The following is a 115,343-nucleotide window of genomic DNA, read 5'->3' on the forward strand; positions in this document are numbered from 1 at the left end:
TACACGCTGCTCACCTATCAGCCGACCTACTTGCAGAAGACGATCGGCCTGGACGAGTCGACCACCACCACGATGATGCTGATCGGCCAGCTGGTGATGATGGTGTGTATCCCGTTCTTCGGCGGGCTCTCCGACCGGGTCGGGCGGCGACCGCTGTGGCTGGTGTCGCTGGTCGGGCTCGCCGTGCTCGCGGTCCCGATGTACTGGCTGATGGGTGTGGGTACCGCATGGGCCGTGGTCGGGTTCGTGGTGCTCGGCCTGTTCTACATTCCGCAGCTGGCCACCATCAGCGCGACGTTCCCCGCCATCTTCCCGACCCATGTGCGCTACGCCGGGTTCGCTCTCGGCTACAACGTGTCGACAGCGGTGTTCGGTGGTACCGCGCCGCTGGTCAACGAGGCGGTCATCGAATCGACCGGCTGGTCGTTGTTCCCGGCCTTCTACATGATTGGCGCCGCGCTGGTCGGCCTGGTCGCCTGGGCGTTCCTGCGGGAGACGGCTGGCACCTCGATCCGTGGGACCGAGGTGCCCGACGCCAGCACCGACGAGATTCCGGTGACCCCGAAGGCTGCGGTGGCTTGATCAGCTGCGGTCAGTGGGCCATCTTCAGGCCCACTACGCCGCCGACGATCAACACCAGCAGGGCGATCTTCAACACCGACACGCTCTCCGAGCCGGTGGCCATCGCGTACATGACCGTGAGGGCGGCGCCGATACCGACCCACACCGCGTACGAGGTGCCCACCGGCAGAGTGCGCATCGCGTAGGCGAGCCCTGCCATCGACAGCACCAGCGCGACGCCGAACACCACTGACGGTGCGAGCCGGGTGAAACCTTCGGATTTGCCGAGTGCGGTGGCCCAGACGGCTTCCAGAATGCCGGATGCAACCAATATTGCCCATGCCATGGCGGTCATTCCTTTCGGGAATACCGTCTTGTCGCTGTCCGGGTACGGTTTCGATCGTCCGGTCGGCCGCGGGAATGGGCGACCTCGATGTAGATGATAGCTGTCTTTCCCGGACGGCTCTGCCGTGCCAGTATTGGCGGTGTGCCAATATCGGGCTCGTCCCGACGGCACACGCACTGTCCGGCTGTATCCGGATGTTCGAGCCTGTCGAAAGGACTGTTGCTTATGAGCGAGGTCGAAACGCCACCCTTCACCGAGATCGTGAACGGGGCGATGGAATACACCATCCCCATCGCGCACACGATGGGAGTGCAGGCGGTCGAGGTGCGGCGCGGGTATGCGGCCACCTCGGTGCCCGCAGAAGGCAACGGCAACCACTTCGGGGTGATGTACGCGGGGGTGCTGTTCACCGTCGCCGAGATTCTCGGCGGTGCGATAGCGATCGCCACCTTCGACAATTCGGAGTTCTATCCGCTGGTCAAGGATCTGCATATCTACTTCCGCAAACCGGCCAAGACCGATGTGCGGGCCGAGGCGACCCTCTCCGAGGAGGAGATCGCCAGGATCATCGAGGAAGCAGCGGCGGCGGGCAAGTCCGACTTCACGCTGAAGGCGGTCGTGACCGACACCAACGGCGTGGTGGTCGCGGAGACCGAAGGGCTCTATCAGCTACGCGCGCACGGCAAATAAAGCGCGTCAGTTCCCCTGGTTCAACCGGATGCGCAGGACGTCGCCGCCCTCGGTGCCTGCGAACACCGTGGCATCCGGGCCGGGGGATACCGCGAGCGCCGTGATCGGCTGGGTGGTGGCCACCGTGCAGGTGCTGCCCGTGGCGGCGTCGATGCGGGCCAGCCTGCCGGTCGCGGTGCTCACGTAGAGCATGCCGTCCGGCCCGACGGTCAGATCGTCGGGCAGCGCGGGGGGATTCGACTGGGGGGACAGATCGGTCACCACGCTCGGATGCGCCGGATCGGCGATCGGGACGCGCAGGATCCGCGCGGTCGGGCTCGACAGCAGCGTCACATACAGCGCGTCGCCCTGCACCACGATGCCGTTGAGGCCGAAGTCCTGCGGCGCGGCGGCGGTCCACTCACGGTCGATGCTGCCGTCGCGGCGCACCCGGATGATGCCGCCGCCGGTGTCGGTGATGTAGAGGAAGCCGTCGTCGTCGAAGGCGGCGCCGTTGGCCATACCGATATTGTCGACGAAGACCTCGGGCACCGGGTTCGGCGCGGACGGGTCGAAGCGAACCACACCACCGGTCTTCATGATCGTGCTCGTGGTGATGTTGCCGAAGTTGACGTACAGGAGCCCATCCGGGCCCGGGCGCACGGCGCCGGGGAAGGTGACCGGGACGGTGGCGGTGAGGTTGCCCGCCCTGTCATAACGCTCCACCACATTGCGGAAGACGCGCGAGACCCAGAGGTTTCCGTCGGCATCGAAACCGACGTTCTCCGACCAATCCAGCAGCGGCACCCGCGCGGCCGTTGCGGTGGATACCGCGGCCGGCGGGCAGGATGCGGGGTCGGCGAGTGCGGGAGCCGGTGCCAGGAAACCCGCGGCGACCGCGACCAATGCGGCGGCGGGCGCGCCGAGGAAGCGGCGGCCGGTGAAGCGGCGGCGCGGACTGTGGTGTCCCGGATGCGCGTTCGGCAAGACAATCCCGTCTCTGCTGGTGTTCGGTGGGCCGAGCGGGATCGTAGGATGCCGGACGATGCCCCCGCAACCCGTCGGGGTGAGCGAGTGGGAAGGCGTGGAGTTCGCGGAAAGATTGCCGCCGTGCGGATTTGCGCACCGGCCGGACCTGCTCCCCCCATGCGGAACAGGCCCGCCGGCACCGATGACGATGCCGTCGCGATCTTGACGCCGACTTAAAGCGGGCTTAAGGGGTTGATCGGCGCGGGCCGGCTCACAGCACGGCTTGGGTCTGGGTCACCTTTGCGACGAGTTTGTCGGCGTCGTCGTGGATTTCGGTTTCCACCACGATGAACCGACGGCCGGGATGCAGCGCCGTGCTCGAGGCGACCGCGTGACCGGACCGGATCGCGCGCAGGAAGTTCGACTTGGATTCGACCGTGGTCGTTCCGGTGGCGCCCTCGGGCAGATTGAGGAACGCACACACCGCCGCCGTCGCGTCCGCCAGCGACATCAGCACGCCGCCGTGCATGGCCCCGCCGAGGGTGCACAGCGATTCGTCCCAGGCGAGTCTGCTGCGGACCAGCCCGGGACCGTGCTCGAGCACTTCGACGCCGAGCCGTTCGGTGAACGGCATGGTCTGGTGGAACAGCTTGGTGCCCTCGGTATCGATCATGATCCGAGTCTGCCCGAAACCGGTCAGCCGAACTTGGCGATCACCGCACGCGGCAGCCGGGGCAGTACGACATCGAAGAGCCGCCACGGCCATCCGGGAACACATGCGCGCACCCGCTCGGCCTCGATCGCCTCGACCATCGCGCCGACGCCCTGCTCCAGCGGGGCGACCAATCGGGTATCGCCGGACTTGGCCACCATCTCGGTGGCGATGAAGCCGGGCAGCAGGGTCGTCACCGCGATCGGCGATTTCCGCAGCTCGACGGCCAGCCCGTCACCGAGCGCGGCCAGTCCGGCCTTGCTCGCCGAATACGCGGCCTTCGTGCCGGGGAACCCCCGCACCGCGCTCATCGAGGAGACCAGGACCAGATGGCCGGAGTTCTGCTCCCGGAAGATCGTCATCGCCGCCTCGGTCTGCGCCAGCGCGCTGACGAAGTTCGTGGTGGCGGTGGCGAGGTTGGCGTCCGCGCGACCGGTGCCGATCCTGGCGCCCTTGCCGATGCCCGCGTTCACGATCACCCGATCGAGGCCGCCGAGTTCGTCACACAGCTCGCCGAAGACGCGGGGAACCGCGGCGTGATCGTCGACGTCGAGCGCGCGTACCGCCACCGTGATGCCGGGGTGGGCGGCGGTCAGCTCGTCGCGCAACGCTTCGAGCGCATCGAGGCGCCGCGCGCACAACGCGAGATCGCGGCCTTTCGCGGCGAATTCCCGCGCCATGCCCGCGCCGAGCCCCGCGCTCGCGCCGGTGATCAGAATCTTGGTCCTCGTCATGGTCCGACCCTAACGCTGTTGAACGCTGCTCGATAGCGCGCGATCAGGGCAGCTGCCCGCGATGAAGGCAGGCCGCCGCGCTCAGCCGCGGGTCGGCAGTGCGCCGGCGGATCCGCTGTTGGGTGGCGTGGGTAGCTGGCGCCACGGTCCGCAGTTCACCGTCCGGAACGCCACATCGTGCGCTTCGATCAGGACCCGGACCGGGGTCTCGCGGGTGTAATTGTTGGCCCGGACGTAGCGCATATCGGTGTTATCGCCCTCGACCTTCCATAGCCGCCGCCAATCGCAGCCGTGCGCCTGATCGGGCGTTCCCGGTGCCTCCCACAGACCGGGGGCGATATCGACACCGACGATATAGACGCCGTCGCGCGGCATCACCGGTGCTGGTGCGGCGGCAGCGGTACCACCGCCGAGCAATGTGGTGACCGAGGCAATGGCCCCGGCGATAACCAGCGTGCCTGCACGCATGACGATGTCTCCTCGAATCCCACTTATTCACCGCATGGAGCGGCCGGTCTGAGAGATCCCCGAATCTCCTTGCGCAGATCTACCAGAATGGTGCATCCCATTCGGTCGAATCCGGAATTTCTGTCGATTCGCACAAATCAGTGTCGTGAGAGTGATGTCACCGAGACGCCCGGCTGCGATAACTCTTACATGACAGGTTGTCGCTCGGCTCGAATGGTTTCCGGATCCGCGTGCGGGGCGGGCTGTGCCCGATTGTGCACCGATGACGGCCTCGCCTCCGTGCTGGCCGAGGATCGCGCACTCCTGCACTGGCGGGCGATGCACGCGCTGGGCGATCAGGGACTGGCCGAGCAGGCCGTGCAGGAGACGCTGCTACGGGCCTGGCGCTCCTGCGCCCGCTTCGACGAACGCAAGGGCAGTATCCGGACCTGGCTGCTGGCCATCGAGCGCAACGTCATGATCGATATGGCACGGGCGCGTGCGAGCAGGCCCGGTGATACCGGCTGGGAAGAGGTCTCCGAACTCAGCGATGTCCGCTACTCCCATCCCGACTTCGCCGACGGCCTCGTCGACGGTTTGCTGGTCGACGATCTGCTGGCCCGGCTGCCCGATTCGCAGCGGGCGGCGGTCGTGGAAGTCATCCTGCGTGACCGGGCCTATCAAGAGGTCGCGGCCGATTTCGGCATCCCGGTCGGCACGGTCAAGACCCGGGTCCACTATGCGCTGCGCGCCCTTCGGCAACTGCCGCGAGTGGCCTGACCTGCGCTGACGCCTCTTCCTTCGCGGCCGACGGTAAACAGTCGTGTCTCAGATCACACTTCGATAACGGGGGTTGCGCTGCGGTTGCCGCTGTGACCAGAGTGAACCACTGGGTTTGGTGTTGCTAGTGGGAAGCTAGTGGGAAGGGAGGGGCGCTCCGTCCCGGAGCGCCGACCGCACATGAAGCCGAAACTCGTCAAGGCCGGTATCTGCGCCGCCGTCAGCGCGGCGATGACGGTCACCCTGTCCGGTGTCACCGCGTCCGCCGAGCCGATTTCGCCGGACATGGCCACCAAACTGGCGGGCAAGACCGTCTTCCTCGACCCCGGCCATCAGGGGTCGAACCACACCGAGAATCTGTCCCGCCAGGTCAGCGATGGCCGCGGCGGCACCAAGGACTGTCAGACCACCGGCATGACCTCGCTCAACGGGGTCGCCGAACACACCATCAACTGGAATGTCGCACAGTTGGTCAAGACCTCGCTGGAAAGCCTCGGCGCCCGGGTGGTGCTCAGCCGCCAGGACGACAGCGGCTGGGGCGGCTGCATAGATGAACGGGCCAGGGCTGCCAACGAATCCGGTGCGGCCGTCGCGGTCAGCATCCACGCCGACGGCGCGCCCGCGCAGTATCGCGGATTCCACGTCATCGTTCCGCAACTGCCGATCCCGGACGCCGCGGCCGACCGGGCCCAGTCGACCGATGGCCTGGCGGCGTCGAAGTCGATGCGCGATGCCTACCTGTCGTCGGGGTTCCCGTCGGCGAACTACGCGGGCGTGGTCGACGGGCTGCAGACCCGTGCCGATGTGGCCGGACCGGCGCTGACCACCGTGCCCGATGTGTTCATCGAGATGGGCAACGGCGCCAACCCGGAGGATGCCGCGCTGCTGGAAACCGATGACGGACAGCTGAAGCACGCCATTGCCATCACCACCGGCTTGGTCGGCTTCCTGCTCGGGGCGCCCCCTGCGGGCGATACCCCGGTGGCGGCGCCCGATGCCGGGGTCGACAGTCCGGCCGTGGCACCGGCTCCGGCGCCGCAGACCCCCGCCGCGGCTCCGGAAACTCCGGCAGCGCCGGCGCCGACGACGACTACGACAGCGCCGACGACCGAGCCCGCCCCTGCCGAAGCACCGGCGCCGTCCACCTCGAAGTCGCCGACCGGCACCACGACGCCTCCGGCCGCACCCGCGCAGCGACCGGGCGTGAACCAATCCCGTACCGCTCCCGGTGCGGACGCGCCGCAGGCGCAATCCACGCCCGCCACCACCACGCCGAAGGCGGCGCCGGGCACTACCAAGCCGCCGAGTGGATCGAGCAGTAAAGCTCCTGAGCCGGAATCCGAGAACGGTGTTGTCGGCACAGTCATGGAGCTGCTGATGCCGCTGGCCAAGGCGCTGGGCATGGACGACACCGCGATCACCGCGGAGCTGATCAACCTCGCCTACACACTGGCCGCCGCGTTGTTCTCGCCGACGGACTGAATCCACGGCATACCGGATGCCCACCTGCCCTCGTGGCCGGTGGGCATCCGGCCGTGGGGAGGGCGTCGGTCGCGGCCAGTAAGGTGTCCGGGTGGCCCAGTCGATTCCTGTCGTGATCGTCGCCGGGTTCCTCGGGTCCGGCAAGACGACACTGCTCAATCATCTGCTCCGCGACAATCGCGGCACCCGGATCGGGGTCGTGGTCAACGACTTCGGCGCGATCAATATCGATGCGATGCTGGTGGCGGGCCAGGTCGATGCGATGGTCTCGCTCGGCAACGGCTGCGTGTGCTGCGCCGTCGACGTCAGTGAGCTGGATGAGCTGTTCGATCGTCTGGCCCAGCCCAGCGCCCGTATCGACGTCATCGTGGTCGAGGCCAGTGGCCTGGCCGAACCGCGCAACCTCATCCGGATGGTGGTCGGCAGCGACAATCCGCGCATCCGCTACGGCGGGCTGGTGGAAGTAGTCGACGCCGAACAGTTCCCGGACAACCGCGCGCGGCATCCGGAACTGGCCGACCATCTGCGCCTGGCCGACCTGGTGGTGGTCAACAAGGCTGATCGGGTCGATGTGACCCGCCTGAAGTCGCTCCGCGAGGAGATCGCCGCACTCATCGCCCCGGCGCCGGTGTACGCGACCACGCACGGCCGGATCGAACCGGGGCTGCTCTTCGACGAACCACTGCGCGAAGCGCCGCGGGTCGCGCAGCAATTGAGTTTCGACGAATTGCTCGCCGACCATCACCACGATCCCGCCGACGGACACCGTCACCTGCACGACGAATACGCCACCGCCTCGTTCACCAGCGCGCGCGATCTCGATCCGCGGTTGCTTGCTCGTTTTCTGGAGGATCCGCCGGCAGGTCTGTTCCGCGCCAAGGGTTTCGTGGCTTTCGCGGTCGCGGGCGAACACCGCAAGTTCGTGCTGCATATGGTCGGGCGCCATATCGTGTGCGAGCCGACGAATTGGCGCCGCGGCGAGGATCGGGGGACCCGGATGGTGCTCATCGGTTCGGGCCTGGATACTGAACTGGCCGTCAAGGGTCTGAGTGAGGCGGTGCACGCCGGAGACGAATTGCTCGACGCACAATCGATGCTGCCGATCTGGCGTCATGTGCCGCACTGAATCCGAAATTGGCGCGTTTATCACTAGTCTGGCGCAATAGGCGCTGGCGCCGTCGTACCCATCGCACAAAACTCATAATCATGTTCGTTGTGTCGCCGCACTAGGCGTGTCGCCTAGTGAAAGCCCCGGTGTACTGCGGACAGTTCGGAGTTCGCTCGACGAGGGGAGAGTGCCATGTACGCATCCAGGGAGACCGCCACTGCCTATGTAATCGCCGCGCTGGAAGCCAAGGGAACGGCGACCCGCTACGATTTCGACGTACCCGCGATCGTCGCCGCCTCGCACGCGGCCGCCAGAAGCTGGGACTTCCAGTCCATCGAGGGCGGAACCTTCTGGCGCATCGCCGCCCGATTCCTGAAGTAGCACCACAGGCCGAAACGCCGCCGGCGGGCCCGCCGGCGGCGTTCAGTCCAATTGCTCGCAGCGGCGGTGTGCCGGGGCGACCGACCATCGCTGCGCGGCGCGCCGAATCGAGCCCGGGTCGGTGTAGCCGAGTAGCTGGGCTTGGCGCGCACGGGTGATCGGGCCGGTCGCGGTGGCCTCGGCCAACCGGATCGCGCGCGCCCGGTCCACCTCTTGACGCCACGTCGTCCCGGCCTCCATCAGCCGACGCTGCAAGGTCCGCGGGCTCGTCGCCATCCGCCGGGCGACAGCCTCGAGCGATATCTCACCGACCTCGAGTGCCTTGGCCAATGTCGTCGCGACCTGATCCGACCAGGTCGTCGCCAGCGGCGGTGGCGGCGGCAGGGCGTCTGCCAGCGGTCGCAGCACAGAGGCAAGCGATGGATCAGTCGATGTCAGCGGCAGATTCATATCGGCCGACCGGAACGTGACCGTGTCGACGGATGCGTTGAACTCGATATCGGTCGTGCCGAATACTTCGACAAAGGTGTCCAGCGACTTCGGCGCAGCCTGCCGCAGCCTGACCCGTACCGGGATCACCGGTGCGGCGATCACCAGGCGACTGCGGGTCACAACGGCAGCCAGGGCCCACAGATGAATCCGCTCCCGGCTGTATCCGTTGGCGTCCACCATATCGACGTAGAGCGTTACCTCATCGTCGCCCTCAGCAACCAGATTGAACCGGTGATTGGTCGTCACGGCGGTGATGTAGGGCCCGAGCGTGTGCAGTCCGGACCCGAGATCGGGTGCTGTCGAGAACAGGTAGTCATACAGCCCGAGGCAACCAAGGCTGTATTTGTTCGCCACTCGGAGTGGGACATTCGGATCGCCGAGTTCGTGTTCGGCGACCTCCCACAACCGGGCGAAGAACTCGCTCGGCACGTGTGCTTCCGGGCTGGCCAGTGCCCATGCGGGGAGCCCGATGTCGCGGATCAGCTTGTCGCGGTCGAGTCCGGCCGCGGCGAGCTCGCCGATGACGAAGCGATGCAATGTGATCTGGTCAGTACGCAATGCCCCTCTCCTGTTCGGGAGACCGTTCAGCACCTGGGGCCACGGTATACGGACACCCACGATCCGTCACGGAAAAGGGCGCAAAGTTTACCCGATGGAATCCCCGGGTAAACATGGAAAATCTGTCGCGTGTGCGACATCTCGGCTGCTAGGTGAGTGTCGCGCCGGTGACAACGTCAGCCGCAGGCGTTGACCCACTCCGACAGGCCGTCGGCGAACAGCTGCCGCTTCCAGATCGGCACCTCGTGTTTGATCCGGTCCACCAGTTCGGCGCAGGCAGCGAACGCCTCGGCCCGATGCGCTGCCGCGACCGCGACGACGATGGCCAGATCGCCGACCGTCAGGTTGCCCACCCGATGAACGGCGGCCACCGGAAGCCCGGACGACGCGGCCTGTTCCGCACAGCACCGATGCAGGAATCGTTGCGCCTCGGGGTGGGCAGAATACTCGAGCGCCGAAACCGCCTGCCCACCATCGTGGTTGCGCACCACCCCGGTGAACACGACGACCGCGCCGTGCTCGGGGCCCGCCACCGCGGCATCGACCGCCGCCGGATCGAGTGGTCGATCACTGATCTCGGCCAGCCGCACCAGATCACCCGTTGTCATGGTCACCGCCTCCTGCGACCTGTGCGAGCAGATGCTCGAGCAGCGGTTCGAGCACTGCGATACCGTCCTTGACACCGCCGGGGGAGCCCGGCAGATTCACGATTACCGTCGGCCCGGCGAGACCCGCGACACCACGGCTGAGCGCCGCGAGCGGGAACTTCGCGGTGCCACGCTGCCGGATGGCCTCGGCGACGCCGGGCAGTTCCCGATCCAGCACGGCCAGTGTGGCTTCCGGAGTGGCATCGGTAGGGGAGGCGCCGGTGCCGCCGGTGCTCACGACGAGAGCGGGGGCCTCCCGCAACGCGTCGGCGAGCCCAGCCGCGATATCGGCGTCGGCGTAGATCAGTGGACCACGCACCGAGAAGCCGAGTGCGGTCAACCATTCGGCGAGCGCAGGTCCGGTGGTGTCTGTTCGGGTGCCTGCGGCGGCGCCGGTCGAGGCGACCACAACGACGGCCGAGCGGTCCGATCGAGCTGGTACAGGCGCCGCGGCAGTCGTGGCCGCCGCCGAGGCGGTGACCAGGCCTTCCGGTGCCGTGGTATCGACTACGCCGGTGCCTGTCCGGGTGTCGGGCCGCTCCCAATGTCCACGCTTGCCGCCCTCTTTGGTGAGCAGCCGGACCCCGGTCAGCACGGCGGCCGGATCGACGGCCTTGACCATGTCGTGCAGCGTCAGCCCGGCGACCGCGACGGCAGTCAGTGCCTCCATCTCGACGCCGGTGGGCCCCTTGGTCTTCGCGGTCGCCTCGATGGTGATCGAGTCCGCGGTGAATCCGAACGCCACCTTCACCGACGACAAGGCCAGCTGATGGCAGAGCGGGATCAGTTCGGAGGTCTTCTTCGCCCCCGCGATACCGGCGATCCGGGCGGTCGAGAGCACATCGGCCTTGGGCATATCGTCGGCCCGCACCAACGCGACCACCGCGGCGGTGGTGCGCAATTCGCCTGCCGCGACCGCGACCCGTGTGGTCTCGGCCTTGGCGCTCACATCAACCATATGGGCGCGGCCCTCGGCGTCCACATGCGACAACTCGTTCACAGCGACCACACTCGCACAGGCGCACCGACCGGCAGGGCACCGACCTCGGCGGGCACATCGATGAGCACATCGGCGGCGGCCATGCTCGCCACCAGATGCGAACCCGGCCCGGACACCACCTCCACCGCGCGCGGCCCGCCCGCCGTGTGCGCGAGGCGTCCGCGCAGGAACTGCCGCCTGCCCTGCGGTGAGCGGATCGCGCTCAGCAGCGGCAGTTCGAACACCTCGACCTCCGGTAGTCCCGCCAGCCGACGCAGTATCGGCCGCGCGAACACCTCGAACGACACCATCGCGCTGACCGGGTTGCCGGGGAAGCTGAGCACCGGAACACCGTCGACGACGGTCAGACCCTGCGGTCCACCCGGCTGCACCGCGACCGAGCCGAACAGCCCGCCCATCGGTTCCAGCACATCCTTGACCACCTCGAAATCGCCCTTGGACACCCCGCCGGTGGTGAACACGACGTCCGCGGAACGAGTTGCGGCGGCCAGCGTCCGGCGGAACTGGGCGGGCTGATCGCCGCTGTGCTCGACAGAGGTGACGGTGACTCCGTTGGCGGTGAGCGCCGCGGCCAAGGCGATACCGTTGGAGTTGTAGATCTGTCCTGGACGCAGCGCGGTGCCCGCGGGCACGAGTTCGTCACCGCTGGTGATCACCGTGGCGCGGACCGGCTGGAACACCCGCACGGTCGGCAGCCCCACCGCGGCGAGGGCAGCGATATGCCGGGCGGCCAGCAGGGTGCCCGCGCCGACCAGCTCCTCGCCCGCGCGGACGTCGGTGCCCGGCTCGCGCACGAATTCGCCTCGGCTGCGGCCTCGCTCGATGGTGACCGAGCCTGCGTCACCGTGGGCGTCCTCAACTGGGACCACACAATCGGCGCCCGGCGGAATCGGCGCACCGGTCATGACTTTGCGTGCGGCCCCCGGAGCCAGCGGCTCCAGACCGGGATCGCCTGCCGCGACCACACCGGACAGCGGCAGCGTCACCGGCGTCACGGCGACGTCGTCGGCGCGCACCGCATAGCCGTCCATCGCGGAATTGCGGAACACCGGCAGATCCAGGGGCGCGCGCACGGTATCGGCCAATTGCCTGCCCAGCGCGGCGGGCACGGCGACGGTCTCGACCGGCCGCGCCGCGAGCGGACGCAGCAGCGCTTCGATGCTGTCGCGGTACTCGTCGACGGACCGGACTGCGACGGTGGCGGACCGGGGAGTCATGCGATCAGCCTAATCGCAGGTCGCGGGCATGGTTACCGCCCTCTTCTCACCTGCGCACACGGCGGTTTGTGAGGTCCGAAGACGGCAACGGCAGCGTGGTCCTGCCGGGTGCAAGGGTCATAATGGAGGGGTGACGCTGGTCGAGATGGGCATCCCCGCCGTGCGGTCAGGGCGTCCCTCGCTCGACGGCCGCCCCGAAACGCCGCTGCTCGTGGACCGATTCGGCCGCATCGCGCGCGATCTACGCGTCTCCATCACCGAGAAATGCTCGCTGCGCTGCACCTATTGCATGCCCGAGGAAGGCCTGCCCGCGATCCCGCGCGACGAACTGCTGACCGCCGCGGAAATCGTGCGCTTGGTCACCCTGGCGGTGCGTGAACTCGGCGTGCACGAGGTGCGCTTCACCGGCGGTGAGCCACTGATGCGCCGGGACCTGGAAGACATCATCACCGGCTGCCATGAGCAGGTCCCCGATACGCCGCTGGCCATGACCACCAACGGTGTGGGCCTCGAACACCGGGCCCGCGCCTTGGCACGTGCCGGGCTGGGCCGGGTCAACGTCTCGCTCGACACCGTCGACCGCTTCGGCTTCGCGACACTCACCCGCCGCGACCGGCTCGATTCGGTTCTCGCCGGAATCCGTGCCGCCAGGGATGCCGGTTTGGCGCCGATGAAGGTCAACGCGGTGCTGATGCGCCAGACCTTGGACGGTGCGCCCGATCTGCTGCGCTGGTGCCTCGACGAGGACTGCGAGCTGCGGTTCATCGAGGAGATGCCGCTGGACGCCGACCACGAATGGGCGCGGACCAATATGGTCACCGCCGCCGAATTGCTCGACGTGCTCGGCACCCGATTCGAACTCACCGCCGCCGGACGACCCGATCCTTCGGCGCCCGCCGAACGGTGGCTGGTCGACGGTGGCCCCGCGACCGTCGGCATCATCGCCTCGGTGACCCGCAAGTTCTGCGACACCTGCGATCGCACCCGCCTCACCGCCGACGGCATGCTGCGCTCATGCCTGTTCAGCGATCAGGAGTTCGACCTACGCGCGGTGCTGCGCTCAGGTGCGGGCGATGACGAGATCGCCGAACTGTGGCGCGGCGCGATGTGGAACAAATGGGCAGGCCACGGCATCGACGCGGCCGGTTTCGCCCCACCCGAACGGACGATGGGAGCCATCGGTGGTTGAGGTCCGCTATTTCGCCGCCATCGCCGACGCGGTCGGCAAGGACACCGAATCGCTCGACCTGCCCTCCGACGCCACCATCGGTGACCTGCGAACGGCGCTGGCCCGCGCCTACGGTCCCGACCTGGACAAGATGCTCGACGTCTGCGCCTACCTGGTCGGCGACGAACTGACCCGCGACGCTTCCGCGGCCTTGACGCCGCGGGTCGACGTGCTGCCGCCGTTCGCGGGCGGCTGACCCGCCGCGCGCGGCTCGTGTCGAGAAACGCGATCCCCATCCGTCGTGCTGATGAGAGGGGTATCCGGCTCCTCCGATTCGAGGAAGGATGGCGCTATGTACTACCTGGCATTGCTCGCCGGACGCGACGACGTCGAGGACGTCGCACCGGGCTCACCCGAGTTCGACGCGGAGGTCGCGCGGTACGCGGAGTTCGAGGAGCGGGCCGCGGCGGTCATCGCGGGCGGCGTCGCGCTGTATCCGTCGAGCACCTCGGTGAACATCACCCGCGACGGTGAGAACACCCTGATCACCGACGGTCCGTTCGCCGAAGGCGCCGAGGTCGTCGGCGGGTTCTATGTGTTCGATGTCGCCGATCTGGACGAGGCGATCGGTGTGGCCCGGCAACTGCCTGCCCTCGATTCGGGTGCGATCGAACTCCGGCCACTGGTGCAGTGGACGCCGCATGCGACGCCGGGCCAGGACTGGTGGATGACGCTGCTGTGGGATCGCGCGGACGCGGTCATCGAGCCGGGCACTCCCGCCTGGGACACCATGGCTACCGAACACCAGCGGTTCGCCGACCGGGTGGGTGCGGCAATCCGTGGCGGTGGCGCGCTGCGTCCGCCCGCGACCGCCACGACATTGCGCGGGCGCGACGGTGAACTGCTGATCACCGACGGCCCGTTCGGCGAGACCGCGGAGGTCGTCGACGGGCTCTACCTGTTCACCGCGCCCGATCGCAGCGCCGCCGCCGAGATCGCCGCGCTGGTGCCGATGGGAAACAAGGGCCGCACCGAACTGCGGCAGGTCGTCGACCTCGGCGAATGACACACCGACCATGACCGACCCGGCCGGACTCGATGACGTTTACCGCGCCGAGTTCGGCCGGGCGGTCGCCACACTGGCGCGGCTGACCGGCGATATCGGGTTGGCCGAGGACGCGGTGCAGGAGGCATTCGCCGACGCGCTACGCACCTGGCCGCAGCGCGGCAGACCCGACAACCCCGGTGCGTGGATCACCACCGCCGCCAGGCATCGGGCCCTCGACCGGCTGCGCCGGGAATCCTCGCGGGACGCACGGGAATCGGCCGCCGCCCAACTCATGCCGGACAGCGAGGAGCCGGATGTGTCGAGTATCGCCGACGATCAGCTGCGGATGATCTTCACCTGCTGTCATCCGGCGCTGGCCCCGGAATCCCGGGTCGCGCTGACGCTGCGTTTGGTGTGCGGGCTGCGCACCGCCGAGATCGCCAGGGCGTTCTTGCAGCCGGAGCCGACGGTCGCGCAGCGGCTCAGCCGGGCAAAGGCACGGATCCGTGATGCAGGCATCCCGTTGCGGGTTCCGCCGCCGCATCTGCTGCCCGAACGCACCCCCGCGGTGCTGGCCTGCATCTATCTGGTGTTCACCGAGGGCTACTTCGCGACCTCGGGTCCTGAAGCCGTGCGGGATGAACTGTGCGATGAGGCGGTCAGGCTCGGCACACTGCTGTGTGAGCTGATGCCTCGCGAACCGCAGGCGCGGGCGTTGCTCGCGCTGATGCTGCTCACCGACAGCCGCCGCGCCCAGCGCCGTAGCGCCGACGGCGGGCTCGTGCCTCTCGAAGAGCAGGATCGCCACGGATGGAACCGGGCGCAGATCCGAGCCGGACTGTCCTGCCTGGTCTCGGCCGCCGAGGACGGTGGCGGCGGAAAGTATCTCGCACAGGCCCGGATCGCGGCCGCGCATGTGGTCGCACCGAGCTGGGACCAGACCGACTGGGCGGCGATCGTCGCCGCCTACGACGACCTGAGCAGCTGCGCGTGGACACCCGCTGTGGCGGTCAATCGCGCAGTCGCACTGGGTTTCCGCGATGGTCCAGCGGAGGGGCTCGGGGCATTGGATGAGATCGCGGATCACCCGCGGCTCGCGAACAGTCATCTGGTTCCCGCTACCCGCGCCGAGCTGCTGCGCCGGGCGGGGCGCTATCGGGAAGCGGCCGACCACTACCGGCGTGCTCTGGCATCGATCGGCAACGATCCGGCCGCGCGATATTTGCGACGTCGCCTGGACGAGGTGGTCGCTGCCGACGCCGGGTAGTCCGCCATTCGCGCAGTAGCGAATGGCGGCATCCGGCGCTCTCGCGGCCGAGGGGTCCGTAGCGGGCGGACTCGGCATCCCGCTCGCTGCCCCGTTGCGGCGCAGCGAGGCTCAGCGCCACCAGTCGTCGAGTGGCGTGACCGGAACCGTGCGCTTGTGCCGGGTCTTGGTGAAGATGTCTTCCACCCGCTCGGCCACCTCCGCGGTGACCTCTTTACCCTCGAGGTAGTCGTCGATCTCGCTGTAGCGCAGGCCGAGTGCTTCCTCGTCGGGCAGGGCGGGGCGATCGTCTTCCAGGTCGGCCGTCGGCACCTTCGACCAGATGGAGGCGGGCGCACCCAGCTCCTGGAGCAGTGCCGCGCCCTGGCGCTTGGTCAGGCCGGTGAGCGGGGTCAGGTCGACGCCGCCGTCACCGAACTTGGTGAAGAATCCGGTGACCGCTTCCGCGGCATGATCGGTGCCGACCACCAGCAGGTTCTCCTGTCCGGCAATGGCGTATTGGACCACCATGCGTTCGCGGGCCTTGATGTTGCCGCGCACGAAATCACGCAGCTTGTCGGTCTTCAGGCCCGAGGCGACCTCGGCCGCAACGGCATTGGCGCCGGGCCGGATATTGACCACCACCGACCGCTGCGGCGCGATGAAGGTCATCGCGACCCGCGCGTCCGCCTCATCGGATTGGACGCCGTAGGGCAGCCGCACCGCGATGAAGGTGGCCTCGACCCCTTCGGCCTGCAACTCCTCGGTCGCCAACTGGCACAGCCGCCCGGCCAGCGCGCTGTCCTGGCCACCGCTGATGCCGAGGGCATATCCCTTGGTATGGGTGGCGCGCAGGTAGTCCTTGAGGAAATCGATCCGGCGCCGGACCTCGGTTTTCGGCTCGATGGACGGCTGGACGCCGAGCTCGGCGATGATCTGTGCACGCAGGTTCCCCATAGCCGCTCACTCTACTGGCGCGACCGGCCCCGCCACACGCCGAACGAGCCCTTCCCAATGATCTCCGATCTGATCTCTGGTGTAGCCGAGAGCGCGGACCTGGTGCAGCACCAGCGTCGCGCTCAACGCGGCGAGCAGGGAATCGGCCAGTAGCGGGATATCGCCTGGGGTTGCCGCTTCGCGCAGCAGCATCGACACATGGGTTTTGAGCAGGTTGTAGGGCAACCCGCCGTAGCGCTCGTCGGCCGGTCCCATCTCGGCCGCCCGGTACAGCTCGCCCTCGACGTCGATATCGAGCAGCCGGGCCCGCCCGAACGCCACCAGCCGCTCCGCCGGCGGCGCGCCCGGACCCAGCGGAGGCGGCCCGAACATGAACGCTTCCTGGAATTTGCGTTCGGAGTGATCGAGTAGCGCCAGCATCAGCCCGGTCCGATTGCCGAACCGGCGGAACACCGTCCCCTTGCCGACGCCTGCGCGTTTGGCCAGCGCGTCCATGGTCAAGCTGTCCACACCGTGCTCACGCACCAGCTGCTGCGCCGCGTCCAGCAGCAGCTGACGGTTGCGCGCGGCGTCGGCGCGTTCGGTGGGTACGGCGGTGCCTGGTAGTGGGGCCCCGATGGACAGCAGTGGGGCGTCACCGGTGCGACCTGGCACGACGGGGTCGGTCATAGGGGTGTTGTAGCTCACTGGGGGCTCGCCTACTCCGATTGGAATGATTCGGACCGTGGTCCGGTTATTACCCGATAGCTTACATCGGCAGTCATATCCAGTAGACCAGGAGAAGTCATGAGCCAGACCCGCATTCTCACCCTCGTCGGCAGCCTTCGCGCGGGCTCGATCAACCGGCAGCTCGCCGAGGCCGCGGTGCAGATCGCACCCGAGGGCGTGGAGATCGCCATCTACCAGGGACTCGCCGACATCCCCTTCTACAACGAGGACACCGACGTCGACGGCTCGGTGCCCGCCGCCGCGCAGCAGTTGCGTGCCGCCGCGGCCGAGGCCGACGCCCTGCTGCTGGTGACTCCCGAATACAACGGCACCCTGCCCGCCGTACTGAAGAACGCCATCGACTGGCTGTCGCGGCCGTACGGCGCCGGTGCCATCAAGGCCAAGCCGGTCGCGGTGGTGAGCGCATCCATCAGCCCCAACGCGGCCAAGTGGGCGCACGGTGACGCGGTGAAGTCGGTCGGCGTGGCCGGCGGGCGGGTCGTGGAGACCGCGCATCTGCACTTCGGCGCGATCGGCGAGCGGTTCGGCGCGGCGCATCCGCGCGAGGATGCCGAGGCGCTGATCGAGCTGGGCGCCACGATCGCCGAGCTGGTCGGCTCGGCCCGTGAGGAGCTCGTATCGGCCTGATCTCAGGACTGCCTCCGGTGCCGCCCTCGTCCCTTCGGGACGGGGGCGGCACTGTTGTGTGCCGGGGTGTGGAAGTGTCCTGCCGCGCGGCGGTGGCGGGTGGGGCTCGTTAGGCGCAGGAGGCGCTCGAGACGCCTGTGACCGGCGTGATGCAAGGGTTTGCTGAGGAAGCGCCGAGCCGCCGAATCGTGATCTGCGCCACTGCCGTGTCGGCTTGCGAATCGAGTGTCCAGGGACTTACGGCAAGGGAATTTCATCTTTGTGACTCGCAACATGTCGTGTTGTTCCAATGTGTCGGCCACTAGGTGTAGTGTCTTCGGTACTGGAGCAGGGCATGCACGAGCACCTCGCCCGACCCAGTGAGGACCGGCCCGAGCAGGGGATTTCGGGCCAGATCCAGGAGTTTGCGCAGCAACCTCGGATCTTGCTGTCACAGGCACTGCATACGGATCACCGGCTGTGGATCAGGCATAGGAGAGAGGGACTTCAATTGACCATCACCGTGTACACCAAGCCCGCTTGCGTCCAGTGCAATGCCACCTACAAGGCCCTCGACAAGGCCGGGGTGGATTACGAGATCATCGACATCTCGGAGAATGCCGACGCGCGTGACTACGTCATGGCGCTCGGCTATCTGCAGGCCCCCGTCGTCGTCGCGGGCGAGGTGCACTGGTCCGGCTTCCGGCCCGACCGCATCAAGTCGCTGGCCCTCGCGGCCTGAACAGACGTATCCGGCCTTCCGATGTCAGAGGGAGGTGGCCATGTCCGAATCGCCGGACAACGCGCTGGTCTACTTCTCCAGCGCGTCGGAGAACACACATCGTTTCGTCGAGAAGCTGGGCATTCCGGCGACTCGCATACCACTGCACACCGCCGATTCGCTGCGCGTCGACGAACCCTTCGTGCTGATCGTCCCCACCTACGGGGGCGGTCGGCACGTCCTGGGGGGGAGCCGGTCCGATAAGGACTTCGTACCGCGGCAGGTCGCCAAGTTCCTCAACGATCCGCACAACCGCGCTCTGTTGCGCGGGGTCGTCGCGGCCGGTAACACGAACTTCGGCGAGACCTTCTGCTATGCGGGAGAGGTGATCTCGCGCAAATGCGGGGTGCCCTACCTGTATCGCTTCGAACTCATGGGAACCGCGGAGGACGTCGAGCGCGTCCGAGAGGGATTGGGATTGTTTTGGCAGCAACAACGACAGCACCGTCCGGTAAGACGGCCCGCCTAGAGCAGGCCCCGATCCGGGGCGCGGAGGGCGGCGAGGTACTCGACTACCACGCCCTCAACGCGATGCTGAACCTGTACGGACCGGACGGTGAGATCCAGTTCGACAAGGATCGTGAAGCCGCCCACCAGTACTTCCTGCAGCACGTCAATCAGAACACGGTCTTCTTCCACAATCTGGACGAGAAGCTGGACTATCTGATCGACGAGAACTACTACGAGTCCGAGGTACTGGACCAATACAGCCGGGAGTTCATCAAGAGCCTGTTCCAGCAGGCCTACGCGAAGAAGTTCCGGTTCCCGACCTTCCTCGGCGCGTTCAAGTACTACACCTCGTACACGCTCAAGACCTTCGACGGCAAGCGTTACCTGGAACGGTTCGAGGACCGGGTATGCATGGTCGCGCTGACCCTGGCCGCCGGTGACGAAGTCCTGGCCCGCGAGCTGGTCGAGGAGGTCATCGACGGCCGCTTCCAGCCCGCCACCCCGACTTTCCTCAACTCCGGTAAGAAGCAGCGCGGCGAGCCGGTCTCCTGCTTCCTGCTGCGCATCGAGGACAATATGGAGTCCATCGGGCGCTCCATCAACTCCGCACTGCAGCTGTCCAAGCGTGGTGGCGGTGTGGCATTGCTGCTGAGCAATATTCGTGAGCACGGCGCGCCGATCAAGAAGATCGAGAACCAGTCTTCCGGCGTCATCCCGATCATGAAGCTGCTCGAGGACTCGTTCTCCTACGCCAACCAGCTCGGCGCGCGTCAGGGCGCGGGCGCGGTGTACCTGCACGCGCACCACCCCGACATCTACCGCTTCCTCGACACCAAGCGGGAGAACGCGGACGAGAAGATCCGCATCAAGACCCTCTCGCTCGGTGTGGTGATCCCCGACATCACCTTCGAACTGGCGAAGAAGAACGAGGACATGTACCTGTTCTCGCCGTACGACGTGGAACGCATCTACGGCAAGCCGTTCGCCGATATCGACGTCACCGAGAAGTACTACGAGATGGTCGACGACAAGCGCATCCGCAAGTCGAAGATCAAGGCACGCGAGTTCTTCCAGACCATCGCCGAGCTGCAGTTCGAGTCGGGCTACCCGTACATCATGTTCGAAGACACGGTGAACCGGGCCAACCCGATCGCAGGCAAGATCACCCACTCCAACCTGTGCTCGGAGATCCTGCAGGTCTCCACTCCGTCGGAGTTCAACGACGATCTGTCCTACGCCAAGGTCGGCAAGGACATCTCCTGCAACCTCGGCTCGCTCAATATCGCCAAGTCGATGGACTCGCCGGACTTCGCCAAGACCATCGAGACCTCGATCCGGGCGCTGACCGCGGTCTCGGATCAGACCCACATCTACTCGGTGCCCTCCATCGAGCAGGGCAACAACCAGTCGCACGCGATCGGTCTCGGGCAGATGAACCTGCACGGGTTCCTGGCGCGCGAGCGGATCCACTACGGATCCGAAGAGGGCATCGACTTCACCAATATCTACTTCTACACCGTGGTCTACCACGCGGTGCGGGCGTCGAACCTCATCGCCATCGAGCGCGGCAGCTACTTCGGTGGGTTCCCGGAGTCGAAGTACGCCAGCGGTGAATACTTCGACAAGTACACCGACCAGGCGTGGGAGCCCAAGACCGATCGGGTGCGTCAGCTGTTCGACGATGCGGGCGTGCACATTCCGACCCAGGACGATTGGCGTGCGCTGAAGGCCTCGGTCATGGAGCACGGCATCTACAACCAGAACCTGCAGGCGGTGCCGCCGACCGGCTCGATCTCCTACATCAACCACTCCACCAGCTCCATTCACCCGGTGGCGTCGAAGATCGAGATCCGCAAGGAAGGCAAGATCGGCCGCGTCTACTACCCGGCGCCCTATATGGACAACGACAACCTCGAGTACTACGAGGATGCCTACGAGATCGGCTACGAGAAGATCATCGACACCTACGCCGCGGCCACTCAGCACGTGGACCAGGGTCTGTCGCTGACGTTGTTCTTCAAGGACACCGCCAGCACCCGCGATCTCAACCGGGCCCAGATCTACGCCTGGCGCAAGGGCATCAAGACCCTGTACTACATCCGGTTGCGTCAGATGGCACTGGAAGGCACCGAGGTCGAGGGCTGCGTGAGCTGCATGCTCTGAGGCGTTATATCACGCGTAGATGGTGGCGCGGACCGGTGAACGCCGGTCCGCGCCATCTCTTTTGGGGGGCTGTCGGTGGCCGGCGCTATCCTGGTGGCATAGGGAGTGTGTGAGGAAAAGGGGTGGCGGCCATGGGTGATGTCGTGTTCGTGATCGATGGTGGTGCGCGCCGTGGGCCGGACTGGCTCGACCAGGTGACCGGCGAGCTGCGTGCCGATCTGGAGGAGATCCGCGGCCTCAGCGTGCGCACGGTACCCGGCGCAGCCGTCGAGGGTGCGAAATCCGGTGTGGTGGAACAGATCGGACAGCTCGCGGTGTCCGGTGGTGCGCTCGGCACGGCGGCCTGGGTGGTGCGCGATATCGTCGCCAAGTTCATCGACCGGGCGGGCGCGCGGTCGATCACCATCAAAAAGGGCAAAAAAGAGGTCACCATCACCGCGGCCTCCGCTGCGCAGATCGATCGGCTGCTGGAGCTGCTCAGCGATGAGTAGCCCGGCCGGACAACGCATCGCGTTGTTCATCGCCAACGACACCTACCATTTCGACGGGTTGTCGCGGCTCTACGCGCCGGTCTCGGATGCCGAACAGCTGCGAGAGCTGTTGCGTGACCCGGAGATCGGCGGGTTCCGGCCTACCGATCTGCTGGTCAACGAATCCAAGGCCGAGATCGAGCGCAGCATCGAACGGTTGTTCCGCGGCGCGGGACCCGACGATGTGGTGCTGCTCTACTTTTCCGGACACGGCCTGCGTACCCGGCAGAACCTGTACCTGGCCACCGGAAATACCGATCCGCAGCTGCTGTCGAGTACCGGGATCTCGGCCACGTTCATCCGCGAACTGATCAAGGATTCGGCGGCCGCGGCGAAGGTCATCCTGCTCGACTGCTGCTACAGCGGCGCTTTTCTCGGTGCCGACGTCATGAAATCGACGCCGACCATCGACGACGTCGGCCAGGAACTCGCCGCAGGTGACGGCATCTGCGTGCTGACCGCGACCAGTGCGGTGGAAGCCGCAGAGGACGGCCGTATCGGCGCCGACCAGTCCGCGCCGCTCTCGATCTTCACCGCCGCCATGGTCAAGGGCATCGGCACCGGGCTCGCCGACAACGGCAGCGGCCGAATCAGCGCACATGATCTGTGGACCTACACCCTCGCCGAAGTGCGCAACCGCACCAGCAGGCAGACCCCGAATCACTACGGCCTACTCAAAGACGAGGTCTATATCGCCAAGGTGCGACGCAGGCATCCTGGTACTGCCGAGGTGGGCGATCGGGTCCAGCTGGGTGGTCTGCTCGGCCGGCTCGAACAGGATTCCACCCTCGGGTTGCGCGCCGAAGCCTGGTGGGGCACAGGTCGATTGAAGGTGCCGATCGGTCAGGAACGCCGCAACGACGGTGCGGCTGGGGAGACGGTGTGGCTGGATCTGGCAGGCCCGGATGGCAATCTGCTCGTGGTCGGCCGCGCCGGCGCGGGCAAGAGCACCCTGCTGCGCACCCTCACCGGATCGCTCGCGCTCACCCACGCACCCGACGAGGCGCAGATCTACGTCCTCGAATCGAGCAACCGACTGGGGTCGATGGGCGCATTGCCGCATATCGCCGGTGTCGCGGGTGACGACGAACCCGAGCAGGTGCTGTCGTTGTTGCAGACGATCGTGGCCGAGATCCGGGCCAGGAAGAAGATGTACCGCGCCAACAACATCGACTCGCCTGCCAGTCTGCGCGCGGCCCGCTCGGTGCTGGTCGGTGGGCCCGCCGCCGACATCTTCCTGCTGCTGGATCGGTGGGGCGATTTCTGCGAGCAGATACCGGACTTCGCCGCCATCCTGCGTCAAGTAGCGAGTGCAGGCCCCGAATACGGCGTCCATGTGGTGGCTACGGCGCGCGACTGGACCGAGGCGCCGGACTGGCTGGCCGATCTGCTGCCCGCGCACATCGAACTGCAGCTGCACCGCCCGCACGAATCCCGGATTCATGCCGAGCGCGCGGCGCGGCTGCCCGACGGCCCCGGGTGGGCGTTGTACCGGGGGCGGCCCTTCCGCGTCGCCATGCCCGATCTGCGTGAGCTGCCGCCGGACAATGTGGTGCTGCCCGATCTGGCCGACGGGGCCGCCGAGCTGGTCAGCCGGGTGGCGGGCGCGTGGCCTGCCCGCCCCGTCGACGGTGAGGTCCGGCGCCCGTCCTTCGACGGCAACGTCGATTTCGCCGACCTGTTCGGCATCGGCGCCGATGACCGGCTCGACCTCGAGGTGGCCTGGCAACACCGGTCCAAACACGAACGGCTGCGGATCCCGATCGGGGTCACCCATCAGGGCGAGACGGTGGAGCTGGACCTCAAACAGGTCGGCGAGTCGGGGATGGGGCAGTACGGACTACTGGTCGGCGCCGCCGGGTCCGGTAAATCGATGCTGCTCAAGGACATCGTGCTCGGGCTGGCGGTGACCCATCCGCCGGAAGCTGTGAACTTTCTGCTCGTCGATTTCCGCGGCAGCGAGACCTTCGACGGCCTGCAGCCGCTACCGCACGTCTCGGCGGTGGTGAACGCGCTGGCCGCCGAGCTGCCCCTGGTCGACCGGCTGATGGCCACGCTCTCGGGTGAGATCGAACGGCGCAGGCAAGCGCTGCGGCGGCACAACTGCGCCGACATCGCGGCCTATGAATCCGCCCGCCGCCGCGGCAGGGACCTGGAGCCGCTACCCGCACTGGTGCTGGTGATCGACGAGTTCACCGAACTACTCGCGCAGAAACCGGATTTCGGGGACACCCTGGTCTCCATCGCGCGCCGCGGCCGTGCCCTCGGGCTGCACCTGCTGCTGTCCTCGGCTCGTCTCGAGGGCTATCGGCTTGGGCCGTTCGAGGCCTATCTGTCGTTCCGGATCGGCTTGCGCATGTTCTCCGCCGCCGAATCGCGGATGGTGCTCGGCGTACCGGACGCCTATGAGCTGCCGAGCACTCCGGGCTTCGCGTACCTGAAAGCCGATGCCGCCGCGCCGATCCGGTTCAAGACCGCCTACCTCGCCCGCTCCGAGCGACGCCACGATCAGGAGACCGAAACGCGAGACGTACAGCGGACCCTGCTGGACTCGCTGGTGTCACAGGTGCGGGCCGCGGGGGAGCAAGCACGCCGGATCTGGTTGCCGCCCTTGTCGGAACCGGTGACAGTAGCCGAATTGCTGAGTGAGCGGCGGTGGGCGCCGGGTGGATTCGGCAGGCTGGAACTCCCGGTCGGCATCGTCGACGATCCCGTCGAGCAGCAACAGCGGGCTCTGGTGCTGTCACTGGGCGGTGACGACGGCAATGTCGCGGTCGTCGGCGGAACGCGTGCCGGGAAATCGACCGCGTTGGCGGCGATCGTGCTGTCCGCCGCCGCCACCCATAGCCCCGAGCAAGTCCAGTTCTATGTGCTCGATATCGGTGGTTCGCTGGCCGACCTCAGCACGGTTCCGCACGTGGGTGCCGTGGTGGGGCGTAACGAACCGGATCGGATGCGGCGCACCGTTGCCGAGGTCGCCGGGGTGCTGAGCAACCGGCGGCGCCGGTTCCAAGAATGGGGTATCGCCTCGATGGCCGAATTCCGGCGGCGGCGCGAGACGTCATCGGACCCGGCGCGGTCGGATGAATTCGGTGACGTATTCCTCGTCGTCGACGACTGGGGCTACGCCCGTCGTCACGACGAAGCGCTCGAACAACAGCTCATCGACCTCACCGCCGACGGGCTCGGCTATGGCGTGCACGTCATCGTCTCGGCGGTGCGGTGGGCGCATCTGCGGCCGGTGTTCCGGGAACGATTCGGCACCAAACTCGAACTGCGCCTCGATGATCCGGGGGAATCGGAGTTCACCAAGAACGACGCCGCCCGGGTTCCCGGCACACCGGGGCGCGGTGTGATCCGCGCCGGAACAGCGGTAAAAGCCATGATGATGGCGTTGCCGCGGCTGGAAGCAGAGCCGGACCCGGGCGCCTCGCCCGATGCTGTTCTCGCCTCGGCCCGCATGCTTGCCCAGCGGTATCCGGACCGTCGCGCGCCCGAAGTGCGCGCGCTGCCGACCCGCGTCGCCAGGGAGAACGTGCTGGCCATCGCGGAGGCGGAGGGGATCGAGCAGAGCGCCGGACATGTGGTGGTCGGCCTGCGGGCCACCGACCTCGCCCCGCTGGTGCTGGATTTCGCCAAGCAACCGCATCTGCTGGTCTTCGGTGACGCCGACTCCGGGAAGACGACGCTGCTCGGCAATATCATCGATGGAATCGGCCGCTCGGCCACCACCGACGAAGCGGCGATCATCATCATCGATCCCGCGCGCAAGCTGCTGGACGTATCGGCAGGCCTGCCGCATGTCGTGCGGTACTCGCCGACGGTGCAGGCGATCACCGGATCGGTCGACACCGTCGCCCAGTACATCGAGGCGCGGACCGCGGGGCCGGATGTCTCGCCGCAGCAGTTACGCGACCGCAGCTGGTGGCAGGGGCCCGAACTATTCGTGATCGTCGACGATTACGAGCGGGTCTGCGCCGCGTCCACCGGTAATCCGCTGGCATCGCTGGCCGAACATCTCGCCCACGGCCACGATATCGGCCTGCACGTGATCATCGCGCGGGCCAGTTCCGGTGCCGGGCACGCGCTGCACGACCCGATCCTCGGCCGCATGCGTGAACTCGGCGTCGACGGCGTGCTCCTGAGCGGTTCACCCGAGGAGGGCGCACTGCTCGGTGCCGTCCGCCCCTCCACTCAGCCGCCCGGCCGCGGCACCTACGTCACCCGATCTCGCCCACCCGAACTGGTCCAGATCAGCTACCTACCGCAGAGCTGAGTTCGTGCCGCTACCCGCCCATGCCGTCGATCGTGATTCATGCTGTCGCCCCCCGTTTTTCGGCTTGCGCAACCATTCTGGCACGAGGCGGATTCGCCGCGGTGGCCGTGACTCCGCACACAGCGTGAGTCCTGTATGGCGCTCTATCGACACGCCCGGGAAGCAAAACGCCGTGTGACGAACGTGTCGATGCGCGACTGGCGAAGATGGGATGTATCCTGCACACGAATGCGTTTGCATGAGTACCGGTGGTCGACCGTCCGCCGGTAGGTGCCTGCCAGCGGTGTGACGCGGCGGCGAATCCGGAGGAGGTGGTGTTGCGATGCGCAGCGAACCTCCCAGTCGAAGGCCGCGCGGCGCCGCGCCTTCGCATACCCGGTAGCAGGTTCTTCCGGCGGTAGCGACTGGCGTGAGCGCCCGCGGTGTGACGTCGTTTTCCCGATTCACTCGCAACTCACTGCTGTGCCGAGGACGTGCCATGTCGCAGACCGAACTGATCCACGAGCGCCCCACGCTGTCGGAGTCCCTGCAGGATGTCGTCGAACGCCATCGCGTCGACGCCACCCTGCACTGGCTCGACACCCACCCGCCGCATGTCATCGCCGATGAGATCGCCCGCATGGACGCCGTCGGCGCTGGTGTCGCGTTCCGCCTGCTGGACAAAGACCTCGCACTGGCGGTGTTCGAGGAACTCGAACCTGTCGACCAGCAGCAGATCCTGCAGGGCATGCGCGACCAGAGTTTCCGCGAGCTGGTCGAGGCGATGGCACCCGACGACCGCGCCCGCATGCTGCGCGAGGCGCCGGCGAAGGTCGCCAAAAAGGCCCTGGCGGGGCTGAGCCCGCGCGAACGGCGCATGACCGCCGCCCTGCTCGGCTACCCGGAGGGTTCGGTCGGGCGGTACATGACGCCGGAAGTCGTTGCGCTGCCGGGGAATCTGACCGTTGCCGAAGCATTGCGCACCGTGCAGCTCAAGGGCACCGGCGCCGAAACCGTATACACGCTGCCGGTGGTCGATGCCGGGCGCAGGTTGCGCGGCATCGTGGAACTGCGTGAGCTGGTGCTCAGCAGTCCCGAGACCATGGTTGCCGACCTGGTCGTCACCGAGCCTGCGTTCGTGCGCGCCACCGACTCCGCGGAGAAGGCGGCGCGGTTGATGCGCGAGACCAACGACCTCAACCTGCCCGTCGTCGACAGCGAGGACCGCCTGGTCGGGCTGCTGACCTTCGACGACGCGGTGGAGGTCATCGAGGCCGCCGACAGCGAGGACGTCGCCAAGCAGTCCGGTTCGGCACCGTGGGAAGGCCACTACATGGCCGCCGGGGTGTTCCAGCTCGCGCGCTACCGGGCGTTGTGGCTGCTGCTGTTGCTGCTCGCGGCGACGTTGACCGTCAGCGTCACCGACTATTTCGAAGGCACTCTCGCGCAGGCCGCGCAACTGGCGCTGTTCATCCCGCTGCTCATCGGTGCGGGCGGCAATGCGGGTGCACAAGCCGCCACCGCCTGCGTCCGCGCGCTCGCGGTGGGCGAAGTGCGTGGCGGCGACCTGTTGAAGGTGATCTGGCGCGAATGCCGGGTGGGCCTGGTGCTCGGAGCCATGCTGGCGGGGGCGGGTGTGGTGATCGGCGCCTTCTTCGTCGGCCCGCGCATCGCCGTGGTCGTCGGCGTGACGCTGATCATCATCTGTGCCTGGGCCGCCACCATCGGCGGCACCATGCCGCTACTGGCCAAGCGGCTGCGCATCGACCCGGCGGTGGTGTCTGCACCGATGGTGACCACTCTGGTCGACGCCACCGGGCTGATCATCTACTTCACGACCGCGAAGCTGGTACTCGGGATCTGAGCCGCGGCCCGCGATCAGGAGATGGGATACATCCTCATCAGCTGATCGCGGGTCCGCTCGACTTCCTGCTGGTTGCTGCCGAGAACGGTGATGACGGGCAGTGCACCGCCAGGAAGCTCCGGACCCACCGCGAAGGTGTAGCCGATGAACTGCCCGCCCCCGACGCGGCCCACGTAGACCGGGCGGTTATCGACAGTGATGGTGTCGTCGCGGCGGATCTCGTCTTCGTCCTGGTACCCGTATTCGATGGCGGTCGGTGCGTCGGAAGTACCGAACCGGCAGATCTGGGCGACCTGATAGTCGTGCACCGGCAACGGTGTTGCACCGAGTTTGGGCAGTGCCTCGCAGGGGTCGGCGCCGGTGAGCACGGTGCGCACCGCATCCGGTGACATGCCGAAGGCCGGGCTGGTCGGCAGTTGCTCGATCGCCGTATCGATCAATGCGTTGCCGACCGCGCAGGTGTCGACGGGCGACGGCGCCTCGACGTCGAGGAAGACCTGCGCCATGGACGGGAATTCCGCGGTCACCCAGCAGTTCTTCGGTTCCGCGGTCGATCCCAGATCCTCCGGCGAGAGGACCTCGACCTTGACCTCGCCGACCCTGCGGGTCTCGTCGACCGCACTGGCCTGCGGCGCCCATACCAGCGACCATGTCACCTCGACCGGCGATCCGTCGGCGTCCAGGCGCGCCTCGCAGCCGTTGATCGTCTGCCCCCCGACCCGCACCTCGCCGACTTTCCCCTGCTCCTCCAGCGCCGACCGCGGCACCAGCGCGCACGAGTCGACATTGCGAATGCGCTGGAAAACGTCGGAGACCTGCGCCTCCGATGTCGCAGGCGTGAACCAGATCTCATCGACCGAAGAGGAAGGGCTCTGCTGCTGACAGCCGACGCCGCCCACCAACACTGCGGCAATGATCGTCAGGCGACGCAACAACGAAACTCCCTAGGGTGGACGCCGACCCACCGAAGGGGACCGGTCACCCCGACAAAATATCTCGAGCCCGATGCCACGATCGAATCGTGGGCACCGGGCTCGGGAGGCCGGGAGGTCTAGAACTCCCAGTCTTCGTCTTCGGTGTTGACCGCCTTGCCGATGACGTAGCTCGACCCGGAGCCGGAGAAGAAGTCGTGGTTCTCGTCGGCGTTGGGGGACAGCGCCGACAGGATGGCGGGGTTGACCTCGGTTTCGTCCTTCGGGAACAGGCCTTCGTAGCCGAGGTTCATCAGTGCCTTGTTGGCGTTGTAGCGCAGGAACTTCTTGACGTCCTCGGTGAGGCCGACCTCGTCGTAGAGGTCCTGGGTGTATTCGACCTCGTTGTCGTAGAGCTCGAACAGCAGCTCGAAGGTGTAGTTCTTCAGCTCGTCGCGCTCGGGCTGGGTGAGCTGCTCGAGGCCCTTCTGATACTTGTAGCCGATGTAGTACCCGTGCACCGCCTCGTCGCGGATGATCAGCCGGATCATGTCCGCGGTGTTGGTGAGCTTGGCGCGCGAGGACCAGTGCATCGGCAGGTAGAAGCCGGAGTAGAACAGGAAGCTCTCCAGCAGGGTGGAGGCGACCTTGCGCTTGAGCGGATCGTCGCCGCGGTAGTAGTCCAGCACGATCTCGGCCTTGCGCTGGAGGTTGCGGTTCTCCTCCGACCAGCGGAAGGCGTCGTCGATCTCGCGGGTCGAGCACAGCGTCGAGAAGATCGAGCTGTAGCTCTTCGCGTGCACCGACTCCATGAACGCGATGTTGGTGAGCACCGCTTCTTCATGCGGGGTGATCGCGTCCGGGATCAGGCTCACCGCGCCGACAGTGCCCTGAATGGTGTCGAGCAGTGTGAGGCCGGTGAAGACCCGCATGGTCAGCTGCTTCTCATCGGCGGTGAGGGTGTTCCACGACGGGATGTCGTTGGACACCGGCACCTTCTCCGGCAGCCAGAAGTTGCCGGTCAGCCGGTCCCAGACCTCGGCATCCTTCTCGTCGGGCACCCGATTCCAGTTGATGGCCGACACCCGATCGATCAGTTTCATCCTGCCTCCACGCCTTTCCCGCGCACATCCGAGCACGCTGCTGTCACGGAATTCCCTGCACCCAGAACACTACTCCTTGTGGGTGACAACTCCGAGCAACACAACACCTTGTGTTGAGCGACCACCCTCGCTCTTTCGGTGAGTACCTATGGCGGTCGCTGTCGTGCGCCCCATTGTCCGCCATCGGCGGGCTGCCGCGTGCAGCGGCATCGGGTGCGTCGCGCCCGATCGCGGGGGATTTGCGGGACCCGCAGGTAGGGGGTGCGGAGCGGGCCGAGCCCAGTGGCAGGTGGGAAGTCAGTCTCCGGGACTGTCGTCGCTGTTCGAGTCGCCGGAACCGGACTTCGACGACAACGCGATTCCGAGGGCGAGACCGATCGCCATGCCGAAGCCGATGCCGACGGCGAGATTATCGAAGAGGGTGAGGCCGAACACCGTGCCGATCGAGATGCCGAGGCTCAGGCCGATAGCGATGCCGTTGCTCTGGGAACGGTTGGGTGCGGAAGCCATGGCCCGATGTTACTTATCGCCTGCTGGCACGACGGTAGCCAATGGTGGCGGGTACCGCGAACAGCACGATCGCCGCGGCCGACCAGAGGAGAGTGAGGGTGAGCGGCCGGGCGAGGGGGCCGCCTTGGGCGAGGGCGCGCATGGTGTCCACGGCGGTCGACATCGGCTGGTTGCGCACGATCGGTTGCAGCCACTGCGGGTAGGCGGCCAGCGGCACGAAGCCGGTGCTGAAGAACATCATCAGCGAGGTGAGGATCGTGATGCCTTCCACCAGGGTCGCTTTGGCGGTGTAGACGGCCACGGCGGTGACGACGGTGGCGAAGGCCAGGCCGAACAGTGTCGGCACGAACAGGAACGCGACGGTCGCGAAGAATCCCTCCTGGAAACGGAATCCGAGCAGATATCCGACGATGACCACGGTGATCGTCCCGGCGAAGATCCGGCAGCCCTCGGCGAGAATCCGGGACGCCAGGCCCGACGCGCGGTGCACCGGCAGCACCCAGAAGCGCGCGAGCAGACCCGCGTCGCGTTCGCGCCCGAGCAGCACACCGCCCGCGACCGCGCCGGACAGCGCGCCGACGACCGCGACCATCGGCACCGAACCGTAGAGCGCATCCTCGCCGGTGAATTTCTCGATCTGGCCGCCCACCACGATATCGAGCATCAGCAGCAGCAGGCACGGGATGAGCAGTGTCTCGAGCAGGGTGACCGGATTGCGGGCCCAGCGCAGCAGCAGGCGCTGGGTCTGGATGACGGTGTGCCGGATCAGCGCGGACGGCGAGGTTTCGAGGCCGGTGCGCAGATCGGCGGGGCGGGTAGCGGGCAACGTCGTCATCATCGGCTCCGCGAACTCAGCCGCACGGCCACCGGCACACAGACCGCGAGGATGCCGAACGCCCAGGCCAGCGGCGGACCCATCAGTGACCAGGACACCTCACCGGCATTACCGAGGGTGTCGCCGGCCAGGGCGCGCAGCGCGATGACGAACTGGGAGATCGGCTGATTGCGGACGAAGGGCTGCACCCACTCGGGGAACTGCTCGGCAGGTGCGAGCCCGGTCGAGAGCATGCCGAGGATCAACGGCGGCAGCACCAGCGCCTGGGTGGTGGCTTCCGGGCTCTTGGACAGGGTGCCGATGACATCGGCCGCCAACGTCAGCGCGATGCCGACGAGCAGTGCGAACAGCAGGAATCCGAGCGTGTGCCAGGCGTCGAGGCAAAACCGGAACCCGATGATGTGTCCGCACACCAATGCGGTGGTGAGGGCGATGACCAGCCGGAAGACATTGCCCGACATGCGCGCCGCGACCGGTACGAACGGGTTGATGGGCATGGCGCCGAAACGCCGGTTGAGTCCGGCGACGGCGTCGGTGGCCGAACGGAACGCGGCCGAGATGGCCGTGAACGCCGCCGCCTGCAGGATCACGATCGGCATCATGAACTGGGCGTAACTGCTGAACCCGGTGCCCGCGAACATCATCACCGTTTTCAGCGGCAAGTAGAAGCTCACGGTGAAGGCGGCGGGCGCGAGCACCGAGGCCAGCACCTCGCCCGATTTCACCGACGGCACGATGAACCTGGTCGTGAGCACCCACCATTGGGCGGTGGTGACCGGGGCGGCCCGTGCGCTCGTCAACCAGACGCCGGTGGTCATGACAGTGCCTGTGCGGCGGCCGGTTCCGGCTCGGACGCGGGTTCGTCGGAGGCCAGATGGCCGGTGAGCTGGAGGAACACATCGTCGAGGGAGGGGCGGCGCAGAGCGATGTCGACCAGTTCGATCCCGGCCGCGTCCAACCGCCGCAGTGCTTCGGCTAGTGTCTTCGCACCGTCCGGTGCGGGAATGGCGATGCGGTCGGATTCGGTGGTGAACATGGCCCGATTACCGTCCGGCAGTAGCGAACCGAGCGCTGCCGCGATGGCCGGGAGATCGCCGAGGTCCAGCGGGACCACTTCGCAGTAGCTGCCGCCGGTGCGCGCCTTGAGCTCGTCGGCGGTGCCTGCCGCGATCACCACACCGTGATCGATGACGATGATCCGGTCGCTGAGCGCATCGGCCTCTTCCAAGTATTGGGTGGTCAGCAGGGTGGTGATGCCCGCACGCTGGAATCCGCCGACCAGATCCCATACGCCTTGGCGGCTGCGTGGATCGAGTCCAGTGGTCGGTTCGTCGAGGAACACCACATCCGGGCGCACGACCAGCCCGCAGGCGATATCGATGCGGCGCCGCATACCGCCGGAATAGGTCCCGACCCGCCTGCCCGCCGCCGCGACCAGATCGAATCCGGCGATCAGCTCGTCGGCGCGGGCGCGGGCGGCGCGTTTGCGCAGACCCATCAGCCTGCCGAACATGACCAGGTTCTCGTAGCCGCTGAGCATGTCGTCGAGTGCGGCGTACTGCCCGGTCAGCATGATGGATCGGCGGACCGCGGCAGGATCGGCGACCACATCGTGCCCGGCGACCAGCGCACGACCCCGATCCGGCGTGATCAGGGTGGACAGCACGTTGACCATCGTGGTCTTTCCGGCGCCGTTCGGGCCGAGGATGCCGAGCACTTCACCTGGTGCGGCGCTGAAATCCACACCGCGCAGGGCGTGTACCGCACCGAACGATTTCTCGATGCCTTCGACGACGACGCCGTGTTCGGGACTCATTGCGGGCCTCCCAGTTGGGTATCGAGCACCTGCGCGATGATCCAGAGCGCATACGGTGTGGTCATTTCGTCGTGGGTGACCTCGACGTCGTGGTTGGCGATCGTCCCGGTCAGGTAGGGCCGCCAGCCGTCCGGGCCGAAGATCTCGGAGCTGTCGACGGTGGCGCTGAAGTAGACGATGTCGCCGTCGTAGCGCGGCCGGGTATAGCCGGTGCGGGTGCGGGCGGAGGCGTTGTAGGACCCGGCCATCCGTTCGATGGTGCCGGCGTCGATGATCGAGACGCCGCCGAACCGTTCCCGGATCAGCTCGGCCGCTTCCCGCGCGGTGGCGTCGGGGGGTACGTTGTCGATTCCGAAGACGCTGCCGAAGCTGTTGACGAACCCGCCAGGAGTGAGTCGCTCGATCGAGTCGCCGTCGATATCGGCGGCGTCGGCATCGAGCAGGGCGACCACGCCGACCGTCTGGCCCGCGGTGCGCAGTTTCGCTGCCATGGCGTGCGCGATCAGTCCGCCGAAGGACCAGCCGAGTAGATGGTAGGGGCCGTCGGGTTGGACGGCACGGATCTCGCGGATGTAGCGGTCGGCGAATTCATCAATCGAGCGTGCCGAAGGTTCTCGGCCGGACAGGTCGGGTGCCTGGAGTCCGTAGATGGGCCTCCCAGGGCGCAGGCGTTCGGCCAGACCGAGGTAGCTCCATGCCATTCCGGAGGAGGGGTGCACGCAGAACAGTGCGGGTTCGGTGCCGTCGGGGCGGATCGGCAGCAGCACATCGAGGCCGAGCCCCGAGGCCGGTGCGGCCGCTGTCGGTGCCGCTTCGGTGAGCTGGGCTTCGGGCGACTGCGCATAGGTTGCGACGGCGCCGAGCGCGTCGACCCACAGGGCCGCCAATTCGTGGATGTCGTCAGGGGCGAGCAGGGCACCGGGGTAGCCGAACACGGCTTGCAGCCGGTCACCGATGACGACGGCGTCGACGGCCAACGCCGACATCAGCGGAACGTCGGGGTGTTCGGTAGCGGGCAGCTCGCCGAGATCATCGGTGGGCAGCCAGCCCAATCCCTCCAGGCCGGCCGGAATGTCGGCGGTCGAATAGCGGCCGAGGTAGTTGAACGCGATCTGACCGGGCAGTGTCCGCGGCAGTCGCGCTGCGGTTGCGGAATTCAGATAGCGCAGCAGTCCGAACCCGATGCCCTTGTCGGGGACCGCGCGCTGCGTGCGGTCGACCGCACGCAGCGCCGCACCCATGGCGGGACCACCGGCGAACGCGTCATCGATATCGATATCGGTGAGTGCGATGCGCACGGGATAGAGGCTGGTGAACCAGCCGACGGTGCGGGAAAGATCGGCGCCCGGCACCACTTCCTCTTGCCGTCCATGGCCTTCGAGCCGAATCAGCGCGGTGTCCGCGGTGCTCCCGCGCCGGGCGCGCCAGCGCAACAGCGCCAGTGTGAGGGCGGCGAGCAGGGCATCGTTGACGCCGCCGCCCGACAGCTTCGGCAGTGTGGTGAGCAAGTCGGCGGTGACCTCGGTCGACACTTCGACTTCGACGGTCCGCAACGTATCGGTCCGGTCGGTCGCAGGGTCCAGCTCGCGGGGCCCGATCAGCGGATCGGGGGCGGCGAGAACCGCACGCCAGTAGTCGAGTTCGGCTACCCGCCGCTCTGCGTGCGCCTCCTCGTTCAGCGCGGACGACCATCGCCGCATGGAAGTGCCGGTATCGGCGAGCACCGGTGCGGCGCCGACCCGGACCTGCGCCCATGCCGCGATCAGATCGGGCACGAGGATGCGCCAGGACACCGCGTCGATCGCGAGATGGTGCAGGACGACGATCAACCGGCCCGGTACGGTTCTGGCTCCGGCGTCACCGACCGGATCGAGCCAGAGGAACTGTGCGACGACGCCGGCCGCCGGATCGAGCCGGTGCAGCGCGGAATCCATTTCGGTCACGGCGAATTCGTGCAGGTCGACGGCGTCGGTGACGGCATTGTGCTCGATCCGGTGCACAAGGGCGTCGACATCGATCGTCCCGGCGGCGGCGACGCTCAACTGCCAGTCCTCGCCGTGCCTGCGCAGCCGACACCGCAGCATGTCGTGCCGATCGATGACAGCGGTGAGGGTCGCGACGAGCTGATCGCGCTCGATTCCGGCCGGGAGTTCGAGCACCGCGGTCTGGGCGAACCGGTCGAAATCGCCTCCGCGCTCGATCATGTACCGCACGATCGGGGTGAGCGGCAGCTCGCCGACGCCGCCACCGGGCAGTTCCTCCAACGTCACCGCGGGACCGGCGGCGTCGGCAGCCGCGGCCAGTGCGGCGACAGTGCGGTGCTCGAACACCTGCAACGGCGTGCAGGTGATGCCACGCAGTTTCGCGCGGGAGACGAGCTGAATGGCGAGAATGCTGTCGCCGCCGAGCGCGAAGAACGAATCGTCGGCACCGACCCGCTCGCGGCCGAGCAGTTCGGTGAAGACCTCGGCCAGCGCCTGTTCGGTCGGCGTGCTCGGCGGCCGGTACGCGGTGTCGTCGACGGCGAATACCGGGGCCGGCAGCGCGTCGCGGTCCAATTTGCCCACTGCGGTGCGCGGGATCTCGTCCAGGACGACGAACGCCGCGGGCACCATGTACGAAGGCAGGATGTCGGCGGCGAATGCCCGCACCTGCGCGATATCGATCTCGGTGCCCGGCGCGCGCACGAGGTAGGCGGCGAGAGCGGTCGATCCCGCCGGGCCCGCGACACCGAGGGTGACCGCGACATCGACGCCGTCGGCGCGGGTGAGCACGGCATCGATCTCCCCGAGCTCCACTCGCTGACCACGCACTTTGATCTGGAAATCGGAGCGGCCCACATACTCCAGCTCGAGTGTCCCCGCCGCGTCCCGCACCCAGCGCGCGAGGTCACCGGTGCGGTACAGCCGTGACCCGGGCTCGCCGAACGGGTCGGCGACGAAGCGTGCGGCGGTGAGGTCGGGCCTGCGGTGGTAGCCGCGAGCCAGGGCAGAACCACTCAGATACAGCTCGCCCGTGACGCCGGCCGGGACCGGACGCAGACGATCATCGAGCACCAGCACGGCGGCGCCACCGATCGGGCCACCGATGGTGACCGGGCGGTCCGGTCGCAGCGCGGTGGACGAGGTCGCCCAGATGGTGAACTCGGCGGGCCCGTACAGGTTCAGCATGCGTCGGCCCGAACTGCCGCACCACCGGTCGACGAGTTCGGCGCCCACCGCCTCACCCGCGACCGCAAGCACCCGCACGCTCGAAACCGCGGTGGCGTCGACGGTGGCCAGCGCCGACGGTGTGATCACCAGATGGGTGACCTGCTCGGCGTCGATCAACTCGGCGAGCGGACTGCCACCGTAGACCTCCGGTGGCGCGACCACGGCGGCCGCACCCGCCCCGAACGCCATCAGTGCCTCGAATATCGAGGCGTCGAAACTCGGCGAGGCCACCTGTAGGACGCGGGACTTTTCATCCAGTGCCAGGATCTCGCGTTGCGCGGCGACGAGGTCGGCGAGCCCACGGTGGGTGACGGTGACGCCCTTGGGCTTTCCGGTCGACCCGGAGGTGTAGATCACCCAGGCCGGATGGTCGGGCCGAGGCTCGGCAGTCGGTGTTGCCTGCGGCGGTTCGTCCAGCGGCGAGCCGTCCAGAACCAGCCACTGCGTGCTGTCGGGTAGCGATGGCCGATGGGCGGCGACGGTGACGCCGATGCGTGCCCGGGAATCGGCGAGCATGTGCTCGATCCGGTCTACCGGATGTTTCGGGTCGACCGGCAGGAACGCGGCGCCGGTCTTCGCGGTCGCCCAGAGCGCGATGAGCAGCGCGGCCGATCGTGGCATACCGAGGGCAACAACGGTTTCCGGTCCCGCGCCGGCGTCGACGAGCAGCCGAGCCAGCCGGTCGGAGTCGGCATCGAGTTCGCGGTAGGTTCTGACCTGCCCGTCGGCGACCACGGCGGGCCGGTCCGGATACCGTTGCGCCGACTCGGTGAGGATCCGTGCGAGCCCAGTGGTGCCGGCACTCGCGGGCCCGCGCATCGGTACCAGCTCGGCGCGTTCGGACTCGTCGAGGATATCGATATCGGCGAGCGGGACATCAGAGTCGGCGACGACGGCGTCGAGCAGGCGCAGCCACCGGCGCGCCAGCGTGCTCGCGGTCTCGGCGTCGAACAGATCCGTCGCATACGTCAGCAGGCCCGCCACACCGTCCTGCCCAACCCGGCCGATGCGTTCGCGCAGGTCGAGCATGAGATCGAACTGCGCGGTGTCGCGCTGGAAATCCTGCACTTCGATCCGCAGACCCGGCAGCTCGAGCACCGGTTCGACGAAATTCTGCAAGGACAGTGACACTTGAAAGACCGGATGATGTGCGGTCGACCGCGCGGGATCGAGGATCTGCACCAGCCGCTCGAACGGCACATCGGTGGTGGCGAACGCATCCAGATCCGTTGCCCGCACCGACGTGAGGAAATCGCTGAACCCGGCACCGAGGTCGACCGGTGTGCGCAGCGCGAGCGTGTTGACGAACATGCCGACGAGCCGGTCCAATGCCTGCTCGCCGCGACCGGCGACGGGGGTACCGATCACCACATCGTCGTTACCGCCGAGCCGGGCGAGCAGCGCCGCGAGCGTCGCGTGCAGCACCATGAACAGGCTCGATTCATGGGCTGCCGCCAGTTCCGTGAGCCCGCGATGGAGCGCGGCGTCGATCGTCACCTCGACCTCCGCGCTGCGCATCGACTGTACTGCCGGACGCGGCCGATCGGCGGGCAGGTCGAGCACGTCGGGAGCGCCGTCGAGCGTCTCGGTCCAGTACCGGATCTGCTGCGCCGCGAGCGATTCCGGATCGGACTCGTCACCGAGCAGCTCCCGGTGCCAGAGCGCGAAGTCGGCGTACTGCACCGCGAGCGGGGCCGCCTCGGTATCGGCCGTGGCTGTGGACGGCCCGCCCACCGCAACGCAGTGATGCCGGGAATAGGCGGCAACCAGGTCGGTGGCCAGCGGCGCCATCGAAAAACCATCGGCGCTGATGTGGTGTACCACCAGAACCAGCACATGCACCGGATCGGTGGTGCCGGTGAGCCGGAACAGACCGAGCCGCAGCGGCGGTTGTTCGGTGATATCAAATCCCGTGCCGGTAACCTCACCGATCCGGATACGCAGTGCCGCACCATCATCGGTGTCGGTCACCTCTAGCGCCGGTGTGGCGACCTCGGCGCTGATGACCACCTGACGCGGCCCCTCGGCGTCGGCAGGATAGAGCGTGCGCAGGCTCTCGTGTCTGTCCACCACATCGGTGAGCGCCCTCCGCATGGCCTCGAGATCGAGTTCGCCGGTCAGGCGCAGCGCGACGGCGATGTTGTAGGCCGAGGACGCCGGGTCCATCCGGTTGAGCACCCACATGCGCTGCTGGGCCGGTGAGAGCGGCACCCGGTCCGGGCGGATCCGTGGCGCGAGCACGAAACGCCCGCCCGCGCCGTCGGTGGCGGGGATGACGCGGGCCGACAGCTGGGCGACGGTCGGCGCGTCGAACAGGTCGCGCAAGGCGATCGTCGAGCCGAGCGCAGAATTGACTCGCGCCACCACCCGCGTCGCGCTGAGCGAATTGCCGCCGAGCTCGAAGAAGGATTCGTCGGCGCCGACGCGTTCGCTACCGAGCACCTCGGCGAAAACCTCGGCGACCGCCTGCTCCACCGGTCCGCGTGGGGCGAGGTAGGGGCGTCGGCTCGCCGCGAAATCCGGTACCGGCAGCGCCGCGCGATCCAGCTTGCCGACCGGTGTCAACGGGACCTCGTCCAGCACAACGATGTAGCCGGGCACCATATAGCCGGGCAGCTCCGCCGCGACCCGCGCGCGCAGCCGTTCGGAATCCGGTGCGGTGCCTGCGGCAGGCAGAACATACGACACCAGCACGGTCGCCCCGGCGGGCCCGGCCCGGCCGATGGTGACCGCGTACTCGACCTCCTCGACTGCCGACAGCACCGCATCGATCTCACCGAGCTCGACCCGCAGACCGCGGATTTTCACCTGGAAATCACTGCGCCCCAGGTACTCCAGTGCCAGTGTCGAGTCCGCGCCGCGCACCCAGCGCACCATGTCACCGGTTCGGTACATCCGCTCACCCGGCGCACCGGCCGGGTCGGCGACGAAACGTCCTGCCGTCAAGGCGAACCGGTTGAAGTAGCCACGGGCAAGCGCTGGCCCGGCCAGGTACAGCTCACCAGCGACACCGACCGGCACCGGGCGCAACCAGGTATCGAGCACCTGCGCTGACGCTCCGCGGATCGGCCCGCCGATGGTGATCGGTTCGCCCGTGACGAGTTCGGCGGGACCGGTGGCCCAGATGCTGAACTCGGTCGGCCCGTACAGGTTCACCATGCGTCTGCCCGGGGACCAGCGCTGGATCAGCTCCGGTGTCGCCGCCTCACCGGCGACCGAGAGCAGCCGCAGATCGGACAGGTCGCTGGGTTCCATGGTGGCCAGGGCCGACGGCGTGATCACCGCGTGGGTGACGCGTTGGGCGCGCAGCAACCGCTGGAGTTCGGTGCCGCCGTAGACGTCCGGCGGCGAGACCACCAGCCTTGCCCCCGCGCCGTGGGCCATGACCAGCTCGAATACCGAGGCGTCGAAGCTCGGCGAAGCGACCTGCAAGACCGCGGCCGACGGACCGATAGTTAGTGCTTCCCGCTCGTCGGCCGCCAGATTCGCCAGGCCACGGTGGCTGACCAGGACCGCCTTCGGCTTTCCGGTCGATCCGGAGGTGTAGATCAGGTACGCGACCTGGTCCAGGTCGATCGGGCCGCCGCGCTCGTCGTCGGTGATCGGTGCGTCGGAGACGGTCATGGCGCGCCGCATGGTGTTGAGATCGTCCAGCAGTAGCCAGTCGATGCTGCTCGGCAGCGTCGCACCGATCTCGGTCACCGTCACACCGATCGGCGACCTGGAATCGGTGAGCATGTGCTCGATCCGTTCCACCGGATGGCTCGGATCCAAGGGCACGAACGCCGCACCGGTTTTCGCCAACGCCCACACCGCGACCACCGATTCCAGTGATCGGGTGAGGGCCAGTACCACGAATACTTCGCGGCCGATACCGCGTCGCAGCAAGACTCGCGCGAACCGATTCGACCAGGCATCCAGGTCGCCGTAGGTCATGGTGAGCTCACCCGTGTCGACCGCGATGGCGGCACTGTCGATGCGGGCGCCGTCGGCGAGGATCTCCGGCATCGGCCGTTGCGGCACCGACGCAGGCCCGTACACCGGCGCGAGTTCGGCCAGTTCGGCATCATCGCAGTACCGCAGCCGGGCGACCGGCAGTAGCGGATCGTCGGCGAGCTGGGTGAGCAGTCGCACGAAACGCTCCAGCAGCGGACGGGCGGCGTCCGCGTCGAACTGATCGGCGAGATACTTCAGCGTGATCCGTAGCGAATCGCGTCCTTCGGCCCCGCGCAGCGGAATCACCATCAGGTTCAGCGGATACGGTGTGGCATCTGTGCCCGCCACATCGAGCACCCGCATTCCGGCGATATCCAGGGCCTGCGACAGCGCCTCCCGATCGATCGGATAGGACTCGAAGACCGTCAGCGTGTCGAACAGTTCCGGCAGCCCGACGGCCTGGTGGATCGCAGCGAGCCCGACATGCTGATGGTCGAGCAATCGCGCCTGATCGGCCTGCACGCGCGCGAGCAACTCGGCGACCGATTCACCGGGCTCGAACCGGACCCGGACGGGGAGGGTGTTGATGAACAACCCCACCATGTCCTCGACCCCCGCGAGTTCGGGTGGCCTGCCCGACACCGTCCCGCCGAACACCACGTCCGTGCGTCCGGTGAGCATCGCGAGCAGCATCGCCCACGCCGTCTGCACCATCGTGTTCACCGTTGCTCCGCATCCGCGGGCCGATGACTCCAGGTGCGCCAGGGTCTGCGCGGTGAGTTCGACGGAAGTTTCGGCGGTGTCGGTGGATTCGATATCAGCCAGCGACGGGACGGCCCGGGTCGGGCTGTCGACTCCGGCGAGGTAGCGCGACCACGCGGTGAGCGACTCGGCCTGATCTTGCTCGGCCAGCCAGGCCAGGAATTCACGGTAGGACCGGGCCGGCGGCAGCACGGTGATATCGCCGGAGGTGACGTAGAGCGTCAGCAGTTCACGCACCAGCAGCGGTGTCGACCAGCCGTCCAGCACCAGATGGTGATTGGTCATGATCAGGCGGTAGTCCTCGGGTGCGGTGTGGATCAGTGTGAACCGCAACAGCGGTGGTCGGTTCAAGTCGAATCGGGTGTTCGCGTCGAGTGCGATCAGCCGGTGTAGTTCGTAGTCGAGCTCTGTGTCATCGGCGGTGCCGGTGAGATCGATCTCCTGCCAGCCGACCTCGGCAGCACCGAGCACGAGCTGACGTGGGCCGTCGTCGGTTTCGGTGAACGCGACCCGCAGGTTCTCGTGCCGGTCGACCAGCGCCTGCGCCGCGCCACGCAACCGGGCGGCGTCGACGGTGCCCGCGAGGGTGAGCAGCGACTGCACCGTGTAGGCGTCGGCGGTATCGGAGTCGTATCTGGCGTGGAAGAGCAGACCGTATTGCAGTGGCGACAACGGCCACGCGTCGACCAGATCGGGGTAGCGCCGCTCCCACGCGTCGATCTGCGGCTGCGTGACCGCGACGAGGTCGAAGTCCGACGGCGAACGCCCACCGGCGCCCGCGGTCTCGGCGTGGTTGACCAGAGCCCGCAGCGCCCCGGCCCAGAGTTCGGCGAGTTCGCGCACGTCCGTCGCGCCCAGCAGACCGGTGGCGTAGTCCCAGGTCACCTCGAGTCCACCGTCGGTCATGACGGCGTTGATGTCGACCACGGCAGGCAAGGGTGCGCGGTCGTCCTGGGTGGCGGCGAAGCGGCGGGGCAACCACGGCCCGGTGTCGCCGGACGCGGCTCGGCCGAGGTAGTTGAAGCCGAGCTGCGGTTGCCGCGCGTGCGCGAGAGCCGCGGCGGTCTCGGCGTTCAGATGGCGCAGCATCCCGTACCCGACGCCCTTGTCCGGGATGGCCCGCAACTGTTCTTTGGTGGCCTTCACAGCCGCGCCCGCGGCTACACCTCCGGCGAATGCGTCGTCGAGATCGATACCGGCCGGCTCGATGGCCACCGGATACACGCTGGTGAACCAGCCGACCGTGCGCGCGACGTCGGCGCCCGGCAGAATCTGTTCGACCCGGCCGTGCCCTTCGAGGGTGATCAGCGTGCCGCTGCGGGCCCGCCAACGGCACACCGCCATGGTGAGCGCGGTGAGCAGCACATCGTCGGCGCCGCAATGAAAACGATCGGGCACGGTGGTCAGTGCCGGGCCTGCGACGTCGACGGGGATGGTTGTCTGCCATCGGCCCTGTGTCGCAACGATGTCGACGGCGGGATCGAGAGCCCGGCTGCCGATCAACGGATCGTCGCTCGACAGAACGCGTTGCCATACGGGCAGTTCGGCCGACCGGCGCCCGGCCTGCTCGGACTGGGCGTGGGCCCAACGCCGGAACGAAGTCCCGACCGGCGCGAGCTCACCGCCCGCCGCGGCGATCGCCAGATCCGGCAGCAGGATCCGCCACGAGATGCCATCGGTGACGAGGTGGTGCAGCACCAGCCAGCACAGCGGATCAGCGCCGTCACTTTCGATGAGGACGAAACGCGCGACGACACCCGCTACGGGATCGAGCTGATCGGCCGCGTGCTGGAGTGCGCGCTCGCAGGCAGTTTCCGGATCGGGCCCGGCGGCAATGACTTCGATCAACGCATCGACGTCGACCGAACCCGGTTCCGCGACAATCCATTCCCACTCCGGGCCTGCAGGCCGCAGCGACGACCGGAGCACGTCGTGCCGATCGATGACGGCCTGCACGGCAGATCTCAACTGTGCCCGCGTGAACCCCGCCGGAAGCCCGATCAGCACGGCCTGCGCGAAGCGACCCCAGGTCGGCCCCTGCGCGACCATCTCCCGCACGATCGGCGTGAGCTCTACGGCCCCCACACCGCCACCCGGCAGTTCCTGCACCGCCTCGGCCCGCACATCCGTGGCCACGGCGGCCAACGCGGCCACCGTCTTTCGCTCGAATACATCGCGTGCGCTGAAACCCAGCCCCGCGGCCTTGGCCCTCGATACCAGCTGGATAGACACGATACTGTCGCCGCCGAGGGCGAAGAAACTGTCGTCGATACCCACGGCGTCCAGGCCGAGCACCTCGGCAAACAGTGCGGCGAGGGTGTACTCCGCCGGCGTGGACGGCTCGCGCCCGGAAGTCACCCCAGCACCGAAATCCGGTGGGGGTAGAGCCTTTCGATCGACCTTGCCCAGCGGGGTGAGCGGAACCCGGTCGAGGACCATGATCACCGCGGGCACCATGTAGGCGGGAAGCGTCCGTCCCACGGCGGCACGCAGGGCCTCCGGATGGGTGTCGGCGCCGGGCGTCATCACCACATACGCCACCAGCGCGGTGGACCCGGCGGGAGTTTCGGCGCCGAGGGTCAGCGCGAACTCGACACCGGGCTGCCGTTGCAGCGCGTCATCGATCTCACCGAGTTCGATCCGGAACCCGCGGATCTTGACCTGGAAATCGCTGCGGCCCTGGTACTCCAGTGCAGGACGCCCCTGCGCCTCGATCCAGCGCACCAGATCGCCGGTGCGGTACATCCGCTCGCCGGGGGAGTAGGGGTCGGCGACGAACCGGCTCGCCGTCAGCCCGGTGCGGCGGTGATAACCGCGCGCCACACCCGGACCCGCGAGATACAACTCGCCGACCGCGCCGGGCGCCACCGGACGCAGCCACGAATCGAGCACCACCGCTCGGACGGCGCGCGCCGGGCCACCGATGGTGACCGGTGCGCCCGGCGTCATCGGTGCGGTGAGGGTCGCGGTGACGGTGGTTTCGGTCGGCCCGTAACCGTTGATGAGGGCGCGGCCCGACCAGGTCTGCGCCAGCTCCGGCGGGCAGGCGTCACCGCCGACGATGACGGTGCGCAGCTGCGGCAGTGTGGCGGGATCCAGCGATCCGACCACCGTCGGCGTCACATTGAGATGGGTGACCTCGTGCGTGCGCAACACCTCGGCCAGTTCCTCGCCCGCGAACGCGGCGGGTGGCACGACCACCAGCGTCGCGCCCGCGGTGTAGGCGATGAGGATCTCTTCGACCGAGATATCGAAACTCGGCGAGACAGCGTGCGCCACCACGGCATCCGGGCCGACGCTGAAGCCGGCTCCGGACCCCGCGGCCAGATCGGCGAGGCCACGATGGGAGACCAGCACACCTTTGGGCAGCCCGGTGGATCCCGAGGTGTAGATGATGTAGGCGATCTGATCCGGATGGATGGGTGTGTGACGTTCGGCGTCGTCGATCGGTGCAGGGGCCTGCGCGGCGACCGATTCCGCTGTGGCCGCATCATCGAGCACCAGCCAGTCCACCTGATCGGGCAGATCACCCCGTACTGCCGTCATCGTGACGCCTGCGACCACACCGCTGTCGTCGAGCATGTGCTCGATACGGTCGACCGGATAGGTCGGGTCGATCGGCACGAACGGCGCGCCGGTCTTCGCGATGGCGAACGTCGCGAGCACCGACTCGACCGAGCGCGCGATGGCCGTCGCGACACCGCGTTCCGGGCCCGCGCCCGCCGCGATCAGCACCCTGGCCAGCCGGTTGGTGTACTCGTCGACTTGACGGTAGGTCATGCGCGTCGCGCCACCGACGAGCGCCACTGCGTCGGGATCACGCACGGCAGCGAGGAGGTCGGCGAGGGTGCGGGTTCGCCCGCCCGCGGGGCCGCGCGCGGGCGCGAGACGGCCCCGCTCGGTGTGGGTCAGCACCGGGATCGTGGACAGTGTCGCTTCGGTCCCTGCCGCCAGGAACCGGTGCAGGAACAGCAGGAACCGTTCGTGCTGGCCCGCCAGCTCGGTGTCGCTGTACAGGTTCGCATTGGCCTGGAAGTCGATATGGGTGCTCTGCCCGCCGACACCCGGATACAGGTTGACGAACAGATCGTCGATCAACCCCGAGGTGAGCACATGCAGTCTGCCGACCACCTCACCGAGCGCAATCCTGGTGTCGGCCATCATCAGATTCACTGTCGGCCCGAACGACGCGGCCTCGTCCATGGACCAGCCGAGATCGCGGACGATGTCCTCCTGCCGGTAGCGCTGTCGTCGCAGCGCACCGGTCAGCTCGCTCTGCGCGGCCAGGATCGCCTCGCCCACCGTGATGCTCGGCGGCAGGGTCAGACGCAGCGGGACGACATTGGCGATCATGCCGCCCGAACGGCGCAGCACGGCGGTGCTGCGTGCGGAGACCGGCAGGCTCAGCACCACCTCGCGGGCACCGGTCATCGCCGCCAGGTAGGCCGCGAACGCGGCGACCACCGTCGGTGCGATCCCGGAACCCGCCGCCTCGGCGACCGTGTCCAGCAGCGTGGCCGATTCGGCGGGCAGCGCGCCCGCGACCCGTGCCGGATGCGCGTCGACCTCGGCCGTACGGCCGGCCAGACTCACCGGGTCCGCCATGCCTGCCAGATGATCGCACCAGTAATCGCGGTCGGCGGTGAACCGATCCGAGCTGCGGTAGGCCAGATCGGCGTCGACGATCTTGCGCAGGTCTTCCGCCTTGGCCTGCGGCGGTTGCCTGTTCTCGATCGCCGCGTTGTAGAGCTCGGCGGTGCGTTGCACCATCGTGAGCGCGCCCATGCCGTCGAGCACGATGTGATGGATCCGCGAATACCAGAACCAGCGATCCTCGGCCAGCCGCAGCATCGCCATCCGCACCAGCCGATCACGGGTCAGATCCAGTGGGGTGGCGTACTCGGCGCCCATCCAGGCGTGCGCCGAGGCCTCCGGATCCGGCTCCCCGCGCAGATCGAGTTCGATGATGTTGTCGTCCAGCGTGGTGTCGACGACCTGGAACGGATGCCCGTCGACCTCGACCAGCCGCAGAAACCCGGTACCGAATTCACGCCCCGCCGTGCGGGCCGCCTCGGCCAGCGCGCTCGCATCGACCCGCCCGGTCAGTTCGATGTACTGGGCGATGGAGATCGGAGTATCGCCCGCGACGTGCTGAGCGAACCAGATACCGCGCTGCGCGGCCGAGAGCGCGAACGCGCCGTCGGGCAGACCGGTAGCGGTGTCGATGGGTGACGCTGATGGCTGTGACATGGAAGTCCTACGTTCCGACCGCGCTGTAGCCGACCGAGGCAGTCGCCCCCCGTAGCTACCGCGGTGGTGGTAGTACTCGCCGCGCAGCAACAACGCGGCAAGTCCAGTGTGAACCGGCGCGGCGTGCGCCGTGGGCGTATCGGCCACACTGCGCTACCCGTTTTTGCGGGACCGGGCAGCGCCGGTGGCGGCGGCGAAAGCGCAGATCAGGCCGAGCGTGCGATGACCGCGAAGTCGGCCTTGGTCAGCGGGTCGTCCGACCCGGCCAGATAACGCTGCAGGGTCGACCGGTCGTCGAGGACCAGCCAGCTCATCCGGTCGTCGAGCCGGGTCCGCTCCTGCTTGGTGGTGACACCGATCCCGGTGCCGAAGACGGTGGAGTCGCCGCTGTTCATCGGCATCGGGATACCGCCGATCTTGACGATGGCGCGCTCGGCGACCACGGCCTCCACCGGCTCGTCGACGGCGATCGCGACGCGGATGCCCGGGCCTGCGCCGATCTGCAGCAGCAGCCGAGCCAGCCGATTCGACCAGCTGTCCAACTCGGCGTAGGACAGCGAGACATCCGCGGCGGACACCACGACCGCGTGCGGGTCGACCGCGGCGGGCCGGACCACCGGCAGCACGGTGATGTTGTCGGTGTGCGATGCGGCTGGAGTGTGCATGCTGTGTGTCCCCTCGGGAGCGGAATGGAAGTCGCTGTTCGGCGTGCTTCTACTCTCGCGCTCACGAGGGCGCGGCGGCAGTAACCCAAGGCGCGGGCCCGCGCACTCCGAGGGTGCCGGTTTGCCCACCCCAGGGTGCGTCGACCGGTCCGGCGGTCAGTCGTTGACGTAGGCGTTGAGGGTATTGCGCAGGTCGGTGACCACGGCGCGGGCGGCGGTGAGGCCGCGGGTATGCCAGACGGTGTCGTCGACGGCGAAGACGCGGCGGTCGATAGCGGCGCCGAGGTCCTTCCACGCATCCGAACGCAGCACGGATTCACCGTGCGCACGACCTTCGGGGCCGGCGAACATGACATAGATCAGATCGCCCTCCACCGGCAGCAGGTCGGACTCGTCGACGTCGAACGAGCCCGCCCGCTGGGCGGTCGGACGGTGGGCACCGGTGGCGGCCAGGGCTTGCGCGGCCATGGTGTCGTCACCGAGGACGCGGGTGCCGTCGGCGGTGAAGCGGACGATGGAGGCCTGAGTGAGGTTGGCGGACACCGCGTTTCCGGTATCGGCGGCCTCGGTCCGGTAGTTCGCCAGCGCCGTCTCGGCGGCCCCGGCACGCCCGAGACTCGCCGCGATGGCGGTGAATTCGTCCTGCCAGGTGCCCTCGCGACCGATCAGCACGGTCGGTGCGATACCGGACAGCGCACCGAAATCGGCGCCCGCCGCGGGAACATCGCCGATGATGAGGTCGGGGTTCAGGGCCGCGATCAGCGCCGGATCGGGCTGAGTCACCGGGCCGACGCCGGGGATCTCGGAGATACCCGTCCCCAGGTAGCCGGGCTGCGGACTCGGACCGTCCACAGTGGCCGCACCGACCACGCTCTCCCACGAACCCACCGCGCATACCGCGTCCAGCGCGGCGGTGCTGAGCACCACGATGCGCTGCGGATCGGCGGGAACCTCGGTGACACCGAAGGGATGAGTGATGGTGCGGGTGGCGCCGTCGGCCGGATCGGGCGCGGTGGGCAGGCTGCACGCCTGCGCGGTGTCGCGCTCGATCCCCACCACGCCCGCACCGGCGATATTGGTGGTGGTGCGGATGATCGAGGCCGAATCATCGGCCGGCGTCGCGCAACCCGCGACGACCAGCGTCGCGCAGCCGACGACAACGGCACCCATGATCGTGCGGATTCGGGTGCGTCCATGAACCATCGCGCTCACCGGCATGCCGGTGAGGGTACATGCGCGCACCCTCGATCCGCAGGTGAGGTCGGCAGGTGCTCAGCCCTTGTCGCCACCGAGGCTGAAGCGCGCACCGTTCGGGTCGACGATCGTGGCCATCCGGCCGTACGGGGTGTCCTCGGCGGGCGCGGTCACCGTCGCACCCAGCTCCACCGCCTTCGCGATCGTCGCGTCGACGTCATCGGCGCCGAAATACACCGACCATCCACCCGGCGAGCCCTCCGGCAGGAAACTCGAACCGTCCATGACGCCACCGAGCATCGGGCTGGTCGAATGCAGGGTGCTGTACCGGAACTCCGGCGAGTCGGAGATCGGGAACAGGTCGTTCCAGCCGAACACCGCGCTGTAGAAGGCGACCTCGCCCGCGAAATCGCGGGTGGTCAGTTCGAACCAGGACGGCGCGCCGTGGTGATCGCGCCACTGTCCGCCCTCGACCAGCCCCGCGGTCTCGAATCCGCCGAACGTGCCCGTCTGCCAGACACCGACGCCCGCGCCCGCGGGATCGCCGAGGATCGCCATCGACCCGAGGTCGCCGACCGGCATCGGCGGCACGACGATCTGCCCGCCGTGCGAGGTGGCGGCCTTCGCGGTGGCTTCGACGTCGTCGACGGCCAGGTAGATGGTCCACTGATCCGGGCTGTCCGGATCGTCGGGCATCCGGCCCATCCCGCCGCCGACGGCCTTGCCGTCCTTGCGGAAAGTGATGTATCCGCCGAAATCCTCGTTGCGCTCGGCGGTCCAGCCGAATAGTTCCCCATAGAAGGCGATGGTGCGGTCCGGGTCCGAGCTGTAGACGTCGACCCAGCAGGGATCGCCGGCCTTGTGCGCTGCGTTCTGTGCCATGAGCGGTCTCCTCCGTGCCTGTACCGCTACCGGAATCGGCAGTGGCCTCACCGGTACAGACGAGGGGGGCGAACAGAACTCATCGGTGCCCGCCGAGGCCGACACACCACGCCGGGTCAGCGGAAATGAGCGTCGGAGGGCCGCGAATACGACACAGAGTAGGACCCGCTCGGTCCGCTGCGGCAGCACGGTTTACGATTCGAAGAGCGCAAGCTAACCGTCGTCTGCCCCGGTGCCCCCGGGGCCGATGCTGACAGTGGAGCCTGCGGAGCGACCTAAAGGCACCTTCAGGAGGATCAGTGACTGCCGTAGAGCCCCAGCCAGTCCCTCAGTTGGAAGCGACTCGGCCGTATCCGGCGCGGACCGGTCCGAAGGGGTCGTTCATCTACAAGATGGTCACCACGACCGACCCGAAGGTTCTCGGCGTCATGTACCTGACGACGTCGATGGTCTTCTTCCTCATCGGTGGCCTGATGGCGCTGATGATGCGTGGCGAGCTGGCGCGCCCCGGTCTGCAGTTCCTCTCGCCCGAGCAGTTCAACCAGCTGTTCACCATGCACGGCACGATCATGCTGCTGTTCTACGCGACCGCGATCGTGTTCGGCTTCGCCAACATCATCCTGCCGCTGCAGATCGGCGCCCCCGACGTCGCCTTCCCGCGACTGAACGCCTTCAGCTACTGGCTGTACGCGTTCGGCGCGACCATGGCGACCGCGGGCTTCATCACCCCCGGTGGTGCCGCGGACTTCGGCTGGACGGCGTATGTGCCGCTGACCGACATCCTGCACTCGCCCGGTGTCGGCACCGACCTGTGGATCCTCGGCCTTGCCGTCTCGGGTCTCGGCACCATCCTCGGTGGTGTCAACATGCTGACCACCGTCGTCTGCCTGCGCGCGCCCGGTATGACCATGTTCCGGATGCCGATCTTCACCTGGAACATCGCCGTCACCAGCGTCCTGGTCCTGCTCGCCTTCCCGCTGCTGACCGCCGCCCTGTTCGGCCTGGCCTACGACCGCCACCTGGGTGGCCACATCTACGATCCGGCCACCGGCGGCATCCTGCTCTACCAGCACCTGTTCTGGTTCTTCGGCCACCCCGAGGTGTACATCATCGCGCTGCCGTTCTTCGGCATCGTCTCCGAGATCTTCCCGGTCTTCAGCCGTAAGCCGATCTTCGGTTACACCACCCTGGTCTATGCCACGCTCGGTATCGCCGCCCTGTCCATCGCGGTGTGGGCGCACCACATGTACGCCACCGGCGCCGTGCTGCTGCCGTACTTCTCGTTCATGACCTTCCTGATCGCGGTCCCGACCGGTGTGAAGTTCTTCAACTGGATCGGCACCATGTGGAAGGGGCAGCTGACCTTCGAATCACCGATGCTGTTCTCCATCGGCTTCATCGTCACCTTCCTCTTCGGTGGTCTGTCCGGCGTCATCCTGGCCAGCCCGCCGCTGGACTTCCACGTCACCGACTCCTACTTCGTGGTCGCGCACTTCCACTACGTGCTCTTCGGCACCATCGTGTTCGCCACCTACGCGGGCATCTACTTCTGGTTCCCGAAGATGACCGGACGCATGATGGACGAGCGCCTGGCCAAGTGGCACTTCTGGACCACCTTCATCGGCTTCCACACCACCTTCCTGGTGCAGCACTGGCTGGGTGCGGAGGGCATGCCGCGCCGTTACGCCGACTACCTGCCCAGCGACGGCTTCACCACGCTGAACACGGTCTCCACCATCGGTGCGTTCGTGCTCGGTGCCTCGATGCTTCCGTTCCTGTGGAACGTGTTCAAGAGCTACCGTTACGGCGAGGTCGTCACCGTGGACGATCCGTGGGGCTACGGCAACTCGCTGGAGTGGGCCACCACCTGCCCGCCGCCGCGGCACAACTTCTACGAGCTGCCGCGCATCCGGTCCGAGCGTCCGGCCTTCGAGCTGCACTACCCGCACATGGTCGAGCGGATGCGGGCCGAGGCCCACGTCGGCTGGGGTTCGGGCAAGCATGCCACCGAAGTGCATGAAGGCGCCCTGACCAAGTAACGGCGGAAGAACAGCATTCCGGATGAGTGTGCACCTGCTGGGTGACCAGCGGGTGCACACTCGTTTGGTGGGGGCGGTCCCCGCCGGATCAGGCACACAGACTGGAGCGCAGGTTTTGGCAGACACCACAGTTCTCGTCACCGTCACCGGTCCCGACCGGCCCGGTGTGACGTCGGTGCTACTCGCGGCGATGTCGCGACATCAGGTCAGCCTGCTGGATGTGGAGCAGGTCGTCATCCGGGGTCGGCTGACTCTGGGTGTGCTGGTGACCTGCCCGAACGATCCCGAGGAACTGCAGGACGAGCTCGAAGAGGCGATGAACACCGTCGGCATGCACGTCGAGGTGGACATCGACGCCGAGCCGGTCCGCGCGCCGGTCCCCACCCACGCCGTGGTGATCCTCGGCGCCCCGGTAACCGCCCGTGCCTTCAGCGCCGTCTCCCGTCAGCTCGCGGCGCTCGGCGCCAATATCGACGCCATTCGCGGTGTCGCCGACTATCCGGTGACGGGTATGGAGCTGATGGTCTCGGCCATCGACACCGGCGACGACACCGACTCCCGGCTACGCACGGCACTGGCCGACGTCGCGGTGGCCGAGGAGGTCGACGTCGCGGTGGAGCGGGCCGGGCTGGCGCGGCGCGCCAAGCGGCTCATCGTGTTCGACGTCGACTCCACCCTGATCCAGGGTGAGGTCATCGAGATGCTGGCGGCGCACGCCGGTGTCGAGGAAGAGGTCCGCAACGTCACCGAATCGGCGATGCGCGGCGAGATCGACTTCGGTGAATCGCTGCGCCAGCGGGTGGCGACACTGGCCGGACTCGACGAATCGGTGATCGAGGAGGTCGCCGAACGGATCGAACTCACTCCCGGTGCGCGCACCACCATCCGCACTCTGCGCAGGCTCGGCTTCCGCTGCGGCGTCGTTTCCGGTGGATTCCGTCAGGTCATCGAACCGCTGGCGCACGATCTCGAACTGGACTTCGTGCAGGCGAACACGCTCGAGATCGTCGACGGCAAGCTCACCGGACGGGTCGTCGGCGATATCGTCGACCGGGCCGCCAAGGCGACCGCATTGCGCAAGTTCGCCGCCGAGGCGGGAGTGCCGATGGAGCAGACCGTCGCGGTGGGTGACGGCGCCAACGACATCGACATGCTCAATGCCGCCGGTCTCGGTGTCGCGTTCAATGCCAAGCCTGCGTTGCGTGAGATCGCCGATGCGGCGCTCTCGCACCCCTACCTGGACGCCGTGCTGTTCATCCTCGGCGTCACCAGGGACGAGGTGGAGGCGGCCGACGCCAAGGACGGGCTGCTGCGTCGCGTACCGCTGGGCTGAGGCGCGGCGATGACGAACGTCCCGGAGTCCGTCACCCCGGTCGACGCGGTGGACCCGATACCCGCCGAACCGATCAGGGTGACCGACGGCGATTTCGCCGCCCGGCATGCCGAACTGGCCACCGGATACGGCGGTAACGGCGATCCCGACGACCCGGCCAAGGTGCAGGCCATGCAGATGGTGCTGTACCTGCCCAAGGCCGATCCACCCGCCCGCAGTGCGCTGCTGGCCGCAGCTGCCGCCTCCGCGGTGGCGCTGTGCCTTGATCCGCGGGTCGGTGCGGATGGGGAGTGGGAGCCGCAATATCTGACGTGGAAGCGGTCGCGTATTCGCAAGGTCGCCCGCCGGGCGCGCGGCGCGCAGTGGGCCGCGGCGAACGAGGTCGACGGCGTCACCGTCGAGCTCGACGGTGCTCAGGCGCGGGCCCTTGTGCCCGGTCCGGTCGGCGAGATCGACCAGCGGATCCGCAAACTCCAGATCGGTGGCACCGATCTCGAACACGACGACCCCGGCCCGCCGGATCCCGAACTGCCCGTGCTGTGGGTGAATTCGACGCTCGGTATGACCCTCGGCAAGGCCGCGGCGCAGGTCGGGCACGCAAGCATGCTGCTCGGAGGCGCTCTGCCGGAGCGTGCGGCGCGGGCGTGGGCCGAGCATGATTTCGCCTGCGCGGTACGCGAATCGGGCCCCGAGCACTGGGCCGAACTCAGCCGCGCAGTCGCCGCGGGAACAGCCGTCGCGGTACGTGATGCCGGATTCACCGAAGTGGCACCGGGTTCGATGACGGTCATCGCCACCCCTGGCCTACTCACACGCTGACCCGGCCGGTATCTGTCACCGCGGGTACGCGGGCCGGTCGTACGCTTGCTGGAGTTTTGAGCCAAGATGGAGCGCGTGCCGCAACCGGATCCCGATCTGCTCATCGACTTCACCGACGTCACCATCCGCCGCTCGGGGCATACCCTCGTCGGCCCGGTCACCTGGCAGGTCGAACTCGACGAACGCTGGGTCGTGCTCGGCCCCAACGGCGCGGGCAAGACCTCGCTGCTGCGGATGGCCGCCGCAGAGGTGCACCCCACCTCCGGTAGCGCGCATCTGCTCGGCGAGATACTCGGCAAGGTCGACATCAACGAACTGCGCCCACGCATCGGCTTGTCCTCGGCCGCGGTGGCCGGCCGGGTGCCGCGCGATGAGAAGGTCAGCGACCTGGTGGTGTCGGCCGGATACGCGGTGCTCGGTCGCTGGCGTGAGCGCTACGACGATATGGACACCGACCGCGCCATCGACATGCTGGAAAGCCTCGGCGCCGAACATCTCGCCGACCGCAACTACGGCACCCTGTCCGAGGGCGAGCGCAAACGCGTGCTGATCGCCCGCGCGCTGATGACCGATCCGGAACTGCTGCTGCTGGATGAACCTGCCGCCGGGTTGGATCTGGGCGGACGCGAAGAGCTCGTCGAACGACTGGGCGATCTCGCCGCCGACCCGGACGCGCCGGCCACGGTGCTGGTCACCCACCACGTCGAGGAGATCCCGCCGGGGTTCACGCACGGTCTGCTGCTCAATGAGGGCAACGTCGTCGCGCAGGGGCTGCTGTCGGATGTGCTCACCGCCGAGAACCTCAGTGAAGCGTTCAGCCAGTCCATCGCGCTGGACCGTGTCGACGGACGGTACTTCGCACGCCGTGCCCGTCGCTTCGGGAGTCACCGCTCCCGCTGACCGCCGCCATCCCTCAACCTCGCACCAAGCGCCCGCTAGGGTGCAGGAATGAGTGATGTGGTGCTGCCCAAGGACGCTTCGACGGTGATGCTGGTGCGGGACGGGGCCACCGGTCCCGAGGTGTTCCTGCAGCGCCGCGTCGGAGCCATGGCCTTCGCCGGGGGCATGACCGTGTTCCCCGGCGGCGGCGTCGACCCCTCGGACGCGACCGCCGACATCGCCTGGGCCGGTCCGGATCCGGCCTGGTGGGCCGAGAAATTCGGCACCACCGAACCGCGCGCCCAGGCGCTGGTGTGTGCGGCCGTGCGCGAAACCTTCGAAGAGTGCGGGGTTCTGCTGGCCGGTCCCGCCGCCGATCAGGTCGTCGCCGACACCACCGATTACCGCGACGCCAGGGGCAAGCTGGAACGGCGCGAGCTGTCGCTGGCCCAATTCCTGGTCCAGGAGAACCTGGTACTGCGTGCGGACCTACTGCGCCCGTGGGCGAACTGGATCACCCCGGTCGTGGAGCCGCGTCGCTACGACACCCGGTTCTTCGTCGCGGTGCTGCCCGAGGGACAACTGGCCGATGGGGCGACCTCCGAGGCCGCCGAGGTCACCTGGCGCACTCCGGCCGAGGCGCTGGACCGCTGGCGGGCCGGCGACGACGTCCTGCTGCCGCCCACCTGGGCCCAGCTCGACGCGCTCGCCGGATTTGCCACCACGGCCGAGGTCCTGGCCGCCGAACCCGATATCGACCCGATCGAACCGGTCTTCAGCGCTGCCGAGGGCAAGAATGCGCTGAGCTTCCCCGACGCGGCACGCTACTTCGACGACCTGCCCGATCAGCGCAAACTGCAGGGCTCTACGCGTGAATGAGAGATCCGGCGCGCGAATGAGAGATCCGGCGCGCACCCGGTAGCGTGCCAGCCATGGCCGAATTCGTGACCGTGGACGAGCTGGACGGTGAGAGCGAACGCCGGGTGGCGGTACTGCGTATCGCCCGTGCGCCGATGAACCTGCTGAACATCCAGGTGGTGCGGGAGCTGGCCGCCGCGGCCCGAGCGATCGGCGAGGATCCGCGGATCGCTGCGGTGGTCGTCTACGGCGACGAACGGGTCTTCTGTGCGGGCGACGATCTCGCCGAACTGGCCGCACTCTCCACCGAGCAGGCCACCGCTGTCTCCGCCGATCTACAGCACGCGCTCGGCTGCCTGGCCAGGTTGCCGCAACCGACCGTGGCCGCCATCAGCGGCTACGCGCTCGGCTCGGGCCTGGAACTCGCCCTCGGTGCCGACCGCCGCATCATCGGCGACAACGTCAAGCTCGGTCTGCCGCAGATCAAGGCGGGGCTGATCCCGCTGGCGGGTATCCGTCGGCTCACCGGGCTGGTCGGACCGGGCGCGGCCAAGGATCTGGTGTACACCGGCCGCTTCGTGGAACCGGAGGAAGCGCGGTCGCTCGGTCTGGTCGACGAGGTCGTCGCACCCGATGACGTCTACACCGCGGCACTGCGGTGGGCGCGCGGTTTCATCGACGGTCCGGCGCGCGCGCTCGCGGCGGCGAAAGCCGTCTTCGAGGCGGGTCCGCACGGCCATGATCGGGCCCGAATCGAGTGGTCGGAGCTGTTCGGCACCGAAGATCGCCTGATAGGAACACGTTCTAGTTTGGTCGATGGTCCCGGCTCCGCGGAGTTCGTCGGACGCTGAAGCGGGGAGCGCCGCCGCGATCGCACCCTCTGCTGTGATCAGGCAAGATCGAGGCGTTAGGCGTACCTCCGCATTCGCTCCGGCCATGCGCGGGCTGCGGACGGACTGCGTCCGGCGGCGCCGTCTATGCTAGGCGACCATGACGGTACGCCACGACGACCCCGCGCCGAACCCGCATGCCACCGAGGCCGAGGTCGAAGCCGCGCTCAAGGACACCAAACTCGCCCAGGTTCTCTATCACGACTGGGAAGCCGAGACCTACGACGACAAGTGGTCGATCTCGTATGACGAACGGTGTATCGAATACGCGCGCGGCCGCTTCGACGCGGCGGTCGGTCCGGTGGCGCTGCCGTACGGCCGGGCGCTGGAACTGGGCTGTGGCACCGGTTTCTTCCTGCTGAACCTGATGCAGGCCGGGGTGGCCAAGAGCGGTTCGGTGACCGATCTGTCGCCGGGCATGGTGAAGGTCGCTCTGCGTAACGCGCAGCACCTCGGCCTGGACGTGGACGGTCGCGTCGCCGACGCCGAGACCATCCCATACGAGGACAACACCTTCGACCTGGTCGTCGGGCACGCAGTGCTGCACCACATCCCCGATGTCGAACTCGCGCTGAAGGAATGCCTGCGCGTGCTCAAGCCGGGCGGCCGTCTGGTCTTCGCGGGCGAGCCGACCACCGCGGGCAACTTTTACGCCCGCTGGCTCGGCCGGATCACCTGGGGCGCCACCACCAATGTCACCAAGCTGCCCGGTCTGGCGAGCTGGCGGCGGCCGCAGGAGGAGCTCGACGAGTCCTCCCGCGCGGCGGCCCTCGAAGCCGTCGTCGACCTGCACACCTTCCAGCCCGACGAGCTCGAGGCGATGGCTCGCTCGGCCGGTGCGATCGAGGTGGCCGCGCAGACCGAGGAGTTCGCCGCTGCACTGTGGGGTTGGCCGGTGCGCACCTTCGAGGCCGCCGTGCCCCCCGAGAAGCTGTCCATGCGATACCGCCTGGCCATGTACAAGGCGTGGCTGGGTCTGAGCTGGGTCGACGAGAACGTTATGCGCCGCGTGGTGCCGCGCCAGTTCTTCTACAACGCCATGATCACCGGCGTGAAGCCGGGCGCCGCGGACCAGTAGTGGGTTACGGCTTCAGCCACGAGGACGTCGTCTTCCTGGCCGGTGCGGCGGGCGCCGCCGCATTGGCCGACGTGGACCGGCTGGAGCTGACCCCCGCGACGCACCTGCGCGATCTGGAGCGGGTGCGCCGCGCCCACGGCGACCGGTCGGCGGCCCTGATCGAGACCGTGCGGTTGCGCCGCCGCGCCGCAGCCAAGCTTCTCGATGCAGGGGAGTGGCTGTTCACCGACGACGCGCTCCAGCAGGCGACGCCGACGCTGGTTGCGCGGCACCGGGCGGCCCGGCTGGCCGGTCACGCGGTGCACGATGTGACCTGCTCGATCGGCGCGGAACTGGCCGAGCTGGCGCAGGTCTGCCCGGCAGTGATCGGTAGCGATCTGGACGAAGTTCGCCTCGCGATGGCGCGGCACAATGTTGGCGGATCGGCGCGGTCGATAGTGCAGTCGCCGTCCGGACCGACCGGCAACCTCAGCACGGCAGCTGCTCTCGATGCGGCGTCCGGCTGCGCATCGGCCGACTCGGTGAGGCCCGACGCCGCGTCCACTGAGGTTGTCGTGACGGATCGAGTCGCGGATGCCGGGCCGATCAGAGGGGACGCGGCGGGCGCCCGGAATGTGCTGCTTGTCAAGGCGGATGCGTTGTCCCCGTGTACGCGAGACACCGTGGTCATCGCTGATCCAGCGCGCCGGGCCGACGGTCGGCGAACGCACGATCCGGCGAAACTGCAGCCACCGCTGCCGGATCTCCTCGCCGCCTATCCGGGTCGTGATCTGGCCGTGAAGTGCGCTCCCGGACTGGATTTCGACGCCCTCGAGTGGCCGGGCGAAATCGAGGTGGTGTCGCTGGACGGTTCGGTCCGTGAGGCTTGCCTGTGGACACCGGGGCTCACCGATTCCGGCATCACCCGCCGGGCAACCGTGTTGTCGTCCACGGGTCGGTCCAGTGTCCTCACCGACGCCGAACCCGACGAGATCCAGGAGCAGGAGCCGGGTGACTGGATCATCGACCCAGATGGTGCCGTCGTCCGCGCGGGCCTCGTCCGTCACTACGCCGCGAAACACGGTCTGTGGCAGCTGGACCCGCGCATCGCCTATCTCACCGGCGACCGAGTGCCTGCCGGTGTCCGCGGCTTCCGGGTGCTCGACCGGCTCGCCTTCCGGGAGAAGTCGCTGCGCGCCGAACTGCGTCGCCGTGATTGTGGCGCACTGGAAATCCTGGTGCGCGGCGTCGACGTCGATCCCGACCAGTTGCGTCGCCGCATGAAACCTGCGGGCTCGCAGCCGCATACGCTCGTGATCACCCGCGTCGGCCGCGACGCGACGGTGTTCCTGTGCGAGGCCGCATACGCCCGCTGACGGTCGGCTCAGTCGACGGCCCGGCGCTCGGCGAAACCTGCCCATCGGCCGCGAGAACGCCGGGCGCCGTCGCAGGCCTCTGGTCTTCCTCGGTCAGGCGATCGCTTCCATCTTCTTCACCACTCGCTGCACCGTCAGCCAGGTGCGGGTGGTGATGTCCTTGCCGTATGTGCGTTCCAGCCACGCCATGAAATCGGGTGTGCGGGGCGTGCTGTTGTCGACGACGAACAGGAACACCCGGGCGGCAGGGTCGTAGCCGACCACGCGGGTGAGCGGATCGGGAGTGTCGGGCAGCTCGATCCGAGCGTGGTCGGTGGTCTTCCGGAAGGTCGCGGTCAGGTAGGTGCCGCGCCCATGGGTGAGCCCGTCGAACGGGTCGGAGTCCAGTAGGGCGCGCAACTCGTCGTAGTCACGCAGGATGGTGCCGCCCGGGATGCCCAGCTCCCGGTTGAGGGCCTGCTGGATCCGGTCTTCGAGTTCGGCCGGCTCGGTCTCGGCGGTGCGGAACACGATATTGCCGCTCGATACCACCGAGGCGACCGCCTCGAAGCCGAGCCCGGTGAACACCCCACGCAGTTTGTCGTTGGTCATGTTCGGGTTCATCGGGGCGATCCCGCGCAACAGCGCCGCGTACCTGGTCATGGGCCGACCGTAGCCGACCCGACCGACAGCTCGGCCGTACTCGGGCCAGTGATTCGGTCTCGGGCTCGGAACCGTGTGGGGGCGGACCCGGCCGTCTCAGGCCTGCGCGGTGGCGCCGTTCTTCTTCCGCTCGATGTCCTCGAGCGCGGCGAGGTAGGCCGCGCGCTGTTCGGCACCGGACTCCCATGCGGCCTTGCGGTTCTTGACCACCTTCGCCGGTGCTCCGACCGCGATCGAGTAGTCCGGGATCTCGCCCTTGACCACCGCGTGCGCGCCGAGCACACAGCCGCGGCCGACGCGGGTCTCGCGCAGCACGGTCACCTTGGCCGCGATCCAGGTGTCCGGACCGATGCGGACCGGGCTCTTCACGATGCCCTGATCCTTGATCGGCATCGTGATGTCGTCCATCCTGTGGTCGAAGTCGCAGATGTAGCACCAGTCCGCGACCAGGGTGGATTCGCCGATCTCGATATCGAGGTAGGTGTTGACGACGTTGTCCTTGCCGAAGACCACCTTGTCGCCGATGCGCAGCGAGCCCTCATGGCAGCGGATGGCGTTGCCGTCGCCGATATGCACCCAGCGACCGATCTCCATCCGGCCCAGCTCCGGCGTCGCGTGGATCTCCACCCGGCGGCCGAGGAACACCATGCCGCGCAACACGATATGCGGGTTGGTCAGCCGGAACTTGAACAGCCGGTAGTACCGCACCAGGTACCAGGGCGTATAGGCGCGGTTGGCCAGCACCCAGCGCAGCGAGGCAAGGGTCAGGAATCGCGCCTGCCGGGGATCACGGCGACGCGATCCCCGCCACCGTGAACGCAACGGTGCGCCCCACATGCTCGTCACGAACTGTTCTCCTGTCGTGTGTCCGGGTACTGCCCGGTCGGTCGTCGCTGACAGGTTGCCCTGTATCGCGCACACAGCCTACTGACGTGCTGCCCATGGCGGACCGATACCCGTCGGCTAACCTCACTGGCACGCGCGGGCGCGCGGGGAGACGATCACGGCAGATCGCGTGAGAGGGAGAGCAGCAGGTGCGAATCGGCGGCGTACGAGCTGTATCCGGACGGCCACGGTCGCGGGTGAATACGGTGGCGGCAGCGCTAGTGGCCGTCGGCGCAGTGGTCCTCACCGGCTGCGGCACCGACGTCGACGACATCACCGTCGGGCCCGGCCTCGGCTGGCCCGGCCCGCACCACGACGGCCGCAACAGCGGCACCAGTCCGGTCACCGGTTCGCACACGCTCGAGTTGAGCTGGTCACGACCGGTCGGCGGCCCGATCGCGACACCGGTCGGCGTCGGGGCCGAAGGCCAGATGTTCGTCACCACCCGGATCGCGTCGGGCTGCAATATCTTCTCCTTCCAGATGCCCACCGGTCGCAAGCGGTTCTGTAATCCGCTGGGGCCCAACGCCCTCTCCTCACCGACGGTGATCGACGGCCTCACCAACGTCTACGTCGGCGACGACAGCGGCGTGAGCTCGATGAACAACCTCGGCCAGCCGCGCTGGCGCACCGCGGTGGCCGGCGTGCCGGTCTCGTTGCAGTTCACCGGCGACAGCAATCTGCTGACCATCACCCAGACCGGCCAGCTCGACGTCCTGTCGCGGCAGACCGGCCGGCGCCTGGTGCCGACCATGCAGCTGCTCGGCCAGCCCGACTACCTGGAATTGCCCGCACTCAGCTGGCCTGCCTCCGGTGACGGGCTGATCGACTGCCACGACGGTGGCCCGCAATGCGCGGTGGCCAATGTCTCGCCCATCGACACCTCCTCGGGGCGTTTCTACGCGACCGTGTGGCGTCCGGGCGACGCCCGCGCCTCACTGGTGGCGCTGCGGTACGCCGACGGCGCAGTGGAGCAGCTGTGGAGTGCCGAGATGCTCGACGGTGGCAGCGCGACCAGTCCCGCCCTGTCCGCGGACGGCACCACCGTGTATGTCGGTGACAACAGCAACCGGCTCATCGCGGTCGACGCCGTCGAGGGCAGCACCAAATGGGTGCATCCCCTCGAGTGGACGCCGCGCCGCGGCATCTCCGTCTCCGGCGACGGGCTGATCATTCCGGCGGGCGACGAGGGCTACCTCCTCGCGCTGCGCGACAACGGTGATTCGGCCGAACAGGTCTGGGAGCGCAGGAATCTCATGCAGCGCGGCACCCCGGCGCAGACCGCAGGCCACACCGGCTACACCGTCGCGGCCCGCGGTGAGGGCCTCGAGCTGATCACCTTCGATACCGAAACCGGCGAAACTCTCGATTCCGACATCCTGCCCGGCGCGCACGGAACCACCACCGGTACCTCGGTCAGCGCCGACGGTGAGGTGGTAGTCGCTACCCGGATCGGCGAGATCTTCGTCTTCGCGCCGCAGGACTGAGCGGGGCGGGTCAGACCGGCTGGTTCGGATCCCGTTCCGGCAGCGGGCGAGTGGTGATGACGGGTCGGCCCATCGCGGTCCGCACGCGCCGCTTCGCCGCCGTATAGACCTGCGCGGTCTCGGCGGCGACGACATCCCAGGCGAAATCGGCCGTCAGGCGCTCGCGGGCCGAATAGGCGCGGTCCTGGGCGGCGGTCGGATCGTCGAGCACCGCACGCACAGCCTGCACGAGACCGTCCACATCTGCCGGTTCGAATGAGGCGCCGGTCACGCCGTCGATCACGGCCTCGCCGAGCCCACCTGCGGTCGAGGTGACCAGCGGGGTCCCCGCGGCTGCGGCCTCCAACGCGACGATCCCGAACGGCTCGTAGCGGCTCGGCAGCACGATGGCGTCGGCGCCGTGCAACCAGCCGAGCAGCTCGGTGTGGTCGAGCTGGCCTGCGAAGGTGACCGCACGCGCCACCCGGTGCACCCGGGCCCGCTCGCGCAACCATTCGAATTGGGTGCCGACACCAGCGATGGTGAGTGTGGTTCCCGGATGGGCGCGCCGGATACGTGGCAGCGCCGCGATCGCGTCCTGCACACCCTTTTCGTATTCGAGCCTGCCCACATACAGCAGTCGCGGCGGACCGTTGCGCGGTGGACGCGGCCGGAAGGTCCAGGCGCCGACGTCGATGCCATTGCGAATGACGGTGAGCGGGATGCGTTCGGGACCGTAGAGCCGCTCCACCTCGTCCTGCATGGACGTCGAACAGGTGATGAGCGCGTCGGATTCGTTGGCCAGCCACCATTCCACCGAATGCACCTGCCGGTTCACCCGGCCCGACACCCAGCCGCTGTGCCGCCCGGCCTCGGTGGCGTGGATGGTCGACACCAGTGGCACGTCGTAGTACTCGGCCAGCGCGATGGCCGGATGCGCGACCAGCCAATCGTGGGCGTGCACCACATCGGGGGTCCAGCCGTCACCGATACCGGGCTTGCCCAGCGCGACACCGGCGCGCACCATGGCATGGCCCATGGCCAGCGTCCAGGCCAGCATGTCCTCGCCGAAGTCGAAGAACGGCGGGTCTTCGGCGACGGCGACCACCAGCACGCCGTCGGCGATGTAGGAGTGGGTGGGATGGGTCGACGGATCGGTGCCGGTGGGGCGGCGCGCGAGCACGACCACCTCGTGGCCGGCGGCGGCGAGCTCGGTGGCCAGGTGATGGACGTGTCTGCCCAGCCCGCCGACGACGACCGGCGGGTATTCCCACGACACCATCAAGATCTTCATGTATGTCCTTCTGAGGTGGCAGCGCGCAGCCGACGCGCGTCCAGGGCCGGGAAGAATCCGTCGGCCGCCCCCCATCCTGCCGCCAACTGCCGTGCTTTGGCGAGCTGACCGGCCCCGACTGCCGCCGCGATCTCGCGCACCGCATGCGCATGCTGGTGTGCGCGTTCGCGCGCGTAACCGGCGGCCGAGTCCTTGCTGACCATGAACGCCCAGTCGCTGGACACGGTCAGGATGGCCTCGCGCAGCAGTTGGTCGGCCACCCGGTCGCGGCCGGTCGCCGGTCCGCTCGCGCGCATCTTGTCGACGGTGTCCAGTGCGAGCGCGACGATGTCGTCATTGAGTTCGACCAGGTCACGGACCTGATCGCCGGCCCAGACCCGCCAGTCCTTGCCCGAACCCCAGGACGAATCGGTCAGCTGCACCGGTTCGCCGACATAGCCGTTCGCCCTGGCATCGGCCAACGTGCCCACCGTGACGCCCGCTTCGGGCAGCGCCCGCAGCACCTGGGCCAGCCATTGCGGGCCCTCATGCCACCAGTGCCCGAACAGTTCGGTATCGAATGCGGCCACCACCAACGCGGGCCTGCCGATCCGCTCGGATTCGGTGACGAGCCGTTCCCGGACCGTCGCCACGAAATCGTCGACGTCGGTGCGCACGGCCGCCGACGCCAGTTCCGGGTCGTAGGGCGCCTTGTCCGGCCCCGCGACCGATTTGCCGGTCACTCGAGCGGGTTTGAGACCGGTGGCATGGTCGTAGTGATGGAAGTCGCGGTAGGCGCTGTGGCCCGGATAGCCGGACTTCGGCGACCACACCCGATAACTGACCTGCAGATCGCGTCCGAACGCCACCACGTCGGACTCGCGCACCGGCCGCCCGAGCGAGGAATCGCCGCGCAGCGCGGGACCGTCCACCATGAAATGCGTCACACCTGCGGCGGCGTAGCCGACCTCCATGCCAGGGGTGTAGCCACACTCCGGCGCCCAGATCCCGGCCGGGGTGTGACCCCAGCGCAGCCGGGCGTCGGCCAGTCCCTCGCTCAGCTGGAATTCCTGCAGTCGCGGGTTGAGCAGCGGCTGGAACGGATGCGCCAGCGGACCGCCGAGCAGCTCGATCGCCTCGGCGTCGATGAGCTGTCGCCACACCGGTGCGGCGCCGTGACGCCAGTGCTGTTCGAATTCGGCCAGCGCGGCCGCGGCCAGCCGGTGTTCGTGGCGGCCGAGCGCGACATTTCCCGCCATGGCGGCCTCGTCGGCGCGCAACTGCCAGTTGCCCAGCCAGTGATGCATACCGGCCAGGCAGTGCGGATCGTCGAGCTGGGCGGCGAGCACCGGCGTGATGCCGAGCGTCAGCAGATGTGAACGACCTTCGGCGGCAAGGGTTCTCAGTACCTCGACGACCGGAAGGTAGGAGGCGGCCCAGGACTGGTAGAGCCATTCTTCACCCACCGGCCAGCGACCGTGATGTGCCAGCCAGGGCAGGTGGGAATGCAGGACCAGGGTGAACTGGCCCGGCACGGGTTGTGCGTTGTCGGTCAAGGCTTCACCGCGATGGCCACCAGATCCAGGCTCGCATCGATATCGTCGGGGGTCAGGGCGAAATCGTCGATGGTCACCGCGGCGACATCGGCGGTGAGTTCGATGGGCCAGGGCTGTCCGGCCAGCGCGCGCTCGATCTGGGCGTCGATGAACGAGCCACCGTGCTTGGCGTCCAACGCTTTCAGCGTCGCGCCGTGATGCACGCCCGTCATCAGCGAGACCTCGAAACCGGCCTCGACCAGCAGTTCGGTGAGTTCGGCGGCATTGAGTTCCCTGGTGTGGAACGGGTTGAGTGGGGTGTCGCGGCCGGGGGAGAAGGTGATCCGGTTCGGGGTGCTGATCAGCAGCTCGCCGCCGGGACGCAGCACCCGCAGGCATTCGCGCAGGAACTGGGCCTGGTCCCAAAGATGTTCGATCACTTGGAAATTCACCACGACATCGACCGAGGCGTCTTCCAACGGCAGCTCGGCGAGGTTGCCCTGGATCATCTCCACGCGCGGGTAGCGCGTGCGCACGTGCTCGACCGCGCTCGCGTCGTAGTCCAGACCGATGACGCGGGTGGCGACACCGGCGATCATGTCGGCGCCGTAGCCTTCGCCGGAGCCGGCCTCGAGAACCACCTTGCCCGCGCAGCGTTCCAGCAGGCGCGCGTAGACGATCTCGTGCCTGCGGAACCAGTAGTTCTCCTCGGCGATTCCGGGCACCGTGCGCTCACCGGTCAGCGGCAGCGGGTCGAGGGCGCCCGGCGTCTCGGCGGTCATGGGTGCCGGTTCGCCTACTGCGGCAGGAATCACAACCTCGCTCATGGCTGCGCCTCGCTGGCGCTCGGCTCCGGCACGAGCGAGAGCTCGGCTGTGTACATGATTCGCTCGCTACGCTCGCTCATGCATCCCGACGTTACTGGTAAGGCTTGCCGAACTTGTTCCCGGTCTGGCGTTCAGGACCCTCTCGCGTTAAGTTACCCACCAGTAACTTAACGTAGGGTAGTGTCACGCCCTGAGCGACTCACATGGACGTACGGCCCGCCGGATCGTGCGACCGACCGCCCATACCCGTGTACCCAGAACAGGAGGTCGACGAAGACCGATGCCGAACATCGTCGTACTCATCAAGCAGGTTCCCGACACCTGGTCCGAGCGCAAGCTCTCCGATGGTGACTTCACCCTCGACCGCGAGGCCGCCGACGCGGTGCTCGACGAGATCAACGAGCGCGCCGTCGAGGAAGCGCTGCTGATCAAGGAGGCGCAGGGCGGCGAGGTCACCGTGCTGTCCGCCGGACCGGATCGCGCCACCGAGGCCATCCGCAAGGCGCTGTCCATGGGCGCCGACAAGGCCATCCACATCAACGACCCGGCGATCCACGGCTCCGACGCCGTGCAGACCGCGTGGGTGCTGGCCGGCGCGCTCGGCCAGGTGGAAGGCGTCGAGCTGGTCATCGCCGGTAACGAGGCCACCGACGGCCGCGCCGGTGCCGTGCCCGCGATCATCGCCGAGTACCTCGGCATCCCGCAGCTCACCCACCTGCGCAAGCTGACCGTCGACGGCGAGAAGATCACCGGCGAGCGCGAGACCGACGAGGGCGTGTTCAAGCTCGAGGCCACCCTCCCGGCCATCGTCTCGGTCACCGAGAAGATCAACGAGCCGCGCTTCCCGTCCTTCAAGGGCATCATGGCCGCCAAGAAGAAGGAAGTTCAGACCTTCACCCTGGCCGACCTGGGCATCGACCCCTCCACCGTCGGTGTCGCCAACTCGGGCACTGCGGTCACCGCGTCGACCCCGAAGCCCGCCCGTACCGCAGGCGAGAAGATCGCCGACGAGGGCGAGGGCGGCACCAAGATCGCCCAGTACCTCATCGGTCAGAAGATCATCTGATCCGCTCGTACGAGACTGCTTAGGAGACAGAACAAATGGCAGAAGTACTTGTGCTCGTCGAGCACGCCGACGGTGCGGTCAAGAAGGTCAGTACCGAACTGATCACCGCCGCCCGTACCCTTGGCTCGCCGTCGGCCGTGGTGCTCGGCGCCGCGGGCACCGGTGAGAAGCTGGCCGACGCGCTCGCCGCGGCCGGCGCCGAGAAGATCTACATCGCCGAGTCCGACGATGTCGACAACTTCCTGGTGACCCCGAAGGTCGACGTGCTGGCCGGTCTGGTCGAGGCCGCCGCGCCCGCCGCCGTCATCGTCTCCGCCTCCGCCGAGGGCAAGGAGGTGTCGGGCCGCCTCGCCGCGCGCATCGGCTCCGGTCTGCTCATCGACGCCATCGGCGTCAACGGCGACGGCTCCGTCGTGCACTCCATCTTCGGTGGCGCGTTCACCGTGGACGCCAAGGCCACCGGCGATGTGCCGGTGATCTCGGTGCGCCCGGGCGCCGTCGAGGCCGCCCCGCAGGCCGGTGCAGGCGAAAAGGTGACCGTCGAGGTTCCGGCGCAGGAAGAGGGCGTGGTCAAGGTGACCTCGCGTGAGCCCGTCGTCGGCGGCGACCGTCCGGAACTCACCGAGGCCGGCATCGTCGTCTCCGGTGGCCGTGGTGTCGGTTCGGCCGATAACTTCTCGGTCGTCGAGGCGCTGGCCGATTCGCTGGGTGCCGCCGTCGGCGCGTCCCGTGCCGCGGTCGACTCCGGCTACTACCCGGGCCAGTTCCAGGTCGGTCAGACCGGTAAGACGGTCTCGCCGCAGCTCTACATCGCCCTCGGCATCTCCGGCGCCATCCAGCACCGCGCCGGTATGCAGACCTCGAAGACCATCGTCGCGGTCAACAAGGACGAAGAGGCCCCGATCTTCGAGATCGCGGACTACGGCATCATCGGCGATCTGTTCAACGTCGCCCCGCAGCTGACCGAAGCGGTCAAGTCGCACAAGGGTTGAGCACTCGCGCTCTGAGCGCATCCCCCGTGGCCTCGGCTGGAAACAGCCGGGGCCACGGGCGTTTCCGGACTACACGCGGAACGCGGCGCGAGAACGCTGACGGACGGGAATTCGGTTGCCGGATCCCGCCCCGACTCCGCAGGATGGCAGCGTGACGATCTCACTGCCGCCGGACGTGGCCGCATCGATCCGCGACTTCTTCGACGACGAGGGTGAACGCTGGCTGGCGGCGCTACCGGAACTGGTGGCGAAACGCTGCCGGGACTGGGCACTCGAGCTGATCGGCGAACCGTTCGGTGGCGGCACCCATTCGTTCGTCGCGCCGGTGCAGCGGGCCGACGGTTCGGTCGCGGTGCTGAAGATTCCATTCGTCGACGAGGAGAATGCCGGCGAACCCACGGGGCTGTATCGCTACGACGGTGACGGCGCTATCCGCTTGTACGACTTCGACCCCGGCAGCGGTGCGATGCTGCTGGAATGGGCGCGGCCGGGTGCTCCGTTGCTGCGGCAGCCGACGCCGCCGTTGGAGGGTGAGCCCGAGAACGCCGGCAAGGTGCTGATCGCCGCCGAGTTGTATCGGCGTCTGCGCCGAGAACCCGGCGAACTACCTATCGGATACCCGACGCCGCCGTCGACCGCCACCTCTGTGGCCGAGTGGGCGCAATGGCCCGAGGACGCCGACATCGTCGCCGCGGTACCGGCGCCGCTGCTGGATCAAGCCCGCGGCTGGTGCATCGAACTCGCGGAACTCGACGGACCCCTGCTGATCGTCAACCGAGACACCCATCTGGGCAATATCATTGCCGCCGAACGCGAGCCGTGGCTGTTGATCGACCCTAAGCCCTACCTGGGTGAGGCGGCCTTCGACGCCGGGTTCTTGATCCTCAAACAGGTGCAGAGCGATCCGAACCCGCAGGACGCGCGCCGGATGGTCGCCTTGACCGCCGACGCGCTCGGCGTGGACCCCGAACGCGCCCGCGGCTGGGCGTTCATGCGTGCACTGGAGCAGGTCGTCTGGTCGATCGAGGACGAGCGCGCGGTTTTGGAGCGGGATCTCGCCGTCGCGCACGCGTTGTTCTGAGGAGGCTGCTACCTGTCGTTGGAGCGGGGGTCGAGGAATTCATGCGCAATGAAGTGCCGCGAGCAACGTAGTGAGGATGGGCGAGCGGCGGGCCCCGGTGCGGAGCACGGCACTGACCGGGACCCGCAACGGATGGCCCGCCAGCTCCAAAGCGGCGATGCCCTCGGTCGGGCTGTTGGCGTAGAGGATTGTCCACGTATCCGGATGAGTGATCAGCTCCATCGTCGCCGTATGGTCGGGCGGAATCGGCGGACCATACGTCGGCCCGGCGGGTTGGTCGGCGAAGGCCGCGCGGACCACATTGTGCAGCAGCACCTGCTCCGACTCCGGCGGGAGCAGTAGCGGGTAAGCGCTGAGCTCGGTCAGCGTCACATCGGTGCGCCCCGCGAGCGGATGTGAGGTGGCGGTGGCGATCATCAAGTCTTCGACCCACAACTGCTCGACCGTCAGACCGTGCTGGTCCACGCTGCCGCGGATCAATGCCAGATCACAGTCACCGTCGGCGACGGCGGCGATGCGCTGGCGGAAGGGTTTGATGACGAACTCGATCTCGGCACCGGGATGGGCGTCACGCGCACCGGCGATCGCCGAGAGTGATCTGGTCGCGAACGACATGTTCGCCGCCAGCCGGATCCGCGGTCGTGAGGTGCGTACCGCGGCCCGGATGGCCGACTCCAAGCTGAGCATTTGCTTGGCCAGCGGCAGTAGTCTCGTGCTGGCGTCGGTCGGTACGACAGACCGCGTGGACCGCTCGAACAGCTGAACACCGAGGTCGTGTTCGAGCCGCGCGATCTGATGACTGATCGCCGACTGCGAGATGAAGCAGCGCGTCGCGGCCCGGCTGAAACTCAGCTCCTCGCACACCGCCACGAAGTAGTTGAGCTGCCGAAGCTCCACGGTGGTCTCCATTCATTAGCGATGCAGATAATAGTCATATGAATTATGCGCCCTGACGGCTGAAATATCTCGCCCTCCGATAACGGTTGTTCATGATGAACAGACTGACATGATCAACAGGGGTGTTGTGAGGATGCGTAACAGGGAAGCCGTACGGGCTGCCGAACCGGAGTTTGTGGAAGCCGTAATCGTCGGATCGGGATTCGGCGGACTGGCCGCGGCCAAGCAGTTGGCCAAGTCGGGTGTGAACTATGTACTTATCTCGAGCACGCCGGAACATCTGTTCCAGCCGCTGCTCTACCAGGTTGCCACCGGCGTGCTGGCCGCCGACGAGATCGCGCCGCCGATCGCGTCGATTCTGCGCAGGCACGACGAGGCCGATGTGCGGCTGGGGCAGGTCAGCTCGATCGACCCCGATGCCGCCGAGCTCGTCTACGAGACCGCCGACGGCCCGCGACGCATCCGCTACGGATCGCTGATCGCCGCCACCGGCGCCAACCAGTCGTACTTCGGCCGCGACGATTTCGCCGAGAAGACCTTCTCGCTCAAGACCATCGACGACGCCAAGCGACTGCGCGCGCAGATCGACCGGGTGTTCGCCGAGGCCGAGCACGCCGACAAGGAAACCCGCGAACGCCTGCTCAGCTTCGTCGTCGTCGGCGCGGGCGCCACCGGTGTCGAGGTCGCGGGCCAGCTTGCCGAACTCGCCAAGCGCTACTACCACCAGCAGGTATCGGTCACCTTGGTCGAGGGTGCGGGCGAGGTGCTGCCGCCCTTCGGCGGCGGACTGTCGGAGTACGCGAAGCAGTCGCTCACTCGAGGCGGAGTCGAGGTCATGCTCGGCACCTTCGTCACCGATATCGAACCCGGCAAGGTGACGGTCAAAGACAAAGAAGGCGTGGAGCGTCGTATCGCCGCGGAGACCGTCGTCTGGTCGGCCGGTGTGCAGGCCAGCGGTTTCACCAAGGTTCTGGCCGAAGCGACCGGCGCCGAGACCGACCGCGCCGGGCGCCTGCTCATCAACCCCGACCTGACCGTCGGCGGCTATGCCGATATTTACGCCATCGGCGATATGACCTCGCTGAAGGGCTATCCCGGCCAGTCGCCGGTTGCCATGCAGGAAGGCAGGCACGCCGCCGACATCATCCGGCGCAAGAAGCTGCCCGGCACCGAGTTCGAATACTGGGACAAGGGCAGCATGGCGGTCATCCGTCGACGTAGCGCCATCGCGAAGGTCAGCGACAAGATCAAGTTCAAGGGTCTGATCGCCTGGTACATGTGGCTGGGGGTGCACCTGTTCTATCTGGTCGGTTTCCGCAACCGCTTCATGGCCGTGATGGGCTGGCTGGTCGCGTTCACCGGCAACGGACGGCCGGGCTTCGCCGAGATCGACAAGGATCGGCCCGCTGCCGAGGCGCGCGCACCCATAGCCGCCTGACCAGGCATCATCGCGCTGTCCCACGGCTGGGGCAGCGCGATCGGTTGTGTGCGGCCGACGCCGCAGACAACGCTCGTCGACGCCGCGGTGAACGCCGGGTGTGACGGTCGTCTCGTTCACCGAACAGGCATGCAAGCGACACCCGGCGGTCGCTCCGGCGCAGTCTGCGGCTGGCCTCATAACGGATATGACTATTACGTCCGTGTTGACAGCCCCGGCTCGACCGACGGACACCGGGGTGGAACGGTCTCGGTATTCACTGGTCGTCTCCTCCGATACCGAGCATCGCACGGCCGCACAGCGCCTGCGCTACGACGTCTTCGCCGCCGAACCCGGCTTCGAGATCCCCGACGACGGAACCGGTCTGGACGCCGACCGCTTCGACGAGCACTGCGATCACCTACTGGTCCGTGACGAGCTGACCGAACAGTTCGTCGGCTGTTACCGGATGCTGCCGCCGGACAAGGTCCCCGCAGCCGGCGGCTACTACACCGCCACCGAATTCGACCTCACCCGGCTCGACCCCACCGGCCACCGGATCGTGGAAATGGGCCGGGCCTGCGTGGTGCCCGACCACCGCAACGGCTCGGTGCTGACCCTCATGTGGGCAGGCATCCTGCACTACATCCAGCTCACCGGATACGACTGGGTGATGGGCTGCGTGTCGGTGCCGATGCGCGACAACCCGGACGATCCCGCCGGGGTCAATGTGCGCGGCGTGCGCGACCAACTGCTCGGTAGGCATGCCTGCGACCCCGAGCGCCGGGTGGAGCCGTATCGCCCGGTCGTGGTGGATGGCAAGTCGCTCGACGATCTCGAAGCGCCCGCCCGCCCCAAGCTTCCGCCGCTGCTGCGCGGCTACCTGCGCCTGGGCGCGGAGATCTGCGGTGAGCCCGCCCACGACCCGGATTTCGCAGTCGCCGACTTCGTCGCCCTGCTCGGCCTCGACACCATCAACACTAGGTACCTGCAGCGGTTGCAGGGCGCCGCCGCCGGATTAGAAGCCGGGCGGTGAGCGCGATGGTGTTCGACGCGCCGCCCGCCGCGCCCACGCATTCCTGGATGCCGATCAGCCCGTGCAGTACGGGGTGTGTCCAACCGGCCGACGCCGCGGGCATGGCCCGAGTAGTCGGCCGCGGGCTGCGCCTTGCCGGACTGCTGGCCAGCTATCCGGCCGCGCATGTGCTCACCCCGGCCGGTCGCCGGGAGCGCTTGCAGCGTGAGTACGCGCGTGGAGTACTGCGCAGCTGCGGCATCGAGCTTCGCGTGATCGATAACCGTGGCGACGGGGCCGAGGTGGCCGGGCGCGATGCGCGCTTGGGCGCACCCGGTGCCGGTGTGCTGGTCGTGGCCGGGCATATCGGCTGGTCCGACGTGGTGGTGCTGGCCGCGGTCCAGCCGCTGAGCTTCGTCGCGCGGGCCGATCTGATCGACTGGCCGATGCTCGGTGGGCTGGCCAGGCTGATGCGGATCATCCCCATCGAACGCGAGCGGTTGCGGGCGCTGCCCGGCGTGGTCGCGCAGATCGCCGAACGCCTCGCCGCCGGTGAACGAGTCGCGGCCTTTCCGGAGGGCACCACCTGGTGTGGACGTGCTTACGGCAAGCTGCGTCCCGCACTGTTCCAGGCGGCCGTCGACACCGGCACACCGGTACAGCCGATCCGTTTGCGTTACCTCGACGCGCACGGCGAACGCTGCACCGCACCGGGTTTCGTCGGTGACGACACCTTCGCCACCTCCGCCCGGCGGGTGCTGCGCTCGCGCGGCATCATCGCCGAGATCGTGCTCGAGCCGGTCCAGGACCCGGGCACAGACCGCCGCGACTTGGCCCGCCGCTGCGAGGAACTGATGCGCACACCTGACCTAACCGATGGTGCCCGCGCCGCCCTCACTGCGGCGACGATGCACCTGGCCGATGCGGTCGCCCGGTCGGCGCAGCCGGAAAAGGTGTAGACAGCAGACCTACCGTTCCTCCGATGGAAGGCCGCGCGCCGCGGTAGCTGAACCGCGCCTGGTCCGAACGGCTCAGAAAGCGCTGCCGGTCGAAGGCATCGGGAAGTAGCCGCGACCGTGGTGGCCGCGGTCCCAGTCGTGCCTGCCGTGGCGGCCACGATCCCAGTCGTTGCCGTGGCGCCCGCGGTTCCAGTCGCCGTGGCCACCACGGTTCCAGTCGCCATGACCGCCGCGGTTCCAGTCGCCGTGACGGCCGTGGCCGTGGCCGTGGCCGTGCCGTCCATGACCGGGCCGATTGACGGTGTCGAGTCCGTCGGCGGGCTCGAGGACAACGGGTGCGGCGAAGGCGGGCACCGCGAGCGCGGTGACAGGCGCGAGGGCAAGGGCAGAAGCGATGGCGACCCGGGTCAGCGTGCGTCGGGTTCGGCCGTGCTGGTGAGTGTTTCGGCTCATCGGAGTTACCTCATTCGATACTGTCGCCGCACCGGAGCGGTCCGGCGTCCTGATCACCTGGAGCCGGTCGGCAGCGGCGATCATCTGTCGCCGTTGAATGTACCGCTAAACAACGGCGCATTCAATAGGTATATGATTGAGTCGAAAGTTCGCGGGCCGTGCAGTGGGCCAACTCACCGGTAGACGGTGGTGAGCGGCCGGGAATAACCGCGTTCCGGTGACGGCTATCCTTTACTGGTCATGAAGTCGGCTTTCCCGGGCCCGGTCAACGGTGCGCCCAAGACGGTCTACCTCGATCACGCGGCGACCACTCCGATGTTGCCTGCCGCCATCGAGGCGATGACGGCTGCCCTGAGGCTGGTCGGCAACGCCTCCTCGCTGCACGGCTCCGGTCGCGCGGCGCGGCGCCGGGTGGAAGAAGCCCGCGAATCCATCGCTGCCGATCTGGGCGCGCGCCCGTCGGAGGTGATCTTCACCGGCGGTGGTACCGAAAGCGACAACCTCGCCGTCAAGGGCATCTACTGGGCGCGCCGCGACGCCGACCCGCGCTGCACCCGCGTCATCGCGAGCGCGGTCGAGCATCACGCCGTGGTCGATGCCGTCGAATGGCTGGAACAGCATGAGGGCGCCCGGGTGACGTGGCTGCCCGTCGACGCAGAGGGCGTGGTTTCGGTCGATGCACTGCGCGCGGAGCTGGCCGAGCATGCCGACGAGGTCGCGCTGGTGAGCGTCATGTGGGCCAACAACGAGGTCGGCACCATTCAGCCGATCAGCGAACTTGCCGCGGTGGCAGAGGAATTCGGTGTTCCCATGCACAGCGATGCGGTGCAGGCCGCCGGGCAGTTGCCGATCGACTTCGGCGCCAGTGGGTTGTCGGCGGCGAGCTTCGCCGGGCACAAGGTCGGTGGCCCGCATGGGATCGGCGTATTGCTGCTGGGCAGGCAGGTGCCGTGCGTGCCGCTGCTACACGGTGGCGGTCACGAGCGCGACCTGCGCTCGGGCACTGTCGATGTGGCGGGCACTGTCGGGCTGGCCGCCGCGATGCACGAAGCCGTCGGTGAACTGCCCACGCGCACCGTCGAACTCACCCACTTGCGCGATGAATTGATCGCGGGCGTCCAGGATCTGGTACCCGACGCTGTGCTGAACGGCCCGCACGACGAGCGCAGGCTGTCGGCCAACGCGCACTTCACTTTCTCCGGCTGCGAGGGTGATTCGCTGTTGATGCTGCTGGACGCCGCGGGCATCGAATGCTCGACCGGCTCGGCATGTAACGCGGGTGTCGCCTCACCGAGCCATGTATTGATCGCGATGGGCGTCGAGCCGTGGCAGGCGCGCGGCTCCTTGCGTTTTTCGTTGGGGCACACCACCACCGGCGCGGATGTCGGCGCGCTGCTGGAGGTGCTGCCACAGGTGGTCGAACGAGCCAGGGCCGCAGGTCTGGCCGGCGCGAAGGGAGGTGTCTGATGCGGGTACTCGCCGCGATGAGCGGTGGTGTGGATTCGGCGGTGGCCGCGGCGCGCGCCGTCGAGGCCGGACACGAGGTGGTCGGAGTCCATCTCGCACTGTCGGCGACGCCGGGCACCCTGCGCACCGGATCACGAGGTTGCTGTTCGAAGGAGGACGCGGGCGATGCCCGGCGCGCCGCCGACGTACTCGGCATCCCGTTCTATGTCTGGGATTTCGCCGACCGCTTCAAGGAAGACGTCATCGACGATTTCGTCGCGGCCTATGCGGCGGGGGAGACCCCCAACCCGTGCCTGCGCTGTAACGAGAAGATCAAGTTCTCCGCGCTGGCCGATCGCGCTGTCGCGCTCGGTTTCGACGCCGTGGTCACCGGCCATTACGCCCGCCTGTCCGACGGTGTGCTGCGCCGTGCCGTCGACGCGGACAAGGATCAGTCCTATGTGCTGGCCGTGCTGACCGCCGAGCAGCTTTCGCGCGCTATGTTCCCGGTCGGGGACACGCCGAAGCCGCAGATTCGCGAAGAAGCCGCCGAGCGCGGTCTCGCCGTGGCGAACAAGCCCGACAGCCACGACATCTGCTTCATCCCCTCCGGTGACACGCGCGCTTTCCTCGGCGCCAAGATCGGTATCCGGCCGGGTGCGGTCGTAGACGCCGACGGCACCGAACTCGCCACCCATGACGGCGTACACGGTTTCACCATCGGACAGCGCAAGGGTCTGGGATTGCCCGGCCCCGCTGCCGACGGCAAGCCGCGCTACGTCACCGATATCGACCCCGATTCCGGCACCGTCCGGGTGGGTTCGGCCGACGAGCTGCAGGTCTGGACGATCGAGGCGGAACGCGCGATCTGGACCTCGGGTGCGGCACCGGTCGGCCCGATCGACTGCGTGGTGCAGGTGCGCGCGCACGGTGGCACCGCACCGGCGGTCGCGGAGGCCGCGGGTTCGGGGCTGACGGTGCAGCTGCGTGAGCCGCTGACCGGTGTGGCTCGCGGCCAGGCCGTAGTGCTGTATATGCCCGATGACGCAGCCGGCGATCAGGTGATCGGCAGCGGAACGATCTCGGCCACCGCACGTACGGCGCCGTCCGGCGTGCCTCGGTGAGCCGTATTGTCGCCACGCGGCGGGCCGTCGGGATGCCGCCGAGCAAACATGTCGCGAAGACCGGCTCGTCCCTGACCGCATGCGACGTTTGCGGCGCATGGTGACCGGCGCAGCGGCGGACCGGCGCCTGCCGTCCGGCGTCGCCACGGCGATCGGATCCTGGCCCGGCACGGACCCGCGCGAAGCCGCGGCGATCGCGGTCGGTGAACTGCCCGGGCTGCCGCACCTGGTCGAACTTCCCGCACGAGGTGTCGGCGCGGACATGATCGGGCGGGCGTCGGCGCTGCTGGTCGACCTGCGCTTCGACACCACCCCGCGCGGGTACCGGCTGGCCGATCGGCCGGGCGCGGTCTCGCGGCGAGCCAGCGACCTGCTGCGCACTGATATCGACGCGCTCGACGAGGCGTGGGAGACGGCAGGTCTGCAGGGGTCGGGACGCGTGGTGAAGGTGCAGGCCGTCGGCCCGCTGACCCTCGCCGCCGAGGTCGAACTGCGGGCCGGGCATCGGGCGCTCACCGATCCGGGAGCCTTGCGCGATCTGTCCGATTCGCTCGCCGAAGGCTTGATCCAGCACGTGGCCGAGGTGGGTAAACGCCTCGATGCGGAGGTCGTGCTGCAATTGGACGAACCCGATCTCACCGCGGTGCTGGACGGATCGCTGCGCGGGGCCAGCGTGCTGAACACCGTACGTGCGCTGCCCGAACCCGAAGCGCTCGCCGTGGTCGACGCGGTAATCGCAGCGCAGGACGTTCCGGTGCTGATCCACACCTGCGCCGCACCTCCCGCCCTGAACTTCCTGCGCCGATCCACCGCGGCTGCTGTCGGATTCGATACGGCGGTCATCGGGACGGCCGAACTCGACGCGATCGGCGAGATCCTCGACAGCGGTAAGCAGGTAGTCCTCGGCTTGGTGCCGACCACGGCCCCGGCAACCCTGGTCACCTGGCGCGATATCGCCGAACCCGGCGTACGGCTCATCGACCGGCTCGGCTTCCCCCGGCGCACGCTCGCCGAACAGATCGCGGTATCACCCGCATGCGGGCTGGCCACAGCCCCGGTCGCGTGGTCCAGGCGCGCGCTGAAACTCGCCGCCGAGGTCGCGACCGCCTATGCCGATGAACCGGAATCGCTCACGTTCGAGGGGTAGGTGCACCACCGCGCCCACTCGGGGCCGGCAGTGCGTGGACGTGCGGGAACGTGCCGGGAATTGTCGGTGGGCTCGACTAATGTTCGAGTCGTGAGTGACACCGCAAGCCCCGCCACGTCAGCGTCCGAGGAGACGGTTCCCGCGGCCGAGGCCGCCGCATCTGCCGCCGAGTCCGCGAACTCACAGCAGCGGCACGAGTGGCAGCAGCTGGCCGACGAGGTACGCGAGCATCAGTTCCGCTACTACGTACGCGACTCGCCCATCATCTCGGACGGGGAGTTCGACACGCTGTTCCAGCGCCTGCTGGCCATGGAGGAGGCGCATCCGGACCTGCGCACCCCGGATTCGCCCACCCAGCTGGTCGGCGGCGGTTTCGCCACCGATTTCACCGCGGTCGACCATCTCGAGCGAATGTTGTCGCTGGATAACGCCTTCGACTTCGACGAGCTGCGTGCCTGGGCCGCGCGGGTGGAGGCCGAAACCGGTCCGGGCCTGCACTACCTGTGCGAGGTGAAGATCGACGGTGTCGCGCTGAACCTCGTTTACGAAAAGGGCAAGCTGGTGCGCGGCGCCACCCGCGGCGACGGTCGCACCGGTGAGGTCGTCACCCTCAATGCCCGCACCATCAACGACATCCCGGGCGAGCTCACCCCGCACCCGGATCATCCGATCCCGGATCTGCTCGAGGTGCGCGGCGAGGTGTATTTCCGGCTGGAGGATTTCGAAACCCTCAATGCCTCGATCGTCGCCGAAGGTAAACCGCCGTACGCGAATCCGCGCAACACCGCGGCCGGCTCGCTACGGCAGAAGGATCCCTCGGTCACCTCGCGGCGCCGGTTGCGGATGATCTGTCACGGCTTCGGCCGCATCGAGGGCTATACGCCCACCTCGCAGCACGAGGCCTACCTTGCGCTGGCCGCGTGGGGCCTTCCGGTGTCCACGCATACCAAGCTGGTGCAGGGCGTCGATGCGGTGCTGGAGCGGGTGGCCTACTGGGGCGAGCATCGCCACGATATCGAGCACGAAATCGACGGTCTGGTCGTCAAGGTCGACGAAATGGCGCTGCAGCGCCGCCTCGGGTCCACCTCGCGCGCACCGCGCTGGGCGATCGCGTACAAGTACCCGCCCGAAGAGGCGACGACGAAGCTGCTCAATATCGAGGTCAATGTCGGGCGCACCGGCCGCGTCACCCCGTTCGCGGTGATGGAACCGATCTCCATCGCCGGCTCCACCGTCGCGATGGCCACCCTGCACAATGCCTCGGAGGTGCAGCGCAAGGGTGTGCTGATCGGCGATACGGTCACCATCCGCAAGGCGGGCGATGTGATCCCCGAGGTGCTCGGCCCGGTCGTCGACGCCCGCACCGGCGACGAACGCGAGTTCGTCATGCCCACCCACTGTCCCGAATGCGGCACCGAACTCGCGCCCGAAAAGGAGGGCGACGCCGACATTCGTTGTCCGAACCAGCAATACTGCGCCGCGCAGCTGCGTGAGCGGGTGTTCCATATGGCCGGACGTGGCGCCTTCGACATCGAGGCGCTCGGCTACGAAGCGGCCGTCGATCTGCTCAAATCGGGTGCCATCACCGACGAGGGCGATCTATTCGACCTCACCGAGGAGCGCCTGCTCACCACCTCGCTGTTCGTCAACAAGAACGGCACCCTGTCCACCAACGGCCGCAGGCTGCTCGACAATCTCGCCGCCGCGAAGGACCGGCCGCTATGGCGGGTGCTCGTCGGGCTGTCCATCCGCCACGTCGGCCCCACCGCCGCCCGCGCGCTCGCCGCCGAGTTCGGCAGTCTGGAGCGCATCAGCGAGGCGTCGGGGGAGGAGCTGGCGGCGACCGACGGCGTCGGGCCGACCATCGCTGTCGCTGTCGCCCAATGGTTCACCGTCGACTGGCATCGCGCCATCGTCGACAAATGGCGTGCCGCGGGTGTGCGCATGGAGGACGAACGCGACGAGTCCATCGAGCGCAATCTCGAAGGTCTGTCCATCGTCGTCACCGGCTCGCTCGAGGGCTTTTCACGCGACGGTGCCAAGGAAGCGATCCTCGTCCGCGGCGGCAAGGCCGCGGGTTCGGTGTCGAAGAAGACGGCCTTCGTCGTGATCGGCGATTCGCCGGGTTCCAAGGCCGCCAAGGCCGAGGAACTCGGCGTGCCCATCCTCGACGAAGACGGTTTCCGCACCCTGCTGGCAGAGGGCCCCGACGCGGTCCGGCCGGTACCGGCCGAACTCGAGACTCCCGCCGAATAACGCGGGGTTGGGGGGACGACTCGGTCGGCGAACACAGCTGTCCGGTTCGGCTGACGTACGGGCCGAACAGTTGTCACCGGACTTCTACCGGTTGTGGGGCGCGTTCACCGTCAGCCAGATAGGCAGCGCGCTCGGCGCTGGCGCGCTGCCGATGGTGGCGATTCTGCAGCTGCGGGCCTCCGACCTGCAGGTATCGCTGCTGGCGGCCATGGCGGGCCTCGCGGCCGCATTCGCAGTATCACCACTGCCGAGCCGGATCCGCCCCAGGAACGTCCCGAACGCCAGTGGGTCACCGAGATCCGCAGCGGTTGGGCCTACATCTTCGCCCACCCCGCGCTGCATCGGCTGTTCTGGAACGCCATGGTCTTCGGCGGCTCCATCATGCTCACCACGCCGTTGCTCGCGCTGCTCATGCTGCGTGAACTCGGGTTCGTGCCATGGCAGTACGGTCTGTCGCTCGGCGTGCCGTGCCTGGGCGGGCTGATCGGTTCGCTGTGCGCACCCCGGCTCGTCACCGCAATCGGCGAGCGTGCGGTGCTGCTCGGATTCGGAGCGCTACGCACTTGCTGGCTCGTACCCTTGCTGGTCGCGGGCCCGAATCTGTTGGGCCTGACCATCATCATCGCCACCGAAACCCTGCTGCTGTTCTGCGCGGGCATCTTCAACCCGGTGTTCACCACGTTCCGCATGAACAACACCGCCGACGATCACATGGCCCGCGTCGGTACCGCCTGGTCCATCAGCTCTAAATGTGCGCAGCCGCTGTTCATCGCCTTCGGCGGGGTCCTGGCGGCGGCAACGAGTCTCCGTTTCGCCATCGGATTCGCCGCCGTCACCGTTATCGTCAGCTCGCTGCTGCTTCCGTGGAGCCATCTCGACCACTCCAGAGCCGACCGCTGACCGCGTGCGTCCCGCTCACCGGGCAGCGGTCGCCACCGCGGGAGTCTGCGGCCCTACTGTGACCCGCGCCACTCACATCCAGTGTCGAGCACAGGAGAACCGGATGAGCGCACGCGTACCCGTCACACCGATCGACGCCGCCGATATCGCGGCCTACGACTACGAAACCGATGTCCTGGTCGTCGGTTACGGCTGTGCGGGGGCAGCCGCCGCACTCGACGCCGAGGCCGCGGGTGCCCAGGTGATCCTGCTCGAACGGCAGAGCGGTGGTGGCGGATCATCGGCGCTGTCGGGCGGCGAGATGTACCTCGGCGGCAGCACACCCATTCAGCAGGCGTGTGGATTCGACGACACCGCCGAGGATATGGAGAAGTTCCTGCTCGCCGCACTCGGGCCCGACGCCGACCGGGAGAAGGTGGGCCGCTACAGCCGCGACAGTGTCGCGCACTACGAGTGGCTGGTCGGCCATGGTGTGCCGTTCAAGCCGTCGCTGTGGGATTCGCCGACCTGGGTGCCGCCCACCGATGACGGCCTGATGTGGATGGGGGAGAACGCCTATCCGTTCCACGAGATCGCTACACCGGCGCCGCGCGGCCACCGCGTCACCTCCGATGGGTTCGGCGGCAAGGTGCTCATGGCGGTGCTGAGTGAAGCCGTCGCGAAGACGGGCATCGACGTGCACACCGACACCGGCGCGCTGCGCCTGATCGTCGACGGCAACCGGGTGGTCGGGGTCGTGGCCCGGCATTTCCAGCAGACCGTCACCTATCGTGCGCGCCGCGGCGTCGTCCTCACCACCGGCGGCTTCGCCGACAACGCCGAGATGCTCGCCCAGCACGCACCGCAGCTGGTGGGGCTCGGCGTCAACAGCGACGGCGGCGACGACGGCCGCGGCATCGTCATCGCGCAGGCGGTCGGTGCGGCGGTCAAGCACATGTCCGCGGGTCAGGTCGGCATTTCGCTGGTGCCGGGCATGATGGTGCGCGGAATGATCGTCAACGATGTCGGGCAGCGGTTCATCAACGAGGACGTCTACCCGGGCCTGGTCGGACAGGCCGCCCTGTTCAAGCACAACCTGCGGGTGTGGGTGATTCTCGACGAGCAGGCCTACGAGGAGGTGCCCGTCGACGAACGCTGGGGCGTACAACCGCATTTCGTCGCCGAGACGCTCCAGGAACTCGAGCGCGAGATCGGCATGCCCGAAGGCGCGTTGCAGAACACCGTCGGCGAGTACAACCGTTTCGCCGAGCGCGCCGAGGACCCCTACTTCCACAAGTCGGCCCGCTGGCTGCGGCCGTTGCGCCCACCGTTCGCCGCGATCGATGTCCGCCGCGGTATGGCCCCGCCCGAGTACGGCGACGGCGGGACCAGTGGCGGCGGCGCCGAGGTATTCACCATCGGCGGCCTGCGGACCAGCGTCGACGGCCACGTCCTCGACCTCGACGGCGAACAGATTCCTGGACTCTTCGCGGCCGGCCGCGCGACCTCAGGGCTGCATTCCTGGGGCTATATCAGCGGGACCTCCCTCGGAGACGGCACCTTCTTCGGTCGCCGCGCCGGTGCCGCTGCCGCTGGCGGGTAGCGCACAGCACAGCTCACCCGGAGCCGGTGTCGCGGGAACGGAGCGGAGCGGGAAGGATTACCCGCATGCTGCGGAGTTTTCAGGTCACCAATCACCGATCGCTGGCCGAACGGCAGGAGTTGCGGTTGACCCGGGGCGCCGGGCCGGTGGCGGTGCCGGTGACGGCGGTACACGGTCCCGCGGCGTCAGGGAAGACGAGCCTGATCGACGCGCTGGGGCAGATGCGGGATGCGGTCTTGCATTCGGTGACCGGCTGGGATCCGTATGCGGGGCCGGTGCGTTCGCCGCATCTGGGGTTCGTGGAGCGGCCGACGGAGTTCGTGGCATCGTTCGTGGCCGAGGGCTGCCCGTACACCTACGGGTTCCAGCTCGACAATGCCGACGTCGTCGCGGAATGGCTGTACGCGCATCCACGTTCGCGCAAGCGGATCGTGTTCGAGCGGGCCGGTGAGCAGATCAAGATCGGGCCGATGTTCGAGGCGGCCCGCTACGGGATCACGGCGCTGGCGCCGCTGGTGCGACCGAACTCGCTGCTGCTGAGCCTGGCGGGGCAGATGTACGCCGAGGCGCTTGTACCCGCCTATCGCTGGTTCGAATCGATGCTCGAGGTGCAGCGCGGACCTGCCGAGGCCGAGCGGGTCGAGCATCTGGTGGGCGGGCATATCTCCCGTTCGGCCGAGAACGCTGCCCGTCTGCTGATGCTGCTGCGGACCGCCGAACTCGGCATCACCGATCTGCTGATCGCCGAGAACGATCCCCTCTACGCCGACTACCTGCGCGAACTGGACGCCGATATCGCCGGGCTCACCGAGCAGGCCGAACGCGCGGTGTCCTCACCCGCGTATGCGGAGGCGCTGCTCAGCGATAACGGCGTCACGCCGGTGCTGCTCGACCGCGAGCTGACCAACATGAAGAATGCCCGCGATGCCCTCTACGAGCGGATGGTGGCCCGGCGCGGGGTCGGGCTGCGGCTGGTGCACGAAGGGATCGACAATCCGTTCCACATCGGCGACGAATCCACCGCCACCCTCACGCTGCTGCGGCTGCTGCCGACGATGCTAGACGCGCTCGACGCGGGCAAGGTGCTCGCCGTCGACGATATCGGGGCGCAGCTGCCCGCCGAGGAAACCGATCGGCTCATTCAACTGTTCCAGAATCCGGAAACCAACGCCCGTGGCGCGCAGCTGATCTTCACCACCAACAACCGCACCCTGATCGATCGCGGCAACGGCCGTTCGCACCGGACCCGCACCTCGGTGTGGCAGCTGCGCCGCACCGAGCACGGCACCAGCGAACTCGCGCAGCGCTGAGCGCGGCCACGGAGGCGACCCGCACTAGCATGGGGTAATGCTGGAATTCGCGATGCTGGTGATCATGATCGGCGCCCTTGCCGGGATGATCGCGCTGTATATGCGCGGCCGACGCGGAGTCCGGTTGTCCGAACCCGAGGTGGGCACGCTGTATGTCACCGGGGTGAGTCCGCGTCCGGATGATCTGACCGGTGAGCAGTACGTGACCATCACCGGCAATCTGACCGGGCCGATGGTCGAGGGCGCCGTGGTCTACGGCCGTTTTGCCTGGGATGTGAACAACTGGCCCGCCATCGGCGACACCTTCACCGTCGCGTACCCACCGGGCAAGCCGGACAAATGGCAGCTCTTCAGCCCGGGTGCGACGGACGCTCCCGGCGCCTGACCCGGCGCGGGTCCCTCCTGCGATGGCAGGATGCGGGCATGGGTGTGAACGCGGAGCTGGTCGTCCGGGACGTGCGAGCGGCCGAGTACGAGACGGTGACCGAGCTGACCGTCGAGGTGTACGTCGGTGAGGGCTACGTCCCCGCGGATAACCCGTACGTCCACGAACTCGCCGATACCGTGCACCGCGCCGAGTCGGCGCAGGTGCTGGTGGCGGTGCACGAGGACCGGGTGGTCGGCTCGTTGACAGTGGCCCGCGCCGATATGCCGTACGCGGAGATCGCGCGCCCCGGCGAGCTGGAGTTCCGGATGCTGGCGGTCGCCAAGCGTGCCCGTGGGCTCGGTGTCGGGACGACGCTCGTCCGGACGGTGATCGATATGGCCGTAGCCGAGGGTCTCGGCGCGGTGGTGTTGACCACAATGGCGCCGATGGTCGACGCGCGCCGCATCTACGACCGGTTCGGTTTCGTCGCGGTGCCGGAACGGGATTGGCACACCGACGACGGACAACGCCTCACCGTGCTGAGGCTGGCACTCGATTCCTGACCGGTCGTGCCTGGTCAGCCGAGGACGGTCGCGACGATCCCCGCCAGGTAGCCGAGGCGCGCGACCTCGGACGGGCGGAAGTCGGGTCCGCCAGGGCGCCCCAGCAGCAGCACCTTGCTGGAATCGCCGAGCGGTGCCGCCGCGAGTTTGGTGTCCATATCGCGCCAGATCTCGGGCACCCACTCGGCCTCGGGATCGAGCACGGTCGGTTTGTTCAAGGGCATCCACGGCACCGAAGAGGCCTGCGTTTCCGGCGCGCTCTGGCTGCCGACCACCCGATAGGCGCCCTGCGGTCCGAGGTCGAGCACGGTGCTCCAGCCGACGCGCAGCACCCTTGGCGCGCCGTCGACCAGCACCTGTAATCGGTCATCGCGTGCGCCGGCGACCTGGTCGATCAACTCCAGCTCGCGATGGGTGTCGAGGACACCGGAATAGGGCCGGATCGAATCGACGACCACATCACCGATCGATTCGGCGGCGGTGATCAAGGTGTCGGGCAACGCCCCTGGCGACACCTCGACAACGAGATCGTCGACCGCGAAGCCTGCCCCGCGTTCCACGACATCCAACGAGAGGATGTCGGCGCCCACGGAGCCGAGTGCGAGTGCAAGTGCACCGAGGCTTCCCGGGCGATCCGGAAGTTGCACGCGGAGCAGGTAAGACACGTGCTGTCCTTTCCTTGGCGGCCGAGCCTGGCGAACGTATACCCGGTCTGGCAATCCTTACACCCTCGGGCGACGGTTATCGAGTCGAAAGTCGGCGGGATCGGCTCGGTTCGCGGGCATTTCGGGTGATGGCGGCATGTCTATCGAGTGGATAACATCTGGCGCGCAGATGAACTGATCATGAACAAGGCTGCGCTGTGACCGCTCTGCGCATAGTCGCGGTCAGGCGTCGTATGGAGTATCGAACGGCGCGGACGGGCACGGCGTTCGGCGACATCCGTCGGCTGCTCCCGCTCCCAGCCGGCTATCTCCTGGGCCCGGTCAGCAGTGCCAACGCTGATCGCTAGGCTAGGTGCGCTTGCGTATAGCGTAGTTGTCTTCGCTGTAGGCAACCTCTGCCGTCCACGCGCAACTTTCGAAAGGGGTCCGCGGTGCCCGCCATCTCCCGCGACGAGGTCGCACACCTCGCCCGGCTGTCCAGGCTCGCCCTGACCGAGGGCGAACTGGATCAGTTCGCCGGTCAGCTGGATTCGATCCTCAGCCACGTGCGGACCATCTCCGAGGTCGCGGCCGCGGACGTCCCCGCCACCGCCTCGCCGAACCCGGCGACCAATGTCACCAGACCCGACGTCGTGGTGCCCGGCCTCACCCCAGGTGAGGCGCTCTCGGGCGCACCGGCGGAGGAAGAGCAGCGGTTCGTGGTTCCGCAGATTCTGGGGGAGGCGGAATGACCGAATTGACTGCGCTGTCAGCGGCGAAGCTGGCAGACAAGATCCACGCGCGCGAGGTCACCTCCACCCAGGTCACCCAGGCGCATCTGGACCGCATCGCCGAGGTCGACGGCGAATACAACGCATTCCTGCACGTCGCCGGTGAGCAGGCGCTGGCCGCCGCCGCGGCCGTGGACGCCGCACTGGACGCCGGGCAGGCACCTGCCTCGCCGCTGGCGGGAGTTCCGTTGGCGCTCAAGGACGTGTTCACCACGACCGATATGCCGACCACCTGCGCGTCCAAGATCCTCGAGGGCTGGGTCGCGCCCTACGACGCGACGCTGACCACGCGGCTGCGCGAGGCGGGCATCCCGATTCTCGGCAAGACCAATATGGACGAGTTCGCGATGGGTTCGTCCACCGAGAACTCCGCGTACGGCCCGACCAAGAACCCGTGGGACACCAGCCGCATCCCCGGCGGTTCCGGCGGTGGTTCGGCGGCGGCGCTCGCGTCCAACCAGGCGCCGCTGGCGATCGGCACCGACACCGGCGGTTCGATCCGCCAGCCCGCCGCGGTGACGGCGACCGTCGGCACCAAGCCGACCTACGGCACGGTCTCGCGATTCGGCCTCGTCGCATGCGCGTCGTCGCTGGATCAGGGCGGACCGTGTGGCCGCACGGTGCTCGACACCGCGCTGCTGCACGAGGTGATCGCGGGCCACGATCCGCGCGACTCGACCTCCCGCGATGTGCCCGTCCCCCCGGTGGTCGCCGCGGCGCGCGCCGGTGCGAGCGGTGACCTGCGCGGGGTGAAGATCGGTGTGGTCAAGGAACTGCATTCCGACAGCTACCAGCCCGGTGTGCTCGAGTCGTTCGATGCTGCCGTCGCGGTGCTGAAGGAACTGGGCGCCGAGGTGGTCGAGGTGTCGTGCCCGCACTTCGAGTACGCGCTGGCCTCCTACTACCTGGTCATGCCGAGCGAGGTGTCGTCGAACCTGGCGCGCTTCGACGCCATGCGTTACGGCCTGCGTGTCGATGACGACGGCGCGCACAGTGCCGAGCAGGTGATGGCGGCGACCCGTGCCGCGGGATTCGGTCCCGAGGTCAAGCGCCGCATCATGATCGGCACCTATGCGCTGTCGGCCGGCTACTACGACGAGTACTACGGCCAGGCGCTCAAGGTCCGCACGCTCATCGCCCGCGACTTCGATGCCGCCTACGAGCAGGTCGACGTCCTGGTGTCGCCGACAAGCCCGTTCACCCCGTGGAAGCTGGGCGAGAAGGTCGACGATCCGCTGGCCATGTACCTGTCGGACCTGTGCACCCTGCCCACCAACCTGGCCGGTCATCCCGCTATGTCGGTGCCGTCGGGGCTGAGCAAGGACGACGGTATGCCGGTCGGCTTGCAGATCATGGCGCCCGCGCTGGCCGACGATCGGCTGTACCGGGTCGGAGCGGCCTACGAGGCGGCGCGGGGGCCGATCGCCTGAGTGCGCGCCACCCGCGCCGGCCGCCTCTGAAGCGGCCGGTGCGGGATCAGCCGGCCTGGCAGTCGCCTCGGGGCAGATGACCGACCGGGTCGGCGACCGGTTCGCACCTGCCGTCAGGCTGCGTGCAAGCTCTCGGCTTGTCGCGCGACACCATCGGTCATCCCGGTGAATCCACGCCGCAATGCCTTGCCGAGCGCGAGTTCGACAACGGGCTTCAGCCAACCGCCGAGTTCGAAATGGGACTCGTAGCGGGTGCGGTCCGGACCGAGTGCGGTGACGGTGTGGGTGCGCCTGCTGTGCAGCGCGCCGAACGGCACCGGCTTCATCGAATAGCTGAACTCCTCGCCGGGAGTGTGGCTGCGGATGAATTCGCGCTGGCGCCGTGGTTTCGACCCGGTCAGGTGCACCACCATGTCGATCGGCGCGTCGACCTCGAGGGTGGATCGGCATTCGCTCACGAACGGATTCCACTCTCCGTACCGTTCGAATCCGGTGATCACACCCCACACGACGTCGGCGGGTGCGGCTATTTCGACTGTTCCGTCCACGACAAACACACCCAAAACTAGAACCTGTTTCACTGTGGGTCAACCCCTGAGGTCAGCAGTCGGGCAGGGCAGTGCCCTGGTCCGCGCCGTAGCGGTGACCGTGTCCGGGTGGCGCGTCCAGGGCGCCGAGCAGATCGGCGGTCGCCTGCACGAAGCCGACGACGGGCAGCCAGCGGGGGATCGGGGCGTCGGCCCGCGCGCCGCGCAGATCCGGCGCGCGCCACAGCAGCGACGGCGACCAATGCACCACGGGATCGGAGGTATTGGCCAGCACGGTCGCACCGGCGCGGTGGACCTCGCCCGCGGGCGGTCCGGCCCACAGCACCGAACAGGTCCGACGGTCCTGGTCGGCGTCGTCGGTGAAGATGGCGCTGCCACCGAGGGCGCCGAGACTCTGCCCGTAGACATGCAGCTTCGGCCTCACCTCGAGGGTGGCGATGCGCTGCTCGACGGCGGTGAACAGGGCGCGTGCCGAGGCGACGGCGGCCTCACGACCGAAGACGAACGTCACCCAGCTCGGTGCGTAGGAGTACTGCAGACCGACCAGCGCGACGTCGCCGCCGAAGCGTTGGTCGAGCCCGCGGATCGCGTTGCCGTCGATCCAGCCCGAACCGGTGGGCACCGCGATCACGACGTGCGAACGCTGCAACCCGCCGGACCGCTCCAGCTCCTGAACGGCAAGGGCGACCCGGGTTTCCAGATCGGGCGCCGATGCCAGCCCGACATAGACACGCACCGGCCCTCGCGGTGCGCCGGAGACGAAACGTCTGCCCTCCGCACCCAGGGAGGGCCAGCTCACCGCCGAATCCTCGCTTCCCGATCGCGTCGCGGAGACCGGCCGCACCACCGAGGGGTCTATAACGGCATTGGCGGTGGCGTAGGCGCCGCGTCGCCAGTCGACGGCAGAGGGCACACCGACGAAACCCAGCACCGCCGCCACCACCACGCCGGCCGCGATGGCGCGCGTTCGTCCGAGAGCTCGCACCACCCAGCCGATCCCACGTGCAACGCCGTAGAGCACTCCGGCGATCACCACTGCCCCGATCCCGCACCGCAGCCAGTAGCCCGGCCCGATGGGCGCCGTGCCCATCGCTGCGCGCAGTGTGTTCTGCCAGTGGCCTGCGTGAACAGCAGCGCCCACCATCAGCAGTGCCGTCACTGCGAGCACGGGCGCGCGCCAATTCGGGCGGTTCCATCCGATCCCGCACCGTCGCACGACAAACCGCGCCACCCCGGCGATTGCGAGCATCGCCGCCACCAGCAGCCCTGTCAGCACCGCCTGCGCCATCGGCGTGCGCGGCAACAGGCCGGGGGCCAGTGACATCAGCACGCCGATGCCGATCGCAACCGTCGTACCGGCCTGTGGGGCGAGGACCGATTCCCTGAGCCGTCCGGCCAGGACCCGCGCACGTTGAGAGCGATCGCGACGGTGCCTGCCTGCATCTGGGCGGGAGTGTCGGGTTCGGGCGGACGGCCTACCCAGCAGCACAAGGGAGTTCTGATGCACGACAGCGTCATTCGAGTCGCGCATCGGCCCCTCGGCGAGCGCGTGCTCGCGCCACTCGTCGGGATCGCGAAGACGGACGCCGACGTCGGTAGGTGCGTGACCGGGCATCCGCATGGTGGGAGCGGGCTTCTGCCGGGTCGCCGGGCAAGCCATCAGGGCGGGGTGGTCGGTATCTCGACCGTTGATGGTCGTGGGATCGCTCATGGTGTGCAACCTCGCTATGCCGGAGGGGGTGTCAAGAGGTGGGGCCGGCGCTGGTGGCCTGGCGCGTCGACAGCACGTCGTCAGGTCGCCGGTACGGCGGTGGCCGACCACCGCGGCTGACCAGCCGGCCGGACGCGTGCGGGCCCGCGACGCCCACGGGTGACGACGACCGCACCGGTGAGTACCGTCACCGCGACCGCGGTCCCACCGATCAACCACGGGCGCACAGCTGAATCCGCCACCCCCGCACCGAGAAACGACTCGGTGACCGGTACCCCGTAGTCCTGGCGGCGGGAATTCAGGTCGACGACGGTGTCGGCGACGGCCGCCATGAGGTGGCACCGGCCGCGGTCGAACGAGTCGGTGCGCGCGTCGCAGGCCAGGCTCATCCGGTCGCCGAGGGTCCGGTCGAGTGCCTGACGGGCCCACGGGCCGAGCGGGGCGCCCTGCCGATCCGCATAGCGCAGCAGGTCGTAGCCGAGATCATGTGCCTTGCAAGCGGTGTCGAACTCGGCGGGCAGCGGTACCGGCGACGAGCAGTCACCGTGCGGGTTGACCAGCAGACCGTCGACGACAGCCGGGCGGTAGCCCATCACGTCGGTGAAATCGCCCGGCACAGCCGCGGCGGAACCGGGCTCGCCGGAGGTCAGCGCGGCCACCGCATCGGCGGCCGAGGTGTTTTCGGGGGCAGGCGCGAGAACGGCTGCCTGGGTAGCGGGTGCCAGCATGACGGTCGCCGCCATGGTCGTCAACGCGGCGGCGGTCAAGGCGGCGACGCGGCCTGTGCGCGGCCGGGTGGCTTCGCCCGGATGGGCGTGGTCGCCCGGCATCGACAGGCGGAAACCGCGACGGGCGCTGGTCGGTGTGCTCATGATCATCGACGCTAGGAATGGGCGGTCTACCCGGGCGTCCCGCCGCGGAGCGGTTCGGGTCCCGTGCCGGCGGGGGAGCGCCGCCAAGCCCTGCCACCGGGGTAGGGGGTCGGAATTCACCCGGGAGTATGAGGCCGGTCGGGGCCGGAGTTCCTAGTGTCGTAGCTATGACGGACCAGACTGTCGCGACGACCGACCTCAGCACCCCCGCCGCGAGGCGCAGAGCATGGCTGCGGCAGCTGAACGGGCGGATGTGGTTCGACCTGTTCACGGTGTTCTCGGCGCTGGTGCTGTTCACGGTGGCCTGGCCGACGCTGCACCTCACTCATGACGTACCCGGCGCGGTCGAGCCGTTCCTCGCCGCGCTCGCGGCCTTCCCAGTGTTGCTGGTCCGGATCAACCCTTCCCTCGGCTGGGCGATCTCGGCGGGTTCGGCGCTGGTGATCGCGCTGGCCATCCCGCATCAGCCAGGCAACGACATCCCGTTCCAGGTCGTGCACATCATCGCCCTACACGTGCTGTTGTTCGCGGTGGCATTGCGCGCCTCGGTGCCGATGATCGCGGTGGTGTGGGGCGCGACCTCGCTGCTGCTCGGCACCACCATGGCAGGCGATGGGGGCTTCGCCGAGTCGTTGTGGGCGTGGCCGGTGTCCTTCGGTGCGATCGTGCTGTTCGCGCTGCTGATCCGGTGGCTGGTGCAGTCGCGCAAACTGCTGACCCAGCAGGAGGAGGCCAACGAGCTGGAACGCGCCCGGCGCGCGATCCTGGAGGAGAAGGCTCGTATCGCGCGTGACCTGCACGATGTGGTGGCCCACCATATGTCGCTGGTGGTGGTCCAGGCCCAGACCGCGCCGTACCGGGTCGAGGGCGTCACGCCTGCCGCGCGCGAGGAGTTCGAATCGATCGGCGCCACGGCCCGCGAGGCCCTCAACGAAATCCGCGGGATGCTCGGGGTGTTGCGCAGTGACGGCCAGCTGCCCGAGCACGCACCGCAGCCCACCGCCGCCGATGTCGAGGCCCTGTTCATCGGTGCGAGCCGTGCCGGTGTCACGATCGACTGGAATATCGACGGCCTGCTGTCGGCGGTCTCGGACGCCACCGGCCTCGCGCTGTACCGGATCGTGCAGGAATCGCTGTCCAACGCATCCAGGCACGCACCCGGCGCACCCGTCCACGTCCAGATCACGGTCGCGGCCGACGTGGAGATCGTGGTCACCAACGATCCCAGCGCCACCCCGGCGCGTCCGGTCGGCAACGGCGGGCACGGCATCACCGGAATGCGCGCAAGGGCGCTGGCCGCCAGTGGGGAACTGACCGCAGGTCCGCGCGCCGATGGCGGCTTCGAGGTGCGTGCCCGGCTGCCACTGGTCGCGGGCGGGGCGCTCGGTGCGGTGGAGTTGGGCGGCATCCCCGCGGCCGGTTGATCTCGACGCGTGTTCGGTGGAAGGCGAGTCGAGATCCCCACAGGTGACACCGGCTCGCGCGTGGGAATCCCGCGTGCGGGAATTAGGGTGGGCGCGTGGCTATAACGGTTCTGATCGCCGACGACCAGGCGATGGTGCGCCAGGGGTTCGGCGCCCTGCTCGCCGCGCAACCCGATATCAGTGTGATCGGTGACGCGCCCGACGGGAAGGTCGCGGTGGCGGAGGCCAAGCGGCTGCGGCCCGACGTGGTGCTGATGGATGTGCGCATGCCCGAGATGAACGGTCTCGACGCGGCTCGCGCGATTCTCGCAGCCGGGTTCGATCCGCCGGTGCGGGTGCTGATGCTGACCACCTTCGATATCGACGACTACGTCTACGAGGCGCTGAGCATCGGCGCCAGCGGATTCCTGCTCAAGGACGCGCCCGCGGAGGAGCTGGTCCGCGCGGTGCGGGTGGTGGCCGATGGTCAGGCCCTACTCGCGCCGACGGTCACCCGCCGCCTCATCGCCGATGTCACCAGCAGGCGCGCCGTCTCCCGTGCCAAACCCGCACCCGCGCTGGCGGGGCTGACCCCGCGTGAGCGCGAGGTGCTCGAGCTGATCGCCAAGGGCATGTCCAATACCGAGATCGCCGGGGCCCTCTTCGTCGCCGAGCAGACGGTGAAGACGCACGTATCGAAGGTGTTCGCCAAACTCGATCTGCGTGACCGGGCACAGGCGGTGGTGCTTGCCTATGAATCGGGACTGGTCACCCCCGGCTGATCCGATCGGGCCCGGAGGCGGTTGCGAACCATCACCACGCAGGGCCAGGATCAGCCGCGATCGGGCCCCGCTGATCCACGGGAATTATCCGCCCCGGTGCCCGGTAGGCTCACGGAACCGTCTGTCACCGGAAGGGGGTCGCGTTGCTCAACAGCGGTGACGTTTTCGCCGGGTTCACCATCGAGCGACTGCTCGGCCAGGGGGGTATGGGATCGGTCTATCTGGCCCGTCATCCCCGGCTGGACAAGCAGACCGCGCTCAAACTGCTGAACCGGGATCTGTTCGCCGACGCGTCGGTGCGCGCGCGTTTCGAACGTGAGGCCGACTTGGCCGCGCAGCTGGACCACCCGAGCATCGTCGCCGTCTACGACCGCGGCACCGAGGCCGACCAGCAGTGGATCAGCATGCAGTACATCGACGGCGCCGACGCGTCATCGGTGAATGCACTGACCCTGCCGCCCGAGCGTGCGGTGCAGATCATCGAAGGGGTGGCCGAGGCGCTGGACTACGCGCACGGCATCGGCGTACTGCACCGAGATGTGAAGCCCGCCAACATCTTGCTGGCGCGCTCCGCGGCCGGGCACGGTGAACGGGTGTTCCTCACCGATTTCGGTCTGGCCCGGTTGCGTGCGGAAACCACTCAGCTCACCCAGCAGGGCATGTTCACCGCGACCCTCGCCTTCGCCTCGCCGGAGCAGATGACCGGCTCCGCGCTCGACCATCGGTCCGACCAGTATTCGCTGGCGTGCACGCTGTACTGGCTGCTCACGGGCATGGCGCCGTTCGACTCGCCGAACCCGGCCGACATCATCCACGGCAATCTGCAATTGGCGGCCCCACCGCTCGCGGTCAAACGAACCGGGCTGCCGCCTGCCCTGGACGCGGTGCTGTCGGTCGCCATGGCCAAACATCCCGCCCAACGCTTCACCACCTGCGCCGAATTCGCCGCCGCCGCGCGCCACGCGCTGGGCAATCCGGGGTATCAGCCGGTGCCGGCCCGCGGCGCGCCACCGGCGGGCTACGGTACGCCCGCTGCCCCCGTATTCCCGGCTGCCCCTCCGGCCGGGGCGGTACCCGTCGGTGCGCCGATGCCGCAGTATCCGCAGGCTGTACCGCCGGGGCATCCCGCCCGGCCGGTTGTTCCCCCGGCTGTGCCGCCGAGCGCCGGATCCGATGGCGGACCAACCGGGAACGATCCCGCTGGTGCAGGGGCAAGTCCCGGCGGCGGTGCAGGCGGTGCGACCGGCTCCGAGGTGGGTGAGTATCCCACCGCCGTGACCGCGCACGCGGGTGCCGAGGGTGGGTCGTCGATTCTCATCAAAGATGAACCGGCACCAGCAGTTCCGGCTGGTACCGCTGGTACTGCCGGCGGTGCCCATGGCGTCGATGAGGCCGCCGACCATCCGATTACCGAGACAGAGCACACCGGTCAGGGTGGGTCTTCGCTGCGCATCACAGGCGAGCCGGCGCAGGTGGGCCCCGCAGGTGGCGCACCGGCCGGGAATGCGGCCGCCCTCGGTAGGCAACCGATGGCCCCGCAGTCCGGGCATCCCCAGCCCGCAGCCAACGGCGGACCGGGCTACGGCGGTCCGCCCCTGTACCCGCCGAACCAAGGTTTTGCGCAACGCTTCCCGGTGAAGCGTGGCGCAAGCCCGGTGTTGATCGCGATCCTCGCGGTCGCCGGGCTACTCGTGGTCCTGCTGGTGCTCGCCGTCGTGGTGATCGTGGGCGGCGACGACGACGAAGGCGGCGAATCGGATTCGGCCGTATCGACCTTCACCCCGGCGAAAGACATCACCCCGCAGGAAGATCCGGTGGAGCGCAGCAGGCGGATCTTCCCGAGCCTGCTGCCGCAGGGCACCGCCGACAGTGGCCAGGGCTACCAGGGCGCGATGTGCACGGCCTACGAGCCCGACGATCAGGTGCGGATCGAGGACGAGGCCCTGTCGTCGCGGCCCTGGCAGACGGTGTGGGAATGCCGTCGGCGGACCGAATCCGATGCGCATATGAGCTACACGATCGTGGTGTACGACAACGCCGACGACGCGCGTGCCGTGCTCGGCGAGCTCCCGCCCAGTTCCCGCAGCACCGGTGCGAAAAGCGGCGCGCCGTATACCGCCTACCACTGGATCGAGCCCGAACCGCCAGGTCCGCTCGTCACCACGCACCTGGTCGTCGGCTTCGGTGGCGGTGACCCCATCCGCGCGAACGCCCTGCTCACCGTGGGCTACGCGGGTCCGATCGCCGACGAGTTCGGCAGCCTGTCCGGCGAGAACGCGGTCATGCAATGGTGGGCCGACGCGCCGCTGTAAGCGCGCCGGTGAGATCCCCAGCCCCTCCACACACCAGCCCGTCGAAACGGGTGCCGCACAGGAGCCGGCCCGGTGCGCAATGCTGCGCACCGGGCCGGTTTCGTACCGAATCAGTCGACTGCCAGTGCCTCGACGATCGGCATCCGCGCCGCGCGCAGGGCAGGCGGGATCGAGCCGAGCAAGGCCAGTAGCAGTGCGATCGTGCCATAGGCCAGCAGCAGCGGGCTCGGCTGCCACACGATGTCGATGGTCATGGCGTGGCCGATGGCGGTGGTGGACAGATACTGAACCACGATGCCGACGGCCAAACCGATCACGGCACCCGTGATACCGATGCCTGCGGCTTCGGCCAGCACCGAGCGCAGCAGGAACTTGCGTCCGGTGCCCATGGCGCGCAGGACCCCGAGTTCCCGGCGCCGGTCCAGCACCGACAGCATCAGGGTGTTCAACAATGCGATGGTGGCCACCAGCACCACGATCCACAGGATGGCGTTGCTCATCGAGGTGCCCTGACGCAAGCTGGCCGAGATCGCCGCCACCGCTTCCGCACCGGTCTGGACACTCAACTCGGGCCCGGCCAGCTCTCGGATCGCGGCCTTCGCCGCCACGGGATCCACGCCCGGTTTCAGACCGATGCCGATGATCGTTTCTCCTGGCCGCTGGTACCACTCGTGCAGCCGCGAAATGTCCATCACGACGATGCCCGAGATGACCGAGAAGTACGGGATCACCTGCACCACCCGCACGGTGTGGTCGCCGGTCGGCGTCGGCAGCGTCAACTCGTCTCCGACGTCGGCGCCCAGCGAGCGCGAGACATCACGCGAGAGCACCACGCCCGCACCGGAGCCCATCTGTGCGGCGCTTTCCGGGCTGATCGAGCCCTGAACCTCGGTGACGACGTCGGAGGGATATCCCTGCAACATCACCCGTCCGGTGCCGAGGGTCGCGAACGCCATCTGCCCGGGGCGGGCCTGTTCGACCTCGGGCAGCGCCGCGATCTTGTCCACCAGGCCCTCCGGCAATAGCGGACCGGTCGGGAACTGCTCCATCGACACCGGGCTCACGTAGAGGTCGGTGTCGCCGAGGTCCTCGAACGAGGCTGTCGCAGAGTCGACCATATTGCTCGAGGCCCCACCCATCGCAACAGTGGCCGCGACGCCGATCATCACCGTCATCATCGTCGCCCACACCCGGCGCGGCGCACGCTCGAGCGTGGTCGCCCCCAATGCGCCGGGTGCGCCGAACCAGCGTGACACCGCCGCTGCCGCACGCACGATCGGCCCGGTCGCGGCGAAACACAGTACCACCGCCGCCGCGAACGATATCGAGATGGCGGCCAACGAGTAGCGCCCGAGATCGGTCCGCGCGATGATCACCGCCGCGACGGCCAGCACCACACCGAGGACGGCGGCGCTCCAGCGCAACACCGGGCTCGCGGTGTCGCTGCGCCCGACCCCGATCGGCACCAGCGCCTCGATCGGCTGCACCTTGTACACCTGACGTGCGGCGATACTCGCGGCCGCGACACTGGCCAGCACGCACGCCGCGATCGCCAGCGGCACCGCGTAGCCGGGCACCATGTATTCGGTGCGCGCCTCCACCGATTGCACGATGGCGGCGGGCAGCTGCTCGATGGAGAAACGGCCCATGAAAATGCCGACGACGGCGCCGACAGCGCCGCCGAACAATCCGAGTAGCGCCGCCTCCACCAGCAGATCGCGGACCATCGGACCGCGTTTGCCACCGATGGCGCGCAGCAACGACAGGGTGGGCCTGCGTTGCGCCACCGCCATACTCATGGCGTTGTAGATCAGGAACGCCGACACGATCAATGCTGCCGCCGAGGCCATCAGCGTCGAATACCGCACGATCATGACCGCGCCACCGGCCTGTGCGGTGCGCAATCCGGGATCGGCGACCACGGCGCGGCCGTCGACGGCATCGGTCAACGCCTGCCTGAGCGCACCGATATCGGTGTTCGGTGCGGCGAGGATCTGCACCGAATCCAGCCGGCCTGCCCGGTCGGTGATCTTCTGTACGAGGGGCAGCGGAGCGGCCACGATATGGCCGGAATTGAGTTTGCTGGAGGTCTCGGCGTCGAGCACACCCGCGACGGTGACCTCGACCGATCCCAACCGGAATTGCTCACCTTCGGAGCGGCCGATTCCGGAGCCGACCAGGACACCGTTGGGGACCGAAAGCAGTTTGGCCGCTTGGGCGCTCATCGGACCGGCCAATTCGCTACCGAGTGCGGCGACCGAGGCGTCGGAGCCGATCAGCATGGCCCGATCGTCGCCGGTGCCGATCTGCGCGCGCATCATCGGTACTGCCCGATCGACCCCCGGTGTGGTGGCGATCGGTGCCAGTAGTTCCTGTTCGAAGCCCGCGTCGGTGACACCGGTGATCTCGAGGACGGCGTCGCCGCCGAGTCCGCGGGTCAGCTGGTCGACCGAACCGGTCACCGAGCCGGAGATGCTGAGCACCGACACCAGCAGGCCGGCCGACACTCCCATGACCGTCAGTGACATCAGGGTGCGGCCACGGTGGGCGAGTAGCTCGCCGATATTGAACAGCCGTAGCCGATCCCAGGCGGCACTGATCATGCGTTGACCGTCCGCTCGGCGCGCTCGTCGGAGCCGATCGTGCCGTCACGCAGGGTGATCACCCGGTCGCAGTAGCGCACCGCGCCCATATCGTGTGTCACCATCACCACCGAGTTGCCCGCACCGGCGACGTCGCCGAGCAGCTCGAGGATGGAGGCACCGGTCTTGGAATCGAGGTTGCCGGTGGGCTCGTCGGCCAGGATCAGCGGCGGATCCATGATCAGCGAGCGCGCGACCGCCACGCGCTGCATCTGACCGCCGGACAGTTCCGCGGGCCGGTGCTCGGCGCGCTCCGACAACCCGACCCGCTCCAGTAGTTCCAGCGCGCGCGGCTTGGCTTTGCGTAATCCGGTGCCGTCGAGCAACTTCGGAATGGCGACGTTCTCCCAGGCCGACAGCGTCGGTAGTAGGTTGAAGAACTGAAAAACGAAACCCACGCGATGCCTGCGGAATTCGGACTGACGCTCCTCGTCCAGGCTGCCGATCTCCTCGCCCTGGAAGCGGATCGAGCCCGAATCGGGGCTGTCGAGCGCACCGAGCAGATGCAGCAGGGTGCTCTTGCCCGAGCCGGAAGGCCCGATGATCGAGGTGAACTCCCCGGCGGCGATGTTCAGGCTGATCCCGTCGAGGGCGCGTACCACCTGGTCACCGACGAGATACTCCTTGTTGACGTTCGACAGTTCCAGCACGGCTGGTTGCGTCATCGCGTTCCCCACCCTCTCTCTAGCGTGTATTCCGTTGGGTACGTGCGTCTTCTGTTCGCACATCCGTGATCGGCCGGTGCGACGCTACCGTGCCATCGCCGCGGGCGCGCTCGGGTGGCGTCGATTCGGCCCCTCGAGCAGCGCGTGCAGTTCGGGCTGCTCCGCGCACAGTTCGAGGTATGCCTCGACCGTCGACTGCCCGCGGTCGAAGGCCCCGTCCAGCTTGGCCTCCAGGTGGCGATTCCACCGGTTGCGCAAAGCCAGCAGCAGTCCGGCCGGGCCGCCGAAGAGGCGGTCGAGGCCGGGTAGGCCGTCGAACAGATCGGGGCGGCTCGGGTCGGCCGCCGCACGGGCGAGCACGGTGTGCATGATGTCGGTGCGGGTGTGCTGGTCTTCCCAGGTCATGGCTTCTGGCCTTTCGTGAGCTGGGCCTTCTGAGGGGCCGGTGCGGGTGGTCCACGCCACTCGAGAGCGTGGATTTCACGCTACAAACGCAGTGACGTCGTTGTCGTCGTGCCAGAGACGAGAATCTGTCTCCTACCGTGGGCGGAGGCGGGCCCCGTTTCCGGGACGATGTACCGGGGGTGGCCGGGCGAATATCCTGACAGGATGAGTGCGAGCAGCGTCACACCACCGCCGGGCTTTGCCGGCGAGGTGGTGCCGTTCCGGGAGAGCGGGCGAATCCGCGACCGGATCATGGCCTTCGCGCGCAGCCCGCGGGCGGTGTTCCGCCGCAATATCGACGAGTTGCCATTCGACTATCCGCCCGCGGTGGTCATCAGTTCCGATCTGGCCTTCCTGGCCATCGGTATCGCCGCGTGCGTGCAGCGGCACGAGTATTTCCCCTCTGTGCTGCCGCTGCTGGCGCTGATCCTGCTGTTCATCTCGCTGCCCCTGTTCGCCTTCCTCGGCATCGTGCCGTCGCCACTGCAACTCGGCGGCACTGCGCTGGCGGCGACCGCGCTGTACCTCGTCCAACCCGTGCCCACCGATATCGCGCCGTTCGTGCTCGTCATCTCGGTAGGTGAGGTCGCCGCGATCTCTTCCAAACGGGTGAGCGCGCCATACGCCGCGCTCGCGATCGGACTTCTCTTCGCCTACGACCTCTTCGGCCGGGTGAATTGGGACGAGGACCCGCAGCCGCTCGAAGGACTGCCGATGTACTCCCTCGGCATCCTGCTCGGCTGGATGGTCGGCGTGATGCTCCAGTCGCAGCGCCGATTCCTCTATCAGGAACGCGAATACCAGGGCATCCGTGCCGCGCAGGCAGCCGCCGAGGAACGCAGGCGGATCGCACGCGAGGTCCACGATGTCATCGCACATTCACTCAGCGTCACGCTGCTGCATCTCACCGCCGCGCGGCACTCCCTGCAAACCGACCGCGACGTCGACGAGGCGGTCGATGCGCTCACCGACGCCGAACGTCTCGGCAGACAGGCAATGGCCGACATCCGGCGCACTGTCGGACTGCTGGACGCCGGGCCGACGAAGCACCTGGCCGAACCGAGCGCCGAGGACATCGCCGCATTGGTCGACGATTTCGCGCGGGCCGGGCTGCCGATCGACGCCGAGATCACCGGCGACCTCGACGCAGTTTCCGCCGCGGTGGGGCTCGCGCTCTACCGCATCGGGCAGGAGTCGCTGGCCAATGTCGCCAAGCACGCCCCCGGTGCGACGGTGCGATTCCAGCTGACGGTCGATCCAGCCACGGTCACCCTGCTGGTGGCCAACACACTGCCCGCGGGCTCGCTCACGCAGTTGGGCGCAGGAATGGGCCTGACCGGAATGCGGCAACGGGCCGAACTGCTCGGCGGCCGCATGACCGCAGGCCGTGACGGCGATGGATGGGCGGTCCAGGTGCGATTCCCGCACACCCCGACACGGAACGGCGCGATGTGCGAATGGTTGGCCGCCGGACTTCCGGTCCGCATGGAGCGGGCCGGGCCGCCGGGGCGTGATGTGGCGTTCGGCCCGGGTGTGATCAGACAGGAGAACGGGTGACCTCTGCGGCAACGGAGACCACGACGGCGGTGCTCGTGGTCGACGACCAGGAGTTGGTACGCGGCGGACTGCGCCGCATTCTGCGCCGCCGGGACGGATTCGTCATCACCGAATGCGCCGACGGCGACGAGGTGGTGTCCGCGCTCGCGGCCGGGCGCCCCGATGTGATCCTGATGGATCTGCGGATGAAACGGGTCGGCGGAATCGACGCCACCCGGTTGGTGCGCGCCCGCCCCGACGCGCCCCCGGTGCTGGTACTCACCACCTTCGACGACGATCAGCTGCTCTCGGGTGCGCTGCGCGCGGGCGCGGCCGGTTTCATCCTCAAGGACTCTCCGGCCGAAGATCTCATCCGCGCCGTGCGCACGGTGGCCACCGGCGGCGCCTGGCTCGACCCTGCGGTGACCGGCCGGGTGTTGTCGGCCTACCGCACGGTGCGCCCCGCGGCGCCGGCGGACGCCAGGCTGGCCGAGCTGACGGCCCGCGAGTACGAGGTGCTCGAGCTGATCGGGCGAGGCCGGGTCAATGCGGAAATAGCGCGTGAACTCGGCATCTCCGAGGTGACAGTGAAAAGCCATGTCGGGCATATATTCGGCAAGCTGGATCTGCGTGACCGGGCTGCCGCGATCGTGTTCGCGTTTGACCACGGGGTGGTCTCACCAGGACAATCCACTGTTTGACGGGCAGGTTACGGTCTCCGGCCGCGCGGTCGGAGGCGACAGCGACCACCGCCCGGGAGTGGAGGATTGACACCGGTGGTGGCACCTGGGTCCGAAGTGGGTAGACGGTTCGGACCGTACGAGTTGCGGTCGTTGCTGGGCAAGGGGGGTATGGGTGAGGTCTACGAGGCCTACGACACGGTCAAGGACCGAGTAGTCGCGGTCAAGCTGCTCTCCGACGAGCTGGCCCAGGATCCGGAGTATCAGGTCCGGTTCCGGCGTGAATCGCAGACGGCGGCGCGGCTGGCCGAGCCGCATATCATCCCGATCCACGACTGGGGCGTGATCGACGGCAGGCTGTTCATCGATATGCGGCTGGTGCCGGGCTCTGACCTGCGCACCATCCTGCAGACCAGCGGCGCGCTGAACCCGCACCGCGCCGTCTCGATCATCGAGCAGATCGCCGCGGCCCTGGACGCCGCGCACGCAGACGGGCTCGTGCACCGCGACGTCAAACCGGCCAACATCCTGGTCACCGAGGCGGACTTCGCCTACCTCGCCGATTTCGGTATCGCCCACACCGAGGGTGACAGCGCCATCACCATGGTCGGCGTCGCCATCGGCTCCTATACCTACATGGCGCCGGAACGCTTCGATATCGGGCCGGTGACCGGCCGCGCCGACATCTACTCGCTGGCCTGTGTCCTGCACGAATGCCTCACGGGAGCCTCACCGTTCCCCGCGGCGAGTATGAGTGTGCTGATCCGATCGCACCTGGCCGAACCACCGCCGCGCCCGAGCGTGCAGCGTGCCGGCATTCCCGCCGCCTTGGACGCGGTCATCGCGCGCGGTATGGCCAAGGATCCGAAAGACCGGTATCCGACGGCGGCGGAATTGGCACGCGCCGCGCGGGCCGCGCTACCCGCGGCGGCCGGGCCTGCCGCCGCGGGTTCGGCTGCCTCCGGTTCGGCGCCCGCGACCGGCGGGTTCGCGCGATTGGTCGTTCGCCCGCCGGACCCTTCGCGAACCGGCGAGATGAGCGCGGTGACGCCGGAGTCGACCGGTGAGCTGTCCTTGCCGGTCATCCGCCCGAGTGGACCGACCGAGGTCAGCCTGACCGAAACCCAGTTCACCTTGCCCAGCAAGGAGATTCCGGTGCGTCCCGCGGGCGCGCCTGGCACCGGGCCCGTGCCGCAGGTGCGCACCTTCCCGGACGCCCATCTGTACGAGGGCGCGCAGTTGCATCCCGCCGTTGACCCAGCCGCGCGACCTGATGCGGGTGACTATCCGGACCAGGCTGCATATCCTGCCGGCGACGCGACGCGCGTCTACGGTGCCGCCGAATCCGCGCCGACCGCCCGGTATCCCGGCGGAGACAGTGGCTACCCCGCTGATCAGGAGACGCGGTTCTACGGCGCGAGCGGAGTCGACGGCCGACCCGATGGCGACGATCGCACTCCCGACGGCGGTTCGGCAGCCGTATATCCGGATGGTCAGGCGACCCGGATATACGGTGCACCAGCAGAACCTCCTGGGTCCGCATCCGGCTACGCCTCCTCACCCGGCTACCCTCAGCCCGCCGGTTACAGTGCCCCCCCGCCGAATCCATACGGCGACCCCGCCGCCGGGTACGGCGCGACGCCCGATCCCCATCCCGCCGGTTACGGCAACGATTACGCAGTCGACCAGGGCGGTTACGCCGTGGCCCCGCCTGGTGGGTACCCGCCCGACCCGTACGCGTCCGATCCCTACGCTCACGATCCCTACGCCTCCCAGGGCCGCCGCCGTTCGGTCGCGCTGCCCATCCTGATCGGCGTGCTGGTCGTCGCGATCATCGCCGTCGGCGCTGTGGTGGGGCTACAGATGTTCGGATCCGACGATTCGGAATCGACCACCGCAAGGACCACCGGCGCCGCGGTCACCTCGTCGGCGCCGCGCACCGGTTCTGCGACGGGGCCGTCCAGGACGGCGACCACGTCGGCCACACCGGCACCGATAGCGCTACCACCGGGCGCACGCCCCTGCGGTCAGGCGCCACCGGTGACCGTCGCGTTCGCCAATGCCGCCGCAGGCACCGAGATAACCAGCTGCGAGTTCGCCGAGGAGGTGCGAAAGGCCTACGCGGAGGCTGCCGGTGGACGGGGTAGCGCGCCCGCGTCGGTGGTCGCCGCCAGCCCGATCACCGGACAGACGTACACCATGACCTGCTCGGAGCAGAACCGATTGGTCACCTGCACCGGCGGGAACAACGCCGTGGTGTACGTGTACTGACGGGTTTTCGCACGGCTGTCTGCGGTGCCGAGCCCCCGGAAGATGCGGAGTAAGAGCGCGGTAGGCCTACCCGCAACAGCCGGGTGAGGTCCGATCACGGACCCACCCGGCTGGTGTCGTCATGTCAGCAGCGTGGGACCGTTTCGGTCAAATGTCCAGAATGTGTGGTAGCGAGATCTGTTGTGCGTAACCGGGTTCGGGCGCGCGCGATCGGGTATTCTCGGCGCCTCGGGACGTCACCGCAGCAACGCAAGAGGCGGACCGGGCGCCGAACAAGTACGGTTTCCGGATGCTGCACCGACTCCGAGACCGGGGGGAGATCGCAACCAGAATGTGTCGAAACATGTCAACTGAACAAGCGGGGCGCTTCCCGATGCTGCGACGGAAGGCGGCTCTGTTCGTCGCCGTGCTGACGGCGCTACTGGTGGTCTCCTGCGGGAGCGAATCCGAGCCCGACGCACCGGCCGTGCCGAGCGTCACCGAAGCCGCGGCCAAGGCCGAGCACGAAGGCCTGTCGATCACCGTTCCCGGGACGCTGGCCGCCGATATCGCCGAACTGAAGAAGAACCAGCAGGGACGGCTGGGGCTGGCGATCATGCCGGTCGGCGGGCAGAGCGTGGTGACCTTCGGTGACTGGACCACCGGCCCGGCCTGGTCGACGATGAAGGTTCCGCTGGCCATCGCCGCATTACGCAAGAGCCAGGGCAGTCCGACGTATTCGGCGACCGCGGCGATCACCGCCTCCGACAACTCCGCCGCCGACGCGCTGTGGCAGTCGCTGGGCAGCCCGCAGGAGGCGGCTCAGGCGGTGCAGGCGGTGCTGCGCGAGGGTGGCGACGCCGTCACCACCGTTCCCGCCACCAAGGCCAGGGCGGAATTCTCGGCGTTCGGTCAGTCCGACTGGGCGCTGGCCGACCAGGTCCGCTTCGCCTCACGGCTGCCGTGCCTGGCGGAATCGGCGGACGTGGTGTCGTTGATGGGTCAGATCATTCCGAATCACCAGTGGGGACTCGGCGGGGTCTTCGAGACCGTGGACTTCAAGGGCGGCTGGGGGCCCGACCCCGAAGGCGCCTACCTGGTCCGGCAATTCGGCCTGGTCCCCGCGCCCGGCGGGCAGATCGCCATCGCCTTGGCCGCCGAGCCCGCGTCGGGCAATTTCTCCGACGGGATGAGCACGCTCAACAAGATGGCCACGTTGATCTCGCAGCATCTCGGCGAACTCAGCGGCGGGCAGTGTGCGGCCTGAGTCGTCGGGTCCCGGTCGCGGAGCGAAACGACACAGCCTGAGTCTCCTGGTCACTGTTACCCATCGTTCACGGGGGCGGGGCTCCATCGCACCCGAATGCGAGGCAAGATAGCGGCCATGCGCATCGGAGTCTTGACCGGAGGCGGAGACTGCCCAGGGCTGAATGCCGTGATCCGCGCCGTCGTACGCACCGCGAACGGGCGTTACGGTGACGCGGTCGTCGGCTTCCAGGACGGCTGGCGTGGCCTACTCGAGGATCGCAAGATCCAGATCCAGAACGATGACCGTACCGACCGCCTCCTCAACAAGGGCGGCACCATGCTCGGTACCGCCCGCACCAACCCCGACGTGCTGCGCGACGGGCTCGGCCGGATCCAGCAGACCCTCGACGACAACGGCATCGAGGCCCTCATCCCGATCGGCGGTGAGGGGACGCTCACCGCGGCCAGCTGGCTGTCCGATGAAGGTGTGCCCGTTGTCGGCGTGCCCAAAACCATCGATAACGACATCGACTGCACCGACGTCACATTCGGCCACGACACCGCGCTGGCCATCGCCACCGAGGCCATCGACCGGCTGCACACCACCGCGGAATCGCATCAGCGGGTCATGCTGATCGAGGTCATGGGCCGCCACGCGGGCTGGATCGCCATCCACGCCGGTATGGCGGCGGGCGCGCATCTGACGCTGGTGCCCGAGGTTCCGTTCGATGTGCAGGAGGTGTGCGCGATGATCAAGCGCCGTTTCCAGCGTGGTGACAAGCATTTCATCTGTGTCGTCGCCGAAGGCGCGCATCCGGCGCCCGATTCCGGCTTCACCCTGCGTGAGGGTGGTATCGACGAGTTCGGCCACGAGCGCTTCACCGGGGTCGCGCAGCAGCTCGGCGCCGAGATCGAACGCCGGATCGGTAAAGAAGTCCGCACCACGGTGCTCGGCCACGTCCAGCGCGGCGGCAGCCCCACCCCTTACGACCGGGTGCTCGCCACTCGCTTCGGCCTGCATGCTGCGGAGGCGGTGCACGCCGGGCACTTCGGCCAGATGGTCGCATTGCGCGGCACCGAGATCGGCCTGGTGCCGCTGTCGGAGGCGACCAAGCAGCTCAAGCGGGTGCCCGCCGAGCGATACCAGGAGGCAGAAGCCTTTTTCGGTTGATAGAGGGGTCGACCCGCTGTCTGGGTAGACATGTCGCTCGACGGTGACGCGCCGTTTTCGTTGCGACGACGGGTCACCGAAAAGGTGCGTGATCAGTACTGTGAGAGCCATGCGTGCGCGACGAGTGGCGGTACTGGTGCTGTCGGTAGTGGCCGCGATGCTGGTGGCCGGATGTTCGGACAACGGATCCGATTCGGGCGCGGGCACCGAGAACCCGGTGCGCGGTGACTGGCACGGCAAGATCGACGTGCCTGGACAGCCGCTCGAGATCGGCGTGAACTTCGAGTCCGCCGACAGCGCGACGATCGACATCCCCTCCCAGGGTGCCGAGGATGTCCAGCTCAAAGATGTCACCGCGGAACCGGATCGGGTGGAGTTCACCATTCCCGACATTCCGGGCGATCCGAAGTTCCACGGCACCTACGACGCGGGCGCGTCCCAGATCACCGGCGAATTCACCCAGTCCGGTCAGACGTTCAAGCTGGTCATGCAGCCGGGCACGATCGCTCCCGCCGCCCGCCCGCAGGAGCCGAAACCGCCGTTCCCGTACGAATCCGAGGACGTCAGCTATACCAACGGCGACATCACCATCGCGGGAACGCTCACCACACCCGAAGGTGACGGACCGTTCCCCGCGGTGGTGATGCTCACCGGCAGCGGACCGCAGGACCGCAACGAAGAACTGTTCGGCCACAAGCCGTTCCTGCTGATCTCGGACACGCTGACCCGAGCAGGCTACGCCGTACTGCGCACCGACGATCGCGGCGTCGGCGGTACTTCCGGCAAGCTCGAGGACGCCACCTACGACGACCTGGCAGGCGACGCCGTCGCGGGAATGGACTACCTACGTACCCGCGCCGATATCGACCCGGCTCGTATCGGCCTGTTCGGGCACAGCGAGGGCGGCTATCTGGCGCCTCTGGTGGCAACCAAGCCCGGCAGCGACCCCGCCTTCGCGATCCTGATGGCAGGCCCGTCGGTCCCCGGCGGCGATGTGCTGATCGAACAGAACCGCGCGCTGTTCGAAGCCAACGGTGCGTCACCGGAGGAGACCGACGCGCAGGTCGCCTACATCACCGACCTGACCACCGCGATGCGCGCAGGCGACCTCGACGGCGCCCGAGAGGTGGCACGCACCCACAACCAGACGCTTCCGGAAGACCAGCGCATGACCGATGAGCAGATCGACGGCTTGCTCACCCCGTCGATGACCTCGTTCATGACCTACGACCCCGCGCCCGCCCTGTCGGCGCTGCAGGTCCCGGTGCTCGCCTTCTTCGGCGGCAAGGACCTGCAGGTATTGCCGAGCCAGAACGAGCAACCGATGCGCGATCTGCTCGCGGACAATCCCGACGCCACCGTGCACACATTCCCCGAGCTCAACCACCTGATGCAGCCGGCCGGAACCGGGTCGCCCAGCGAATATTCGACGATCGAGACCACGGTCTCGCCCGAGGTGCTCGACTTCGTCAAGGCCTGGCTGACCCAGCGGGTGCCGACGAAGTAGCTGTGCGCCGTCCGTGCCGCGGACCGTCGGCACAGGCCTGCACAGCCCTTACATAGACTGTTCGCCATGAGCGCACCTACCGTCGAGCTGATGGATTACGCCGATGTCGTGACCAGGTATGAGCCGGTGCTCGGCATGGAAGTTCACGTCGAGCTGTCCACCGCGACCAAGATGTTCTGTGGGTGCCCCACCGAGTTCGGCGCCGAACCGAATACCCAGGTGTGTCCGGTATGCCTCGGTCTGCCCGGGTCGCTGCCGGTGGTCAACGAGTCTGCGGTCGAATCGGCCATCCGCATCGGTCTCGCGCTGAATTGTTCGATCACTCCGTGGGGCCGGTTCGCGCGCAAGAACTACTTCTACCCGGACCAGCCGAAGAACTACCAGATCAGCCAGTACGACGAGCCGATCGCCACCGAGGGCCACCTCGATGTGGTGCTCGACGACGGCAGCATCTTCCGCGTCGACATCGAGCGCGCGCATATGGAGGAGGACACCGGCAAGTCGGTGCACGTCGGTGGCGCGACCGGTCGTATCCACGGCGCCAGCCATTCGCTGCTCGACTACAACCGGGCCGGCGTGCCGCTCATCGAGATCGTCACCAAGCCGATCACCGGCGCGGGGGAGCGGGCGCCGGAGGTGGCGCGCGCCTATGTCACGGCGTTGCGTGATCTGCTGAAGTCGCTCGAGGTCTCCGACGTCAAGATGGAGCAGGGTTCGCTGCGCTGCGATGCCAACGTCTCGCTCATGCCGGTGGGTGCCACCGAATTCGGTACCCGCACCGAAACCAAGAACGTCAACTCGCTGCGCAGCGTCGAGGTGGCGGTGCGGTACGAGATGCGCCGCCAGGCGGCCGTGCTGGCCTCCGGTGGTTCGATCGTGCAGGAGACCAGGCATTTCCATGAGGCCGACGGCTCCACCTCGCCCGGACGCCGCAAGGAGACCGCCGAGGACTACCGCTACTTCCCCGAGCCCGATCTGCGCCCGGTCGCCCCGGACGCCGAATGGGTCGAGCAGTTGCGCACCACGATCCCCGAGTACCCGTGGCTGCGCCGGGCCCGCATCCAGTCCGACTGGGGGCTCTCGGATGAGGTGATGCGCGACCTGGTGAACGCGGGCGCGCTCGATCTGATCATCGCCACCGTCGATGCGGGCGCACCGGCCAATGAGGCGCGCTCCTGGTGGGTCGCTTACCTCACCGAGAAGGCCAAGGAGCGCGAGGTCGCGCTGGAGGATCTGCCGATCACCCCCGCACAGGTGGCCGAGGTGATCAAGCTGGTCGAGGCCAAGACGGTGAACAACAAGGTCGCCAAGCAGGTCGTAGATTTCGTCCTCGCCGGCGAGGGTGATCCCGCGCAGATCGTGGAGTCCAAGGGCCTCGGCATGGTCAGCGATGAGGGCGCCCTGCAGACCGAGATCGACAAGGCGCTGGCGGCCAATCCCGATATCGCCGACAAGATCCGCTCCGGCAAGGTGCAGGCGGCGGGCAAGATCGTCGGCGATGTCATGAAGGCCACCCGCGGCCAGGCGGATGCCGCCCGCGTCCGAGAACTGGTGCTGGCTGCCTGCGGCGCCTGAAAAGCCCCGAATCAAGAACTCCCGCCCGTGCGATCCACGGGCGGGAGTTTTTTGTAGCCATCAATATCCGGTCACGACGCATATGCGCCGTGACCGGACCGGGCCGGATCAGTCCGGTCCACCACCACCAGCGGCCGGCGGCGGAATACGAACCACGCGGTCATCGAATGGACCTGGCGTGCCGCCCTCGTCCTTGTTCACCGTCGACACCCAAATGGTGCCGTCACCACCGGAGGCCGCGCCGCTGAGCCTGCCGTATTTGTCCTGGGCGACGAGCGTGGGCGCCGCGGTGACAGCATGGGTATCCGGGTCGGTGACAGCCAGCGCCAGTGCCTTCGCGCCGGTCAGCGAGATCGCCACCCCATCGGCCGCGGCCGCACAACCCGCCACACCGGGCCGATCCGGCCAGGTCCACGCGGTGGTGATCGCCCCGTCGGGCGCCAGCCGTTGCAGCCGATCCTCGGCGGGGGTGCGGTCGGTGATCCAGACGCCGTTGGTGCTGTCGAGGCAGATATCGCCTGCGGTGCCGATTCCGGAGATCACGACCTCGGGTGAGGCCGAACCGTTCGCACTGGGCGAGTTCACCCGCAGCAGCTTGCCTGCCAGCGACGACTGCGCCGCGCCCGCGCCGGGATCACCCGCATTGCCGGTCAGCACCAGCATCCGGTCCGGTGCGGTGAACTCGATGGCACCACGATTGCCGGTGGCGCCCTTCGGGATTCCGGTCAGTACCGGCTTCGGGGGTCCGCCGCCCTGCGCGATACGCACCACCCGATTGTCGCTCGGAGTGGTGATGTAGGCGTAGAGCAGGCCGTCCTCACCGTAGGTGGGAGACAGGGCGAGATCGGTGAGTCCGCCGTCACCGGAACCGTCGACGTCGATCTGCGCGATCTCCACCGGCGGCTGCTCGGGCACCACCTTCATGATGCGCCCGGTGCGACGTTCGGTGACCAGCGCCGAGCCGCCGAGGGAAACGAGCCCGCCGGTGGTGTCGAGGCAGGTGGCGACCACCGCCGGATCGGGGTCGATGCACGGCCCGCTCGGGCGGGTGGTCGAGGTCGGCGGCTGGCCGGGTTTCTTCGGTTCGATATTCGCCCCGTGCAGCGTCGGCTCCGGTGTGAACGGACTGGACGCGGAATCGTCGAACCGCGCGCAGCCACCCAGCAGCATCGAGCCGAGCACCACCCCCACCACCAAGCGCCTCGCGCCGCCAACCGACTTCATACCCCAAACGTAACGGAAACCTCCGCCCGCGCGCCTGTCGCGGGTCCACACCGGGTGTGGCCGAAACACGTCAATCGGACACGCCGTCGCACGAGAGGGTTATCCGCCGGGCCCGCGCGGCTTAGGCTGAACGGGTGAGCGACAAGTCGAAAGACGAGCCCGAATCCGCCGCGAGCACGGCGGAGCAGCGGGCGGTGTCAACGTCGGAGGGCGGCGTCGGCAGCCCGTACGATTCACCGACCGGCGAGCTACCGACGGTGGGCAAGGCGAAGATGACCAAGGAGATTCCGCGCACCGACGACGAGCTGGGCTTGGACCCCGACGTCGACGCACCGACCGCCGGTGCGGCAGCCGCGAAGAGCTCGGACCCGGACGCCACCTACGCCTACGCGAGCATCCCGCCCGCCGCCGCGCCGCCCGCGGGCGGCGCCACCAACCGGGTTCGCCGCCGCAATGGTGAGAACCGGCGCGGCACCCTCGATCTCGGTCTGTTCCTGCTGCGGCTCGTCGTCGGCGGCACGTTCCTCTACCACGGCATGCAGAAGCTCGCGGGCTGGTTCGACGGCCCCGGTATCGACGGCACCCGCGAGATGATGGAAAAGGGCGGCTGGGATCACCCGTCGTTGTCGGCGGCGATGCTCATCGCCGGTGAGGTCGGCGGCGGCATCCTGCTGATCCTCGGTCTGGCCACCCCGCTGGCCGCCGGTGCGGTGCTGGCCGTCATCCTCGACGCGTGGGCCTGGAAGCAGGGCATGCACCCAGACTTCCAATACACGCAGGGCAAAGGCGCGGTCGAGGTCGAGACCATCCTCGCCGGCACCGCCGCGGTCATCATCCTCACCGGTCCCGGCCGCTGGGCCCTGGACCGCAACCGCGGCTGGGCCACCCGCCCTGCCTGGGGCTCGTTCGCGGTGCTGCTGCTGGCGATCGCCGCAGCTGCCGGTGCGTGGTGGTACCTGCATGGCGGTAACCCCTTGGTCGGCATCGGTCCTTTCGACTGAGCTGATCCGCCTCTCCGCGATTCTTGCCGGTCGTGGGTGCCGCGGGCCTTGCCGTCGCGGGTCGGCGGTTCCGTAGCGGGTCAGGCTTTGGCGTGCCCGGTGAGTTACCCGGATTCTTGCGAAATCAGGTGTCGCGTTTCGAAATCCCTACAAGGAGGCGCCCCTCGCAATGCTGCGAGGGGCGCCTCTTTCTTCCCGCTATTCCTACTTCACATACCGCACAGCGCCCTTATCTGCAGAGGTCGCCATCGCGGCGTACGCGCGCAGCGCGGTCGTCACCGGACGCTCCCGGCCCACCGGCTGCCACGGATGCTCCCGTGCGTCCATCTTGGCGCGCCGCTCTGCCAGCACCGCGTCGTCGACCAGCACCTCGAGAGTGCGGCTGGCGACGTCGATGCGGATCTGATCACCGTTCTCCACCAGTCCGATGACGCCTCCGCTGGCCGCTTCGGGCGAGATATGGCCGATGGACAGGCCCGAGGTGCCGCCGGAGAAACGGCCATCGGTGATGAGCGCGCATTCCTTGCCGAGGCCGGAGCCCTTGAGGAACGCGGTGGGGTGCAGCATCTCCTGCATTCCGGGACCACCGGCGGGGCCCTCGTAGCGGACGACGATCACATCGCCCGGCTTGATCTTCTTGCCGAGGATCACCGACACGGCTTCCTCCTGGGATTCGACCACCACGGCCGGACCCTGGAAGGTGAACAGCTCCTCGTCGATGCCCGCGGTCTTGAGCACCGCGCCGTCGGGGGCGATATTGCCGCGCAGCACGACCAGGCCGCCCTCTGTGGTGTAGGCGTGCTCGAGGTCGCGGATGCAGCCACCCGCGGCGTCGGTGTCCAGCGACGACCAGCGGTTCTCGGTGGAGAACGGCTCGGTGGTGCGGACCCCACCCGGTGCGGCGTGGAACAGTTCGATCGCCTCGTCGGAGGCCTTGCCGGAGCGAATGTCCCAGGTGTCGAGCCATTCGTCGAAGCTGGCGGAGTGCACCGTGCTGACGTCGGTTTCCAGCAGTCCCGCGCGCCGCAGCTCGCCGAGCAGGGCGGGGATGCCGCCGGCGCGGTGCACATCTTCCATGTGGTAGTCGGAGTTCGGCGCCACCTTCGACAGAGTCGGCACCCGGCGGCTGGTCTCCTCGATGTTGTGCAGATCGAAGTCGATCTCACCCTCCTGCGCGGCGGCCAGGATGTGCAGCACGGTGTTGGTGGAGCCGCCCATCGCGACATCCAACGCCATCGCATTCCGGAAGGCGTTCGCATCGGCGACATTACGCGGCAGCACCGAGGCGTCGTCTTCGCGGTACCAGCGGTTGGCGATGTCGACGATGACCGTGCCTGCCCGCTCGAACAGGGCGTGGCGCGCGGCATGGGTGGCGAGGGTGGAGCCGTTGCCCGGCAGGGCCAGGCCGAGTGCCTCGGTGAGGCAGTTCATCGAGTTCGCGGTGAACATGCCGGAGCAGGAGCCACAGGTCGGGCACGCGCTGCGCTCGACCTCGTCGAGTCCTTCGTCGCTGACCGCGCTGTTGGCGCTGGCCGAGATCGCGGTGACCAGGTCGGTCGGTGCCTGCGCGACGCCGCCGACGACGACGGCCTTACCGGCTTCCATCGGACCGCCGGAGACGAACACCGCGGGGATGTTGAGCCGCATGGCGGCATTGAGCATGCCCGGGGTGATCTTGTCGCAGTTGGAGATACACACCAGCGCATCGGCGGTGTGCGCGTTGGCCATGTATTCCACCGAGTCGGCGATGATCTCGCGGCTCGGCAGCGAGTACAGCATGCCGCCGTGGCCCATCGCGATGCCGTCGTCGACGGCGATGGTGTGGAACTCACGCGGCACGCCACCCGCGGCGCGCACCGCGTCGGCGACGATCTCGCCGACGTTCTTCAGATGCACGTGCCCGGGCACGAACTGGGTGTAGGAGTTGGCGATGGCCACGATCGGCTTGCCGAAATCTGAGTCGGTCATACCGGTGGCGCGCCACAGGGCGCGGGCGCCCGCGGCATTGCGGCCGATGGTGGTGGTTCGTGAACGAAGCGGTGGCATGGGTGTCCTCGGTCGGGTCGCGGGGGCTGATGTGCGACAACGCTGAGCGATTCGGCGGTCCTGCCGGGTTGTCCGGCGGTCCGGCCGATGCGCGGCGCAGCGTCTCTTGCACGTTACTCCCGCAGGTGGCACGGGCTGTGTGCCGGCCGCGGGTGGTGAATCAGCTACCCGGTGTGATGTCGGTGTCGCGTGCGGCCGCGGTATCGGCCTCGTTTGGCGTCGGGGTGTCGCCGTCCGTAGTCGAGTCGCCGCCCGTGGTCGAGTCGGCGCCCGTGGTGGGCTCGGTGGTGCCGGTGGTGGGGCTTTCGGTGGTGCCATCGGTAGTGGCATCGTCCGAGTCGGCAGGTTCCGCAGGACCGGCGAACGGGTCGGGAATGCGTCCACCCGAAGCGTTCACCAATTCGCGCAACCTGTCATAGGTTACCGCCGGTAGTTTGGCCTCACTGTCGTCGTCGAGGTGAACTCGGACATAGCCACGTTTGGGAATACGGATACCGCGGACCTGCGCCCAGTCGATGTGGCGGGAGCCGAAGACCGTCCGCAGGTCGAGTCCGGCGCCAGAGACCGTGGTCTGGGTGCGCAGGATCCACACCGATACCGCGATCGGGAGCGCGAACAGCCACCAGAAGACGGCGGGCCAGCCGACGAACGGGAAGAACACACACAGCACCAGCACCACGACGCCGATGAAGTTCAGCCGTGTGATGCGGATGACACGCGCCGGTGTGCCCTCGCTCGCCTGACCACCCGTATCCGTCGTCGTGTCGGACGTGTGGGACGATTTAGCCGGTGGCACGGACTGATGCGGTGATGACACACCACCATCCTCGCATCATGGTGGACGGACTCGAGCACCCACTGTCGTCTCACATAATGGGACGGCGTAGGCCGGCGGTTTGACTCTTCACCTCACGCACAAATACCGTCATGCGCGTGAATCGAAACGAGTTGCTCGTACTCGGCCGGCGCGTCCAGCGTTGAGCCCGACTACCTGATACGTCAGCTCGCACTGCGACGCGCCACCCTCGAACAGCCATGTGCTGTCGGGGGCTTTTTTGTGTTCGGACCATGACCGCTGTCCGGACGGGCAGGCACCGCCACTCGCGGCTCGCCCGGGGTCATAACGACAAGAGGTAAGGAACCAAGACGGTGAGCGCACCAACCGCCCGGCCCGGGCCCTCGGCCCGCAGGCCTGCGCCTTCGGCGAACCAGCCGGCAGCTGCCGGTACTCCCGCGACGAACACGGCCAACCGCCGCCAGCTCCCGCCCGAGCGGGTCACCGGCGCGCAGTCGGTCGTCCGCTCGCTCGAGGAGCTCGGCGTCGACACCGTATTCGGTATTCCCGGCGGGGCCATCCTTCCCGTCTACGACCCGCTGTTCGATTCGACGCGGGTGCGTCATGTGCTGGTGCGCCATGAGCAGGGCGCGGGCCACGCCGCCACGGGGTACGCCCAGGCCACCGGCAAGGTCGGCGTCTGCATGGCGACCTCCGGCCCCGGTGCCACCAACCTGGTCACCCCGATCGCCGACGCCCAGATGGACTCCGTGCCGATCGTCGCGATCACCGGCCAGGTCGGCCGCAGTCTCATCGGCACCGATGCGTTCCAGGAAGCCGACATCTCCGGCATCACCATGCCGATCACCAAGCACAATTTCCTGATCACCGACGGCCACGACATCCCGCGCATGATCGCGGAGGCGTTCTACCTGGCCGCCAGCGGTCGTCCCGGCGCGGTGCTCGTCGACATCCCCAAGGATGTGCTGCAGGCGCAGACCACCTTCAGCTGGCCACCGGAGATGCGCTTGCCCGGCTACCGTCCGGTCACCAAGCCGCATGGCAAGCAGGTGCGCGAGGCCGCTCGGCTGATCGCCGAGGCCAAGGCGCCGGTGCTCTATGTCGGCGGCGGTGTGATCAAGGCCGACGCTTCCGCCGAACTGCTCGAGCTCGCCGAACTGACCGGCATCCCCGTGGTGACCACGCTGATGGCGCGCGGCGCGTTCCCCGACAGCCATCGCCTGCATTGCGGTATGCCCGGTATGCACGGCGCGGTGGCCGCGGTGGCGGCGCTGCAGAAGTCGGATCTGCTGATCACCCTCGGCGCCCGCTTCGACGACCGCGTGACCGGTCAGCTGGATTCCTTCGCGCCCGGCGCCAAGGTCATCCACGCCGATATCGACCCCGCCGAGATCGGCAAGAACCGGCACGCCGACGTCCCGATCGTCGGTGACTGCCGTGAGGTGATCGTCGAGCTGATCGAGACCCTGAAGGCCGATCCGGCTCAGACCATGCCCTTCGCGCTCGGTGAATGGTGGACCTACCTCGACGGCATCCGCGACAGCTACCCGCTGGGCTGGTCCGCGCCGAGCGACGGTTCGCTGTCGCCGGAGTTCGTCATCGACGCACTCGGCCGCCTCGCCGGACCGGACGCGATCTACTGCGCCGGCGTCGGTCAGCACCAGATGTGGGCCGCCCAGTTCGTCAAGTACGAGAAGCCGCGCACCTGGCTCAACTCCGGTGGCCTCGGCACCATGGGCTATGCCGTGCCTGCCGCCATGGGCGCCAAGATGGGCGCGCCGGACAAGGAGGTCTGGGCGGTCGACGGTGACGGCTGCTTCCAGATGACCAACCAGGAGCTGGCCACCTGCGCCGTGGAAGGCGTGCCGATCAAGGTCGCGCTGATCAACAACGGCAACCTCGGCATGGTCCGCCAATGGCAGACCCTGTTCTACGAACAGCGCTACTCCAACACCGATCTCGGCACGCACACCCTGCGCATCCCCGACTTCGTCAAGCTCGCCGAAGCCCTCGGCTGCCACGGCATCCGAGTGGAGAAGGAAGAAGACGTCGAGGCCGCGATCCGGGAGGCGCAGTCGATCAACGACCGCCCGGTGGTCATCGACTTCATCGTCGGCAAAGACGCCCAGGTGTGGCCGATGGTGGCCGCGGGCACCAGCAACGACGAGATCATGGCCGCACGCGGCATCCGGCCGCTGTTCGATGAGGACGAGTCGGCCGCCGAGCCCGCCGTCATCCATGAGGCGCTGTCCCATGACCGGAGCAAGGGCAGCACGACCGACGCCACCGCATCGACCAGCGAGGGGAACCAAGAATGAGCAGCACCCACACCCTCAGCGTCCTCGTCGAGGACAAGCCGGGCGTGCTGGCGCGAGTGGCGAGTCTGTTCTCTCGCCGCGGTTTCAATATCGAATCGCTGGCGGTCGGTGGCACCGAGGTTCCGGAGATCTCCCGGATGACCATCGTCGTCACCGTCGAGGACCTGCCGCTCGAGCAGGTCACCAAGCAGCTCAACAAGCTGGTGAACGTCATCAAGATCGTCGAGCAGGACGCCGACGCGTCGGTGGCACGCGAATTGATCCTGGTGAAGGTGCGTGCGGACGCCAGTGTGCGCACTCAGGTGATCGAGGCTGTC

General features: G+C 68.0%; 94 protein-coding genes and 1 riboswitch (2 of these 95 only partly in view). Of the genes, 56 read left to right on the plus strand and 38 right to left on the minus strand.

Annotation, left to right across the window (positions count from 1 at the left end; all coding sequences use genetic code 11):
• Positions 1-582, plus strand: the end of a protein-coding gene (locus ACFXNW_RS11345) for an MFS transporter (RefSeq protein ID WP_379418100.1). 693 nt of this gene lie to the left of the window's left edge; the window shows 582 of its 1,275 coding nt (coding positions 694-1,275); its start codon lies off the left edge, out of view; it ends in the stop codon at positions 580-582.
• A 10-nt stretch (positions 583-592) separates the two neighbouring features.
• On the opposite strand, the gene ACFXNW_RS11350 is transcribed toward ACFXNW_RS11345, so the two are convergent.
• On the minus strand, positions 593-907 hold the full coding sequence (locus ACFXNW_RS11350; RefSeq protein ID WP_379417553.1) for a DMT family transporter: 315 nt from the start codon (positions 905-907) through the stop codon (positions 593-595).
• A gap of 17 nt (positions 908-924) precedes the next feature.
• Positions 925-992: riboswitch (guanidine-III (ykkC-III) riboswitch) on the minus strand.
• 140 nt (positions 993-1,132) lie between these two features.
• Between ACFXNW_RS11350 and ACFXNW_RS11355 the strand changes: the two genes are divergently transcribed.
• Complete coding sequence (locus tag ACFXNW_RS11355) at positions 1,133-1,597, plus strand: PaaI family thioesterase (protein ID WP_379417554.1); 465 nt, start codon at positions 1,133-1,135, stop codon at positions 1,595-1,597.
• A 6-nt stretch (positions 1,598-1,603) separates the two neighbouring features.
• Here the strand turns inward: ACFXNW_RS11355 and ACFXNW_RS11360 are convergent, their stop codons facing one another.
• The 4 genes from ACFXNW_RS11360 to ACFXNW_RS11375 form a co-directional block, all read right to left on the minus strand.
• The gene (locus tag ACFXNW_RS11360; RefSeq protein ID WP_379417555.1) at positions 1,604-2,563 is read right to left on the minus strand and encodes a hypothetical protein; all 960 of its coding nucleotides are present in this window, start codon (positions 2,561-2,563) and stop codon (positions 1,604-1,606) included.
• A 253-nt stretch (positions 2,564-2,816) separates the two neighbouring features.
• Positions 2,817-3,218 carry a PaaI family thioesterase gene (locus ACFXNW_RS11365; protein ID WP_379417556.1) on the minus strand — a complete coding sequence of 134 codons (402 nt, stop codon included), beginning with the start codon at positions 3,216-3,218 and terminating at the stop codon, positions 2,817-2,819.
• 23 nt (positions 3,219-3,241) lie between these two features.
• Positions 3,242-3,991 (minus strand): SDR family oxidoreductase, encoded by a 750-nt coding sequence (locus ACFXNW_RS11370; RefSeq protein WP_379417557.1) that lies wholly within the window; start codon positions 3,989-3,991, stop codon positions 3,242-3,244.
• Between the two features lie 81 nt (positions 3,992-4,072).
• Positions 4,073-4,459, minus strand: a complete 387-nt coding sequence (locus ACFXNW_RS11375; RefSeq protein WP_379417558.1) for a hypothetical protein — start codon at positions 4,457-4,459, stop codon at positions 4,073-4,075.
• 213 nt (positions 4,460-4,672) lie between these two features.
• Here ACFXNW_RS11375 and ACFXNW_RS11380 point away from each other — a divergent pair, with 213 nt between their 5' ends.
• The 4 genes from ACFXNW_RS11380 (at position 4,673) to ACFXNW_RS11395 (ending at position 8,189) form a co-directional block, all read left to right on the plus strand.
• The gene (locus ACFXNW_RS11380; RefSeq protein WP_379417559.1) at positions 4,673-5,218 is read left to right on the plus strand and encodes a sigma-70 family RNA polymerase sigma factor; all 546 of its coding nucleotides are present in this window, start codon (positions 4,673-4,675) and stop codon (positions 5,216-5,218) included.
• 180 nt (positions 5,219-5,398) lie between these two features.
• Positions 5,399-6,700 carry an N-acetylmuramoyl-L-alanine amidase gene (locus ACFXNW_RS11385; protein WP_379417560.1) on the plus strand — a complete coding sequence of 434 codons (1,302 nt, stop codon included), beginning with the start codon at positions 5,399-5,401 and terminating at the stop codon, positions 6,698-6,700.
• Positions 6,701-6,791: 91 nt separating this feature from the next.
• Positions 6,792-7,826, plus strand: a complete 1,035-nt coding sequence (locus ACFXNW_RS11390; protein ID WP_379417561.1) for a CobW family GTP-binding protein — start codon at positions 6,792-6,794, stop codon at positions 7,824-7,826.
• A 174-nt stretch (positions 7,827-8,000) separates the two neighbouring features.
• Positions 8,001-8,189 (plus strand): hypothetical protein, encoded by a 189-nt coding sequence (locus tag ACFXNW_RS11395; protein WP_379417562.1) that lies wholly within the window; start codon positions 8,001-8,003, stop codon positions 8,187-8,189.
• A gap of 42 nt (positions 8,190-8,231) precedes the next feature.
• Here the strand turns inward: ACFXNW_RS11395 and ACFXNW_RS11400 are convergent, their stop codons facing one another.
• From ACFXNW_RS11400 to glp, 4 genes are all read right to left on the minus strand, one after another.
• A complete protein-coding gene (locus ACFXNW_RS11400; protein ID WP_379417563.1) occupies positions 8,232-9,239 on the minus strand; it encodes an AraC family transcriptional regulator ligand-binding domain-containing protein in 1,008 nt (335 codons plus the stop codon).
• A gap of 176 nt (positions 9,240-9,415) precedes the next feature.
• Positions 9,416-9,847: a molybdenum cofactor biosynthesis protein MoaE gene (locus ACFXNW_RS11405; RefSeq protein WP_379418101.1), complete on the minus strand. Its 432-nt coding sequence runs from the start codon at positions 9,845-9,847 to the stop codon at positions 9,416-9,418.
• Positions 9,834-10,886, minus strand: a complete 1,053-nt coding sequence (gene moaCB, locus ACFXNW_RS11410) for a bifunctional molybdenum cofactor biosynthesis protein MoaC/MoaB (RefSeq protein ID WP_379417564.1) — start codon at positions 10,884-10,886, stop codon at positions 9,834-9,836. The genes ACFXNW_RS11405 and moaCB overlap by 14 nt, the downstream gene beginning before the upstream one ends.
• On the minus strand, positions 10,883-12,103 hold the full coding sequence (gene glp / locus ACFXNW_RS11415) for a gephyrin-like molybdotransferase Glp (RefSeq protein WP_379417565.1): 1,221 nt from the start codon (positions 12,101-12,103) through the stop codon (positions 10,883-10,885). Before glp ends, moaCB begins: the two co-directional genes overlap by 4 nt.
• 145 nt (positions 12,104-12,248) lie before the next feature.
• On the opposite strand from glp, the gene moaA reads away from it, so the two are divergent.
• The 4 genes from moaA to ACFXNW_RS11435 all read left to right on the plus strand — a co-directional run bounded on the left by moaA (position 12,249) and on the right by ACFXNW_RS11435 (position 15,586).
• Entirely contained in the window at positions 12,249-13,292 is a 1,044-nt protein-coding gene (moaA, locus tag ACFXNW_RS11420; RefSeq protein WP_379418102.1) for a GTP 3',8-cyclase MoaA, read from the plus strand.
• The gene (locus tag ACFXNW_RS11425) at positions 13,285-13,527 is read left to right on the plus strand and encodes a MoaD/ThiS family protein (protein ID WP_379417566.1); all 243 of its coding nucleotides are present in this window, start codon (positions 13,285-13,287) and stop codon (positions 13,525-13,527) included. The genes moaA and ACFXNW_RS11425 overlap by 8 nt, the downstream gene beginning before the upstream one ends.
• Before the next feature lie 96 nt (positions 13,528-13,623).
• Positions 13,624-14,337 (plus strand): YciI family protein, encoded by a 714-nt coding sequence (locus tag ACFXNW_RS11430; protein ID WP_379417567.1) that lies wholly within the window; start codon positions 13,624-13,626, stop codon positions 14,335-14,337.
• Positions 14,338-14,347: 10 nt separating this feature from the next.
• Positions 14,348-15,586: an RNA polymerase sigma factor gene (locus ACFXNW_RS11435; protein ID WP_379417568.1), complete on the plus strand. Its 1,239-nt coding sequence runs from the start codon at positions 14,348-14,350 to the stop codon at positions 15,584-15,586.
• Positions 15,587-15,697: 111 nt separating this feature from the next.
• Here ACFXNW_RS11435 and nadE read toward each other — a convergent pair whose 3' ends face one another.
• Positions 15,698-16,522, minus strand: coding sequence for an ammonia-dependent NAD(+) synthetase (gene nadE / locus ACFXNW_RS11440; protein WP_379417569.1), 825 nt, complete (start codon positions 16,520-16,522; stop codon positions 15,698-15,700).
• Positions 16,523-16,528: 6 nt separating this feature from the next.
• The gene (locus ACFXNW_RS11445) at positions 16,529-17,191 is read right to left on the minus strand and encodes a TetR/AcrR family transcriptional regulator (protein ID WP_379417570.1); all 663 of its coding nucleotides are present in this window, start codon (positions 17,189-17,191) and stop codon (positions 16,529-16,531) included.
• Positions 17,192-17,308: 117 nt separating this feature from the next.
• On the opposite strand from ACFXNW_RS11445, the gene ACFXNW_RS11450 reads away from it, so the two are divergent.
• From ACFXNW_RS11450 to mgtE, 7 genes are all read left to right on the plus strand, one after another.
• Positions 17,309-17,878 (plus strand): NAD(P)H-dependent oxidoreductase, encoded by a 570-nt coding sequence (locus ACFXNW_RS11450; protein ID WP_379417571.1) that lies wholly within the window; start codon positions 17,309-17,311, stop codon positions 17,876-17,878.
• Positions 17,879-18,368: 490 nt separating this feature from the next.
• Entirely contained in the window at positions 18,369-18,599 is a 231-nt protein-coding gene (gene nrdH, locus ACFXNW_RS11455) for a glutaredoxin-like protein NrdH (RefSeq protein WP_379417572.1), read from the plus strand.
• A 40-nt stretch (positions 18,600-18,639) separates the two neighbouring features.
• A complete protein-coding gene (gene nrdI / locus ACFXNW_RS11460; protein WP_379417573.1) occupies positions 18,640-19,107 on the plus strand; it encodes a class Ib ribonucleoside-diphosphate reductase assembly flavoprotein NrdI in 468 nt (155 codons plus the stop codon).
• 62 nt (positions 19,108-19,169) lie between these two features.
• The gene (gene nrdE / locus ACFXNW_RS11465; RefSeq protein WP_379418103.1) at positions 19,170-21,251 is read left to right on the plus strand and encodes a class 1b ribonucleoside-diphosphate reductase subunit alpha; all 2,082 of its coding nucleotides are present in this window, start codon (positions 19,170-19,172) and stop codon (positions 21,249-21,251) included.
• 131 nt (positions 21,252-21,382) lie between these two features.
• Positions 21,383-21,742 carry a hypothetical protein gene (locus tag ACFXNW_RS11470; protein ID WP_379417574.1) on the plus strand — a complete coding sequence of 120 codons (360 nt, stop codon included), beginning with the start codon at positions 21,383-21,385 and terminating at the stop codon, positions 21,740-21,742.
• Positions 21,735-26,057 carry a type VII secretion protein EccCb gene (gene eccCb / locus ACFXNW_RS11475; RefSeq protein WP_379417575.1) on the plus strand — a complete coding sequence of 1,441 codons (4,323 nt, stop codon included), beginning with the start codon at positions 21,735-21,737 and terminating at the stop codon, positions 26,055-26,057. The genes ACFXNW_RS11470 and eccCb overlap by 8 nt, the downstream gene beginning before the upstream one ends.
• A 478-nt stretch (positions 26,058-26,535) precedes the next feature.
• Positions 26,536-27,900 (plus strand): magnesium transporter, encoded by a 1,365-nt coding sequence (mgtE, locus tag ACFXNW_RS11480; protein WP_379417576.1) that lies wholly within the window; start codon positions 26,536-26,538, stop codon positions 27,898-27,900.
• 14 nt (positions 27,901-27,914) lie between these two features.
• Here the strand turns inward: mgtE and ACFXNW_RS11485 are convergent, their stop codons facing one another.
• From ACFXNW_RS11485 to ACFXNW_RS11530, 10 genes are all read right to left on the minus strand, one after another.
• The gene (locus ACFXNW_RS11485) at positions 27,915-28,835 is read right to left on the minus strand and encodes a hypothetical protein (RefSeq protein ID WP_379417577.1); all 921 of its coding nucleotides are present in this window, start codon (positions 28,833-28,835) and stop codon (positions 27,915-27,917) included.
• Between the two features lie 116 nt (positions 28,836-28,951).
• The gene (gene nrdF / locus ACFXNW_RS11490) at positions 28,952-29,914 is read right to left on the minus strand and encodes a class 1b ribonucleoside-diphosphate reductase subunit beta (protein ID WP_379417578.1); all 963 of its coding nucleotides are present in this window, start codon (positions 29,912-29,914) and stop codon (positions 28,952-28,954) included.
• Between the two features lie 297 nt (positions 29,915-30,211).
• Positions 30,212-30,424 (minus strand): hypothetical protein, encoded by a 213-nt coding sequence (locus ACFXNW_RS11495; RefSeq protein ID WP_379417579.1) that lies wholly within the window; start codon positions 30,422-30,424, stop codon positions 30,212-30,214.
• Between the two features lie 13 nt (positions 30,425-30,437).
• Positions 30,438-31,259 (minus strand): ABC transporter permease, encoded by an 822-nt coding sequence (locus ACFXNW_RS11500; RefSeq protein ID WP_379417580.1) that lies wholly within the window; start codon positions 31,257-31,259, stop codon positions 30,438-30,440.
• Positions 31,259-32,077, minus strand: coding sequence for an antibiotic transporter (locus ACFXNW_RS11505; RefSeq protein WP_379417581.1), 819 nt, complete (start codon positions 32,075-32,077; stop codon positions 31,259-31,261). The genes ACFXNW_RS11500 and ACFXNW_RS11505 overlap by 1 nt, the downstream gene beginning before the upstream one ends.
• The gene (locus tag ACFXNW_RS11510) at positions 32,074-33,075 is read right to left on the minus strand and encodes an ATP-binding cassette domain-containing protein (protein WP_379417582.1); all 1,002 of its coding nucleotides are present in this window, start codon (positions 33,073-33,075) and stop codon (positions 32,074-32,076) included. The genes ACFXNW_RS11505 and ACFXNW_RS11510 overlap by 4 nt, the downstream gene beginning before the upstream one ends.
• A complete protein-coding gene (locus ACFXNW_RS11515) occupies positions 33,072-46,235 on the minus strand; it encodes an amino acid adenylation domain-containing protein (protein WP_379417583.1) in 13,164 nt (4,387 codons plus the stop codon). Before ACFXNW_RS11515 ends, ACFXNW_RS11510 begins: the two co-directional genes overlap by 4 nt.
• A gap of 206 nt (positions 46,236-46,441) precedes the next feature.
• Positions 46,442-46,900, minus strand: coding sequence for an AMP-binding protein (locus ACFXNW_RS11520; protein WP_379417584.1), 459 nt, complete (start codon positions 46,898-46,900; stop codon positions 46,442-46,444).
• 156 nt (positions 46,901-47,056) lie between these two features.
• Positions 47,057-48,103, minus strand: a complete 1,047-nt coding sequence (locus ACFXNW_RS11525) for an ABC transporter substrate-binding protein (RefSeq protein ID WP_379418104.1) — start codon at positions 48,101-48,103, stop codon at positions 47,057-47,059.
• Between the two features lie 69 nt (positions 48,104-48,172).
• Positions 48,173-48,976: a VOC family protein gene (locus tag ACFXNW_RS11530; RefSeq protein WP_379417585.1), complete on the minus strand. Its 804-nt coding sequence runs from the start codon at positions 48,974-48,976 to the stop codon at positions 48,173-48,175.
• A gap of 299 nt (positions 48,977-49,275) precedes the next feature.
• Here ACFXNW_RS11530 and ctaD point away from each other — a divergent pair, with 299 nt between their 5' ends.
• The 8 genes from ctaD to ACFXNW_RS11570 all read left to right on the plus strand — a co-directional run bounded on the left by ctaD (position 49,276) and on the right by ACFXNW_RS11570 (position 58,227).
• On the plus strand, positions 49,276-51,015 hold the full coding sequence (gene ctaD, locus ACFXNW_RS11535) for a cytochrome c oxidase subunit I (RefSeq protein ID WP_379417586.1): 1,740 nt from the start codon (positions 49,276-49,278) through the stop codon (positions 51,013-51,015).
• Between the two features lie 115 nt (positions 51,016-51,130).
• Entirely contained in the window at positions 51,131-52,348 is a 1,218-nt protein-coding gene (serB, locus tag ACFXNW_RS11540) for a phosphoserine phosphatase SerB (RefSeq protein WP_379417587.1), read from the plus strand.
• A 9-nt stretch (positions 52,349-52,357) separates the two neighbouring features.
• Positions 52,358-53,167 (plus strand): peptidyl-tRNA hydrolase, encoded by an 810-nt coding sequence (locus ACFXNW_RS11545; protein WP_379417588.1) that lies wholly within the window; start codon positions 52,358-52,360, stop codon positions 53,165-53,167.
• 66 nt (positions 53,168-53,233) lie between these two features.
• Entirely contained in the window at positions 53,234-54,067 is an 834-nt protein-coding gene (locus ACFXNW_RS11550) for an ABC transporter ATP-binding protein (RefSeq protein ID WP_379417589.1), read from the plus strand.
• Between the two features lie 48 nt (positions 54,068-54,115).
• Complete coding sequence (locus tag ACFXNW_RS11555; RefSeq protein ID WP_379417590.1) at positions 54,116-54,925, plus strand: NUDIX hydrolase; 810 nt, start codon at positions 54,116-54,118, stop codon at positions 54,923-54,925.
• A 53-nt stretch (positions 54,926-54,978) separates the two neighbouring features.
• Positions 54,979-55,755: an enoyl-CoA hydratase-related protein gene (locus ACFXNW_RS11560; protein ID WP_379417591.1), complete on the plus strand. Its 777-nt coding sequence runs from the start codon at positions 54,979-54,981 to the stop codon at positions 55,753-55,755.
• A 139-nt stretch (positions 55,756-55,894) separates the two neighbouring features.
• Positions 55,895-56,872: a class I SAM-dependent methyltransferase gene (locus ACFXNW_RS11565; RefSeq protein WP_379417592.1), complete on the plus strand. Its 978-nt coding sequence runs from the start codon at positions 55,895-55,897 to the stop codon at positions 56,870-56,872.
• Between the two features lie 104 nt (positions 56,873-56,976).
• A complete protein-coding gene (locus ACFXNW_RS11570; RefSeq protein ID WP_379418105.1) occupies positions 56,977-58,227 on the plus strand; it encodes a class I SAM-dependent methyltransferase in 1,251 nt (416 codons plus the stop codon).
• A gap of 93 nt (positions 58,228-58,320) precedes the next feature.
• On the opposite strand, the gene ACFXNW_RS11575 is transcribed toward ACFXNW_RS11570, so the two are convergent.
• Together ACFXNW_RS11575 and ACFXNW_RS11580 are read right to left on the minus strand one after the other, a co-directional pair.
• Positions 58,321-58,869 (minus strand): DUF1697 domain-containing protein, encoded by a 549-nt coding sequence (locus ACFXNW_RS11575; protein ID WP_379417593.1) that lies wholly within the window; start codon positions 58,867-58,869, stop codon positions 58,321-58,323.
• Positions 58,870-58,965: 96 nt separating this feature from the next.
• Positions 58,966-59,706 carry an acyltransferase gene (locus ACFXNW_RS11580; RefSeq protein WP_379418106.1) on the minus strand — a complete coding sequence of 247 codons (741 nt, stop codon included), beginning with the start codon at positions 59,704-59,706 and terminating at the stop codon, positions 58,966-58,968.
• A gap of 245 nt (positions 59,707-59,951) precedes the next feature.
• On the opposite strand from ACFXNW_RS11580, the gene ACFXNW_RS11585 reads away from it, so the two are divergent.
• Positions 59,952-61,241 carry a PQQ-binding-like beta-propeller repeat protein gene (locus ACFXNW_RS11585; RefSeq protein WP_379417594.1) on the plus strand — a complete coding sequence of 430 codons (1,290 nt, stop codon included), beginning with the start codon at positions 59,952-59,954 and terminating at the stop codon, positions 61,239-61,241.
• 10 nt (positions 61,242-61,251) lie between these two features.
• Here ACFXNW_RS11585 and ACFXNW_RS11590 read toward each other — a convergent pair whose 3' ends face one another.
• Genes ACFXNW_RS11590 through ACFXNW_RS11600 form a run of 3 tightly spaced genes read right to left on the minus strand, consistent with a single transcriptional unit; the run spans position 61,252 to position 64,810 of the window.
• A complete protein-coding gene (locus tag ACFXNW_RS11590) occupies positions 61,252-62,514 on the minus strand; it encodes a glycosyltransferase family 4 protein (RefSeq protein WP_379417595.1) in 1,263 nt (420 codons plus the stop codon).
• The gene (locus ACFXNW_RS11595; RefSeq protein ID WP_379417596.1) at positions 62,511-64,049 is read right to left on the minus strand and encodes a 1,4-alpha-glucan branching protein domain-containing protein; all 1,539 of its coding nucleotides are present in this window, start codon (positions 64,047-64,049) and stop codon (positions 62,511-62,513) included. Before ACFXNW_RS11595 ends, ACFXNW_RS11590 begins: the two co-directional genes overlap by 4 nt.
• A complete protein-coding gene (locus ACFXNW_RS11600) occupies positions 64,046-64,810 on the minus strand; it encodes a class I SAM-dependent methyltransferase (protein WP_379418107.1) in 765 nt (254 codons plus the stop codon). Before ACFXNW_RS11600 ends, ACFXNW_RS11595 begins: the two co-directional genes overlap by 4 nt.
• Positions 64,811-65,135: 325 nt before the next feature.
• On the opposite strand from ACFXNW_RS11600, the gene ACFXNW_RS11605 reads away from it, so the two are divergent.
• From ACFXNW_RS11605 to ACFXNW_RS11615, 3 genes are all read left to right on the plus strand, one after another.
• Complete coding sequence (locus tag ACFXNW_RS11605; protein WP_379417597.1) at positions 65,136-65,921, plus strand: electron transfer flavoprotein subunit beta/FixA family protein; 786 nt, start codon at positions 65,136-65,138, stop codon at positions 65,919-65,921.
• 35 nt (positions 65,922-65,956) lie between these two features.
• Entirely contained in the window at positions 65,957-66,913 is a 957-nt protein-coding gene (locus ACFXNW_RS11610; RefSeq protein WP_379417598.1) for an electron transfer flavoprotein subunit alpha/FixB family protein, read from the plus strand.
• Positions 66,914-67,064: 151 nt separating this feature from the next.
• Positions 67,065-67,994 (plus strand): aminoglycoside phosphotransferase family protein, encoded by a 930-nt coding sequence (locus ACFXNW_RS11615; RefSeq protein WP_379417599.1) that lies wholly within the window; start codon positions 67,065-67,067, stop codon positions 67,992-67,994.
• Positions 67,995-68,033: 39 nt separating this feature from the next.
• Here ACFXNW_RS11615 and ACFXNW_RS11620 read toward each other — a convergent pair whose 3' ends face one another.
• A complete protein-coding gene (locus ACFXNW_RS11620; protein WP_379417600.1) occupies positions 68,034-68,891 on the minus strand; it encodes a LysR family transcriptional regulator in 858 nt (285 codons plus the stop codon).
• Between the two features lie 133 nt (positions 68,892-69,024).
• Here ACFXNW_RS11620 and ACFXNW_RS11625 point away from each other — a divergent pair, with 133 nt between their 5' ends.
• The 3 genes from ACFXNW_RS11625 (at position 69,025) to ACFXNW_RS11635 (ending at position 72,282) form a co-directional block, all read left to right on the plus strand.
• Positions 69,025-70,329: an NAD(P)/FAD-dependent oxidoreductase gene (locus tag ACFXNW_RS11625; protein ID WP_379417601.1), complete on the plus strand. Its 1,305-nt coding sequence runs from the start codon at positions 69,025-69,027 to the stop codon at positions 70,327-70,329.
• A 187-nt stretch (positions 70,330-70,516) separates the two neighbouring features.
• The gene (locus tag ACFXNW_RS11630) at positions 70,517-71,344 is read left to right on the plus strand and encodes a GNAT family N-acetyltransferase (RefSeq protein ID WP_379417602.1); all 828 of its coding nucleotides are present in this window, start codon (positions 70,517-70,519) and stop codon (positions 71,342-71,344) included.
• A 5-nt stretch (positions 71,345-71,349) separates the two neighbouring features.
• On the plus strand, positions 71,350-72,282 hold the full coding sequence (locus tag ACFXNW_RS11635; RefSeq protein WP_379418108.1) for a lysophospholipid acyltransferase family protein: 933 nt from the start codon (positions 71,350-71,352) through the stop codon (positions 72,280-72,282).
• A 72-nt stretch (positions 72,283-72,354) separates the two neighbouring features.
• On the opposite strand, the gene ACFXNW_RS11640 is transcribed toward ACFXNW_RS11635, so the two are convergent.
• The gene (locus ACFXNW_RS11640; protein WP_379417603.1) at positions 72,355-72,735 is read right to left on the minus strand and encodes a hypothetical protein; all 381 of its coding nucleotides are present in this window, start codon (positions 72,733-72,735) and stop codon (positions 72,355-72,357) included.
• Between the two features lie 240 nt (positions 72,736-72,975).
• Between ACFXNW_RS11640 and ACFXNW_RS11645 the strand changes: the two genes are divergently transcribed.
• The 9 genes from ACFXNW_RS11645 (at position 72,976) to ACFXNW_RS11685 (ending at position 83,430) form a co-directional block, all read left to right on the plus strand.
• Positions 72,976-74,202, plus strand: a complete 1,227-nt coding sequence (locus ACFXNW_RS11645) for a cysteine desulfurase family protein (protein ID WP_379417604.1) — start codon at positions 72,976-72,978, stop codon at positions 74,200-74,202.
• Entirely contained in the window at positions 74,202-75,305 is a 1,104-nt protein-coding gene (gene mnmA / locus ACFXNW_RS11650) for a tRNA 2-thiouridine(34) synthase MnmA (RefSeq protein WP_379417605.1), read from the plus strand. The genes ACFXNW_RS11645 and mnmA overlap by 1 nt, the downstream gene beginning before the upstream one ends.
• A gap of 79 nt (positions 75,306-75,384) precedes the next feature.
• Positions 75,385-76,452, plus strand: a complete 1,068-nt coding sequence (locus tag ACFXNW_RS11655; RefSeq protein WP_379417606.1) for a methionine synthase — start codon at positions 75,385-75,387, stop codon at positions 76,450-76,452.
• A gap of 207 nt (positions 76,453-76,659) precedes the next feature.
• Complete coding sequence (gene ligA / locus ACFXNW_RS11660; RefSeq protein ID WP_379418109.1) at positions 76,660-78,708, plus strand: NAD-dependent DNA ligase LigA; 2,049 nt, start codon at positions 76,660-76,662, stop codon at positions 78,706-78,708.
• Positions 78,709-78,801: 93 nt separating this feature from the next.
• Positions 78,802-79,608, plus strand: coding sequence for an MFS transporter (locus tag ACFXNW_RS11665; protein ID WP_379417607.1), 807 nt, complete (start codon positions 78,802-78,804; stop codon positions 79,606-79,608).
• A gap of 103 nt (positions 79,609-79,711) precedes the next feature.
• Positions 79,712-81,190 carry an FAD-dependent oxidoreductase gene (locus ACFXNW_RS11670; RefSeq protein ID WP_379417608.1) on the plus strand — a complete coding sequence of 493 codons (1,479 nt, stop codon included), beginning with the start codon at positions 79,712-79,714 and terminating at the stop codon, positions 81,188-81,190.
• A 65-nt stretch (positions 81,191-81,255) separates the two neighbouring features.
• Positions 81,256-82,500, plus strand: coding sequence for an ATP/GTP-binding protein (locus ACFXNW_RS11675; protein ID WP_379417609.1), 1,245 nt, complete (start codon positions 81,256-81,258; stop codon positions 82,498-82,500).
• Positions 82,501-82,537: 37 nt separating this feature from the next.
• Complete coding sequence (locus ACFXNW_RS11680; RefSeq protein WP_379417610.1) at positions 82,538-82,885, plus strand: hypothetical protein; 348 nt, start codon at positions 82,538-82,540, stop codon at positions 82,883-82,885.
• Between the two features lie 38 nt (positions 82,886-82,923).
• Complete coding sequence (locus tag ACFXNW_RS11685; protein WP_379417611.1) at positions 82,924-83,430, plus strand: GNAT family N-acetyltransferase; 507 nt, start codon at positions 82,924-82,926, stop codon at positions 83,428-83,430.
• 14 nt (positions 83,431-83,444) lie between these two features.
• On the opposite strand, the gene ACFXNW_RS11690 is transcribed toward ACFXNW_RS11685, so the two are convergent.
• On the minus strand, positions 83,445-84,095 hold the full coding sequence (locus tag ACFXNW_RS11690; RefSeq protein WP_379417612.1) for an amino acid-binding protein: 651 nt from the start codon (positions 84,093-84,095) through the stop codon (positions 83,445-83,447).
• 431 nt (positions 84,096-84,526) lie between these two features.
• Here ACFXNW_RS11690 and gatC point away from each other — a divergent pair, with 431 nt between their 5' ends.
• Together gatC and gatA are read left to right on the plus strand one after the other, a co-directional pair.
• Positions 84,527-84,826 (plus strand): Asp-tRNA(Asn)/Glu-tRNA(Gln) amidotransferase subunit GatC, encoded by a 300-nt coding sequence (gene gatC, locus ACFXNW_RS11695; protein WP_379417613.1) that lies wholly within the window; start codon positions 84,527-84,529, stop codon positions 84,824-84,826.
• Positions 84,823-86,295: an Asp-tRNA(Asn)/Glu-tRNA(Gln) amidotransferase subunit GatA gene (gene gatA / locus ACFXNW_RS11700; RefSeq protein ID WP_379417614.1), complete on the plus strand. Its 1,473-nt coding sequence runs from the start codon at positions 84,823-84,825 to the stop codon at positions 86,293-86,295. The genes gatC and gatA overlap by 4 nt, the downstream gene beginning before the upstream one ends.
• Positions 86,296-86,408: 113 nt before the next feature.
• On the opposite strand, the gene ACFXNW_RS11705 is transcribed toward gatA, so the two are convergent.
• The 3 genes from ACFXNW_RS11705 to ACFXNW_RS11715 all read right to left on the minus strand — a co-directional run bounded on the left by ACFXNW_RS11705 (position 86,409) and on the right by ACFXNW_RS11715 (position 89,426).
• Positions 86,409-86,843 (minus strand): SRPBCC family protein, encoded by a 435-nt coding sequence (locus ACFXNW_RS11705; protein ID WP_379417615.1) that lies wholly within the window; start codon positions 86,841-86,843, stop codon positions 86,409-86,411.
• 52 nt (positions 86,844-86,895) lie between these two features.
• Positions 86,896-88,554, minus strand: a complete 1,659-nt coding sequence (locus ACFXNW_RS11710) for an alpha/beta-hydrolase family protein (RefSeq protein ID WP_379417616.1) — start codon at positions 88,552-88,554, stop codon at positions 86,896-86,898.
• An 80-nt stretch (positions 88,555-88,634) separates the two neighbouring features.
• A complete protein-coding gene (locus ACFXNW_RS11715; protein WP_379417617.1) occupies positions 88,635-89,426 on the minus strand; it encodes a hypothetical protein in 792 nt (263 codons plus the stop codon).
• 167 nt (positions 89,427-89,593) lie between these two features.
• Here ACFXNW_RS11715 and ACFXNW_RS11720 point away from each other — a divergent pair, with 167 nt between their 5' ends.
• The 3 genes from ACFXNW_RS11720 (at position 89,594) to ACFXNW_RS11730 (ending at position 93,923) form a co-directional block, all read left to right on the plus strand.
• The gene (locus ACFXNW_RS11720; RefSeq protein ID WP_379417618.1) at positions 89,594-90,850 is read left to right on the plus strand and encodes a sensor histidine kinase; all 1,257 of its coding nucleotides are present in this window, start codon (positions 89,594-89,596) and stop codon (positions 90,848-90,850) included.
• Between the two features lie 95 nt (positions 90,851-90,945).
• On the plus strand, positions 90,946-91,611 hold the full coding sequence (locus ACFXNW_RS11725; RefSeq protein WP_379417619.1) for a response regulator: 666 nt from the start codon (positions 90,946-90,948) through the stop codon (positions 91,609-91,611).
• Between the two features lie 143 nt (positions 91,612-91,754).
• Positions 91,755-93,923, plus strand: coding sequence for a serine/threonine-protein kinase (locus tag ACFXNW_RS11730; protein ID WP_379417620.1), 2,169 nt, complete (start codon positions 91,755-91,757; stop codon positions 93,921-93,923).
• Positions 93,924-94,033: 110 nt separating this feature from the next.
• On the opposite strand, the gene ACFXNW_RS11735 is transcribed toward ACFXNW_RS11730, so the two are convergent.
• The 3 genes from ACFXNW_RS11735 to ACFXNW_RS11745 all read right to left on the minus strand — a co-directional run bounded on the left by ACFXNW_RS11735 (position 94,034) and on the right by ACFXNW_RS11745 (position 97,635).
• The gene (locus ACFXNW_RS11735) at positions 94,034-96,526 is read right to left on the minus strand and encodes an FtsX-like permease family protein (RefSeq protein ID WP_379417621.1); all 2,493 of its coding nucleotides are present in this window, start codon (positions 96,524-96,526) and stop codon (positions 94,034-94,036) included.
• Complete coding sequence (locus tag ACFXNW_RS11740) at positions 96,523-97,230, minus strand: ABC transporter ATP-binding protein (RefSeq protein WP_163829780.1); 708 nt, start codon at positions 97,228-97,230, stop codon at positions 96,523-96,525. Before ACFXNW_RS11740 ends, ACFXNW_RS11735 begins: the two co-directional genes overlap by 4 nt.
• 84 nt (positions 97,231-97,314) lie before the next feature.
• The gene (locus ACFXNW_RS11745; protein WP_379417622.1) at positions 97,315-97,635 is read right to left on the minus strand and encodes a hypothetical protein; all 321 of its coding nucleotides are present in this window, start codon (positions 97,633-97,635) and stop codon (positions 97,315-97,317) included.
• Between the two features lie 204 nt (positions 97,636-97,839).
• Here ACFXNW_RS11745 and ACFXNW_RS11750 point away from each other — a divergent pair, with 204 nt between their 5' ends.
• The 7 genes from ACFXNW_RS11750 to gatB all read left to right on the plus strand — a co-directional run bounded on the left by ACFXNW_RS11750 (position 97,840) and on the right by gatB (position 107,641).
• Positions 97,840-99,231, plus strand: coding sequence for a sensor histidine kinase (locus ACFXNW_RS11750; protein WP_379417623.1), 1,392 nt, complete (start codon positions 97,840-97,842; stop codon positions 99,229-99,231).
• Positions 99,232-99,260: 29 nt separating this feature from the next.
• Complete coding sequence (locus tag ACFXNW_RS11755; protein ID WP_379418110.1) at positions 99,261-99,911, plus strand: response regulator; 651 nt, start codon at positions 99,261-99,263, stop codon at positions 99,909-99,911.
• 75 nt (positions 99,912-99,986) lie between these two features.
• Positions 99,987-102,161: a protein kinase gene (locus ACFXNW_RS11760; protein ID WP_379417624.1), complete on the plus strand. Its 2,175-nt coding sequence runs from the start codon at positions 99,987-99,989 to the stop codon at positions 102,159-102,161.
• A 343-nt stretch (positions 102,162-102,504) separates the two neighbouring features.
• Positions 102,505-103,407 (plus strand): hypothetical protein, encoded by a 903-nt coding sequence (locus ACFXNW_RS11765; protein ID WP_379417625.1) that lies wholly within the window; start codon positions 102,505-102,507, stop codon positions 103,405-103,407.
• A 117-nt stretch (positions 103,408-103,524) separates the two neighbouring features.
• Positions 103,525-104,559: an ATP-dependent 6-phosphofructokinase gene (locus ACFXNW_RS11770; protein WP_379417626.1), complete on the plus strand. Its 1,035-nt coding sequence runs from the start codon at positions 103,525-103,527 to the stop codon at positions 104,557-104,559.
• 109 nt (positions 104,560-104,668) lie between these two features.
• Entirely contained in the window at positions 104,669-106,066 is a 1,398-nt protein-coding gene (locus tag ACFXNW_RS11775) for an alpha/beta hydrolase family protein (RefSeq protein ID WP_379417627.1), read from the plus strand.
• 66 nt (positions 106,067-106,132) lie between these two features.
• On the plus strand, positions 106,133-107,641 hold the full coding sequence (gene gatB / locus ACFXNW_RS11780) for an Asp-tRNA(Asn)/Glu-tRNA(Gln) amidotransferase subunit GatB (RefSeq protein ID WP_379417628.1): 1,509 nt from the start codon (positions 106,133-106,135) through the stop codon (positions 107,639-107,641).
• Between the two features lie 108 nt (positions 107,642-107,749).
• Here the strand turns inward: gatB and ACFXNW_RS11785 are convergent, their stop codons facing one another.
• A complete protein-coding gene (locus ACFXNW_RS11785) occupies positions 107,750-108,865 on the minus strand; it encodes a PQQ-dependent sugar dehydrogenase (protein ID WP_379417629.1) in 1,116 nt (371 codons plus the stop codon).
• A gap of 134 nt (positions 108,866-108,999) precedes the next feature.
• On the opposite strand from ACFXNW_RS11785, the gene ACFXNW_RS11790 reads away from it, so the two are divergent.
• On the plus strand, positions 109,000-109,866 hold the full coding sequence (locus ACFXNW_RS11790) for a DoxX family protein (RefSeq protein WP_379417630.1): 867 nt from the start codon (positions 109,000-109,002) through the stop codon (positions 109,864-109,866).
• A 204-nt stretch (positions 109,867-110,070) separates the two neighbouring features.
• On the opposite strand, the gene ilvD is transcribed toward ACFXNW_RS11790, so the two are convergent.
• On the minus strand, positions 110,071-111,912 hold the full coding sequence (gene ilvD / locus ACFXNW_RS11795; RefSeq protein ID WP_379417631.1) for a dihydroxy-acid dehydratase: 1,842 nt from the start codon (positions 111,910-111,912) through the stop codon (positions 110,071-110,073).
• Between the two features lie 160 nt (positions 111,913-112,072).
• Positions 112,073-112,729: a PH domain-containing protein gene (locus ACFXNW_RS11800; RefSeq protein ID WP_379417632.1), complete on the minus strand. Its 657-nt coding sequence runs from the start codon at positions 112,727-112,729 to the stop codon at positions 112,073-112,075.
• A 332-nt stretch (positions 112,730-113,061) separates the two neighbouring features.
• Between ACFXNW_RS11800 and ACFXNW_RS11805 the strand changes: the two genes are divergently transcribed.
• A complete protein-coding gene (locus ACFXNW_RS11805) occupies positions 113,062-115,026 on the plus strand; it encodes an acetolactate synthase large subunit (RefSeq protein ID WP_379417633.1) in 1,965 nt (654 codons plus the stop codon).
• On the plus strand, positions 115,023-115,343 hold the 5' portion of the coding sequence (gene ilvN / locus ACFXNW_RS11810) for an acetolactate synthase small subunit (protein WP_163825533.1). 183 nt of this gene lie beyond the right edge of the window; only the first 321 of its 504 coding nucleotides appear in the window; its start codon is at positions 115,023-115,025; its stop codon lies off the right edge, out of view. The genes ACFXNW_RS11805 and ilvN overlap by 4 nt, the downstream gene beginning before the upstream one ends.

The organism is Nocardia sp. NPDC059180, assembly GCF_042754945.1.
GTDB lineage: Bacteria > Actinomycetota > Actinomycetes > Mycobacteriales > Mycobacteriaceae > Nocardia.

Bases quoted from the DNA above. Each gene is read 5' to 3' on its own strand.
- mnmA (WP_379417605.1), top strand. From the start codon at position 74,202: ATGCGGGTACTCGCCGCGATGAGCGGTGGTGTGGATTCGGCGGTGGCC.
- ACFXNW_RS11735 (WP_379417621.1), bottom strand. From the start codon at position 96,526: ATGATCAGTGCCGCCTGGGATCGGCTACGGCTGTTCAATATCGGCGAG.
- ACFXNW_RS11655 (WP_379417606.1), top strand. From the start codon at position 75,385: ATGCGACGTTTGCGGCGCATGGTGACCGGCGCAGCGGCGGACCGGCGC.
- moaA (WP_379418102.1), top strand. From the start codon at position 12,249: ATGGGCATCCCCGCCGTGCGGTCAGGGCGTCCCTCGCTCGACGGCCGC.
- ACFXNW_RS11635 (WP_379418108.1), top strand. From the start codon at position 71,350: ATGGTGTTCGACGCGCCGCCCGCCGCGCCCACGCATTCCTGGATGCCG.
- ACFXNW_RS11510 (WP_379417582.1), bottom strand. From the start codon at position 33,075: ATGAGTCCCGAACACGGCGTCGTCGTCGAAGGCATCGAGAAATCGTTC.
- ACFXNW_RS11745 (WP_379417622.1), bottom strand. From the start codon at position 97,635: ATGACCTGGGAAGACCAGCACACCCGCACCGACATCATGCACACCGTG.
- ACFXNW_RS11770 (WP_379417626.1), top strand. From the start codon at position 103,525: ATGCGCATCGGAGTCTTGACCGGAGGCGGAGACTGCCCAGGGCTGAAT.
- ACFXNW_RS11505 (WP_379417581.1), bottom strand. From the start codon at position 32,077: ATGACCACCGGCGTCTGGTTGACGAGCGCACGGGCCGCCCCGGTCACC.
- ACFXNW_RS11555 (WP_379417590.1), top strand. From the start codon at position 54,116: ATGAGTGATGTGGTGCTGCCCAAGGACGCTTCGACGGTGATGCTGGTG.
- ACFXNW_RS11405 (WP_379418101.1), bottom strand. From the start codon at position 9,847: ATGACAACGGGTGATCTGGTGCGGCTGGCCGAGATCAGTGATCGACCA.
- ACFXNW_RS11500 (WP_379417580.1), bottom strand. From the start codon at position 31,259: ATGACGACGTTGCCCGCTACCCGCCCCGCCGATCTGCGCACCGGCCTC.
- nadE (WP_379417569.1), bottom strand. From the start codon at position 16,522: ATGGGGAACCTGCGTGCACAGATCATCGCCGAGCTCGGCGTCCAGCCG.
- ACFXNW_RS11775 (WP_379417627.1), top strand. From the start codon at position 104,669: ATGCGTGCGCGACGAGTGGCGGTACTGGTGCTGTCGGTAGTGGCCGCG.
- ACFXNW_RS11645 (WP_379417604.1), top strand. From the start codon at position 72,976: ATGAAGTCGGCTTTCCCGGGCCCGGTCAACGGTGCGCCCAAGACGGTC.
- ACFXNW_RS11765 (WP_379417625.1), top strand. From the start codon at position 102,505: ATGTCAACTGAACAAGCGGGGCGCTTCCCGATGCTGCGACGGAAGGCG.
- ACFXNW_RS11370 (WP_379417557.1), bottom strand. From the start codon at position 3,991: ATGACGAGGACCAAGATTCTGATCACCGGCGCGAGCGCGGGGCTCGGC.
- ACFXNW_RS11580 (WP_379418106.1), bottom strand. From the start codon at position 59,706: ATGTGGGGCGCACCGTTGCGTTCACGGTGGCGGGGATCGCGTCGCCGT.
- ACFXNW_RS11685 (WP_379417611.1), top strand. From the start codon at position 82,924: ATGGGTGTGAACGCGGAGCTGGTCGTCCGGGACGTGCGAGCGGCCGAG.
- ACFXNW_RS11435 (WP_379417568.1), top strand. From the start codon at position 14,348: ATGACCGACCCGGCCGGACTCGATGACGTTTACCGCGCCGAGTTCGGC.
- ACFXNW_RS11385 (WP_379417560.1), top strand. From the start codon at position 5,399: ATGAAGCCGAAACTCGTCAAGGCCGGTATCTGCGCCGCCGTCAGCGCG.
- ACFXNW_RS11470 (WP_379417574.1), top strand. From the start codon at position 21,383: ATGGGTGATGTCGTGTTCGTGATCGATGGTGGTGCGCGCCGTGGGCCG.
- ACFXNW_RS11355 (WP_379417554.1), top strand. From the start codon at position 1,133: ATGAGCGAGGTCGAAACGCCACCCTTCACCGAGATCGTGAACGGGGCG.
- ACFXNW_RS11750 (WP_379417623.1), top strand. From the start codon at position 97,840: ATGAGTGCGAGCAGCGTCACACCACCGCCGGGCTTTGCCGGCGAGGTG.
- mgtE (WP_379417576.1), top strand. From the start codon at position 26,536: ATGTCGCAGACCGAACTGATCCACGAGCGCCCCACGCTGTCGGAGTCC.
- ACFXNW_RS11630 (WP_379417602.1), top strand. From the start codon at position 70,517: ATGACTATTACGTCCGTGTTGACAGCCCCGGCTCGACCGACGGACACC.
- glp (WP_379417565.1), bottom strand. From the start codon at position 12,103: ATGACTCCCCGGTCCGCCACCGTCGCAGTCCGGTCCGTCGACGAGTAC.
- ACFXNW_RS11365 (WP_379417556.1), bottom strand. From the start codon at position 3,218: ATGATCGATACCGAGGGCACCAAGCTGTTCCACCAGACCATGCCGTTC.
- ACFXNW_RS11515 (WP_379417583.1), bottom strand. From the start codon at position 46,235: ATGTCACAGCCATCAGCGTCACCCATCGACACCGCTACCGGTCTGCCC.
- ACFXNW_RS11495 (WP_379417579.1), bottom strand. From the start codon at position 30,424: ATGGCTTCCGCACCCAACCGTTCCCAGAGCAACGGCATCGCTATCGGC.
- gatA (WP_379417614.1), top strand. From the start codon at position 84,823: ATGACCGAATTGACTGCGCTGTCAGCGGCGAAGCTGGCAGACAAGATC.
- ACFXNW_RS11675 (WP_379417609.1), top strand. From the start codon at position 81,256: ATGCTGCGGAGTTTTCAGGTCACCAATCACCGATCGCTGGCCGAACGG.
- ACFXNW_RS11380 (WP_379417559.1), top strand. From the start codon at position 4,673: ATGGTTTCCGGATCCGCGTGCGGGGCGGGCTGTGCCCGATTGTGCACC.
- gatB (WP_379417628.1), top strand. From the start codon at position 106,133: ATGAGCGCACCTACCGTCGAGCTGATGGATTACGCCGATGTCGTGACC.
- ACFXNW_RS11375 (WP_379417558.1), bottom strand. From the start codon at position 4,459: ATGCGTGCAGGCACGCTGGTTATCGCCGGGGCCATTGCCTCGGTCACC.
- ACFXNW_RS11550 (WP_379417589.1), top strand. From the start codon at position 53,234: ATGGAGCGCGTGCCGCAACCGGATCCCGATCTGCTCATCGACTTCACC.
- ACFXNW_RS11640 (WP_379417603.1), bottom strand. From the start codon at position 72,735: ATGAGCCGAAACACTCACCAGCACGGCCGAACCCGACGCACGCTGACC.
- ACFXNW_RS11600 (WP_379418107.1), bottom strand. From the start codon at position 64,810: ATGACCGCCGAGACGCCGGGCGCCCTCGACCCGCTGCCGCTGACCGGT.
- ACFXNW_RS11565 (WP_379417592.1), top strand. From the start codon at position 55,895: ATGACGGTACGCCACGACGACCCCGCGCCGAACCCGCATGCCACCGAG.
- ACFXNW_RS11710 (WP_379417616.1), bottom strand. From the start codon at position 88,554: ATGAGCGATCCCACGACCATCAACGGTCGAGATACCGACCACCCCGCC.
- nrdE (WP_379418103.1), top strand. From the start codon at position 19,170: ATGCTGAACCTGTACGGACCGGACGGTGAGATCCAGTTCGACAAGGAT.
- ACFXNW_RS11605 (WP_379417597.1), top strand. From the start codon at position 65,136: ATGCCGAACATCGTCGTACTCATCAAGCAGGTTCCCGACACCTGGTCC.
- ilvD (WP_379417631.1), bottom strand. From the start codon at position 111,912: ATGCCACCGCTTCGTTCACGAACCACCACCATCGGCCGCAATGCCGCG.
- ACFXNW_RS11430 (WP_379417567.1), top strand. From the start codon at position 13,624: ATGTACTACCTGGCATTGCTCGCCGGACGCGACGACGTCGAGGACGTC.
- ACFXNW_RS11715 (WP_379417617.1), bottom strand. From the start codon at position 89,426: ATGAGCACACCGACCAGCGCCCGTCGCGGTTTCCGCCTGTCGATGCCG.
- ACFXNW_RS11560 (WP_379417591.1), top strand. From the start codon at position 54,979: ATGGCCGAATTCGTGACCGTGGACGAGCTGGACGGTGAGAGCGAACGC.
- ACFXNW_RS11525 (WP_379418104.1), bottom strand. From the start codon at position 48,103: ATGGTTCATGGACGCACCCGAATCCGCACGATCATGGGTGCCGTTGTC.
- ACFXNW_RS11680 (WP_379417610.1), top strand. From the start codon at position 82,538: ATGCTGGAATTCGCGATGCTGGTGATCATGATCGGCGCCCTTGCCGGG.
- ACFXNW_RS11785 (WP_379417629.1), bottom strand. From the start codon at position 108,865: ATGAAGTCGGTTGGCGGCGCGAGGCGCTTGGTGGTGGGGGTGGTGCTC.
- ACFXNW_RS11610 (WP_379417598.1), top strand. From the start codon at position 65,957: ATGGCAGAAGTACTTGTGCTCGTCGAGCACGCCGACGGTGCGGTCAAG.
- ACFXNW_RS11670 (WP_379417608.1), top strand. From the start codon at position 79,712: ATGAGCGCACGCGTACCCGTCACACCGATCGACGCCGCCGATATCGCG.
- ACFXNW_RS11625 (WP_379417601.1), top strand. From the start codon at position 69,025: ATGCGTAACAGGGAAGCCGTACGGGCTGCCGAACCGGAGTTTGTGGAA.
- ACFXNW_RS11530 (WP_379417585.1), bottom strand. From the start codon at position 48,976: ATGGCACAGAACGCAGCGCACAAGGCCGGCGATCCCTGCTGGGTCGAC.
- ACFXNW_RS11445 (WP_379417570.1), bottom strand. From the start codon at position 17,191: ATGACCGACCCCGTCGTGCCAGGTCGCACCGGTGACGCCCCACTGCTG.
- nrdI (WP_379417573.1), top strand. From the start codon at position 18,640: ATGTCCGAATCGCCGGACAACGCGCTGGTCTACTTCTCCAGCGCGTCG.
- ACFXNW_RS11740 (WP_163829780.1), bottom strand. From the start codon at position 97,230: ATGACGCAACCAGCCGTGCTGGAACTGTCGAACGTCAACAAGGAGTAT.
- ACFXNW_RS11575 (WP_379417593.1), bottom strand. From the start codon at position 58,869: ATGACCAGGTACGCGGCGCTGTTGCGCGGGATCGCCCCGATGAACCCG.
- ACFXNW_RS11545 (WP_379417588.1), top strand. From the start codon at position 52,358: ATGACGAACGTCCCGGAGTCCGTCACCCCGGTCGACGCGGTGGACCCG.
- ACFXNW_RS11350 (WP_379417553.1), bottom strand. From the start codon at position 907: ATGGCATGGGCAATATTGGTTGCATCCGGCATTCTGGAAGCCGTCTGG.
- ACFXNW_RS11720 (WP_379417618.1), top strand. From the start codon at position 89,594: ATGACGGACCAGACTGTCGCGACGACCGACCTCAGCACCCCCGCCGCG.
- ACFXNW_RS11520 (WP_379417584.1), bottom strand. From the start codon at position 46,900: ATGCACACTCCAGCCGCATCGCACACCGACAACATCACCGTGCTGCCG.
- ACFXNW_RS11590 (WP_379417595.1), bottom strand. From the start codon at position 62,514: ATGAAGATCTTGATGGTGTCGTGGGAATACCCGCCGGTCGTCGTCGGC.
- ACFXNW_RS11395 (WP_379417562.1), top strand. From the start codon at position 8,001: ATGTACGCATCCAGGGAGACCGCCACTGCCTATGTAATCGCCGCGCTG.
- ACFXNW_RS11450 (WP_379417571.1), top strand. From the start codon at position 17,309: ATGAGCCAGACCCGCATTCTCACCCTCGTCGGCAGCCTTCGCGCGGGC.
- eccCb (WP_379417575.1), top strand. From the start codon at position 21,735: ATGAGTAGCCCGGCCGGACAACGCATCGCGTTGTTCATCGCCAACGAC.
- nrdF (WP_379417578.1), bottom strand. From the start codon at position 29,914: ATGAAACTGATCGATCGGGTGTCGGCCATCAACTGGAATCGGGTGCCC.